This is a genomic window from Peribacillus folii, assembly GCF_030271255.1.
Classification (GTDB): Bacteria; Bacillota; Bacilli; order Bacillales; family DSM-1321; genus Peribacillus.
Window position 1 is genome coordinate 346,028 of record NZ_JASJOM010000002.1, and the last position, 115,343, is coordinate 461,370.

General features: G+C 43.5%; 118 protein-coding genes and 1 riboswitch (1 of these 119 cut by a window edge). Of the genes, 8 read left to right on the plus strand and 110 right to left on the minus strand.

Translation table 11 applies throughout. The features are described 5' to 3' along the window. The 19 genes from hpaB to QNI08_RS04395 all read right to left on the minus strand — a co-directional run. Nucleotides 1-1,082: the 5' portion of a 4-hydroxyphenylacetate 3-monooxygenase, oxygenase component gene (hpaB, locus tag QNI08_RS04305; protein ID WP_285766194.1), read on the minus strand. 391 nt of this gene lie to the left of the window's left edge; 1,082 of the gene's 1,473 nt are visible here — the first part of the coding sequence; its start codon is at nt 1,080-1,082; its stop codon lies beyond the left edge, outside the window. A gap of 117 nt (nt 1,083-1,199) precedes the next feature. Continuing rightward, on the minus strand, nt 1,200-2,183 hold the full coding sequence (gene hpaD, locus QNI08_RS04310; protein WP_285766195.1) for a 3,4-dihydroxyphenylacetate 2,3-dioxygenase: 984 nt from the start codon (nt 2,181-2,183) through the stop codon (nt 1,200-1,202). Between the two features lie 25 nt (nt 2,184-2,208). Further along, nucleotides 2,209-3,723: a 5-carboxymethyl-2-hydroxymuconate semialdehyde dehydrogenase gene (hpaE, locus tag QNI08_RS04315; RefSeq protein WP_285766196.1), complete on the minus strand. Its 1,515-nt coding sequence runs from the start codon at nt 3,721-3,723 to the stop codon at nt 2,209-2,211. A gap of 41 nt (nt 3,724-3,764) precedes the next feature. Then, nucleotides 3,765-4,688, minus strand: coding sequence for a 2,4-dihydroxyhept-2-ene-1,7-dioic acid aldolase (hpaI, locus tag QNI08_RS04320; protein WP_285766197.1), 924 nt, complete (start codon nt 4,686-4,688; stop codon nt 3,765-3,767). Nucleotides 4,689-4,791: 103 nt separating this feature from the next. Beyond that, nucleotides 4,792-5,469: a GntR family transcriptional regulator gene (locus QNI08_RS04325; protein ID WP_285766198.1), complete on the minus strand. Its 678-nt coding sequence runs from the start codon at nt 5,467-5,469 to the stop codon at nt 4,792-4,794. A 202-nt stretch (nt 5,470-5,671) separates the two neighbouring features. Continuing rightward, nucleotides 5,672-6,856, minus strand: a complete 1,185-nt coding sequence (locus QNI08_RS04330; RefSeq protein ID WP_285766199.1) for a pyridoxal phosphate-dependent aminotransferase — start codon at nt 6,854-6,856, stop codon at nt 5,672-5,674. Between the two features lie 19 nt (nt 6,857-6,875). Beyond that, nucleotides 6,876-7,352 (minus strand): cell wall elongation regulator TseB-like domain-containing protein, encoded by a 477-nt coding sequence (locus tag QNI08_RS04335; protein ID WP_285766200.1) that lies wholly within the window; start codon nt 7,350-7,352, stop codon nt 6,876-6,878. Between the two features lie 18 nt (nt 7,353-7,370). After that, complete coding sequence (locus QNI08_RS04340; RefSeq protein WP_285766201.1) at nt 7,371-7,541, minus strand: YpmA family protein; 171 nt, start codon at nt 7,539-7,541, stop codon at nt 7,371-7,373. A 151-nt stretch (nt 7,542-7,692) separates the two neighbouring features. After that, on the minus strand, nt 7,693-10,476 hold the full coding sequence (gene dinG / locus QNI08_RS04345) for an ATP-dependent DNA helicase DinG (RefSeq protein ID WP_285766202.1): 2,784 nt from the start codon (nt 10,474-10,476) through the stop codon (nt 7,693-7,695). A gap of 206 nt (nt 10,477-10,682) precedes the next feature. After that, nucleotides 10,683-11,066 carry an aspartate 1-decarboxylase gene (panD, locus tag QNI08_RS04350; RefSeq protein WP_285766203.1) on the minus strand — a complete coding sequence of 128 codons (384 nt, stop codon included), beginning with the start codon at nt 11,064-11,066 and terminating at the stop codon, nt 10,683-10,685. 26 nt (nt 11,067-11,092) lie between these two features. Beyond that, entirely contained in the window at nt 11,093-11,941 is an 849-nt protein-coding gene (panC, locus tag QNI08_RS04355) for a pantoate--beta-alanine ligase (protein ID WP_285766204.1), read from the minus strand. Continuing rightward, nucleotides 11,938-12,774 (minus strand): 3-methyl-2-oxobutanoate hydroxymethyltransferase, encoded by an 837-nt coding sequence (gene panB, locus QNI08_RS04360; RefSeq protein ID WP_285766205.1) that lies wholly within the window; start codon nt 12,772-12,774, stop codon nt 11,938-11,940. The genes panC and panB overlap by 4 nt, the downstream gene beginning before the upstream one ends. Before the next feature lie 345 nt (nt 12,775-13,119). Further along, nucleotides 13,120-14,100: a biotin--[acetyl-CoA-carboxylase] ligase gene (locus QNI08_RS04365; RefSeq protein ID WP_285766206.1), complete on the minus strand. Its 981-nt coding sequence runs from the start codon at nt 14,098-14,100 to the stop codon at nt 13,120-13,122. Beyond that, complete coding sequence (locus tag QNI08_RS04370) at nt 14,085-15,278, minus strand: CCA tRNA nucleotidyltransferase (protein WP_285766207.1); 1,194 nt, start codon at nt 15,276-15,278, stop codon at nt 14,085-14,087. Before QNI08_RS04370 ends, QNI08_RS04365 begins: the two co-directional genes overlap by 16 nt. Nucleotides 15,279-15,290: 12 nt before the next feature. Continuing rightward, nucleotides 15,291-16,430 carry an N-acetyl-alpha-D-glucosaminyl L-malate synthase BshA gene (gene bshA, locus QNI08_RS04375; RefSeq protein WP_285766208.1) on the minus strand — a complete coding sequence of 380 codons (1,140 nt, stop codon included), beginning with the start codon at nt 16,428-16,430 and terminating at the stop codon, nt 15,291-15,293. A gap of 4 nt (nt 16,431-16,434) precedes the next feature. Then, entirely contained in the window at nt 16,435-17,148 is a 714-nt protein-coding gene (gene bshB1, locus QNI08_RS04380; RefSeq protein WP_285766209.1) for a bacillithiol biosynthesis deacetylase BshB1, read from the minus strand. After that, nucleotides 17,132-17,557, minus strand: coding sequence for a methylglyoxal synthase (locus QNI08_RS04385; protein ID WP_285766210.1), 426 nt, complete (start codon nt 17,555-17,557; stop codon nt 17,132-17,134). The genes bshB1 and QNI08_RS04385 overlap by 17 nt, the downstream gene beginning before the upstream one ends. A 17-nt stretch (nt 17,558-17,574) precedes the next feature. Beyond that, nucleotides 17,575-18,375, minus strand: a complete 801-nt coding sequence (gene dapB / locus QNI08_RS04390; protein WP_285766211.1) for a 4-hydroxy-tetrahydrodipicolinate reductase — start codon at nt 18,373-18,375, stop codon at nt 17,575-17,577. 1 nt (nt 18,376) lies between these two features. Next, on the minus strand, nt 18,377-18,727 hold the full coding sequence (locus tag QNI08_RS04395; protein ID WP_285766212.1) for a nucleotide pyrophosphohydrolase: 351 nt from the start codon (nt 18,725-18,727) through the stop codon (nt 18,377-18,379). A gap of 168 nt (nt 18,728-18,895) precedes the next feature. On the opposite strand from QNI08_RS04395, the gene QNI08_RS04400 reads away from it, so the two are divergent. Next, a complete protein-coding gene (locus QNI08_RS04400) occupies nt 18,896-19,768 on the plus strand; it encodes a YitT family protein (RefSeq protein WP_285766213.1) in 873 nt (290 codons plus the stop codon). A 91-nt stretch (nt 19,769-19,859) separates the two neighbouring features. Here QNI08_RS04400 and QNI08_RS04405 read toward each other — a convergent pair whose 3' ends face one another. The 32 genes from QNI08_RS04405 to QNI08_RS04560 all read right to left on the minus strand — a co-directional run bounded on the left by QNI08_RS04405 (nt 19,860) and on the right by QNI08_RS04560 (nt 52,478). Then, complete coding sequence (locus QNI08_RS04405; protein WP_285766214.1) at nt 19,860-20,534, minus strand: zinc metallopeptidase; 675 nt, start codon at nt 20,532-20,534, stop codon at nt 19,860-19,862. 85 nt (nt 20,535-20,619) lie between these two features. Next, nucleotides 20,620-21,405, minus strand: coding sequence for a sporulation protein YpjB (gene ypjB, locus QNI08_RS04410; RefSeq protein ID WP_285766215.1), 786 nt, complete (start codon nt 21,403-21,405; stop codon nt 20,620-20,622). A gap of 119 nt (nt 21,406-21,524) precedes the next feature. Further along, nucleotides 21,525-22,121: a lipoprotein heptaprenylglyceryl N-acetyltransferase LhaT gene (lhaT, locus tag QNI08_RS04415; RefSeq protein ID WP_285766216.1), complete on the minus strand. Its 597-nt coding sequence runs from the start codon at nt 22,119-22,121 to the stop codon at nt 21,525-21,527. A 167-nt stretch (nt 22,122-22,288) separates the two neighbouring features. Beyond that, nucleotides 22,289-23,056: a menaquinol-cytochrome c reductase cytochrome b/c subunit gene (locus QNI08_RS04420; RefSeq protein ID WP_285766217.1), complete on the minus strand. Its 768-nt coding sequence runs from the start codon at nt 23,054-23,056 to the stop codon at nt 22,289-22,291. 57 nt (nt 23,057-23,113) lie between these two features. Next, the gene (gene qcrB / locus QNI08_RS04425) at nt 23,114-23,788 is read right to left on the minus strand and encodes a menaquinol-cytochrome c reductase cytochrome b subunit (protein WP_061144275.1); all 675 of its coding nucleotides are present in this window, start codon (nt 23,786-23,788) and stop codon (nt 23,114-23,116) included. Between the two features lie 3 nt (nt 23,789-23,791). Beyond that, entirely contained in the window at nt 23,792-24,298 is a 507-nt protein-coding gene (locus tag QNI08_RS04430) for a QcrA and Rieske domain-containing protein (RefSeq protein ID WP_285766218.1), read from the minus strand. 160 nt (nt 24,299-24,458) lie between these two features. Beyond that, nucleotides 24,459-24,920: a YpiF family protein gene (locus QNI08_RS04435; protein WP_285766219.1), complete on the minus strand. Its 462-nt coding sequence runs from the start codon at nt 24,918-24,920 to the stop codon at nt 24,459-24,461. A gap of 404 nt (nt 24,921-25,324) precedes the next feature. After that, entirely contained in the window at nt 25,325-25,876 is a 552-nt protein-coding gene (locus tag QNI08_RS04440; RefSeq protein WP_285766220.1) for a ReoY family proteolytic degradation factor, read from the minus strand. A 41-nt stretch (nt 25,877-25,917) separates the two neighbouring features. After that, entirely contained in the window at nt 25,918-27,189 is a 1,272-nt protein-coding gene (locus QNI08_RS04445) for a tetratricopeptide repeat protein (protein WP_285766221.1), read from the minus strand. Nucleotides 27,190-27,545: 356 nt separating this feature from the next. Continuing rightward, the gene (gene aroA, locus QNI08_RS04450) at nt 27,546-28,832 is read right to left on the minus strand and encodes a 3-phosphoshikimate 1-carboxyvinyltransferase (RefSeq protein ID WP_285766222.1); all 1,287 of its coding nucleotides are present in this window, start codon (nt 28,830-28,832) and stop codon (nt 27,546-27,548) included. A 21-nt stretch (nt 28,833-28,853) separates the two neighbouring features. After that, on the minus strand, nt 28,854-29,957 hold the full coding sequence (locus tag QNI08_RS04455) for a prephenate dehydrogenase (RefSeq protein WP_285766223.1): 1,104 nt from the start codon (nt 29,955-29,957) through the stop codon (nt 28,854-28,856). 47 nt (nt 29,958-30,004) lie between these two features. Next, nucleotides 30,005-31,117 (minus strand): histidinol-phosphate transaminase, encoded by a 1,113-nt coding sequence (hisC, locus tag QNI08_RS04460; RefSeq protein ID WP_285766224.1) that lies wholly within the window; start codon nt 31,115-31,117, stop codon nt 30,005-30,007. 83 nt (nt 31,118-31,200) lie between these two features. After that, a complete protein-coding gene (gene aroH, locus QNI08_RS04465; protein WP_285766225.1) occupies nt 31,201-31,569 on the minus strand; it encodes a chorismate mutase in 369 nt (122 codons plus the stop codon). 25 nt (nt 31,570-31,594) lie between these two features. Beyond that, complete coding sequence (gene aroB, locus QNI08_RS04470) at nt 31,595-32,674, minus strand: 3-dehydroquinate synthase (RefSeq protein WP_285766226.1); 1,080 nt, start codon at nt 32,672-32,674, stop codon at nt 31,595-31,597. A gap of 3 nt (nt 32,675-32,677) precedes the next feature. Next, a complete protein-coding gene (gene aroC, locus QNI08_RS04475) occupies nt 32,678-33,850 on the minus strand; it encodes a chorismate synthase (RefSeq protein WP_285766227.1) in 1,173 nt (390 codons plus the stop codon). A 255-nt stretch (nt 33,851-34,105) separates the two neighbouring features. After that, a complete protein-coding gene (locus QNI08_RS04480; RefSeq protein ID WP_285766228.1) occupies nt 34,106-34,879 on the minus strand; it encodes a CheR family methyltransferase in 774 nt (257 codons plus the stop codon). Between the two features lie 153 nt (nt 34,880-35,032). Continuing rightward, nucleotides 35,033-35,479: a nucleoside-diphosphate kinase gene (gene ndk / locus QNI08_RS04485; protein ID WP_285766229.1), complete on the minus strand. Its 447-nt coding sequence runs from the start codon at nt 35,477-35,479 to the stop codon at nt 35,033-35,035. A 96-nt stretch (nt 35,480-35,575) separates the two neighbouring features. After that, the gene (hepT, locus tag QNI08_RS04490; RefSeq protein WP_285766230.1) at nt 35,576-36,538 is read right to left on the minus strand and encodes a heptaprenyl diphosphate synthase component II; all 963 of its coding nucleotides are present in this window, start codon (nt 36,536-36,538) and stop codon (nt 35,576-35,578) included. A gap of 34 nt (nt 36,539-36,572) precedes the next feature. Beyond that, nucleotides 36,573-37,283, minus strand: a complete 711-nt coding sequence (locus QNI08_RS04495) for a demethylmenaquinone methyltransferase (RefSeq protein ID WP_285766231.1) — start codon at nt 37,281-37,283, stop codon at nt 36,573-36,575. A 3-nt stretch (nt 37,284-37,286) separates the two neighbouring features. Next, the gene (locus QNI08_RS04500) at nt 37,287-38,117 is read right to left on the minus strand and encodes a heptaprenyl diphosphate synthase component 1 (RefSeq protein ID WP_285766232.1); all 831 of its coding nucleotides are present in this window, start codon (nt 38,115-38,117) and stop codon (nt 37,287-37,289) included. A gap of 247 nt (nt 38,118-38,364) precedes the next feature. Next, on the minus strand, nt 38,365-38,613 hold the full coding sequence (gene mtrB / locus QNI08_RS04505; protein WP_285766233.1) for a trp RNA-binding attenuation protein MtrB: 249 nt from the start codon (nt 38,611-38,613) through the stop codon (nt 38,365-38,367). Between the two features lie 19 nt (nt 38,614-38,632). Further along, nucleotides 38,633-39,199: a GTP cyclohydrolase I FolE gene (folE, locus tag QNI08_RS04510; protein WP_285766234.1), complete on the minus strand. Its 567-nt coding sequence runs from the start codon at nt 39,197-39,199 to the stop codon at nt 38,633-38,635. A gap of 301 nt (nt 39,200-39,500) precedes the next feature. Next, nucleotides 39,501-39,773: an HU family DNA-binding protein gene (locus QNI08_RS04515; RefSeq protein WP_034308023.1), complete on the minus strand. Its 273-nt coding sequence runs from the start codon at nt 39,771-39,773 to the stop codon at nt 39,501-39,503. Between the two features lie 493 nt (nt 39,774-40,266). Continuing rightward, nucleotides 40,267-41,745 carry a stage IV sporulation protein A gene (spoIVA, locus tag QNI08_RS04520; RefSeq protein WP_285766235.1) on the minus strand — a complete coding sequence of 493 codons (1,479 nt, stop codon included), beginning with the start codon at nt 41,743-41,745 and terminating at the stop codon, nt 40,267-40,269. 231 nt (nt 41,746-41,976) lie between these two features. Next, the gene (locus tag QNI08_RS04525; RefSeq protein ID WP_483313743.1) at nt 41,977-42,699 is read right to left on the minus strand and encodes a hypothetical protein; all 723 of its coding nucleotides are present in this window, start codon (nt 42,697-42,699) and stop codon (nt 41,977-41,979) included. Between the two features lie 16 nt (nt 42,700-42,715). Next, nucleotides 42,716-42,913, minus strand: a complete 198-nt coding sequence (locus QNI08_RS04530) for a DUF2768 domain-containing protein (RefSeq protein ID WP_285766237.1) — start codon at nt 42,911-42,913, stop codon at nt 42,716-42,718. Nucleotides 42,914-43,125: 212 nt separating this feature from the next. Further along, on the minus strand, nt 43,126-44,499 hold the full coding sequence (locus QNI08_RS04535) for a putrescine aminotransferase (protein WP_285766238.1): 1,374 nt from the start codon (nt 44,497-44,499) through the stop codon (nt 43,126-43,128). Between the two features lie 292 nt (nt 44,500-44,791). Beyond that, nucleotides 44,792-46,897, minus strand: coding sequence for a sigma 54-interacting transcriptional regulator (locus tag QNI08_RS04540; RefSeq protein ID WP_285766239.1), 2,106 nt, complete (start codon nt 46,895-46,897; stop codon nt 44,792-44,794). Between the two features lie 392 nt (nt 46,898-47,289). Next, nucleotides 47,290-48,627 carry an APC family permease gene (locus QNI08_RS04545; protein WP_285766240.1) on the minus strand — a complete coding sequence of 446 codons (1,338 nt, stop codon included), beginning with the start codon at nt 48,625-48,627 and terminating at the stop codon, nt 47,290-47,292. A gap of 379 nt (nt 48,628-49,006) precedes the next feature. Next, nucleotides 49,007-50,053 carry an NAD(P)H-dependent glycerol-3-phosphate dehydrogenase gene (locus QNI08_RS04550; RefSeq protein ID WP_285766241.1) on the minus strand — a complete coding sequence of 349 codons (1,047 nt, stop codon included), beginning with the start codon at nt 50,051-50,053 and terminating at the stop codon, nt 49,007-49,009. 16 nt (nt 50,054-50,069) lie between these two features. Further along, a complete protein-coding gene (gene der / locus QNI08_RS04555; protein WP_285766242.1) occupies nt 50,070-51,380 on the minus strand; it encodes a ribosome biogenesis GTPase Der in 1,311 nt (436 codons plus the stop codon). Nucleotides 51,381-51,857: 477 nt separating this feature from the next. Next, nucleotides 51,858-52,478, minus strand: coding sequence for a YphA family membrane protein (locus tag QNI08_RS04560; protein ID WP_285766243.1), 621 nt, complete (start codon nt 52,476-52,478; stop codon nt 51,858-51,860). Nucleotides 52,479-52,611: 133 nt separating this feature from the next. Here QNI08_RS04560 and QNI08_RS04565 point away from each other — a divergent pair, with 133 nt between their 5' ends. Next, complete coding sequence (locus QNI08_RS04565) at nt 52,612-52,743, plus strand: YpzI family protein (RefSeq protein ID WP_285766244.1); 132 nt, start codon at nt 52,612-52,614, stop codon at nt 52,741-52,743. A 71-nt stretch (nt 52,744-52,814) separates the two neighbouring features. Here QNI08_RS04565 and fni read toward each other — a convergent pair whose 3' ends face one another. The 20 genes from fni to QNI08_RS04665 form a co-directional block, all read right to left on the minus strand. Then, complete coding sequence (gene fni / locus QNI08_RS04570; protein WP_285766245.1) at nt 52,815-53,861, minus strand: type 2 isopentenyl-diphosphate Delta-isomerase; 1,047 nt, start codon at nt 53,859-53,861, stop codon at nt 52,815-52,817. 19 nt (nt 53,862-53,880) lie between these two features. Then, complete coding sequence (gene rpsA, locus QNI08_RS04575; protein ID WP_285766246.1) at nt 53,881-55,023, minus strand: 30S ribosomal protein S1; 1,143 nt, start codon at nt 55,021-55,023, stop codon at nt 53,881-53,883. Between the two features lie 214 nt (nt 55,024-55,237). Further along, nucleotides 55,238-55,825 carry a lysophospholipid acyltransferase family protein gene (locus QNI08_RS04580; RefSeq protein ID WP_285766247.1) on the minus strand — a complete coding sequence of 196 codons (588 nt, stop codon included), beginning with the start codon at nt 55,823-55,825 and terminating at the stop codon, nt 55,238-55,240. Then, entirely contained in the window at nt 55,822-56,496 is a 675-nt protein-coding gene (cmk, locus tag QNI08_RS04585; protein ID WP_285766248.1) for a (d)CMP kinase, read from the minus strand. Before cmk ends, QNI08_RS04580 begins: the two co-directional genes overlap by 4 nt. Before the next feature lie 179 nt (nt 56,497-56,675). Next, complete coding sequence (locus tag QNI08_RS04590) at nt 56,676-56,861, minus strand: YpfB family protein (protein WP_285766249.1); 186 nt, start codon at nt 56,859-56,861, stop codon at nt 56,676-56,678. 67 nt (nt 56,862-56,928) lie between these two features. After that, on the minus strand, nt 56,929-57,588 hold the full coding sequence (locus QNI08_RS04595; RefSeq protein WP_285766250.1) for a flagellar brake protein: 660 nt from the start codon (nt 57,586-57,588) through the stop codon (nt 56,929-56,931). A 173-nt stretch (nt 57,589-57,761) separates the two neighbouring features. Then, nucleotides 57,762-59,120: a germination protein YpeB gene (gene ypeB, locus QNI08_RS04600; RefSeq protein ID WP_285766251.1), complete on the minus strand. Its 1,359-nt coding sequence runs from the start codon at nt 59,118-59,120 to the stop codon at nt 57,762-57,764. Nucleotides 59,121-59,134: 14 nt separating this feature from the next. Continuing rightward, complete coding sequence (gene sleB / locus QNI08_RS04605) at nt 59,135-59,986, minus strand: spore cortex-lytic enzyme (RefSeq protein WP_285766252.1); 852 nt, start codon at nt 59,984-59,986, stop codon at nt 59,135-59,137. Between the two features lie 126 nt (nt 59,987-60,112). Further along, the gene (gene prsW, locus QNI08_RS04610) at nt 60,113-60,799 is read right to left on the minus strand and encodes a glutamic-type intramembrane protease PrsW (RefSeq protein ID WP_285766253.1); all 687 of its coding nucleotides are present in this window, start codon (nt 60,797-60,799) and stop codon (nt 60,113-60,115) included. Nucleotides 60,800-60,897: 98 nt separating this feature from the next. Then, on the minus strand, nt 60,898-61,863 hold the full coding sequence (locus tag QNI08_RS04615) for an asparaginase (RefSeq protein WP_285766254.1): 966 nt from the start codon (nt 61,861-61,863) through the stop codon (nt 60,898-60,900). A gap of 18 nt (nt 61,864-61,881) precedes the next feature. Next, a complete protein-coding gene (locus QNI08_RS04620; protein WP_285766255.1) occupies nt 61,882-62,856 on the minus strand; it encodes a YpdA family putative bacillithiol disulfide reductase in 975 nt (324 codons plus the stop codon). Between the two features lie 147 nt (nt 62,857-63,003). Further along, nucleotides 63,004-64,281, minus strand: coding sequence for a Glu/Leu/Phe/Val family dehydrogenase (locus tag QNI08_RS04625; protein ID WP_285766256.1), 1,278 nt, complete (start codon nt 64,279-64,281; stop codon nt 63,004-63,006). 257 nt (nt 64,282-64,538) lie between these two features. Then, nucleotides 64,539-65,114: a genetic competence negative regulator gene (locus QNI08_RS04630; RefSeq protein ID WP_285766257.1), complete on the minus strand. Its 576-nt coding sequence runs from the start codon at nt 65,112-65,114 to the stop codon at nt 64,539-64,541. Between the two features lie 67 nt (nt 65,115-65,181). Next, nucleotides 65,182-66,072 (minus strand): MerR family transcriptional regulator, encoded by an 891-nt coding sequence (locus tag QNI08_RS04635; protein ID WP_285766258.1) that lies wholly within the window; start codon nt 66,070-66,072, stop codon nt 65,182-65,184. A 99-nt stretch (nt 66,073-66,171) separates the two neighbouring features. Then, nucleotides 66,172-66,987: a metallophosphoesterase gene (locus QNI08_RS04640; RefSeq protein WP_285766334.1), complete on the minus strand. Its 816-nt coding sequence runs from the start codon at nt 66,985-66,987 to the stop codon at nt 66,172-66,174. 95 nt (nt 66,988-67,082) lie between these two features. Then, nucleotides 67,083-67,541 carry a YpbF family protein gene (locus QNI08_RS04645; RefSeq protein ID WP_285766259.1) on the minus strand — a complete coding sequence of 153 codons (459 nt, stop codon included), beginning with the start codon at nt 67,539-67,541 and terminating at the stop codon, nt 67,083-67,085. 130 nt (nt 67,542-67,671) lie between these two features. After that, entirely contained in the window at nt 67,672-68,487 is an 816-nt protein-coding gene (locus QNI08_RS04650; RefSeq protein ID WP_285766260.1) for a LysM peptidoglycan-binding domain-containing protein, read from the minus strand. After that, nucleotides 68,465-69,091 (minus strand): CPBP family intramembrane glutamic endopeptidase, encoded by a 627-nt coding sequence (locus tag QNI08_RS04655; protein ID WP_285766261.1) that lies wholly within the window; start codon nt 69,089-69,091, stop codon nt 68,465-68,467. The genes QNI08_RS04650 and QNI08_RS04655 overlap by 23 nt, the downstream gene beginning before the upstream one ends. Further along, a complete protein-coding gene (locus QNI08_RS04660) occupies nt 69,081-70,595 on the minus strand; it encodes a RecQ family ATP-dependent DNA helicase (protein ID WP_285766262.1) in 1,515 nt (504 codons plus the stop codon). The genes QNI08_RS04655 and QNI08_RS04660 overlap by 11 nt, the downstream gene beginning before the upstream one ends. Further along, the gene (locus QNI08_RS04665; protein ID WP_285766263.1) at nt 70,592-71,656 is read right to left on the minus strand and encodes a YpbB family protein; all 1,065 of its coding nucleotides are present in this window, start codon (nt 71,654-71,656) and stop codon (nt 70,592-70,594) included. Before QNI08_RS04665 ends, QNI08_RS04660 begins: the two co-directional genes overlap by 4 nt. Before the next feature lie 288 nt (nt 71,657-71,944). Between QNI08_RS04665 and QNI08_RS04670 the strand changes: the two genes are divergently transcribed. Beyond that, a complete protein-coding gene (locus QNI08_RS04670; protein ID WP_285766264.1) occupies nt 71,945-72,193 on the plus strand; it encodes a ferredoxin in 249 nt (82 codons plus the stop codon). 117 nt (nt 72,194-72,310) lie between these two features. Here QNI08_RS04670 and QNI08_RS04675 read toward each other — a convergent pair whose 3' ends face one another. Next, the gene (locus QNI08_RS04675; protein ID WP_285766265.1) at nt 72,311-72,892 is read right to left on the minus strand and encodes an ECF transporter S component; all 582 of its coding nucleotides are present in this window, start codon (nt 72,890-72,892) and stop codon (nt 72,311-72,313) included. A gap of 166 nt (nt 72,893-73,058) precedes the next feature. Further along, nucleotides 73,059-73,195: riboswitch (FMN riboswitch) on the minus strand. 552 nt (nt 73,196-73,747) lie between these two features. On the opposite strand from QNI08_RS04675, the gene serA reads away from it, so the two are divergent. After that, the gene (gene serA / locus QNI08_RS04680; RefSeq protein WP_285766266.1) at nt 73,748-75,322 is read left to right on the plus strand and encodes a phosphoglycerate dehydrogenase; all 1,575 of its coding nucleotides are present in this window, start codon (nt 73,748-73,750) and stop codon (nt 75,320-75,322) included. A 65-nt stretch (nt 75,323-75,387) separates the two neighbouring features. On the opposite strand, the gene QNI08_RS04685 is transcribed toward serA, so the two are convergent. From QNI08_RS04685 to QNI08_RS04770, 18 genes are all read right to left on the minus strand, one after another. Continuing rightward, a complete protein-coding gene (locus QNI08_RS04685; RefSeq protein ID WP_285766267.1) occupies nt 75,388-76,602 on the minus strand; it encodes a hypothetical protein in 1,215 nt (404 codons plus the stop codon). Next, nucleotides 76,574-77,128 carry an RNA polymerase sigma factor SigX gene (gene sigX / locus QNI08_RS04690; RefSeq protein ID WP_285766335.1) on the minus strand — a complete coding sequence of 185 codons (555 nt, stop codon included), beginning with the start codon at nt 77,126-77,128 and terminating at the stop codon, nt 76,574-76,576. Before sigX ends, QNI08_RS04685 begins: the two co-directional genes overlap by 29 nt. A gap of 203 nt (nt 77,129-77,331) precedes the next feature. After that, nucleotides 77,332-79,119 (minus strand): ATP-binding protein, encoded by a 1,788-nt coding sequence (locus QNI08_RS04695; RefSeq protein WP_285766336.1) that lies wholly within the window; start codon nt 79,117-79,119, stop codon nt 77,332-77,334. After that, nucleotides 79,116-79,832, minus strand: coding sequence for a response regulator (locus QNI08_RS04700; RefSeq protein WP_285766268.1), 717 nt, complete (start codon nt 79,830-79,832; stop codon nt 79,116-79,118). The genes QNI08_RS04695 and QNI08_RS04700 overlap by 4 nt, the downstream gene beginning before the upstream one ends. Nucleotides 79,833-80,120: 288 nt before the next feature. Then, nucleotides 80,121-81,299: a c-type cytochrome biogenesis protein CcsB gene (ccsB, locus tag QNI08_RS04705; RefSeq protein ID WP_285766269.1), complete on the minus strand. Its 1,179-nt coding sequence runs from the start codon at nt 81,297-81,299 to the stop codon at nt 80,121-80,123. Continuing rightward, nucleotides 81,292-82,941, minus strand: coding sequence for a cytochrome c biogenesis protein ResB (gene resB, locus QNI08_RS04710; protein ID WP_285766270.1), 1,650 nt, complete (start codon nt 82,939-82,941; stop codon nt 81,292-81,294). Before resB ends, ccsB begins: the two co-directional genes overlap by 8 nt. Before the next feature lie 18 nt (nt 82,942-82,959). After that, nucleotides 82,960-83,490, minus strand: coding sequence for a thiol-disulfide oxidoreductase ResA (gene resA, locus QNI08_RS04715; protein ID WP_285766271.1), 531 nt, complete (start codon nt 83,488-83,490; stop codon nt 82,960-82,962). Nucleotides 83,491-83,699: 209 nt separating this feature from the next. Further along, nucleotides 83,700-84,440, minus strand: coding sequence for a 23S rRNA pseudouridine(2605) synthase RluB (gene rluB, locus QNI08_RS04720; RefSeq protein WP_285766272.1), 741 nt, complete (start codon nt 84,438-84,440; stop codon nt 83,700-83,702). Nucleotides 84,441-84,753: 313 nt separating this feature from the next. After that, on the minus strand, nt 84,754-85,293 hold the full coding sequence (locus QNI08_RS04725; protein WP_483313738.1) for a spore maturation protein: 540 nt from the start codon (nt 85,291-85,293) through the stop codon (nt 84,754-84,756). 1 nt (nt 85,294) lies between these two features. Further along, on the minus strand, nt 85,295-85,888 hold the full coding sequence (locus QNI08_RS04730; protein ID WP_285766273.1) for a nucleoside recognition domain-containing protein: 594 nt from the start codon (nt 85,886-85,888) through the stop codon (nt 85,295-85,297). Beyond that, nucleotides 85,881-87,041 (minus strand): D-alanyl-D-alanine carboxypeptidase family protein, encoded by a 1,161-nt coding sequence (locus QNI08_RS04735; protein WP_483313739.1) that lies wholly within the window; start codon nt 87,039-87,041, stop codon nt 85,881-85,883. Before QNI08_RS04735 ends, QNI08_RS04730 begins: the two co-directional genes overlap by 8 nt. A 146-nt stretch (nt 87,042-87,187) precedes the next feature. Beyond that, nucleotides 87,188-88,834: an FAD-dependent oxidoreductase gene (locus QNI08_RS04740; protein WP_285766274.1), complete on the minus strand. Its 1,647-nt coding sequence runs from the start codon at nt 88,832-88,834 to the stop codon at nt 87,188-87,190. 149 nt (nt 88,835-88,983) lie between these two features. Further along, nucleotides 88,984-89,547, minus strand: coding sequence for an alkyl hydroperoxide reductase subunit C (ahpC, locus tag QNI08_RS04745; protein ID WP_285766275.1), 564 nt, complete (start codon nt 89,545-89,547; stop codon nt 88,984-88,986). A gap of 436 nt (nt 89,548-89,983) precedes the next feature. Next, a complete protein-coding gene (locus tag QNI08_RS04750; protein ID WP_285766276.1) occupies nt 89,984-90,859 on the minus strand; it encodes a superoxide dismutase in 876 nt (291 codons plus the stop codon). Between the two features lie 120 nt (nt 90,860-90,979). Continuing rightward, on the minus strand, nt 90,980-91,468 hold the full coding sequence (locus QNI08_RS04755) for a YpuI family protein (protein ID WP_285766277.1): 489 nt from the start codon (nt 91,466-91,468) through the stop codon (nt 90,980-90,982). A 22-nt stretch (nt 91,469-91,490) separates the two neighbouring features. Further along, the gene (locus tag QNI08_RS04760) at nt 91,491-91,901 is read right to left on the minus strand and encodes a hypothetical protein (protein ID WP_285766278.1); all 411 of its coding nucleotides are present in this window, start codon (nt 91,899-91,901) and stop codon (nt 91,491-91,493) included. A 55-nt stretch (nt 91,902-91,956) separates the two neighbouring features. After that, entirely contained in the window at nt 91,957-92,538 is a 582-nt protein-coding gene (scpB, locus tag QNI08_RS04765) for an SMC-Scp complex subunit ScpB (RefSeq protein WP_285766279.1), read from the minus strand. Then, nucleotides 92,525-93,292, minus strand: coding sequence for a segregation/condensation protein A (locus tag QNI08_RS04770; RefSeq protein WP_285766280.1), 768 nt, complete (start codon nt 93,290-93,292; stop codon nt 92,525-92,527). The genes scpB and QNI08_RS04770 overlap by 14 nt, the downstream gene beginning before the upstream one ends. Nucleotides 93,293-93,509: 217 nt before the next feature. Between QNI08_RS04770 and QNI08_RS04775 the strand changes: the two genes are divergently transcribed. Both QNI08_RS04775 and QNI08_RS04780 read left to right on the plus strand, forming a co-directional pair. Beyond that, on the plus strand, nt 93,510-93,602 hold the full coding sequence (locus QNI08_RS04775) for a YjcZ family sporulation protein (RefSeq protein ID WP_072273196.1): 93 nt from the start codon (nt 93,510-93,512) through the stop codon (nt 93,600-93,602). 159 nt (nt 93,603-93,761) lie between these two features. After that, nucleotides 93,762-94,298 carry a DUF309 domain-containing protein gene (locus QNI08_RS04780; protein WP_285766281.1) on the plus strand — a complete coding sequence of 179 codons (537 nt, stop codon included), beginning with the start codon at nt 93,762-93,764 and terminating at the stop codon, nt 94,296-94,298. Between the two features lie 28 nt (nt 94,299-94,326). On the opposite strand, the gene QNI08_RS04785 is transcribed toward QNI08_RS04780, so the two are convergent. Then, nucleotides 94,327-94,671 (minus strand): GNAT family N-acetyltransferase, encoded by a 345-nt coding sequence (locus QNI08_RS04785; RefSeq protein ID WP_285766282.1) that lies wholly within the window; start codon nt 94,669-94,671, stop codon nt 94,327-94,329. 552 nt (nt 94,672-95,223) lie between these two features. Between QNI08_RS04785 and QNI08_RS04790 the strand changes: the two genes are divergently transcribed. Continuing rightward, on the plus strand, nt 95,224-96,093 hold the full coding sequence (locus tag QNI08_RS04790; RefSeq protein WP_285766339.1) for a DUF1002 domain-containing protein: 870 nt from the start codon (nt 95,224-95,226) through the stop codon (nt 96,091-96,093). A gap of 134 nt (nt 96,094-96,227) precedes the next feature. On the opposite strand, the gene lysA is transcribed toward QNI08_RS04790, so the two are convergent. From lysA to spoIIM, 17 genes are all read right to left on the minus strand, one after another. Continuing rightward, a complete protein-coding gene (gene lysA / locus QNI08_RS04795; protein ID WP_285766283.1) occupies nt 96,228-97,556 on the minus strand; it encodes a diaminopimelate decarboxylase in 1,329 nt (442 codons plus the stop codon). A 289-nt stretch (nt 97,557-97,845) separates the two neighbouring features. Next, complete coding sequence (locus QNI08_RS04800) at nt 97,846-99,333, minus strand: spore germination protein (protein WP_483313740.1); 1,488 nt, start codon at nt 99,331-99,333, stop codon at nt 97,846-97,848. Further along, nucleotides 99,287-99,892 (minus strand): stage V sporulation protein SpoVABEA, encoded by a 606-nt coding sequence (gene spoVAEA, locus QNI08_RS04805; protein WP_285766285.1) that lies wholly within the window; start codon nt 99,890-99,892, stop codon nt 99,287-99,289. Before spoVAEA ends, QNI08_RS04800 begins: the two co-directional genes overlap by 47 nt. Before the next feature lie 37 nt (nt 99,893-99,929). Beyond that, complete coding sequence (locus tag QNI08_RS04810; protein WP_285766340.1) at nt 99,930-100,352, minus strand: stage V sporulation protein AB; 423 nt, start codon at nt 100,350-100,352, stop codon at nt 99,930-99,932. Then, nucleotides 100,342-100,938 (minus strand): stage V sporulation protein AA, encoded by a 597-nt coding sequence (locus QNI08_RS04815; protein WP_483313744.1) that lies wholly within the window; start codon nt 100,936-100,938, stop codon nt 100,342-100,344. Before QNI08_RS04815 ends, QNI08_RS04810 begins: the two co-directional genes overlap by 11 nt. A 165-nt stretch (nt 100,939-101,103) precedes the next feature. Then, nucleotides 101,104-102,393 (minus strand): NCS2 family permease, encoded by a 1,290-nt coding sequence (locus QNI08_RS04820; protein ID WP_285766341.1) that lies wholly within the window; start codon nt 102,391-102,393, stop codon nt 101,104-101,106. A 298-nt stretch (nt 102,394-102,691) separates the two neighbouring features. After that, nucleotides 102,692-103,459 (minus strand): RNA polymerase sporulation sigma factor SigF, encoded by a 768-nt coding sequence (gene sigF, locus QNI08_RS04825; protein ID WP_285766287.1) that lies wholly within the window; start codon nt 103,457-103,459, stop codon nt 102,692-102,694. 13 nt (nt 103,460-103,472) lie between these two features. Further along, complete coding sequence (gene spoIIAB, locus QNI08_RS04830; RefSeq protein WP_057914309.1) at nt 103,473-103,913, minus strand: anti-sigma F factor; 441 nt, start codon at nt 103,911-103,913, stop codon at nt 103,473-103,475. A gap of 1 nt (nt 103,914) precedes the next feature. After that, entirely contained in the window at nt 103,915-104,265 is a 351-nt protein-coding gene (spoIIAA, locus tag QNI08_RS04835) for an anti-sigma F factor antagonist (RefSeq protein WP_057914308.1), read from the minus strand. A 129-nt stretch (nt 104,266-104,394) separates the two neighbouring features. Beyond that, nucleotides 104,395-105,561 (minus strand): D-alanyl-D-alanine carboxypeptidase family protein, encoded by a 1,167-nt coding sequence (locus tag QNI08_RS04840; RefSeq protein WP_285766288.1) that lies wholly within the window; start codon nt 105,559-105,561, stop codon nt 104,395-104,397. Nucleotides 105,562-106,306: 745 nt separating this feature from the next. Beyond that, the gene (locus tag QNI08_RS04845; RefSeq protein ID WP_285766289.1) at nt 106,307-107,611 is read right to left on the minus strand and encodes a pyrimidine-nucleoside phosphorylase; all 1,305 of its coding nucleotides are present in this window, start codon (nt 107,609-107,611) and stop codon (nt 106,307-106,309) included. Between the two features lie 63 nt (nt 107,612-107,674). Then, entirely contained in the window at nt 107,675-108,490 is an 816-nt protein-coding gene (locus QNI08_RS04850; RefSeq protein ID WP_285766290.1) for a purine-nucleoside phosphorylase, read from the minus strand. A gap of 11 nt (nt 108,491-108,501) precedes the next feature. Next, nucleotides 108,502-109,689 carry a phosphopentomutase gene (deoB, locus tag QNI08_RS04855; protein WP_285766291.1) on the minus strand — a complete coding sequence of 396 codons (1,188 nt, stop codon included), beginning with the start codon at nt 109,687-109,689 and terminating at the stop codon, nt 108,502-108,504. A 303-nt stretch (nt 109,690-109,992) separates the two neighbouring features. Further along, entirely contained in the window at nt 109,993-110,886 is an 894-nt protein-coding gene (gene xerD / locus QNI08_RS04860; protein WP_285766292.1) for a site-specific tyrosine recombinase XerD, read from the minus strand. Nucleotides 110,887-110,888: 2 nt separating this feature from the next. Continuing rightward, nucleotides 110,889-111,116 carry a YqzK family protein gene (locus QNI08_RS04865; protein ID WP_285766342.1) on the minus strand — a complete coding sequence of 76 codons (228 nt, stop codon included), beginning with the start codon at nt 111,114-111,116 and terminating at the stop codon, nt 110,889-110,891. Between the two features lie 210 nt (nt 111,117-111,326). Then, a complete protein-coding gene (fur, locus tag QNI08_RS04870) occupies nt 111,327-111,785 on the minus strand; it encodes a ferric iron uptake transcriptional regulator (RefSeq protein ID WP_061144437.1) in 459 nt (152 codons plus the stop codon). Nucleotides 111,786-111,904: 119 nt separating this feature from the next. Further along, entirely contained in the window at nt 111,905-112,552 is a 648-nt protein-coding gene (gene spoIIM, locus QNI08_RS04875) for a stage II sporulation protein M (RefSeq protein ID WP_285766293.1), read from the minus strand. 139 nt (nt 112,553-112,691) lie between these two features. Here spoIIM and QNI08_RS04880 point away from each other — a divergent pair, with 139 nt between their 5' ends. Continuing rightward, entirely contained in the window at nt 112,692-113,255 is a 564-nt protein-coding gene (locus QNI08_RS04880; protein WP_285766294.1) for a GNAT family N-acetyltransferase, read from the plus strand. A gap of 349 nt (nt 113,256-113,604) precedes the next feature. On the opposite strand, the gene QNI08_RS04885 is transcribed toward QNI08_RS04880, so the two are convergent. Then, on the minus strand, nt 113,605-114,783 hold the full coding sequence (locus QNI08_RS04885; protein ID WP_285766295.1) for an endonuclease Q family protein: 1,179 nt from the start codon (nt 114,781-114,783) through the stop codon (nt 113,605-113,607). Then, entirely contained in the window at nt 114,784-115,335 is a 552-nt protein-coding gene (locus tag QNI08_RS04890) for an NUDIX hydrolase (protein ID WP_285766296.1), read from the minus strand. Nucleotides 115,336-115,343 lie beyond the last annotated feature (8 nt).

Consider the following 115,343-nt stretch of genomic DNA (forward strand, 5'->3'; position numbering starts at 1 on the left):
ATTCCCCACTTATCCACTTTTGCGTTTGCCTCAGAGGCAGTAATGAAAGCCTTCACCGTTTCAAGTGCGATGATGACTTCCGAAATCTTTTCCTGAACGTGCTGATATTGCCCAATGTTGATCGTTTCCACCATCAGTTGCAGAATCCCCAGGATGAACTCCGTTTTGGCGATATTCTTTGCTACCACTTGATGCGTCATATGTACCACGGCATTGCTTTCATTATAAGCCTGGTTACAAATGCCGACATCTCCATATGCAAATACCCGGTTCCAAGGAACGACCACGTCATCAAAAACGATGATCGTATCCATCTCCTCAAATCTTGATCCAAGCGGATGGTCATAATGTGATTTGCCATAATCAAAGGATTCACGACAGATGAACTTTAAGCCCGGTGTATTATTCGGGATTGAGAAGGCGAATGCATAGGGATTTTCTTCTTCGGATTGCTTGAGCAGCGTTGAAGGAAAAACCATGATTTCGTCCGTTATCCCTCCTTGTGTAGCGAGTAGCCTTGCTCCTTTAATAATGAGCCCTTCTGAATTCTTGCCCGCTATCCTGGCAGCGATGTAGGGATCGGGAAGCTTTGAAGCACTCACCCCCCGATTTACTTGCGGTTGAATCAAGGTATGTGTCAAAGACAAGTCCTTTTCCCGGCAGAGCTCATAATAAGCTTCCATATTTTTTGCAAACATCTCATCCTTGGAAGCGAACATGTCGGCAGCCGATCCATATGCCATCATTCCGCTATTGATATAATCAGGAGATCTCCCCATCATGCCGTTATTATGACGGGCCCATTCCTGAAACATCATTCGTCTTTTTTCAAGGTCTTCCTTCGTCCGCGGCTGCATGAATGATGTACCCACTCTATCATTCGAGGATGGTGAAGTGTATGTCATGATGTCTTGTTTCCCGGGATCATGCTGGAGATCATATAATTCAGCCTGGGTTTTCATGACCCCTTTAAATGCTGGATGTTCACTGATCTTTTCTTTCACTTGCTCCCCATTGATCCAAACATTCGCTTTTGCCTCGTTGACCCTATTAATATATTCCTCACCTGTTTTCGCTGGCATCTCATATCCTCCTTTAATCCCAAAATGGTAATGAAGCGCTTACAACATATAGCTTTGAAAATTCCGAAGGCTCATGTCAAGTTTTCCTGCACCAATCGTCATCTAAACGCCGATGTCCTAAATCATGAATTCAGGCTTCTTTTTTTCAAGGATGGGGTCAACAAGGGGCACTTCTTCACGCGTGAGGATATCAAGGACAACGGAAGCCTCATCGAACCATGAATCAGGAGCCTTGGCACCCCAAAAGGTTTGGCGCCTAGGATCATCCAAATCCCAATGAATCGGTTCATTATCTGGATCGGACGTTAAATAATCGCCATTGTATAGTTCGATTCTATGTCCGTCCGGATCTCTTAAATAAAGAAAAAATGCGTTGGACAGACCATGCCTTCCGGGTCCGCGTTCAATGGACTGAGCATAACCGAGTGATGCCAGCACATCACAAGCATGGATGATCGCGAGCGGATCCGGCAGCCAAAAGCCGATATGGTGAAGCTTTGGACCAACACCATTCATGAAGGCCTGATCATGGACCGTTTGTTTCCTATGCAGCCATGTGGCCCATAAATGCCCTGCCTCATCGACTGTGTCTTCCGAGCAAGCGAAACCTAATTCTTTCACATAAAAGTCGTGGGCTTTTTGCACATTGGAAACGCTGCAATTCACATGATCGATTCTCTGAACCCTTGAGCCCTTATGCAAATCGTATCGCTGCAACAGCCTCTCCGCTTTATCCATCTTGCAAAAAAATTCGATTGGCAAGCCGGAAATGTCCTGAACACGGAGCGCCCTGCCTAATGCATGCTGCGTTCCCTCCTCCATCCACTTCATTTTCATCCCTTTAGCTTTAAATGAAGCTTCCAGTTCATTAAGATCTTCCTCTTTTTCAACCTTATACCCTATTGCTTCCACGCTTGGCTTTTCAGCCTTCTGGAGAATCAGGGAATGATGGTGCGCTTCCTCCAGCCCACGCAAATAAATATGTTCGTTCGTCCTTTCCGTTTCTATGAAACCTAAGGCATCCACATAGAACGCCCTCGATTTGTCCAAATCGGTAACATTAAGAATCGTTCTCGCAACACGTATAATGGAAAAATTCATAGTGTTCTCCCTTTCTTAATCTCGATTATTTTTCGGCAGAAGAAACGGCATTTTGTTTTTCCACTCCGAACTTCGGAATGTGATGCTCTCCAATCGCAACATGGATGACTTGGGTTTCCGTATAGAACTCAAAGCTGTAATGGCCCCCTTCACGACCAATCCCACTGTACTTCGAACCGCCAAAAGGGATTCGCAAATCCCTGACATTTTGGGAATTCACCCAGACCATCCCGCTATCGACCGCATGAGCGAATCTATGTCCGCGCTTCATGTCATTTGTCCAAACATATGCGGCCAGCCCATACTTAACATCGTTGGCCATTCTCAGGGCTTCTTCTTCCGTCTTGAAAGGGATGACCGCCATCACTGGTCCAAAAATCTCCTCTTGGGCCACCGTCATATCATTTGTACAGTTAAGGAGTAACGTCGGAGCAATGAAATTCCCTTCTTTGAACTCGTCAGGAATGGTGCCGCATACAATATCAGCTCCTTCGTCTTTGGCTATATTCAGATAGCGGGAAACATTATCGAAATGGTTGCGGTGAATTAGCGGTCCGATTTCCGTTCCTGGATCCATCGGATTGCCAATTTTGATCGAGTGTACACGCTGCTTCAATCTTTGGACGAATCGGCCGATGATCGACTCATGGACGAATAATCTCGAATTCGCTGTGCAGCGCTCTCCATTGAAAGAATAAATTCCCCAAATAACGGAATCGAGTGCCTTTTCTAGGTCAGCATCTTCAAAAATGATCGCAGGTGACTTCCCGCCGAGCTCCATGGAAAAACGTTTCATGGTATCAGCGCCATTTTTTATGATTTGTGCGCCAGTCGTCGTTTCTCCGGTAAACGAGATCAATTGGACATCAGGATGGGCAACGAGCGAAGCCCCTGCCGTTTCCCCGAAACCGTGGACGATATTCAATACGCCATTCGGCAATCCGGATTGGTCAAAGATCTGAGCTAACTTATTGGCGGTCAAGGGAGACCATTCCGCAGGTTTAAGGACACATGTATTACCTGTGGCCAAAGCGGGGGCGATTTTCCACGTTTCTAACATGAAAGGCGCATTCCACGGCGTAATTAAGCCCGCGACACCTATGGGTTTATGAATCGTATAATTTATGAAAGTTTCATCCACCTGATACGATTCGCCAATCAGCCTGCTTTTCACCATCTCCGCATAAAATCTGAAATTCTCAGCTCCCCGTTCTGCCTGTTTTTTTGTTTGGCTAATGGGCAGCCCTGTATCAAGTGATTCAAGAAAGGAAATTTCCTCGGCATTTTCTTCAATTAAATCAGCAATCCTTATTAAATATGTCATCCTTTCTTCCACTTTCATCTTCCGCCATGGTCCATTATCGAATGCTTCCCTTGCTGCAGCTACCGCTTGATCGATATCTTCTTTAACCCCTTCCGCGACATTGTTGATTACTTGATTATTGAAGGGGTTAAGATTGGCGAAAGTTTTTCCTGAAATACCATTGGTGAAGTGCCCATTGATGTAATGCTCGACATCCTGCACGGGAAAAGTTGGCATGATGAGTCCTCCTTCAATTTATAGTCGGTAAAGGTATCATCTTATGATGATGGATTGATGACTTGTTCCGCCAATCCGTATGACTGGAGGGTTTCACATAACTCCCTCTCCAATGATTCAGAAGGCGGGCCCATTGGCGGCCTTAAGGCTGGATTGATTTTTCCCATCATCCCCATCGCCGCTTTCAATGGTCCTGGATTGGTTTCTTTGAACAGGACATCATTCAGAGGCATCAATTTATAATGCAGGTCCAGTGCCTTATCCAGCTCCCCTTTTGCCCAAAGGTTATATATATCGGCCACTTTTTCAGGGATGATATTCGCTGTTGCACTAATATGTCCCGCTCCTCCTATTGCAAGCATCGGGTAGCATAATAATTCGATTCCGGAATACAAGAGGAAATCCCGTCCACAAGTCAGCAGAACACGGTTCACATGTTCAAAATCCTTATTGGATTCCTTTACACCAATGATATTTTTACAATCTTCAACAAGCCGGGCCAATGTCTTCACTTCTAAATTCGTCGCCGTCCTGCCCGGAATGTTATAGATGACAATCGGTAAATCGACTGAATTCGCTACCGTCTTAAAATGGTCATAAAGCGCCTGCTGGTTTGGTTTATTGTAATAAGGAACGATTACCATTGCAGCATCTGCCCCCATTTCCTGGGCCCTTTTAGTCAAATGCAACGTTTCTTTTTGATTGGCAGATCCTGTGCCTGGTGCAACCGGAACCCTGCCATTTGCCGTTTTTATTGCAGTTTCCATCACCAGCTCCCGTTCTTCCAATGATAATGAACTTGGCTCTCCCGTAGTCCCGCAAACCGAAATGCCATGTGAACCGCTTTCAATATGCCAGTTTACTAGATTTTCAATTTCTTTTGTGTCCACTTCCAAATTCTTATCAAATGGTGTTACAACTGGAGCAATGGATCCCCTTAAACGGCTTTTAATTTCCTCGTACATTTTTCCGACCACCTTTTTTAAAATATTCTGAATAAAACCCATAAAAAAGGAGCCTTGTTTTTATAGATAATCAAACGACTATTATAAAACAAAGCCCGGGTCATCAGAGTGCCTGATCCTGATTTGTATCTGCCCTCTGCTTGAACGTACTGATGGCATTAAGTTTATGCTTTCTTACCAATGCTTCAATTTCTTCGAATGAAGCTTTTTCCTGCAGAAGCTTGATGATGCTTTCATGTTCAGGAATCGATTGGACTGCACGCTGCGGCACCATCGTGAACATCGACTTTCTTACTCTATTCATCCTTTGCCGTGACTGCTTGATTTCCTCTATTAAAAAGGAATTCCCACACTTTTCATTGATTTCAGCATGAAAGCGCTCATTCAATTTACCAAACAGCTCTAATTCAAAGTTATGGAGCGCACTTTCCATTTCCTTGTTTAAATTAATTAGGCTGTCAAAATCCTGATCATCCATCGTTAAAGAACTTAACGCAGCTGCATAGCCTTCAAGCAGCGATAAGACAGAAAGCGTTTCAATATATTCGCTCTCATTGATGCTTGTAACTACGGCCCCGCTATATGGCTTGTATTGAATAAGTCCGTCGGATTCGAGCTGCCTGATTGCCTCCCTGACCGGGATTGGACTTAAACGCAATTCTTTAGCAATTTGATCAATGATGATACGCTGACCAGAGCCAAATGTCCCATCTAAAATTAATTGACGCAGGTGTTCGTATGCCACTTGCTTTTTACTAGTGTTTTTGTATTTATCTTCCATATTTTCATCATATACGAAATCATATATGATTGCAATTGATTTTTGCATGAAATCATATATGATTTCGTCTCTTGTACCTCCGTGGCGCCGGTGAAGCGAATGATCATACGTAACGGCAGTCGGAGCCCCATTTCCAAAGGGGGCTTCTAACTAAAAAAAGCCTGCAGTCCGCTTTATGCGGGATCTGCAGGCTTGGGAAGGATTATGCCATTTTGGATGTAACAAATGAATGGATTCTTTCAATCGCTGCTTCAAGCAATTCCAATGAAGTCGCATAAGAAAGTCGGATATTATCAGGTGCACCAAAACCTGAACCTGGAATGACCGCCACTTTCGCGTCTTCCAATAATGCAGTCGTAAAGTCCTCGACATTGCTGTATCCAGTTAGTTCAGCTGTGCGTTTGACATTCGGAAACAGGTAAAATGCTCCCTGTGGTTTAATGCAGCTTATGCCAGGAATCTCGACCAATTTATCATATATCTTGTTCAAACGTCCCTCGAACGCTTGACGCATTTCTTCAACGGCATCCTGCGGCCCTTCGTAGGCAGCAATCGCTCCGTATTGCGCTGTCGTAGTAGGATTGGATGTACTATGGCTGGCAAGGTTCGTCATCGCTTTGATGATAGCCTCATCACCGACGGCATATCCGATTCTCCAGCCTGTCATTGAATGTGATTTAGAAACGCCATTGATGATGATCGTTTGCTTTTTCAATTCGGGTGAAATCTCTGCAATCGAGGTATGCGTTGCATTTCCATAAACCAATTTTTCATAAATTTCGTCGGATACGATCAAGATATCATGGGCAAGGCACACTTCCCCAATGGCAGCCAATTCTTCCCTCGTATAAAGCATACCCGTTGGATTGCTCGGGGAATTAATGATTACTGCTTTCGTTTTATCGGTAATCGCTTGTTCCAGCTGTTCCTTCGTTATTTTATATTGGTTTTCCTCGGAGCCGACAATATAAACCGGCTTTCCGTCAGCAAGCTTGATTTGTTCAGGGTAGCTTACCCAATATGGTATTGGAACGATGACTTCATCGCCTTCATCCAAAATCGCTTGAAACAATGTGTAAAGCGCATGCTTGGCCCCGGAGCCGACCAAGATTTCAGAGGTTTTGTATTCCAAGCCTTGATCACGTTTCAATTTAGCTGATATCGCTTCTTTAAGCTTAGGCAGACCAGCAGAAGGCGTATATTTGGTCTGTCCTTCGTTCATTGATTGAACGGCTGCGTCAATTATATGCTTGGGCGTATTGTAGTCTGGTTCACCGGCCCCAAGACCAATGATATCAATGCCTTTGGCTTTAAGTTCTTTCGCTTTTGCCGTGATGGCCAATGTTGTTGATGGTGTCAACGACTGAACTCGATTCGCTAATTTCATAATTAAATAATCCCCCATTCTAAATGCTTCGATAGTACTTAAGCCATTCTCCGGTTTTAAAATCATAATAATCATAATTAAAACGCTCGGAATCATCAAGATATGTTACTTCCCAAAGGGGAACGTTCTTTTCCATGCCAAGCTTTACGGAAAGGATTTTCTCTGGATTGAGCTTTTCCTTGGCAATGCTCAAGATTTCTTTTTTCGTTTTACCATCTTTATAGTCTTCCACTACTATTTTCTTTTTTTTATCCTCGGGAAGCCAGACTACTTTTTTCGTTCCTTTTTCGCCTTTACCGATGATGACGGTATATGAATCCTGTCCATTATAAAGGTAAAATTCGTCCATTGTCTGAAGGCCGGCCTCTTCCCTCGCCTTTTTAAAGGCAGCATTGCCAGCTTCTTTTTTTGGCTGCAATGCTTTAATATATGCTCCGCCGACAAATCCGATAAAACAAAGGACCAGGATGGAAGCAACAATCAACCATTTTTTCAAAGCTGTTATTCCCACTTTCTATGTACGATATATTGTAAATATCGCTTTTTGTTGATCTTCGGAATCCAATGCCAATCCGAACATCAAATCATCCTTTTTCAATGTTCGGTTCAAAGAATCCACGATTTTATACAAATCAGGTGAGTGCTGTAGCCTGACTGTCGAGATTACTTCAATTTTGCTTTCCATGAAAATGCCCCTCCATTATAAAATTGTCAACAACCACTGGTATGAATAGGATTAGCAGGCCTTACCACCTATCACATTATACCAGTTCGATGATTATTTTTCTTTATAATTCTGTAAAATTTGAGGCGGAATCGATCCATGATCAACAAATTCATGATATCCATTCTTCTATCATTTCCGCCATCTCCGTGATTGATGCTAGGTGCCAATCGACCGCTGGTATGGCCTTGCGAAATTCCGGTCCATACTTAGCCGTGACAATGCGCCGATCTAGAACGACCAAAACCCCTTTGTCATTGGGGGTACGTATAAGCCTGCCGAATCCTTGGCGAAATCTTAACAATGCTTCGGGTAGGGAATAAGCTGCAAAAGGATTTCGTCCTTGCTTCTCGAAAAACTGGCATTTTGCAGCGGTTACCGGTTCATCCGGTGGTGAAAATGGCAGCCTGACAATGACTAAACAAGATAAATCCTCACCTGGGATATCGACCCCCTCCCATAGGCTTGTCGTTCCAAAAAGGATGGCTTTCTCGAAGTTTTGGAAGTTCCTGAGCAGCCTCATTCGGCTGCCGCCGGAAATGCCTTGAGCAAACAAGGTGAACTCGTCCAAAACCCCGGAGTCTTTGATGGAATGATAAGTGGCCCTCAGCATCTCATGCGAAGTGAATAATACCATCGTCCTGCCATTGGCTGCCTGTGCAGCGGCAATGATATGGTTCGCTGCCGTTTCCGAGAATTCCTCCACAGATAATCCATTGATATCGGGTAAATCATTGGGAACGAGAACCTTTACTAGCTCTCTATAAGGAAAAGGCGAAGGAAACCTTGCCGTTAGCACGGTCTGGTCCCCAAGCCCAAGTTGCTCCTTAAAATACTGAAAGGAATCCTTCACGACTAGGGTTGCCGATGTCATGACCACACTTTTCTGACGCCCGAAATAGGAGTCCCACAGCCATTTACCGCCGGCAATCGGCTGGACCGTCAATGTCACTCCGTGCTGCGGTGCCGCATGAATATAATCAAGCCAATAAATATTTTCTTCATGCGGCTTCATGAAGAACTCATGTAACGAGTCCCTCGTATCCTGCAGCTGACCAAGGAGAACTTCGATATCGTTTAAATAAAATAATGAGTTTTTACCTAAGGGAGACTCATGATTCAATAGCTGGGCCAATCTTTGTGAGAGCTCCATGATGATGTAACCCAATAAATCTACCAATCGCTCGGCAACCAGGATCGCTTTACCCCATCTTCCGTCTTCAATCCTGAATGAGATCCGTTTCGGACCTACTGAACGTGAAAGTTTTTCCGCCTGATTGGAGAGGAAATGGAAAAGCTGCTCAAATTCATAGGAAAAATCATTGAGCTTTTGATCCAGCTCGTTGCCATTCCTTTCATCCGCCAGTCCGTTATTTACGAGTAATTTGTCCAATTTAAACAATAATTGCTTTTGGTCAGAATTCCCTAATCGATTCAATACCGTTTTCACGGCAATATAATTGAGCCTTCTTCCAAGCTGTTTAGAGGCAGCTTGCTCAAGATGATGCGCTTCATCAAGGATCAGGAAGCCTTTCTTCGGAATCAACGCATCTTCTGTCAGAAGATCGGACATTAAAAATGAATGGTTGGTGATGATGATATCAGCCTTCACTGCCGTTTTTTTTGCTCTTTCAAAAAAATCCAATGTTTGCCAAGGTTGTTTTAAACCTTCATATGTAAGACCGTCACTTTGCAGCCTATTCCAAAACAGCTGACCGCCGCTGGAAAGGTTCAATTCATCCTTATCGCCCGTTTCCGTTTCAGTAAGCCAGACCAATATCTGCATTTTCGTTAAGGCGGTTTCATAGTTGTCTTCCTTTTCACGCAATGCGCGCTCGAACTTCGCCAAACTTAAATAATTGCTTCTCCCTTTTAACAGGACAGCCTGAAAATTAAATGGAAGGATCGCCTTCAGCTTAGGAACCTCGTTTTGAAGAAGCTGATCCTGCAGTTGAAGCGTATACGTCGAAACGACAACCGGCTTTTGATGCTTTCTTGCAAAATAAACGGCTGGAAGCAGATAGCCTAAAGATTTACCTATCCCCGTCCCCGCTTCAATGATTGCATCTTCGTTCGATTCAAAGGAATTGTAAATCATATCCATCATCTCAAGCTGACCGCGCCTTGCTTCAAAAGCAGGAAAAGCACGTTGCAGCATCGTCATTTTATCTTCATCGTTAGTAGGATATTCCGCGCCGGCATCACTATGATCACATTCTTCGCCGGTCTTTTTAAAGGCAAGGCCCCTATACGTAATAAGTTCCGGGGAATGCACTTCCGCTTTCGCTAATTTGCTTGCAATGCAAGCATCTATCAATTCGGATATCTCACTTTGTAAGGAAAAAGATAAACGATATAATTGTTTCAGCGTCATCACTGGGAGATTCATCAGCTTTTTCTTCAATTCCAGCAGCAGCAAGGCCGTGGCATATGCATCACTATCCGCCTGATGCGGCCTCGAATGATCCAGATTTTCTTCTTTAGCCAGCTGGTTAAGCTTATATCCATCCGATGTTGGTTTTAAAATCTTGGCTAATTCCACCGTATCAAGGGTCGAACCATAAAAGGCCTCATACCCGCAGCGTACCAATTCTTCCTGTAAAAAAGATAAATCGAATGAAACATTGTGGGCTACAAAACAAGCCCCGTCAATAAGCTGGGCAATATTATGTGCGACATCCTCAAAGTCAGGTGCATGTTTTACCGTCTCGTTGCTGATTCCGGTCAATTCTTCAATAAAGAGGGAAATTTCCTGTCCAGGGTGAATGTATGTCGAGTATTCATCAACAATCTGGTCATTTTCGATGACCACCCCAGCAAATTGAATGATTCGATCCCCTTTTTTCGGAGAATTCCCTGTTGTTTCCAAATCAACCACTACATATCGTTGCGTCATTTATGTACACCTCAAACTTCGCTTTCTCCACTTCCTGATGGAATTCTCTTATCTTTTTATACCATAATAATCGGAATAAAGGAAACAAGCGGTTCATTGAATACTATCCGAACAACGAAATAGGCCGGCCCATATGCGCATGAATTACGCATAAATAGGCCGGCCCATTTATGCGTAATTCATGCGCATATGGGCCGGCCCTTCGCTTACATGATAGTAGCTGCAGGTTCGCTTGAAATCAATTCAATTATTTTGTTCTCTTCATTCATGATCGCTACCTTTGGCTTATGATCCTCGAGTTTATCCTCAGCCACCAGCACATAAGATATGATTATCACGATATCATCCGGCTGGACAAGTCTCGCTGCCGCACCATTCAAACAAACGACACCACTTCCCCGTTCACCAGCAATTACGTAAGTTTCAAGTCTAGCTCCGTTGTTATTATTTACGATGGCAACCTTTTCATTAGGCAGGATCCCTACCGCATCAATGATATCCTCATCAATCGTAATGCTGCCCACATAATTCAAATTTGCCTCGGTAACCCTTGCACGGTGGATTTTCCCATTCATCATCGTTCGAAACATTCCAATTCCCCCTGAGAAATCATGTTTTATTTCATGTTGATCGTTATATTATCAATAAGCCTCGCATGCTTGAATTTAACGGCGAGCGCGATGATGATGCTTCCCGAAAGCGTTTCGAGCGGTTTAAGCTCCGGATATCGGTAGACTTCAACATAGTCGATGACTCCATCTGTCCGGGCTTCAATATGTTTCCTTACAAGATCCGTGATCGCTGCAGCAGTCGTTTCACCTGAATCAATGGCTTTGGCAGCTTTTAATAAGCCTTGAAACAGCTCCTTAGCCTGCATGCGCTCACCATCTGAAAGATAGACATTCCGCGAGCTCTTCGCCAAACCATCTTCCTCCCGGACGGTATCAACGGCGACTAGCTGGATCGGAAAATTGAAATCCTTTATCAAGCCATCAATTACAGCGACTTGCTGGGCATCCTTCTTGCCGAAGTAGGCACGATCGGGAAGGATGATATTGAAAAATTTCGTAAGGACTGTCGCTACACCATCAAAGTGGCCTGGTCTTTGCCTGCCGCATAGGCAATCCGTCCTACTTTGGACAACAACCTTCACCGAAGGTTCCTCACCATACATCTCTTCGACGGTTGGATAGAAGAGATAATCTACACCCGCATTATCAGCAACGTTTTCATCACGTTCCAAATCGCGCGGATATGCTTCAAAGTCCTCATTCGGTCCGAATTGCAATGGATTGACGAATATACTCAATACGACGATATCATTTTCTTTCCTTGCCTTTTCCATAAGGCTGGCATGCCCTTCATGTAAATAGCCCATCGTCGCAACATAACCGATACTTTTGCTGTTGCTTTTTTCTTCGCGGAGCACCTGCTGCAATTCTCCTGCCGATGTAAAAGTTTTCATCTTTTCCCTCCGTAAAGCTCTGAAAGCTGCTCTTCCTTCATGGTAAATGTATGCTCCTGTGAAGGAAATCGATTCGCTTTCACTTCATCCACATAGTTTATCAGCGACTGTCCAATCAGTTGGTTCGCATCACCAAAGACCTTGACGAATTTGGCAACCCGGTCAACCCCATATTTAATGACATCATGATAAACGAGAACCTGGCCATCCGTTTCTGCACCTGCTCCAATCCCGATGGTCGGTATTTCCAAGTGGCGGGTGACAAGTTCCCCCACTTGGTGCGGCACACATTCAAATACTATCGCCATTGCCCCGGCCGCCTCACACTTTTTCGCGTCTTCCACAAGCTGTGCGGCAGCTTCTGCGTCTTTTCCTTGGACTTTATATCCCCCAAGCACTCCCACCGATTGAGGGGTCAAGCCAAGATGGGCTACAACCGGGATGCCTGCCTTCGTCAGGGCAGATATTTTTTCAACGACATCATCAGCCCCTTCAAGCTTCACGGCATCCGCATGTCCCTCCTGCATGATCCGGGCTGCATTCTTGAGCGTTTCATCCATGGAAAGATGATAGCTCATGAAGGGCATATCGGTGACGACAAAGGTATCCGGCGCCCCCCGTTTTACAGCCTTGGTGTGATGGATCATATCATTCACCGTTACAGGAATTGTCGACTCATATCCCAATACGACCATCCCTAAAGAATCTCCTACTAAAATCATATCCACCCCTGCTTGTTCGGCCAATTTTGCCGACGGATAATCATAGGCGGTCAGCATCACTATCTTCTCTTGATTTTGTTTCATTTTCAAAAAATCTCCGGACAATTTCATTACGTTTCCTCCTTTTGTTGGAGGAGATGAAAACATCAGTTTAGGAAACTGGTGTCTATACATTCATACGCAAAAAAAGACTGACTAAAAGGGCACCTGTCACTCTAACGAATAATGGCAAAAATAAGCCAAACATCGTTCAACAAACAGCACTTGTCTTTTTAGTCAATCCTTTTGTTCCATCAGAAGTTTCATCCCTCCGTCCTAGTCCAGCACACTGGATCAAGGCAGATTTTCAAATAATTTGGTATTTATGGGGGTGCAGTTCACGAGAGATACTGCCCACTTGCATTATATCAAGCAAAAATCAAAAATTCTATTTTTTTTTACCGATTTGACAAAAATCTACTGTATTTCTATATCTGCAGAATAAATGGAATGGACGGTCCCTTTTTCATCTTCAAGGAGCAAAACTCCCGTCTCGGTTATGCCCATTGCTTTTCCGATAATCGTATCGTTGACGGTACTGGCCCTGATTACCTGTCCAAGACTGATCGCGTAACTTTCCCATAAATCCTTTATTGGTGCGAACCCTTCCTTCAAGTAGAGCTCATATAAATTTTCCAGTCGTAATAAAACACGTTGAATGACCGTTGACCTTGAAATCGTTTCACCGCTCTCTATGAAAAGCGAGGAGGCCTTACCCTGGAGCTCTTCAGGAAAATCTTCCAGTTGTTGATTGATGTTCATTCCAATTCCGATAATGACGGAATGTATCCTATCCGATTCAGCCTGCATCTCGGTCAGGATGCCCACCACTTTCTTCCGATTCACCAAAATATCATTGGGCCACTTTATTTGCGGTCTCAAATCCGTCGTATCCTCTATTGCCTGAGCCACAGCAACTGCTGCCAATAAGGTCAGCTGTGGAGCCTCATGGACCGGAATGTTCGGCCTTAAGATGAGGCTCATCCATATGCCGCTGAATTTTGGTGAATGCCAAGATCTCATCAGTCTGCCCTTTCCGGATATCTGTTCCTCCGCAACGACTAGAGTCCCCTCCTGAACACCATCATTTGCAAGTTGATGGGCAATCTTTTGTGTGGATTCCACCGTCTCCTGATAGTGAATCATCTTGCCGATCGTTCTTGTTTCCAAGCCAAGCTGGATTGCACTTTCGGAGACTTTTTCTGGTGCCGATATGATACGGTAGCCTTTTTTTCTAACCGCTTCGACACGATATCCTTCATTGCGAAGATCTTCAATATGCTTCCAAACCGCTGTTCGTGAACAACCGATATATTCAGCAATCTCCTGACCTGATATAAATGCACCATCTGCCTTTGAAAGGGCTTCCATCAGCTTTGTTCTTAACTCAGATTGCATTTCACCAGCCACCTCTTTATTTCTTCTTTATCGTTTCTTACTTGTCCATTCAAGACAGCCTTCACGATCATTTCCAGGGACGTTTTTACCCAAGGGCCTGGTTTTTCTTGACGCCAATTCACTAAATCCGTCCCCGTTACGGAGAGTTCGGACATGTTTTTGAGCGTCAAAGCCTCGTGCAGATGGCGGCCGCTTTCCTCCGCCTTCATGACATCCCCCCGTGTGAGGGCAGCCCTGACCTTGAACGCCTGTACAGTCAGGTCATGTCCTGCCTGGAATACCTCGAAGGCTGATTTTCCAAATGATGGTTCCTGTTTTGCCAGCTGTACAATCCGCTGGATGTTACGGATAGTTTTCACGGGCAGTTTCCATGCCCTCAATGCCGCTTCCATTTCTTCATCAGCTGTTTGAATCATGATCACGGACCATAACTCTGCTTCTTTTAAATGATCAAGCGGCAAATTCAGTACATTCAATAAATGGTCTTGTTTATCCGAGAGTTGCGGCAGGTATTGAGATAATCCGCTTTCCAGCAAAAGGGTGATCGCCCTTTTCTTATAAGCGCCGGACATTACCTTCTCGAATTCGACAAGTATCCTTTCGATGGCGATTTTGCCGATGAGGGAAGCATTCGCTTGAAGCGAATGATAGGTTTCACGATCCAGCCCAAAACCAAGCTGGCTGACAAACCTCAAGGCGCGCATCATCCTCAAAGCATCCTCATGAAACCTTTCATGCGGGTTGCCGACCGTAATGATCCTTTGCTCTGAAAGATCTCGCTTCCCATTGAATGGATCGATGATATTGCCGGCCTTGTCCATGGCCATTGCGTTCATCGTAAAATCCCTTCTTTGTAAGTCCTCGGTCAAAGAACGAACAAATTGAACGGAATCCGGTCTGCGGAAATCCGAATAACCGCCTTCCGTCCTAAATGTCGTAATTTCATATGTACCTGAGGGTGTGATTGCCAGCACTGTACCGTGATCGATTCCAATATCCGCCGTTTTGGGAAACACTGATTTTATTTCCAGGGGAGTAGCGGAAGTGGCGATGTCCACATCATTTATCGGTCGGCCTAGAATATAATCCCTGACAGATCCACCGACGAAATAGGCCTCGAATCCTGCTTGTTCAATCTTTTCAAGAATGGGCACCGATTGTAAGAATAGCTGATCCATCAGCATCGCCTCCTATCTGATTTTTTTAGCTTCAAGAGCTTCCAGATAAATGGCTTCATATTCTGACATGATCGTATCTGAATGAAAATCGGTATTAGCTCTTTTCAGTGCTGCCTCTGAAAAACGTTCATGCAAATCGGGATCACTCAATAGACCGACCGCTTTGTCAGCTACCGTCGCGACATCCCCCAAATCACAAATATAACCAGTCTCCCCATTAATGATGACCTCGGGAATGCCGCCAATATCCGTTCCGATACAAGGCACTCCACATGCCATCGCCTCCAGCAGGACAAGGCCGAAACTTTCTTTTTCCGATAACAGATATAACAAATCACTAATCGAATATAATTCGGCAAGGTTGTCCTGTTTGCCAAGGAATAGCACTGACTCCGCGATTCCAAGGTCTTTGGCCAAGCTCAATACGGTTGTCACTTCCGGCCCGTCCCCAACTAGGAGGAGCTTGGCAGGTATTTTCTTTTGAGTTAAATAAAACGCCTGGATGACGTCTTTCACACGCTTGACTGACCGGAAATTCGAAACATGAATGATCACTTTTTCGTCATCCTTGATGCCATATTCATCCTTCAAGTATTCGGAATTGGACTTATGGTAATCTCTTTCATCAATGAAATTATAAACGGTTTTTATTTCTTTTTTGGGATCGATCAAATCATATGTTTGTTGGACAAGCGAGTCCGACACTGCTGTAACGACATCGGATTGCTCGATTCCAAACTTTATTAAATTGGTCAGTGAAGGATCCTGTCCCAGTACGGTAATGTCTGTCCCGTGAAGCGTAGTTACGATCTTCACTTCATTGCCTGACATTTGCTTTGCCAAGATCGCACAAACAGCATGGGGAATCGCATAATGAACGTGAAGGATATCCAACTTTTCCCGTTTCACCACTTCAGCCATTTTGCTTGCAAGCGCAAGATCGTATGGTGGATATTGGAAGACGGAATACGAATTCACTTCCACTTGGTGATAATAAATATTGTGGTACATCTTATTCAAGCGAAAAGGAAGGCTTGAAGAAATGAAATGTATTTCATGCCCTTTTTCAGCCAGCATCTTGCCTAATTCAGTTGCAACTACACCTGATCCTCCAACTGTGGGATAGCAGGTAATTCCAATTTTTAATTTCATAAGATTAGTTTTCTCCTAACAAATCGGCATCGATCAATAACGGTTTCTTTGTCATGAATCCTTCAGCATATGCGACTCCGGCTTCTTTGCCGAACATCCGCTCCCGTGCCTCCACCGTCTCGATATAACCATTCACAAGCGGTGTTTCCACCGTTACCTCCGTTTTTTCGAATTGGCTGACGTATGCCCTGAGGCTGTCCAGCTTTCTCGGTAAGGTAGATGTGATGTCCACGACAAAGTCGGGCTTGTGAAAACCGTTTATCATATAATAATACATATTTTTCACACGATGATGATCGCTTCCCTCTGCTTCCATATACTTTCTCACTCCCGCAGAAAAAACTGCTTCTTCCACTAATTTTGCGCAGTTTCCATGATCGGGATGGCGATCTGCCTGAAAAGGGGCGAATACAAGCGCAGGTTTATACCGGCGAATGATGGCAATGATTTGATTTATGTATTCCGCTTTCATATATAAACCCCGATCGGGTAAATCAAGGGAAATTCTCTTCACCCCTAGAATGTCTGCCGCCTTCTTCGCTTCTTCCTGCCTTATTGAAACCGTTCCGTTCGATGACATTTCAGCTTTTGTCAGATCACATATCACGATATTCTTGCCTTGCTGCACATACTTGGCGATTGTGCCGCCCATACCGATTTCAACATCATCTGCATGTGCACCGAACGCCAGGATATCTATATTACTTTTGCTTGTCATTGATCTCACCTTGTTTTTTTCGTAGTTTAAGCCAATCCATATACCCATGCTGCAGGCCTTGGATCAGTACTTCTGCCGTGCCCATATTGGTCGCCAACGGAATTTCATATACGTCGGAAAGGCGGATAAGCGCAGATACATCAGGTTCATGGGGCTGTGATGTCAATGGATCGCGGAAAAAGAGGACCATATCCATTTCCCCCCGAGCGATCATGGCACCTATTTCCTGGTCTCCGCCAAGCGGACCCGAATGAAAGCGGTGAACCGGCAAGGACACTTCCTCAATGATTCGTTTTCCGGTCGTACCTGTTGCAAATAACTCATGTTGCTCAAATACTGCTTTATACGCTGTTACGAATTGAATGATATCTTCTTTTTTCTTATCATGGGCAATCAAGGCAATTTTCATCGTCAATCCTCCACTCCCTATTCAATAATATTTTCCAGACCGTATACAAGTATGTCCAATTTCATGACCGTATCTACCGCAAGTTTAACCCCCGACATGAAGGATGCCCGGTTAAAGGAATCATGTCTGATCGTCAACAATTCCCCATCGCTACCGAAAAGTACCTGCTGATGTGCTACGAGGCCCGGGAGCCGAACACTATGGATATGCATGCCGTCAACATTCGCTCCTCTTGCCCCGAGGATGGTTTCCTTTTCGTCGGGATGACCTTGCTGCTTCGTTTCCCGTACCGCAGCAATCATATCTGCCGTTTTCGAGGCGGTGCCTGATGGGGCATCCAGTTTTTGATCATGATGCATTTCAATGATTTCAACATCCGGGAAATATTTGGCCGCCATTTGCGAAAACTTCATCATCAAAATGGCACCTATCGCAAAATTAGGTGCAATGATACAGCCGATACCTTTTTCCTTTGTCAGGGATTCCAGCTTGGCTAAATCTTCTTTTGTAAAGCCGGTCGTGCCCACTACAGGCCGGATGTTGTGCTTCAATGCGGTCTCGGTATGATACATCCCCACCTCTGGTGTAGTCAAATCAATCAATACGTCGGCTTCCACCTTAGTAAAGCATTCGTTTATATCCGAAAATACAGGCACGTCAATGCCTTGGAAACCTTCTATCGAGGAAAGATTTATCCCGTTATGTTTATGATCGATCACAGCCGCCAATTCAAATTCATCCGTCCTTTGCACGAGCTTGACCGCTTCATTTCCCATTCTGCCACGCGGGCCGGCAACAATCACCTTTACTATACTCATTTTACCTTTCCCCCTCCGTTTTATCTTCTTTTTTTGTCCATCTATCCTTATCACGGGTTGTAAACTTATGCATCACCTTATCATGTGAGCTTTGGAGGTCGATTCCCAAAGAATTGGCAAAACAGATTAAAACAAACAGCATGTCGCCCAATTCTTCCTCGACCGTGTTGTCTTCCTCCGTTGTTTTCTTCGGTTTTTCACCATGATAATGATTGACCTCCCTTGCTAATTCCCCCAGCTCTTCAGTCATCCTGGCGAGCATGGCAAGAGGACTGAAGTAGCCTTCCTTGAATTGTCCTATGTATTGGTCTACCTCAGCCTGCATTTGTTGAATCGTCTTGTTCTTTTCCATTTAGTCACCCAATCTCGATTTCGTTTACAAACTTCATCTCATCTCCATGTTAGCTAAAAGTGAAACAGATGACAACAGATACGTTCGCGAATCAAAATTGCCCATAGTTGGTTAATTAGTTATAATAAGTCAATTGAAGGTTTACTTAACCGTTTGGAGGTATGGAGAATGCTTTTGGGCTTAAAACTAAAAAATACACTATTCATCTTATTTGGGGCTGGAATCTTTGCCTTTGGCCTCGTTCATTTTAACATGCAGAATAACTTGGCCGAAGGCGGCTTCACCGGTCTAACCTTGATTATATATCAACTTGTTGGCATAAATCCTTCCTATTCCAATTTGGTTTTGAATATTCCCCTGTTTCTAATCGGATGGAAATATCTAGGGCGAACCGCCTTTCTTTATACCCTCATTGGAACGGTAGGTCTATCTGTTTGGCTATGGGTGTTCGAAAGGTACCAAATCACCATCGACCTCGGAGGCGATTTGATGCTGGTTGCGTTGTTTGCCGGGGTCTTTGTCGGCGTCGGTCTTGGCATCATCTTCCGTTATGGGGGGACAACGGGCGGAGTCGATATCATTGCACGTTTTGCTCATCGTTATTTAGGATTGGGCATGGGTCGTACCATGTTCATCTTTGATGCCGTCGTAATCGGCCTATCCATCCTTACCTATTTGGACTACCGACAGGCGATGTACACCCTCGTTGCCGTTTTTATCGGAGCAAGAGTCATCGATTTCATGCAGGAGGGTGCATATGCGGCCAGAGGGGCGATGATCATCAGTGAAAAAAACAAGGAAATTGCTGAAAAGATCATGAAAGATATGGAGAGGGGCGTGACGGTCTTACGCGGATATGGATCATTTACTCGTAATGATCGGGAAGTTCTCTATTGTGTCGTCGCCAAGAACGAACTTGTCCGTTTAAAAAATGCAATCACGTCCGTGGACCCCCATGCCTTCGTATCCGTAAGTGAAGTGCATGATGTATTGGGAGAGGGCTTCACCCTGGATGAGAATAAGAATCCGATTGAAAGATGATTCAATGAACAGAAGGCATAAGGGGACACACCATAAACTTGTGTAAACGGATAAAAGGACGCACATCATATGATGGCGTCCTTAACCGATATTACTCATCCCTCGTCATGCCTGTGTACATGAGCAGCAGGCGAACCAACTCAAGCACGGCTACAAGAGCGGCAGCAACATACGTCAGCGCGGCTGCACTCAATACTTTTTTCGTTTCCCGCTCTTCGTCATTTCGGATGACCCCAACCGACACGAGTTGATCCATAGCTCGAGAGGAGGCATTGAACTCGACCGGCAGCGTTATCACTTGGAATACTACAGCGGCTGCCATGAATACGATCCCCGCCAATAGCAATCCTGGGATACGTGCCAATATCCCCACTAAAATCAAGATCCAAGATATGTTTGAACCAAAGTTAGCTACCGGTACCAGTGCATGGCGAAACCGTAAGAATGCATATGCTTCTTTATCCTGGATCGCATGTCCGACTTCATGCGCCGCAACGGCTACACCTGCAACCGAGTGACCGTGGTAATTATCCGTCGATAAACGCACCGTTTTATCTCTTGGATCATAATGGTCAGATAGCATCCCAGGCGTTTCTTCCACCCTGACATTGAATAGCCCATTTTGATCAAGGATGGCCCTTGCCGTCTCAGCGCCATTCATCCCAGATGATGCCGGAACCTGCGAATATTTTTTATACGTGCTTTTCACTTTCATTTGAGCATAAATCGGGATTAATATGATAATCGCCAAATAAATGAAATACATGGTATCCTCCTATAACTATAATTACTTTTCATTCTATAAATTGAAGACACCCCTGTCAAATATAGTGTTCTCTTTCCTTTCGTTTTTAATCATGATGTTGTTTTCTCGGTTTTTCACGATCTCCTTTGTATTTTCTCCAGCCTACATAAGAAAGGGTCATGATAATGATGCTGCCTGTAGATATGATGACCCACCAAAGCGAAGGATCCGTATCATCTTCTCCCATATCTTCAAAAATGGAGGTTAATTCGGTTTGTAAAGCGTCCAACTCCTTTTGACCTTCACCATCATTGATCACTTCCGGTCTGTATTGATTAATGTATTGAATCCGCGTGTCCAACTGCTGCATAGCTTCCTTGGAAAGGTCCACCTTTAAGCTAGGATAGATCATTTCATATTGTGAAAGGAATAAGTTCAACTGGCTATTGAATGTAATCGCGTCTTGTTTGATGGCGGCATCCTTCGTCTGCTGGAAAGAACTCATCATCTGATCCTCCATCTCTGTCCAAAGGGGCTGATGTGTTGACTTGACCGCATCGACGACAAGGCGGAATTTCGTCACAGAATTAATCTTTTCGGATTCTCCCTTATTCATATCCTTTATCGTCATCAATGCTTCATTATGAGCTACAGTGATAATCCGAAGTTCGTCCATGTCAAGAATCTGCTCTTTCGCTGTTTCCTTTAAAAACCGGTCAGAAAAATATGTCAGCATCTTTTCCGAATCACCATATCGCTTCAACTTGGCCATTTCCAAGGCTCTGTCGGAAATGTTATCCAATTGCTCCAAACTTGAAGAGGATTCTGCATAGACAGGGAATTGTAAGACGACAAATAAAACAGCAATGGTTAATATGGATTTTTTCAACATGCTACTCGTCCCTCCTCATATCTCTACTAAAACGATATGAAACAATAAACATGAGTAGACCTTGTTCCACATAAAAAAGTTCACCCCGCATTTATACAACTAAATGCGGGGTGAACTTTTTAAGGGATGAAAGAAAGCATCTTCCGGTTTTTCCGATACCCGAAGTACCAACCGACAAAGATCGAAAGGATACTCAGCCAAAAAGTAAAATAGCCGATTTCATTCATATACATCAATAAATCACGGTAGATCGGCATCATTCCGAAAACATAATCGATTATATCATTATGTATTGTCCAAATTCCGGCAACGATCAAATGCCAAGGCTTGATTCGATAAAAGGGCGCATACAGGATCCCTTGAATCGCCATACCCAAATGGGAAGCCATTAACATATACCCTTCCCATGGCAATGTCCCTGTGGTCACAAGCGTCATTACATTCATGACAACAGCCCAGATGCCATATTTAAATAGGGTGATGATAGCTAAGGCTTCCATCAGTCCAAAATTCCTTTTTAAAAGAAAGCCCCATAATACAAAAACAAAAAACAAGCTTGCCGTCGGGCTATCCGGTACGAAGGCCAAAAATATACCTGGTGTGTTCTCCAATTGACTTCCATACCAATAATACCCAAATGCTGTACCAAGAATATTTATGATGAATAACAATACAAGCATTTGCCGACTGGCAAGCCAACCATACATAACATTCATTCCTTCAACCTCTCCCACCTTCTCGATTATTCTCATTTTACAGGTCTTCGTCCTGAAAACCAAGAAATGATTTCAATTTCTTATCATTTTGACTTGCTTTTACCATTGAAAAAGCTGACAACAATGTTGTCAGCTTTTCGTTTTAGTTATGAGGAAAATGAAGTTCCTTATTTTGCCGATAATCCTGATACGAATTCAGCTAATGTAGCCAATTCTTTATCTGACCCTTTAAACATGCCAGCTGGCATCGCACCCTGTCCCTTGACAGCGATTTTGGAGATTTCTTCAGGGCTTAATCCCGTGTCGATCAGGCTCGGTGCTCCAGCGCCACCCGTCAACTCAGCACCATGGCAGCTGATGCAGCCATTGGAATCCATCAGCTTGTATCCATCGCTATCTTTATCGATGTCTGCACCCTCAACGATGGCCCCTTGCTTCTTGGACGCTTCCCAATCATGATGGGCAGCTGACTCCCAGGTTAAATAAAACACACCGGCAATTGCCAAAAACATGAAGCCGACTGCAAATGGACGTTTCGCTGGACTCCGCTCTGGGCCACGGTCTAAAAAAGGCGCCAATAGCAATGCCCCGAAAGCCAAACCAGGAATGACAAGAGCCCCGATTGCATTGTATGGGCCTGAAGCATAGGTATACTTAAGTAATTGATAAAGGAATAGGAAATACCAGTCAGGCAGCGGGATATACGCCGTGTCTGTCGGATCTGCTATCCTTTCCAATGGAGATGGATGTGCGATTGTCAAACATAGGTAGCCGACAAGGAACACAGCCCCGACCATCCATTCCTTTAAAAGGAAATTAGGCCAAAACGCTTCAGTTTTACCAGGATATTCTGAGTAATCTTTCGGAATATTCGGTTTACGGTTCGCGGAAATACGCGAATCACCTACGAATTTCATACCTTTCCCACGATGCATTGAACAATTCCCCCTCCTTTATGAAAAGGTTTTTTTGGTTCTTGGTTCATATATCTCTTATAGTGGACCTGAAATACCTTGTTTTCGGATCATCAAGAAATGTGCCGCCAGTAAAGCAAACAATGCTGCAGGCAGGAAGAATACATGAATGGCGAAGAATCTTGTCAATGTCTGTGCTCCAACAACGGTTGGGTCTCCTGCAATCAATGCCCTTAGTGCCGGACCCATCAAAGGTACCGAATCGACAATCGTCAGCGTAACTTTCGTCGCAAATAGCGCTTTCATATCCCATGGCAATAAATAACCAGTCAAACCTAATGCCAGCATGATGAAGAAGATCAATACGCCGACCATCCAGTTCAATTCACGCGGTTTTTTGTAAGCTCCCTGGAAGAAGACACGAAGAGTATGTAGAAACATCATCACGATAACTAAACTTGCCCCCCAGTGATGCATTCCCCGGACAATTTGGCCGAAGGCGACTTCATTTTGTAAATAATAAACAGATTCCCAAGCGTTTTTAATGTCCGGGACATAGTACATCGTCAAGAACATGCCAGATAGGATTTGGATGACCGTGATGAAGAATGTTAACCCACCAAAACAATATACGAATGCGGAAAAATGATGTGCAGGGTTAACATGTTCAGGAACCTCATGGTCAGCAATATCCCGCCATAACGGCGTAATATCTAAACGCTCGTCCACCCAGTCATATAACTTTGTTAGCAATGTTTACGCCTCCCCATGCGGTTTTAGTCGACCCAAGTAAAGAATTCCATCTTTTTGTTTCGTTTCATAGACATCCAAAGGTTTAACCGGCGGTGTCCCTTTTACGTTTATGCCATCTTTCGTATACCTGCCGTAATGGCAAGGACAGAAAAATTGATTCGGATGGGATTTATCCGTATTCCATGCCACCGTACACCCTAAATGCTTACAGATTGGAGATAATGCAAGGATTTCTCCATCATCCTTCTTGAAGACCCAAGCTGTATTCGTTTCTTCAGATTCATACCACCCATCGACCTGCTTAAAACTAAAGTCTACCCGAGTCGGTTCGGTAGTCAGTTCGCTCACCTTCTGCTTGGTTGCAACGAAATCCCCGCCTTTATCTGCAGATAAGACAGGATCGATCGCAAACCTTACCATCGGCATCAACATACCGGCCGCCATAAATCCACCAACGCCAGTAAGTGTGTAATTAAGGAATTGACGTCGTGAAACATTATGCTTGCTCATGCGTTTTCCCCCCCTCTATTACTATACTGAGAGCCCAAAGGACCAATAAATAGCGACACTATAAAACTAGGACATTTCCATGATATCTCAATAATTTACCAAGGTCAATATTTGTAAAACCCAAAAGGTGGCAACTATGTGTCAAATTGTGAGAAAAATTCTACTTTTTTTCATTTTCCCAATTATAAGTGAAAATATCAAGGATTTGGATAACTTGTTGGCCGATTGTCGCCCTGGCTTGTTCTTTTTCCAGGTTTTCCATAGGGATGGCAGGGAGCCAAATCAAGTTGTTTTCCAATTTCCCTTCAGCCTTTTTCCATTCATAATCAGATGTTAGAAAAAAAATATGCCTGATATCATTTTCCTTCACTACATCCGCCCAATGCTTCAAACGTTCCACTTTATCTATTTCATTACTTGCATAATGGAAGGTTGGCATCAATAGTACCCTTCCCTTCATCTGTTTTTCAATTTCCAAGCTTAAAATGGATAGAAATTCATTCACCGAGCCCGTTTGCTTCATTTCCCCTCCAAAAGAAAAAGGGATTAAGGGGATCAATGCTGTATCCACATATTCCTTCGACTTGCTATACATGTCAAGTTCTTTTGCTGTCCATCTCATACTGTCTCTTCACTCCCGATTTTTTCGAATCAACTCCTTGTCATTTTACCATGATTTTCATAACATCTTTACCATATACCCATAGTCTTTACAAAAATGTGGATTTTATCTATATTTTGTGAAAAAACCCTTCCGATAAATGGAAGGGTTTTACATAATAATTAGGTGTATTCGTAAGGACAGACACCTATTTCCGGCTGTTCCAGCCAGCTTTTTGACTGTTCACCACAGCTTTTCATCCTTGACCCATCATTCGTCTCGCGATGGTTTATTCACAATCGAAGCACCCATCCCTTTTATCTGTTTTTAATCGGATACATAACAAAAAGGTTTCGGTATGAAAAACATTCCGAAACCTTTTTGGATGCATTCTGACATTTCTCGGGTTACGAATAGTTTTTATGTCAGCCGAGCACTTTCAATTGATTCAATTGTTCAGTCAAGTTCTTGAATGCTTGTTCATCATGCTTATCCAGTGCCTCATCAATCTCCTTCAGCAGGCGGTCCCTTTGGAAATAGAGCATGCTTTTTTCTAAAAATTGTTCTGCCAGCAATTGATCTTTCTCATTGGATACCGTCGTTTTTGGCATGAATGGGTTCTGCTCCAAAACGGCTGCATATTGGTACGAGGAGTAAGCCGATTTGAAATTGAGCTGGATATAAATATCTTCATCGCGATTCAAACGAATATCGTGAAAGGATTTCTCGGCATCGGTCGTCATGATATTGGACTTATAAAACCGGAACGGCACCTCTTCCACACAATGTGTCGACATGATGAGTCCACGGGGGCAATATTGGGCATTTTCCACAAAATGAACTTTTTTCATCAGTTGATCATGACTCATCAAGTAATTCAATATCCACACACATTCTCTTCGTTTAAGTTGATAATGATTTAAAAACCACCGAATAAAATCCTTCTTCTCATTCACAGAAACAGGGGCAGCCACCATGAATTCCCTCCTCTGTCTTGATTTAGTTTTATTTCGCTTGCCTACGCATCATCCAAACCTTCACCCAGCCGCTCCAAAATCATGGCATACTCATCGTTCGCTGGGTTAATCTCAAGCAGTTTATTAAATACTTCTCTAGATGTGGCTCTGTCTCCTTCTTCAATTAAAAAGAAACCGTAGTCTTCAAGGAAATCTTGATTGTTCTTGAATGAATTATATGCATTATGATAGCTGGTTAATGACTCTTTAAATTGTTCGGTGTGTTGGTAAGACACAGCAGCAATCCACTCAAACTGCGGATCGTCCTCTCCATATCTCCTCACTTCACCGATGCACTCCAAGATATCATCATACCTTTCCTGATGCATATACAACTTCAAGAGGGTAAGTGCCGCCTCCAGGTAGCCCGGATCAAGGGCAAGAGCTTCTTTGAATAAGTTTTCCGCTTCTTCATCGAGGCCGCTTTTCAAGGCTATCTTACCGCCGAAGAAATAAAGCTCCTTGTTAAATTCATCAGCCTTGATTCCTTCTTTGACCGTTTTCAAGGCATTTTCCAAATCCTCGAGATGCTCATAACTCTTTGCCAAATATAAATACAAGGAATGATATTCATGATCCAATTCTTTCAGCTCGATGAATTTACGTACGGCCGTCTCATATAGGCCTGCCTGGTAAGCTGTGAATGCATACTCAAATAACGTGTTGATTTCAAGTCCATCCTCCAAGGCTTTTTCGAAATGCGGGAGGGCCTCCTCGAACTTACCGGAGCTGCTTAATGCTTCAGCAAGCCGCTGATGGACATTGACTCCCGATATTTCCTGCTCATGCTCCAATACCCTTATGTAGTTTGCAATGGCTTCCTGATCCCTGCCTTGATGGAAAAACAGTTCACCAAGCGCAAAATCAATGATGATCTCATCAGGCAGTATTTCCTTGGCTTTCAGCAATTTTCTTTCGCTGACCTCATCCATTCCCTGTAATTGGTATAGGTCCGCTTCCAAAAGCAAAGCACTTGGATATACTTCATCATCTGCACTTACTTTTTCAAGCATCAACATCGCTTCATCTTCCTGGTCCATGTCGATCAAGATTTCGGCCAATGATACCATCAATTCGCCTTCATCTGGATACAATTCGAGGAGATGTTCAAACAGGTCTTTCGACTCCTCCACAAAACCAAGCTGAAGCATTTCTTCGGCCAGCAGCAAAATATCCTCCGCCGACTCTGATGATTTTATTCGATTTATATGTTTAAGAGCTTCTGTTAATTCCCCTTTTTTTAAATGCCGGATAACTTGTTCCACTGTATTCATTGCCGATTCCTTCCCTTTGCATGATAAACTGGTCTATGATTAAACACTCTCACGCGGTGATATCATATTTTTTTTCATCTCTTTTAATCGTGAGATGCCTGGTAAACAGTATTTCTTAGTTTACCATACTGCGGCCCTGTATTCCATTGATGAAGTCCCCTCCATTCTCATTAAAAAAAGGTTACTAGTTAATTCTCCATGGTACGGTCAATCTCCTTTTTGATTCCAGGGCCCTTTTCATAAATTTCATGGTGGTTGAGAGGCATGGATGTTAGCGCTTTCAATGTTTTCGAGTCCTAACAACGAAAATAAAAAAAGTTTACGGTCCCGTTATAGGGCCGTAAACTCTAGGTCATTCATTGTATCAAATGTGTCAAATGCTCAAAAAATTCAGGATAAGATACAGCAATCGCATCAGGATCGACAAGATCAACATCTCCATCCGTAATCAATGCTGCCACAGCGAGCATCATCCCGATGCGGTGATCTCCATGGCTTGTAACCGTCCCACCATTCAAGCTCTTGCGTCCATGGATGATCAATCCATCTGCTGTTGGTGTTATATCCGCCCCAAGGATCGAAAGTTCATTTGCCACCGTATCGATCCGATTAGTTTCTTTGACCTTCAGTTCTGCTGCATCCTTGATCGTCGTTACCCCTTCTGCCTGGGTTGCCAGGAGTGCAATGACCGGGATTTCATCAATCAAGCGCGGAATCAGCTCACCGGAGATGGTCGTTCCCTTTAATCGTGAGCTCCTGACAGTGATATCCCCTGCTGGCTCGCCTCCGCTCGTCTTCTTCTCGATCGTGATGTCTGCTCCCATCGCTTTCATGACTTCGAGGATTCCAGTCCTTGTCGGATTAAGGCCGACATTCTTTAAGACCACTTCACTATTTTTTGTGATTGCTGCTGCCACCAAGAAGAAGGCGGCCGAAGAAATATCTCCGGGCACATGTACGGTAGTTCCTTTGAAAACCTGATTACCGCCTACTTTAATGGTATGGCCATCCTTTTCGATCTTCCCGCCAAACGCCTGAATCATGCGTTCGGTGTGATCACGGGTCTCTTCCGGTTCAACGATGATCGTTTCACCTTCGGACTGCAAGCCAGCCAAGATTATCGCCGATTTGACCTGCGCACTAGCTACAGGCAATTCATAGCGGATCCCTTCAAGCTTGCCACCCCTAATGAAAATCGGGGTATACTCCGCCCCTTTTCGGCCATCAATCACAGCTCCCATCTGACGGAGCGGGTTCACTACCCTCGTCATTGGGCGTTTGGCTATTGATTCATCCCCGGTCAAAATGGCCGAGAAATCTTGTCCTGCCAATATACCCGTCATCAATCGGATTGTCGTCCCTGAATTGCCGACATCGAGCACTTCTTTAGGTTCTGTTAATCCTTTGAGGCCTTTACCCTCGATACGGACACGTTTCCCTTCCTGTTCAATTTCGATGCCAAGCTGCATAAAACACGAAATCGTGCTTAAGCAATCGGCTCCCGGAAGAAAATTAGTGACGACCGTTTCACCTTCGGCAAGTGCCCCGAACATGATCGAGCGATGCGAAATGGACTTGTCCCCTGGTATGTCTATCGAACCACGCAATGATTGGATATCCGTTTGTAATTTTTTTGTTTTCATGCTACTTCCTTTCCCCTGTCATCAGGCCAGGATCGTTTCATAATCTGAATGCCTGGAGATACATTCCGCTGCTTTAATGCGGTCAACATCCGTTTGGAAGCTAATGACCAAAACACCGTATATCTCTTCCCTGGTTTCTATGATTCTTATGTTCGTTATGCTGATTCCCTCTTGTGCCAAATATCCAGTAATTTCTGAAATGATACCTGCATAATCCGGTATATCGATATATAAATCATAAAAGGCTGGTATGGCGCCTTTGGCATGGGTCGGCAAATCATCCCTGAAAACCTTGGCATCCGCAAAGAATCGAAGAATTTCATCACTATCTTCATTCTCCACCAGTCCTTTTACATGCTCCATTTCAGCAAGCCAATCATTCATCAATTCAAGCAAAACATTCCGATTATGCAACAAAATATCACGCCACATTTCCGGACTGCTTGAAGCAATCCTTGTGATATCACGAAAACCACCGGCCGCTAGCCTGGAAATCAATTTATTTTCCTTGCTATAATTTTCTGCCTGCTTTACAAGACCTGACGCGACAATATGCGGAAAATGACTGACGACCCCCGTTAGCTTATCATGCATGGCAGGCGTGACGACCAAAAAGTTCGCTCTTGTCCCTCTTAGCCATTCCTTTAGCTGTTCCACTTTTTTCTCCTCGATCGAGTCTCCCGGGGTAAGCAAATAGAACGCATGCTCAAACAAATGCAGCTTGGCCGCTCCTGCGCCGCTTTTATGTGAACCAGCCATAGGGTGCCCCCCGATGAAGGCCACCCCTTTATCTATCAATGGTTTTGCTGCCTTTACGACTGAATCCTTCGTACTTCCCGCATCAGATATGAGGACGTCACTTTTTAAATTCATTTCAGCTAATCGTGCTAAAATCTTTACCGTCTCATCGACAGGCACCGCAATAAGGATCAAATCAGCCTCACATGCCCCCGCTTCCAAAGTGGATACGGATTCATCTATCGTCCCCAACAGCATCGAAAGCTGAATATTCTTTTCACTTATATCCGTACCAATTATCACCGCTTCAGGATGTGCATGGCGGACAGCCTTGGCCAACGATCCTCCAATCAGCCCCAGACCTATTACGAAAACCTTTCCCTTCACTCTTCTCTCCCCCGCATCCTTAAAGCTCCATAGAGTTTGATAACACGTTAAAGCAGCGTATCAGAAGGAGAATCAACTTCGTTCAAGAACGTTTTGATGGCATTGATCATTCCTTCATTTTCCTCCGTAGAACCAATCGTTATCCTTAGGCTGGTAGGAAAACCGAAGCCTTTCCCACTCCTTGCAATATAGCCCCGCTCAAGTAAATATTGAAACACCACATCGGCATCCTGTTCAAAGTGGATAAAAATGAAATTGCCTTGTGACGGGTAATAAGCTAAGTTTTCCTCATCGCAGAATTCATAGTATTGCTTGAGGCCTTTTTGATTTTCATCCTTGCATTTTTCAATGAAAGCCTGATCTTCCAAAGCGACGATAGCGATATTCTGTGCGAAGGTGTTGACATTGAATGGTTCGCGCGATGGGTCCAGCTTCTGAATGATATCTTCATCGGCCAAGCCGTATCCAACTCTGAAGCTGGCAAGACCATATATCTTCGAGAATGTGCGAAGGATGATCAAATTTTTGAAAGTATTGATCCATTGGTTCGTCCTTGGGTAATCCTCAGCGGTTGCATATTCACAATATGCTTCATCCAGTACGATAAGGACATCTTCAGGCACTTTTTCGATGAAGGATAATAAGTCCTTTTCCGGAATGTATTTTCCTGTTGGGTTATTAGGTGTACATAACCAGACGACCGCGGTTTTTTCATCTATTGCCTTCAGCATGCCTTCCAAATCATGTGCACCCTCATGATGGGGAACTTCCCTGACTTCTGCACCTTCAAGCGTAGCATTATGACGGTATTGCGAGAAGGTGCCCGTTGCCATGACCGTATTCTTTCCTGCTCCCAATAGACTTCTGGAAATGATTTGAATGTTTTCATCGGAGCCATTGCCAAAGATAAGCTGAGTTTGCTTCACGCCCGTATGCTTTGCCACTGCTTCTCTGAGCATCGTTGCATAGCCATCCGGATAGATGGCAAAGGAATGGGTTGAATTCCTGACGGATTCCTTGACCTTTTCGGAGCACCCGAACGGATTTTCGTTGGACGCCAGTTTCGTGATTTTTTCGAGACCGTACAATTTCTTCACTTCATCTGTGGACTTTCCCGGTTGGTAAGATTTCAAGGAAAGGACAGCTTCATTCCATTTCATGTCGATCACCTCTATAATTTTTTATCACTTTAAAGCCAGAAAGTGTGAGAATAGTATAACATATTCCTTTAGCGCCGTACGCCTTAAACCTTTTTTACGAGATCTGGCCGTAATGCAATGGCCCCTGCCTGATAGATATGCTTTATTTCTTCTTGCGATTTCGCTGTATTGACATGAATCATGACACGGATGCAGAATGGCAGGGAGTTGTTCACAGGTATCTCCCTCATGCATGTTACCGGCACATAGGTCCAGCCCTCGAATTTCCTCAAGGCTTTGGCAGGGAACACCGAACGGATTTCATCCGTAGCTGAAAAAAATACGGATGCAACCGTGTCAGGGTCAATCTCATTGACCTGGATGATTTCCGCCATCAACTTTTCGGCGGCGGAAATCACTTCCGCTTCTGTGTCTTTTTCAACTGTAGTGGCTCCTCTTATTCCTCTTATCACACACAGTTCCCCCTTTTCCTTTAATTTATTTCATTTCAGTCATTTCTTCTATCAGCTCAGAGTCGGCTATATCTTCTAAGATTGGGAACCCTACCTGATTTAGCAACACAAAGGTAGCTGCATCATTGACTGATTTTTTGTCTGTTTTCATTAAATTAAGTAATGCTGCAAATTCAAGGCGGTCGGGAATGGTTATTTGGTAGCCTAAACGAGACACCCAACCGATGAAATCCTGGAGGTCAAAATCGAGACCCCTTTTTTTCTTGCTCAGTTTAAGAGCATACACCATGCCGATTAAAATCGATTCTCCATGTGTAAAGTTTCCATAGCCCATGGACCCCTCCACGGCATGTCCAAGTGTATGTCCAAAATTCAAAAACGCCCGAACGCCCAATTCTTTTTCATCTTCTTCGACAATTGCCGCTTTAATGGCGATTCCCTTTGTAATCATTGTCAGGAATTGCTCATCAGTAATATCATTCAAATCTACAATATTCGTCTTTAACCAACGATAAAAGTCATTATCAGCAATAAGGGAATGCTTGATCACTTCAGCAAAGCCCGACCTCAATTCCTGCAGCGGCAGAGTTTGTAAAAAGTCCAGATCATAAATAACCGCTTCAGGCTGATGAAAGGCCCCAATCATATTTTTGCCTAGGGGATGATTGATGGCGACCTTGCCACCCACGGCACTATCGTGGGCGAGCAAAGTCGTCGGGATCTGGATGAATGGGATGCCCCTCATGAATGTGGCTGCCACGAATCCAGCCAAATCACCGACTGCACCGCCGCCTAGGGCAATGATCAATGATTTGCGATTGAGCTTCCGGGATAGACAATAGCCTTGGCATTCATAAAACACTTCGAATGTTTTCGCATGCTCCCCTTTAGGCACGATATGCTGCAGGACCGGTTTTCCGGTCTTGATCAATGCATGTTTCACGGTTTGCAAATGCAGCTCCGCTACCTTCTCATCGGTTATGATCAAAATCTTGTTTACGTAATTGAATTCATCCATTATCAATTCCGGCAATTCCTGTATGGCCTTCTTACCGATCAAGACAGGATACTGTTTGGAGGCGGTTTTTATTTGGATGGATTCCATCTACTAAAACCCCTTTACGTCTTCCCGATACGACCTTATGTATTCCGCTAACTGCTCATAACGGTCGGAAGGGAATTGATCGACGATGGCAGCTGCAAGCTCCCATGCCACTACCGCCTCGGCAACTACTGCCGCTGCAGGAACTGCACAACTATCGGAACGCTCGACACTTGCTTCGAACACTTCTTTCGTATCAATATCAACACTTTTCAATGGTTTATATAAAGTCGGGATCGGCTTCATTACACCACGAACAACAATTGGCATTCCGGTGGTCATTCCGCCTTCAAAGCCTCCAAGGCGGTTGGTTTTCCGGTAGTAACCGCGCTCTTCATCCCAGGCGATTTCATCATGGACATCACTGCCGAAGCGATGTGCCGCTTCAAATCCAAGTCCTATCTCTACCCCTTTAAATGCATTGATGCTCATGATTGCCCCAGCAAGTTTTGCATCAAGCTTACGGTCATAATGTACATAACTTCCTACACCAACAGGCATTCCTTCAACAATGACCTCCACGATGCCGCCGATGGAATCTCCTTTTTGTTTCGCTTCATCAATGGCATCCTTCATCTGCTGCTCGACGTTTTTATCGAAACATCTAACTGAAGATTCCTCTGTCACTTGCTGCAGTTGCTGAATTGTTTCGTATGCTGGCGGTTCTGCCTTCACTCCGCCTATTTCCAAAACATGCGAGGCCACTTCAATCCCCAATAATGACAAGAGTTTTTTAGCTACGGCACCTGCCGCTACCCTTACAGTCGTTTCACGGGCCGATGACCGTTCCAAAACGTTTCTCAAATCGCGGTGTCCATATTTGATCCCGCCGTTCAAATCGGCATGTCCCGGGCGAGGACGTGTGATTTTACGTTTGATTTCTTCAGCCTCTTCCTCTGAAAGACCTTCACTTCCCATGATCTTTGTCCAATGCTTCCAGTCGTCATTCTCGACCACTAAAGCCACCGGTGAACCTAATGTATAACCATGTCTGATCCCCGCGGATATAAAAGCCTGATCCTTTTCGATCTGCATCCTGCGGCCACGGCCATGCCCTTTTTGCCGGCGTCCCAGTTCTTCATTGATATCTTCATTCGTAATCGGCATTCCAGCCGGTAATCCCTCAATAATTGTAGTTAGCTGCGGACCATGTGATTCTCCCGCTGTTAAGTATCTCATCTTCCAGCCCCCTTTTAGCACTTTAAAGTGTATATGTATCAATATACCACAATTTTATTCAATGTGGGTATACGTAAACCTAAAAACCTTTTTGCACGTTGAATTTATTCATTATTCATTTTATTTTACATCTTCTCCGACATTTTCGATATAGTTTAATCCATCTCGTAATGGCCTGCGGCATCATTGATCTTTTTCCAGGCAGGAAAAAGAGACTGGATGCCTATGCACCAACAGTCCCTTATGGATAAGCATTCACTTTTTTTGATAAAAAAATGTGTCGATCGTTTCAAATTGATAGTTTGCAGGCGTGAATATTTGCTCTGTACTTCCGACAAAAAACACCCCGCCGCCAACCAGCGATGCACTGAACTTTTCATACAATAAATGTTTTGCTTCTTCGGTAAAGTATATTAACACATTGCGGCAAACGACCATATCAAATCCCTGCTCAAAGTGATCCGCAAGAAGGTTGTGCTGCTTGAATGTGACCCTCTTCTTGATTTCATCCGAAACGCGGTAAAATCCCTCTTCTTTTTGAAAGTACTTCCTTTTCATTTCTTCAGGCACTTCATTCAAGGACCTTTCTGGGTACACTCCCAAATTCGCGCGCGCCAAAACATTTACATCTAAATCCGTTGCCAATATCTCTATTTGGCTAAGTGGAACGAGATTCGATAATATCATTGCAATCGTATACGGTTCTTCCCCCGTTGAACAGGCTGCACTCCAAATTTTCAGCTTTTTTTTGCTTCCCAATATTCCAGGCAGGATTTTTTGCTCGAGCACTTCCCATCTTTTCGCATTTCTATAAAATTCAGAAACATTGATGGTCATCCTATCCAAAAACTCATTCAAAACGCCGGGATTGGCTTGGATGTCTTTAAAGTATGCACCAAATGAATGATACCCTCTTTTTTCGTATAAGGAGGTCAGTCGCCTTTTCATTTGCCCTTCCTTATATAATGCCAAATCGATGCCTGTCAGCATCTTGATATTCCGAATAAACGCTTCATATTCTTGAGGCATTCCAACGACTCCCCTGCACATATTAATTTTAAAAATAGTTCTTCTATATATATCGGAGAATGGCATTTTTTCTTTAAATGCTCAAAATAAAAAAGCGGAATCCGTCGCATGAGGGCGATGAAATCCGCTTAATCATTCATTTCAATCTATTAATTAATAAACCCACTCATTAACAAGTTTTGAATACTCAACAAGTTCTTCTTCTTTGAAGAATAAACCGATTTCACGTACAGCGCTTTCAGCTGAATCTGATCCGTGAATGATATTCTTGCCGACTGTTACAGCGAAATCACCGCGAATAGTTGCTGCAGCTGCATCTTTAGGGTTAGTAGAACCCATCATTTGACGTGCAGTCGCGATTACATTTTCACCTTCCCAAACCATTGCGAAGACAGGGCCTGATGTGATGAAGTCCACCAATTCGCCAAAGAAAGGACGTTCTTTATGCTCGCCATAATGCTGCTCAGCCAATTCCTGAGAAATGACCATCAATTTTGCCCCTGCAAGCAGGAAGCCTTTTTTTTCAAAACGGGAAACGATTTCACCGATTAGATTGCGTTGTACGCCGTCAGGCTTAACCATTAAAAATGTTCTTTCCATTATTGTCACTCCTAATATGTATCATTATTATTTGCCTATATAAGGCAATCCTTTTAGAATATTACCATTGTTTGAGCAGTTTCGCAACTGCAAGTATCAAAACTTTCTTTTTCCGATATTTTTCGCGATATCGGATAATGTTTTTCTCGCTCTTATGGCCGGCAAGCCTTTCAATTCAGTAAATGCCTTTTCCAAATACATGTCACTTACTTTCGCAGCCTGTTCAATGGCACCGGAAGATTTTATGGCATGGATGATAGCGGTCATTTCTTCTTTAGGCGTATCCTCACGAACCGTTTCGATAAGCTGCTTTAGTTTTGGATCTTCCATAGCTATCAGTACAGGCAATGTGATGTTCCCCTGGATCAAATCACTCCCAGCCGGCTTACCAAGTTCTTCCTCAGAAGCCGTGAAGTCCAGTATATCATCGGTGATCTGATAAGACATCCCGACATAATATCCGAATTTGAATAACTTTTGATGGATCTGTTCATCAACACCCGCTGAAATGGCACCCAATTGGCAGCTGGATGCGATGAGCAATGCCGTTTTCCGTTTGATTCTCCTGAAGTATATCCGCCAATTTTGTTCGAAATTGTATTTATCTTTAATTTGTTCTATTTCCCCAAGGCATAATTCAACCATCGTATCCGCGAGAATTTGATGCGCCATGGGTGACTCGATCACCGACATCATTTCCAGTGCACGCGCAAAGATGAAGTCGCCTGTATACATGGCGACACGATTATCCCATTTTGATTTAATGGTTGCAGATCCCCGGCGTAAATCCGCATCATCCACAACATCATCATGTACAAGGGAAGCCGTGTGGATCAGTTCCAAAGTCGCCGCAACATGCTTGACGATATGGATATCATAATCGCCAAATTTGGCGCCCAATAGGACGAATACCGGTCGGATACGCTTTCCGCCGGATTGCAGCAAGTGCAGGGAGGCCTCCCTTAAAACCGTGGAATCCGCTTCAATCGCGGCTTCTAATTCTTTTTCTATTAATTGCAAATCTGCATTCAAGAATGAATACATCATTTTAAATTTCATACATTCCACCCAGCTTTGTCCATTGCTATTATGCTTATTTTGAAGGCTTGTACCCGAAATGTGTTGCTGCAACACCGCCGAAATGGGCCTTGTAACTGACGTTTTCCATTCCTGCCTGCTTGAACATGCTTTCTAGCTTTTTCATGCCTGGGAAATCGCGGGCAGACTCCTGCAGCCAAGAATATTCGCTATAGCTTTTTGCGAATAACTTGCCGAACAAAGGCATGATGAAGCGGAAATAGAAATAATACCCCTGCTTGAAGCCGAGCATCGTCGGCTGTGATGTATCAAGGCAAACGATCATTCCCCCTGGTTTGGCGACACGGTTTAACTCTTTAAGCACTTGCATGTAGTCAGGAACATTCCGCAGCCCGAATCCGATCGTGACATAATCAAAGCTATTATCCTCAAAAGGAAGCTCCATTGCATTCCCCTGCATCAGGGAAACTTGATTCATATTGAGTTCTTTCACCTTTTGCTCACCAATTTTGAGCATGTTCTTACTGAAATCCAGACCGACAACACTGCCTTCCGGTCCTACTTCATTAGCTAGGGCAATGGTCCAGTCCGCTGTTCCGCAGCATACATCAAGGGCACGGGCGCCTTTTGGGACATTCATGATGGCCATTGTAGCCTTCCGCCATTTTAGATGCTGCTTAAAGCTGATGAGGGAATTCATCTTGTCATAGTTTCCGTATATCTTTTCAAAGACATGATGAACTTTTTGCTCTTTAGACTGCTCCATGATTCACCCTTCTTTCACATATGAATTTGCTATACTTGCTGTTTGCTCAAGGAGGACCTTCACTCGAGCCTTTAAGTCATCATCCACTTTCGCGAGCTTTTGCATCGAACGCTCCAAGGATTTCCTCGCATCCCCCAAGCACTTCTCGAATGTTATCCGGACCCGTTCTTCCTGTTGCGGAGCGAGTTCGTCCTGACCACCCAAACCGCCAGTAGGAATATCCCTGAGGATATCGAATATGATCGATTGACCTGTCTCCAAGTAACGGCCCTTCTCGGCATGAAGCCTGCTTAGAAGCAGGAAATCTTCCGAAACATCGATCCAGGCAGGCTGTTTATAATAGGAACCGAGTTTGTGGATCAGCGAAGCCTCGATCGCTTTTATCGTCGTTAAAAGCAACCGAATATCTTTTATCGCCCCTTGTTGATAAAGGATGATTTTATTATCATTTATTTTTTTTATGGCGCTTGAAAGTAAACGGATCATCTCCACATTCCCCACACTGGCAAGAACCTGGTAGTAGAGCCCGCTGTAGTAATCGCCGGCAAGCACTTGCAGCTGGCGGTTTTTCAGTACCTCAGGCAATTCCTGTCCCTCACCTGAATTCGAAACGATTTCATGGGTATCGAGGGCGATTTGCACCAACATGGTCGAGGTGATGTATTGATCTCGTTTTTCGCCTTTAACGTCCAAATCATTGAACAATCCCCAAAGCAATAACAATTTATCTTCGTCTAAGCTTGGTTTTTGTATAAACTTCAATAAATATGGATGTTGAGCTTTTTTTTCTATTAGTCGTTTTAATTGGCTTTTGTCGTCCGTTATGTTTAACAATTGAGACCACCCTTGCATCCCTGAAAGATATTTTTTTCATGCATATTGGTTTCTGTCTGTGTAAAATACACATTATTATACCATAAAAACAATCAGATGAAATGGACAACGTTTATAAAAACAAACTTCCAAGATTAAGGAAGCTGCCAGCTACGGTTCTTCAAGTAAATGGATGCGGGGAAATTCCTGCTTGTTAAACGTGATATCAGATGATTGATTCAGTCTCTAGCAATTCATAGACACGCTATTATCTATCAGAAGGATTTTTTTTAGAGTCGCTTTCTATCTCACCAAATGGCGTATATACCTTCGCATGTCCCCTGATTTTGATCGCCGAGGTATGCTCCGTGAATTGTGCAATCATCACCTCGCCTGAGTCCAGCTTCTCCGAGTGATGAAACTTCGTATCCGTGCCCCTCGTCAACCCAATCACATTTACACTATCCTCAATGGCCTTGATTACCACAAAATCGTTCAGGATCTTTTTCTCATTCATTTTGCTTGCCCCCATATCCTTAATCTTTAATGAATGCCAACACTTCCGCCCTTGTACGATGATCTTTCGCAAACGTTCCCCTAACAGCTGAGGTGACTGTTTTCGATCCTGGTTTCTTGACACCGCGCATCGTCATGCACATATGCTCGGCCTCGACCACCACCATCACACCATGCGGCTCAAGCTTTTCCATTATCGAGTCGGCCACAGTAGAAGTGATACGCTCTTGAAGCTGGGGTCGCTTTGAAACGGCCTCGACCGCACGCGCCAATTTGCTTAAGCCGGTCACTTTCCCGTTTTTCGGAATATATGCCACATGTGCTTTACCGTAAAAAGGGACTAAGTGATGCTCACAGACCGAGTAAAACGGGATATCCTTTACAAGGACGAGCTCTTCGTGGTCCTCACCGAAAACCGTATCGAAATATTCTTTTGGATCTTGATTAAGACCTGAAAAAATCTCTTCATACATCCTTGCCACTCGCCCAGGTGTATCAAGCAGCCCTTCTCTCGTCGGGTCTTCCCCTACAGCCTCAAGGAGCATTTTTACCGCTTCCTCTATTTTGGCATGATCTACATTAGCCATTTATCCGTACCTCCTAAAAAATTCAAAAATAGTATGTATTAAAAAAAATTTCATGGCAGCAATCATACCCTAAAATCCTTCAATCCTATCGTTAACGCAGCAAGTGCCACCTGCAACATTGTACCATTCATGCACAGCCTTGTCAGAACCCTTTTTCCGTATCGTCATGTACTTCGGGCCTGTAACGTTTCCAAAATGTTCACTGTCTTTTATAATATCACATATGGAAATTAAGAAGCAAAAAAAGGACCGCGTTTGCACGCGGCCCATTTCGGTTAAGCACCCGTATGTAAAGGTAGAATTACTTCACTGCATCTTTCAGTGCTTTACCAGGTTTGAAAGCTGGCACTTTGCTAGCTGCAATTTCGATTTCGTCACCAGTTTGTGGGTTACGTCCTTTACGAGCCGCACGTTCACGAACCTCAAAGTTACCAAACCCAATCAATTGGACTTTATCACCGTTTTTTAGAGCTTCTAAGATTGTATCAAAAACAGCATCAACAGCTTTTGTAGCGTCCTTCTTAGAAATTTCAGTTGCTGTAACAACTTCATTAATCAATTCTGTTTTGTTCATGCCATTCACCTCCTCCCAAAAGGAATCTTTATAAAAAATCATTATTACAACACTATAATAGTGATTTGATATTAGTTTCGTTTCGAACATTTTCAATCCCTTTGAAATCGGGGATGACCAAGCCATACAAATTTCCAAATAATGAAACCGGAAATTTTAAAATAGGTTGAAATCGCTGTTACATCGCGTTTTCTGTATGTAGATTATCACAAATCCTATAAGCTTAGCAAGGGAATTCAAAAAATAATGGGAATCTTTTCATCAATAATTGTATATATTATAAATTTTGTCTTTCGCTATTCATCATTTCCCGTTTTTATAGAATTTAAACTTATTATTTCACTGAAAATGGCTTAACCATAGGGTTTTTTCAAGTTTTTTCTAAAAAAGCGAAATATTTTCTCGTAAAAACGATTTAATTAGGTTAATCGTTGCGGCGCTGCATGCAAAAAGACCAATCCAATAATGGAGTTGGCCCAGCTTTTCCACTCGCTTATAAGATGATGGCGATCAAGCCACCGCTTCCCTCGTTAATGATCCTTTCCAAGGTTTCTTTCAATTTATAGCGTGCATTGTCCGGCATCATCGCCAATTTCACCTGAATGCCTTCCCTTACGTAAGAACTTAGGCTTCTGCCAAAAATATCAGAGTTCCAAATGGAAAGTGGATTGTCTTCAAAATCCTGCATCAAGTACCGAACCAATTCTTCACTTTGCTTCTCCGTCCCGATGATCGGCGAGAATTCCGATTCGACATCGACCTTGATCATATGAATGGAAGGAGCGACCGCTTTTAGCCTGACACCGAATCTGGCTCCCTGACGGATGATTTCCGGTTCATCAAGGCTCATATCGTTAAGGGAAGGCGCTGCGACACCATATCCCGTTTGTTTGACCATCCTCAGTGCATCCGCTACCTGATCATATTCCGCTTTTGCATAGGCAAAGTCCTGCATCAATGATAACAGATGGTCCTTGCCCCGTATTTCCACACCGACGATTTCCTTCAGGATTTCATCATACAGTTCATCTGGGGCATATAGGTCGATTTCAGCAACACCCTGCCCCATTTCAATGCCTGCAAGTGCTGCACGATCAATGAAATCAAACTCATTGAAATGCCCGACTACCCGATCCACATCGCGCAGGCGTTTAATGTCCTTCACCGTCTCTTTAACCGCTTCCTGGTAGCTTTCCCTTAACCAATGGTCCTCTCGCAAAACCATAACCCAACTCGGGAGGTTAACATTGACTTCAAGAACAGGAAATTCATAGAGTGCTTCACGGAGGACACTGTAAACATCCGATTCCCTCATTCCCTCAACGCTCATGGCCAATACAGGTATATCATACTTTTCCTGGAGTGACTCCTTTAAGGCCACCGTATTGGGATGGTGGGGCTGGACGGAATTGACGATCATGATAAACGGTTTGCCGACCTCCTTCAATTCTTCGACAACCCTTTCCTCCGCCTCCAAATAATCACTCCGTGGAATTTCCCCTATTGAACCATCCGTCGTAACGACGACACCTAATGTCGAATGATCTTGTATCACTTTACGAGTGCCTATTTCCGCCGCTTCATTGAACGGGATCGGATCCTCATACCAAGGCGTATGAATCATGCGCGGACCATTTTCATCTTCATATCCTTTTGCTCCAGGAATCGTATAACCTACACAATCCACCAGGCGGATGTTCACTTCCAAACCTTCCGCTACGGATATCGATGCCGCCTGATTCGGTACGAATTTAGGCTCAGTCGTCATAATCGTTTTCCCTGCAGCACTCTGGGGCAATTCATCCTGTGCCCGTGCACGATCGGCTTCTGACGGGATATTGGGTATAACGACTAACTCCATGAATTTTTTAATAAATGTCGATTTCCCAGTCCTGACGGCACCGACCACCCCTAAATATATGTCGCCGCCGGTCCGTTCAGCTATATCTTTAAAAATATCTACCTTTTCCAAGGTATCCCCTCCCGAATTAGAGTTTTGGGATTTCGTTTATCCATTTGCTTTTATTAGGACACTATATATCTATGATGTTGTCCTAAAAATTTATTCCAATTATTTCCCTGGTTTTATCCCTTCCTCCACCAGAAATTTTTATATAAGGGTTGTTATTTTATAAGTAAGATGAAATGAAGATAAAGAAATAACCCTTCCCCTACAATATATTTTGCAGAAGAAGGGTTATGCCTATTTTTTAAGAAAGATTGGTTTTTTTGTTTTTGCATCGATTGTATAAGGCAATGAATAAGCAGGAACGAACTCCGAGCTTTGCACTAGCAGGTTCCTGATGTCATCACCCGGTTTGATTTTTGTCTCATTCGCTTTCAAAGCTTCAACAAGGTCCGGCGTGTAATCAACAAATATATTCCCTTGCCCATCCACCACCAGATATAAATCCCTCTGTGAAAATGGACTTGTGACAGTTGGGGCTTCCTTCAGGCCCATCTTTTCATAATCAAGGGTGAAGACATCATCGGATAACCTTTCCTTGAACGGCGGGTATCCGTTGCTCTGCTGATAGGCGGTCAGCCTTAAGGAAATATCCTGAATCCTCTGTGCCATCCTGACATCAAGCAATTTGACAGTGGGATTTTTTTCAACATCGACTAGGATATATTGAAAAACACCGCCCGATTCATAGGCGTTATCCGGTGGTTCTGCCATGTACCTGGGAGAAATCTTGGAAAATTTGATGACATATTTTTGATAAATCGGTGTCTCGGCCTCTTTCGTAACGATTGGCAAAATGCCGCCTTCATCTTTTTGAAATTGATCGACGGCACTTTGGACGGATTGAATTTGTTCTTTATAAGGCAGCTGGTTTTGCATTTTTTGCTTCTCCGGATATAAACAGCCGGATAATGTGACAGAGATGGTCAATAAACATAATATTTTGAAAAAATTCTTCATCATTTCCCCTCACCTATCAAGTGGTTGGCCCGCTAAGAACAACGACAATGATGATCAAGCCGGCTAGTATCATGAGTATGTATGCGATGATTGCTGTCAAGCCTCTCCAAAAGCCCTTCAATTTATATCGGCTTAAGTAGATAAGTAAGATCGAGATAACCATAAAGCCCATGGCTATGAAGGATATCCACATTTTTTGCAGAGCAGGTGTCATATATTCATCACTCCTTTTTCCAGAAATTATTATAACATACCAAATTACGTTAAAGGAATGAAAACTATGTAATTGTCCCTCGAAGACCTGAATTATTAGCAGGAATCGCATTCGTCCATCATCATCATGTGTTGAATTTCGCTGGACAGCGTGTGGATAATCATATGAAATGAAAAAGACAGCCCGAAGGCCGTCTTTTGCGCAGTTTTCGATTAAGCTTGAAGCGTTGGGAGCACCTCTTTGAACGCGTTGATGACTGTATCGACCTCATCCAACTGAATCGTCAATGAAGGCTCGATCCTGATCGTTTTGGAGTTAATGAGCGTGCCTGCCACTAAAATACCTTTATCAAACAGGGCCTTTGAAAATTCATAGCCCACTTCATCTTTGTGGAATTCAATACCAATCATTAAACCTTGACCGCGAATTTCCAATACCTTGTCTTTATGCCCTTCAGCCGCTTCCCTTAATCCATTCAAGAAATATTCACCGACTTCTGCGGCACGCTCCGGTAATTTTTCTTCCAAAAGAACGTCGATCGTAGCTATGGCCGCAGCGCAAGCGAGCGGATTTCCACCAAACGTCGTCGTGTGCATGAATGGATTGTCAAACCAGCTTTTAAACACCTTTTCGTTGGCTACGACTGCACCGGCCGGCATCACCCCGCCGCCAAATGCCTTAGCCAAACAAATGATATCCGGAACAACACCATAGAGCTCGGAAGCGAACATTTTTCCAGTTCGGCCCATTCCAGTCTGTACTTCATCCAATATCAGTAATGCATCAAATTCGTCACACAATGCTCGAACCTGTTTCAAATAATCCTGCGGCGGGAGGATGACTCCGCCTTCACCCTGGATAGGCTCTAACAGAACGGCAGCGACATCCTCGCCGACCAAAGCACAACTCTCAAACGTTTTCCTCATCATATCCACATCACCGAAAGGAACATGGCGAACACCTGGAATCAATGGAAGGAATGGTTTTCGGAACATGCCTTTTGCAGTAGCCGAAAGGGAACCAAGGCTTTTGCCATGAAAAGATTTGGTTGTGGAAATGATCGTGAAGCGATCACTGTACATTTTAGCGAGCTTAAGCGCAGCCTCCACGCTTTCCGTACCGCTGTTCGTAAAGAAGGAGTACTTTAGGTCTCCTGGCGTTATATCGGCAAGGATCTTGGCTAGCATCGCCCGTAATGGGTCAAGCAGGTCCTGGCTATGGAGGGCTTGTCTTTGCAATTGATCCGTGACTGCTTTTACGACTTTCGGGTTACGATGGCCAACATTATAAATCCCGAAGCCACCTAAACAATCAATATATTTCTTTCCGTTTACATCCGTAAAGCAGGAACCCTGATCTGACCACTCCACTGAGGCAAATTGCGTGTCTTTCGTAACCGTCTTCCGATATTCCAAAAATCCTGGGTTTACATGATTCCGGAAATTCTCGACCGTTTCCCTCGTGACCCATTGCGCATCCTCTTTAGAAATTTCCTTTTGTTCGATTAACTGAAGCACTTTTTTAATATAGTCTTGAGTTTCCGATTGGTTAGCTTGAGTTTGTTTGCTTTCAACATTAATAGACATATAATAATCTCCTTTTTTAATCACTGTATTGGGCGGATCGGTTTAAATATCTTTGCTGAAACGCTAATGCTGACCTCCCTTTTTGCTTATATATAGTTATTTAAGCAAGAAGCATGCCAAGTTAAATAACCTATCACCCCCGGAAATCCCACAAGATAACCCCCAAATGCTATGCAAATTTGCATAGCGATAGTTTCATTTGCATAATCACCGACAAACGGAGCATATTCCCATGGTCCATGAAAAAAACCGTCGGACAATTGACTGTAATCGCTTGTCCGACGGCCTTCATTCAATATGCATTTTTTTCAACCCTCCGGCTTTGTTCTGCAAGCACCTTCTGATACTTCCTGCTTACGGATGATTGGCTTATTCCTAGCGCTTTTGCCGCTTTTGTGGTCGTTTTATACTGTTTCATGGCGAGCATGATCAATTGCTCCTCGACATGATCCATCGCCTCCTGAAGCGGAAGGATCCTCGTTATGATTGGTTTCGTTTGTTTAAAGCCGGTGCCGACAGGAATGAAGCGTTGGATGAAGTCAGCATCGATCATCTCTTCATCAGCGGAAACAACCAACCTCTCGATCATATTCTGCAATTCCCGAATGTTGCCGGGCCATGTATATACCTCCAGGATATTCAAGGCATCAGGGGAAAAGTGATAGTTCCGTTGATATCTTTCATTCAATTTTTGCAGAAAATGAAAGGCTAGCGGCGGTATGTCCTCCGGTCTTTCCCTTAAAGGAGGGACATGTATCGGAATGACGTTCAGCCGATAGAACAAATCTTCCCGGAACGTTCCCATCTCGACCATCTTTTCCAGTCCTTTATTTGTGGCAGCAACGATTTGAACATCAATCGGTATCGGCTTCGTACTGCCGATCGGAATCACTTCCTGCTCCTGAAGGACACGCAGCAGCTTGACCTGAAGGTGGATTGGCATATCACCCACTTCATCAAGGAATAGTACACCTCTATGCGCCTGTTGGAAATAGCCCACTTTCCCGTTTTTATCCGCTCCGGTAAAGGATCCTTTCGTATAGCCGAACAATTCGCTTTCAAGGAGGTTTTCCGGGATCGCGCCGCAATTTATCTTCAGGAAAGGCTGCTTTGACCGTCTTCCCATCTTATGAATGGCTTCGGCGATCACTTCTTTCCCGACTCCCGATTCCCCATTAATTAAAACGGTGGATGAAAAATGAGCGATTTTCTTGATCTGACTGATGATTTGTTCCATTTTAGGGCTGGCAAAAATCAATTCCTTGTAAAATTGGTCTTGCTTTTTGAACGAATCCAATTCTTTTCTCATTTCATTCAATTCCGTTTTCAATTGAGTCGTTTCAGTGATATCCCTGGATGCTATTACGATGCGCTCAATTTCACCTTTTTCATCGAATACTGGCGTTCCGACTGAAAGCACTTTTTTATTCATTTTCGTATCTTGGACGATCGATACTTTCTTTTTTTGTTCAAGAACAAGCCTGGTCACCGATGGATTGAAAATCCCTTCATCTTCTAGCTGCAAGAGATTCTTTCCGATATAATCCTTTAAATCCTTACCCCAAAAACCGGAAATGATGCTATCGCTATAGCGAAGCAGCTCCCCTTTTTGATTGACGACCAGAATTTCATCATAAATATTCGCCAAAATCGCATTCAAGTCCTTATTTGAGCTTTTTATTAATTCTATTTCCATCGCCATTTCCTCGACCATCGGCAAATCCTGAACGATGATGATCAGGCCTTCCACTTCTTTAGCATGATTCAGGATCGGGCTATAATCGACAAGTACACTCATGACATCCGTGATTTCAAGCTGATTGAGAATACTGCCCCCGCTTGCAAACACGCTATGTATGTGCTCATTATTAAAGATGGTCCCGGCTGGTTCATCAAGAACCTGTTCAGCAGGCTTCTTGATCATTTTCAAGCCCGATTCATTGAAGTTCACGATATTTTTTTCTTTATCCGCCACAAAGATCCCCATTGGAATGGAAGTTAATATGACTTTTAGCAGGTCCAGATTTTGTTTGCTGTCTTGTTTGAATATTTCCGCCAACACATCTTCCCTTTTTACATAACCAGTGAGCCTGCCATCGTCGTTTTTAATCAGGACGATAGGTTCACCGATAATTTGAAACAGAAGCGGCAAGGAGATGTTCGGAGGCAGTTTACAGACATTATCAATCGATAAGGCATACTGTAAAAGCTGTTCGACTGTGGTTATTCTTTCATTTATCGGCAAATCATCCATGCGGATATAAGCAAACACTTGATTTTCCTTCATCAAAAAGAAGAAGGGTTCCTCTATCCCACGAATGTTCTGCTCTGATAGTGCTGACTGATCGATTGTAATCGTTATGAATGGTCTAATTTTATCATCCGGAATGGATAACACAGTTTCACTCCCCTTAAAGTAACCTAGTCTATATTTTAACATAATTCTGAATTGCTAGATAAAAAATAACCCGCAAACTTGATACCACATACGCTTCTCATCAGAACCAAAGTAAAAGGGCCCTCCACTGGACCCTTTTCATCTAAACGACCGATATATTCAAGCTTTTCATATCCTTCCTTGATGAATTTGCCACATCCAATCGTCAAAATAGTCAGTAAAATACCATTATGCGGGTACGGTTAAAAAGCTTGAACCAACCGTGGGTGAAGGACATATGCCAGTCCACTTTAATCCGCTTGCTAAGACCTTGAACGTAAAACGAATGCAACATTGATAAGAGCTGACGCATTTCCAAAAAACAAATAGTGTCTTCAATTATGGAGCAAAGTTCATTGAGCCTCTTCAAATCGGAATAGCGGAGGGGATTCCGTAAACCATTTTGTCCGATATAGAAGATACACGATTCCCACCCCCGCCCATACAGTGCCCAGAATCAAGGAGCTCATTTCAAGATTAAGCCAGAGAATGAACACCGCTGCCCCTCCAATGACAGGAAACAGCATATTGGTAAGAAATCCTTTGGCCGTGTGAAAATTCTTGTTCCTGATGGCATGGACGATTACACAAATATTCACGAATGTGAAAGCCATAAGTGCTCCGAAATTGATGAGCGACGTGGCCGTGACCAAATCAAGAAACAAGGCAACCAGGGAAATGATTCCGACAAAGATGACATTAAAGAAGGGCGTATTATATTTTGGATGGACAAATCCAAAAAGTTTCTTTGAAATCATCTGGTCGCGTCCCATGACATATAACAACCGCGATACACTTGCATGCGAAGCTAGACCGGAGGCAAGGGTACCGCATAGTGTGCCAGCAAGGAATACGGCTTGAAATAGCTTCCCGCCTACGAAAAGCGCAATTTCCGGGGAAGCGGCTTCAGGATCCTTAAAACGGGAAACATCGGGAAAGAATAGCTGTGTGAAAAATGCAGCTGTCACAAATAATACTCCTCCGATAAGGGCCGTTAAAAGAATGGCCCTCGGAATCGTCTTGGCTGGATCAGGTGTTTCTTCCGATAATGTCGTGACAGCGTCGAAACCCAAGAAGGAAAAACATAGGATCGTAGCACCCGCTATGATCGTTGATGTTTCCAGATGATGCCCGATGAATGGCTGAAGCGAGGAAACGTCCCCTGTACCTTCACCATTCATGACCCCTTTGATGACAAGTGCCACGAAAATGATGATGACAAGCATTTGAAAAAAAACAAGGAAGCTGTTGAAGTTTGCTGCGAAATTGACATTGAATAAGTTAATTCCTGTCATTAACAGGACGAATGCCACCACCCATATCCAAGGGGATACTTCAGGAAAAAGTGCCGTTAAGTATATTTTCGTTAAAATAGCATTCACCATCGGTAAAAATAAATAATCGAGCATCGATGACCAGCCAACAAGAAAACCTAAATGCGGATTGATCGTTTTTTGAGTATACGTATAGGAGGATCCTGCCTGTGGATAGATTTTCACCATTTTCCCATAGCTCGCTGCCGTAAACAACATGGCCACCAAAGCAATGACATAAGCGGTCGGTACATGCCCTCCCGTCAATTCAGAAACGATCCCGAATGTATCAAAAACGACCATGGGCGTCATATACCCAACACCAAGCAAGACGATTTGCCATAAGTTTAAAGACCTTTTCAGTTTACCTGTTTGCATGTATCATGCCCCTTCCCTTTTTTTGGAAAAAACCAACCAGCTTCCCCCGGCCACCTCAAATAAATTTTGTTATATTACTCTCCGCAATTTTCATACCAAAAAAAAGCGTCGATATTTAACAAAAAATAAGGAACGATAGCGAAAGTTTCATGCAAACGTGAATAAACTATTCAATGATACATAATTCCACAAATCTTTTTCCACACAAAAAAAGCAGAAGATACTAAAATATCTTCTGCTCATTTGACTAAATCCCCCGTGCCGAGGTCAAATTACTAGTTTACTTTCGTTGCATTGTATGCTAATGAGTGGCAAGACGCATCATCGAATGCCTAATTTATTGAAATTCTTTTATGGAAGCGGAAAATGAGGATAAATCCTACTGCCTGCTATCCAATATATTGTAGAGCTCTTCCATTTCATTCGTTTTTGAACGATTCATCAAAAGGTCAACTGCCTTTTTCACTTCTTCCCCATTGAATAAAACGTGATACAAGGCTTCCGTGATCGGCATATTGACTTCGTATTTCCGGGCTAGCTGGTAAGCGGCTTTTGTGGTTCTGACGCCTTCAACTACCATCCCCATGTTCTCCAACACTTCTTCCAGTTTTTTCCCTTTACCAAGCATATTTCCTGCTCTCCAGTTTCGGGAATGAACGCTTGTACATGTGACGATCAAATCACCGATACCGGCTAATCCTGAAAAAGTCAGTGGATTGGCACCCATGGCCACTCCTAAACGGGAGATTTCAGCTAAACCACGGGTCATTAACGCAGCCTTTGCATTATCACCATAGCCCAACCCGTCGGTAATTCCTGAAGCCAAAGCGATAATGTTCTTCAATGCCCCGCCAATTTCAACACCAATCAAATCCGGGTTCGTATAGACGCGGAAATTATTGTTGATGAAGATGTCCTGAGCCTTTTCAGCCGCCTTCATATTTTTTGAAGAGACGGCAACGGTCGTAGGGTGACGCAGGCTGACTTCTTCCGCATGACTCGGTCCTGAAAGAACCACGATATTCTTAAGCCAATCCGGGGAAGAAACATCCTCAATCATTTCAGAAATGCGCAGCAGCGAGTCAGGTTCGATCCCCTTACTTACATGAACGACCGTCAATGGTACATCATGAGCGGCTTCGATTTGCCCAAGCACTTCACGGTAAGCTTTGGTCGGCACAGCCAATACGATCATTTCTATACCGGCCAATGCCTCTTTGATGGAAGAATAGCCTTTGATTTCTTTAGGCAATTCAATTCCAGGCAGGTATTTTTCATTGGTATGATGTTGATTTATTTCTTCGATTTGCTTCGGGTTATGTCCCCATAACCTTACTTCATGCTCGTTATCAGCCAATACCATCGCTAAAGCAGTTCCCCAGCTACCTGCACCAATGACTGCAATACTTTCTTTTGCTTTCACCATTATATGACTTCCTTTACTATTTTCTTTGGCGTCCAAAAATCCTGATCGGAGTTCCTTCAAAACCGAAGGCATCCCTGATTCGATTCTCTAAAAATCTTTCATAGGAGAAATGCAATAACTCAGGATCATTTACGAATACAACGAAGGTAGGCGGCTTGATCGCTACCTGGGTCGTATAGTATATTTTCAAACGGTTTCCATTATGGGTTGGTGTAGGGTTCATCGCCACGGCATCCATGACCACTTCATTCAGCACATTAGTCTGAACTCGCACAGCATGGTTTTCACTAGCCTGATCGATGACCGGAATCAATGTATGTGTCCGCTTTTTGGTCAAGGCGGATAAATAGATGATCGGCGCATAATCAAGGAATAGGAAGTGGGCACGGATTTTTTCTTCAAACTCCTTCATTGTCTTTTCATCTTTCTCGATGGCATCCCATTTATTAACAACAATGATGACCGCCCTGCCCGCTTCATGGGCATATCCGGCAATTTTTTTATCCTGCTCGCGGATGCCTTCTTCGGCGTTCAATACCACCAGAACGACGTCTGAGCGTTCAATTGCCCTTAACGCACGAAGGACGCTGTATTTTTCCGTACTTTCATACACCTTTCCTTTTTTCCTCATTCCAGCGGTATCAATGATGACATACTCTTTGCCGTTATACTTATAAGGAGAATCGATCGCATCACGCGTCGTACCCTCAATTTCACTGACGATGACACGTTCTTCCCCAAGCAAAGCGTTGACCAATGATGATTTGCCTACATTGGGCCTTCCGATCAAGCTGAATTTAATGACATCATCACCATAGTCCTGACCGCTGAAGTTAGGGAAGTGCTTTGCAGCTTCATCCAGCAAATCGCCAAGTCCAAGTCCGTGTGACCCGGAAATCGGGAATGGATCCCCAAAGCCCAACGCATAGAAATCATAGATTTGGTCTCTCATTTCCGGGTTATCGACTTTATTAACCGCAAGAACGACCGGCTTTTTGGATTTATAAAGGATCTTGGCCACTTCTTCATCAGCAGCCGTAACCCCTTCACGTCCATTCGTCATGAAGATGATCACATCAGCCTCATCGATGGCGATTTCAGCCTGCTGGCGAATTTGCTCCAGGAACGGCTCATCACCAATATCGATTCCGCCTGTATCAATTATATTAAAATCATGTGTCAACCATTCACCAGAACTATATATCCGATCACGTGTCACTCCCGGGACGTCTTCGACAATCGAAACCCGTTCCCCCACTATTCTATTAAAGATCGTCGATTTACCTACGTTCGGACGACCGACAATCGCAATTACCGGTTTTGGCATTGCTATTCACCCTTTCTGCTACCATATCTCTGTCAAAGTCACGAAATTCATGAATGCACGCATTGCACATGCATTATTGTTTTTCATTATTTCCTAATCAAGGAAAAGACTGTATCCATCATCATATAAAGGAAACTTCCATCAGGACTACATGCACAACTGATGAACAGTTAAACGCATCAAGGATTTACAGGCAAGTCCGTTCACTATTTTCCCCATGAACCGCTGCCATGCTAAAACATGATTATTTACAGCCCAAAAAATTGAAGAAAGCTCTCGTGCATGTGCTTCCTTATTCATTGTTTAGAGCACTTTACGATTTATCTACAGACCTCTAACTACCCTATAGTACCAAATTTCGCGCCAATCAACAATGATTGTATAAATAAAAGCCTCCCATTCCAAATAACTCCATTAAACGGCTCCAAGCGAATGAAACACGGGAAAGGGTTTCCTCTCTCCCCCTGCTTTCAATCTTTACTGATTAAAATTCTCTTTTCTTTGTTTCGATAAGAATTTTGATTGGGATGCTAAATAAATATAATGTCCAACAAGCTCCAACATCCGCCATAGTATATTTGCCCCGAGAATCAATGCTGCATCATCATGCCAAGCGTAAGTAAGGGCCACATATGGCAAAGAATGATAAACCAGTAAAATCGAATAAACAATATCTCCTAATATCAAGCCAATTAAAAGGGTTAACAAGCGATGTTTCCAATTTTTAAAAAGTAATAAGATAAGATAATTCAGAAAGAGGCACAATAGATAGGAAGGTTTAATAAAAAGCCATATCGGATCAAGCAACGCAAAAAGCTGGAAACTAGCATAAGCGAGTGTAACGATAAGACAGCCGCTAATGAGTTCCAAGATTTTTAAAAACGAATGCTCCCTGATATACACACACAGTATGAAGAATAGGTAAATGCCACTCAAATGCACGGAAAGCAAGGAAATCTCCAATTTATACCCCGCTAATATCATGACGGCCAACAGGTGAAACAAAAAATCAAATCGATATGGTACCGTTTTCTGAATAAAAAACATGACAATAACCCAAACTATCCATGACATCCAATAAAACAATATTCCCTCCATGCAGTCCCCCCCTTTAGGATCCATTATGGCTCGTTTATTTAGAGAATAAACGTAATGATCGGCAAATAATGGGGCGCTGCATTCGTTCGTACATCATTCAGTTCGGTCATTATTTAATCAAGGAGGTGGAAAAATGGGTAAAGATCGGCAGGAGAAGAAGCTGAAACAAAGTAAACGGGTGGAATCCGATAGGGATCAATCCTTGGAGCATAAAGGGGCAACAAGTATGGAAAGTCCGGAAGCGGCACGAAAAAGGAACAGCTAAGCCCTTAATGAATGCAAAGAAGCATCTCAATGTCCAAGCCTTATTGAGATGCTTCTTTCTATGAAGTGATATCATCTTGCATATACGGAGCAATCAATTCCCCGCTGCGTCAGCCAATGGTAGGTTTTTCCTGAAATAAGGATTTTCGATTTCCTTAATTCGCCGATATTGCGGCAACCTAGTGCGGTCATGATGATTTTTAAATCATCATGTATGTAGCTTATTTCTTTCATTAGTTGTACAAGACCCAATTCTTTATGCAACTTTAGAAAATGTCCGGCCAAACCGACACCTTTCGCTCCTAAAGCAAGGCTTTTTGTAATTTCGAGAGAATTCCGGATGCCGCCGGATCCAATTACTGAAAGATCAGGTGAAGCCCTGACCGCTTCAACGATCGAAGCAGCTGTCGGTATCCCCCATTCGTTAAAATAACCAAGGACCTTCGCTCGCCTTTCATTCTCGATTTTAGCAAAATTCGTGCCTCCAAAACCGCCTACATCAACGATTGAAACACCAACGCAAAGCAATTGCTTCACCGTTTCCATGCTCATTCCGAAACCGACTTCTTTCACGATGACAGGAATTCCGATGCTGCTCGTTATTTTTTCTATCCTGGACAGGGTACCGGCAAAGTCCCTGTCCCCTTCTGGCATCGTCAGTTCCTGAATCGTATTGATGTGAATTTGTAAGGCATTAGCCTCTATCATGTCGCTCGCTCGCTTCGCTTGGTCTACAGTTGCTTCACCGCCGAGATTGCTGATAAGCACACCATCAGGATTCTCCTGTCTAACCACTTTGAAGGATGCCTGCTGGCGAGGATCCTTGATCGCAGCCATCTGTGAACCTACCGCCATGGCAATTCCCGTTTCCCTGGCAGCTATGGCAAGGTCACCATTCAACTTTTCCGTTTCGGCGCCCCCGCCTCCGGTCATGGCATTTATAAAAATTGGCGAACTTAGTTCAAGTTCGCCAATTTTTGCTTTGAGGTTCACATTATTCAAAGAAATTTCTGGTAAGCTTTGGTGAATAAACGAAATGTCTTCTAGTCCGGTTTTATGCTGCTGACCTGTTTTTAGTGCAAATTCGATATGATCCAATTTTCGTTTTTCTCTCTCCAAGGCTATCACCATTATTATCTTATTTTAGTTTTTTCAATTGATCGCCAATCATTTCACCAAGCTGAAAACCCTTTGACTCTTCAGGAAGTTCATAATTCGATGTGTTGTAATTAGAGGTTTGAGGTTCTTCAAGTTCTTTAATGCTTAATGATAAACGCTGTTCCCCTTCATTGACGTCCAGGACCTTCACCTCGACGGATTGACCTTCTTTCAGCACTTCCTGCGGTGTAGCAATATGTTTATGCGAGATTTGGGAAATATGCACAAGCCCTTCTACCCCAGGAAAAATCTCCACAAATGCACCGAATGTAACAAGGCGCTTGACTACTCCCTCTTGAGTGGAGCCTTTTGCTGCCTTTTCTGAGATGCCAGCCCACGGTCCTGGAAGGGTATCCTTGATGGAAAGCGAAATCCTCTCATTATCACGATCAATGGATAGCACTTTCACTTGCACGTTATCTCCTTCGGAAACAACGTCGGATGCTTTGTCGACATGCTGATGGGAAAGCTGGGAAATATGGACAAGTCCATCCACACCGCCAATATCGACGAATGCCCCAAAATCAGTGATTCTTTGGACAACGCCATCGAGCACCTGACCCGTTTCAAGACTATCGAGAACGTTGGCCTTTTGTTTTTCCTTTTGGTCTTGGACGACTGCACGATGCGAGAGAATCAAACGATTCTTGTCTTTCTCAAGCTCAACAATCTTGAATGTTAAAGTTTTGTTTTTGTAATCAGAAAAATCTTCAACGAAATAGTCTTCTACTAAAGAAGCCGGAACGAAACCACGTACGCCTAGATCCACAACAAGTCCGCCTTTGACGACATCTTTCACTTCAGCCTCAAATACGTCACCATTTTCAAACTTCAGTTCCAGATCATCCCATGCTTTTAGCGCATCGATTTTACGTTTTGATAGAATGAGAGCTTCTTCTTCCACCTTAATAACTTCAAGCTCCAATACATCCCCTTCCGAAACGGCATCAGATGCCTTTTCGACATGAAGGCTGGACAGCTCACTGATAGGAATGATTCCATCGGATTTGCTGTTTTCAACATCGACGATGACCTGCTTTTCTTCTACCTTTGAAACGGTTGCTTTCACTTGATCCCCAACATTGTAATTGTTCACTTCTACCTGGTTCATATCTTCTGTCATTACTAACTCCTCCTTAACCCATGACTGATCAGCAATCTTCCTCTTCATCGGCCACATATTTTATTTAAGTGGTTCAATAAAAACACTTACCTCATAAAGATAAAAACAGTTTTTTTAGAATAATCAGGTTATATTCCTTTTCATCGCGAATAAGGAACATTACCCCCTATTTTATAAATTCTAACAAAATAGGAAAATTGTCAAGTAAGAAGGACTATTTATGCTCGGAAATCAAATTCCCGATATGGTCCATGATGATCTTGGTTGCTTCATCTGCTGAAATTTTCTGTTCACGATACTCGTTAAAAGGGATGGGAGGACCGTAAACTACCTTCAACGGCCGTAAAAACTTATATGGCCCGATGATTGCACAAGGTATGATTACGGCATCAGATCTCAGTGCGAAAAATCCAGCACCCGCCATACCTTCTCCCAATTCGCCGGTTTTACTTCTTGTTCCCTCTGGAAATAGCCCAAGGACCTTGCCTTCCTTCAGAAGCTTCAAGCCCTTTCTAAGCGATTCCCGGTCACTGTTGCCCCGCTTGACGGGAAAGGCATTCACCTTGGGTAATATACCCTTTAAAACAGGGGCTTGAAACAACTCCTCCTTCGCCATGAAATGGATATCGCGAGGCGAGGTCATGCCAACTACGGGCGGATCAAAATTATCAATGTGATTGGCACAGATCAAGACACCGCCCTCTTTAGGGAAATGCCCCCTTCCTAAGGTTTTAACCCTATAAGCAGGTGTTAAAACGCCTTTTACAACGTTTTTGGCAAATGTGTAAAAATCCAAATTCATCTTTTCCTCTCTTCTATTAAAGACATGATACTTTCGGCGACCTCTTGAATCGATAAGGAAGTCGTATCGATTTCGATCGCATCCGTAGCCTTTTTAAGGGGCGATACCTCACGTTCGGAGTCCAGCTTATCCCTTGTTGCGATTTCTTCCCTAAGCTTTTCAATATCCGATGGAAAACCTTTCACAAGGTTTTCCTGGTGTCTCCGTTGGGCCCTCTCATCAACAGATGCAATCAGGAAGACCTTCACTTCAGCGTTTGGCAGCACATGTGTGCCAATATCCCTTCCATCCATGACGACGCCGCCATTCTCACCAAAGATTTGCTGCCTGCGCACCATTTCTTCGCGAATGCTCCGGTGCTTTGCAACTTCCGATACAGATGAAGTCACTTCATTATTTCTGATTTGGGCTGTCACATCCTCGTTATCCAAGAACACCAGCTGGCCATTTTCACTTGGCCTTAATTCGATTTCTGTATCGATGAGCACTCCAAAAAGGGCTTGTTCATCATTGAGGCGAATTTGCTGATCAAGCGCCTTAAAGGTAAGGGCCCGGTACATAGCGCCTGTATCCACATATATGTAATTGAATTTTTCTGCAACAATTTTAGCAACCGTGCTTTTTCCAGCAGCAGCTGGCCCATCGATTGCAACTGATATTTTTTTTTCCATAAATCCTCCCAAGAATCCTACAATCATGCTGATTATTTATTACCTTTTCATTTTATCACAACTAGCAGGAAAATCATTAATAAAAGGAAGAGTCCGATCAAATTCCGTTTAGAACCATCCCGTTCCCAATAGTTTTCCATTATCGAAAATCTTCATACAAAAAAAAGCGGATCACCGCTTTATTTTGAGGTACCATTGAACGTTTCAATGATTTTCGTATAATTATTGCTAGTAACCCCTTCATATCTCGAGAGCTTGGTCAAATCAAAGATTTGGTCCTCCCTGCTCAATAGGAACTGAAATAAGAATAAGCATGCAAGTTGGATGAGAATCACTTTAATTAATATTCTTTCAAATGTTTTCATGCTCCGCCCCTTCCATACTGACTATATTAGCAGTATGGATGGAAATACCGTTTTTCATTCAACCCTATCAAACATACAGCCCTTTTTTCTTTAAATCGACCTGCTTTTCAAAAATGAATCGCATTAATGTTTGTACATCATTTTTCGTTGGCTCAAGAAATTGAACATGCAAAAGCATATTGCCATGATCCTTCTCCGTAACTCGGATGACTTTGCTTTTTAAGCGCAGATAATGGATTTCCCCCGATTTCAGCGTAAGTGCAAGCCAAAGGTATAACTGTGAGGCTGATTGGATGGTCGCCCCTTTTAAAAGCCTTATGGACGCTCCGCCGGCACTGATATCCTCCGTTAATGCACGAAATGGTGCAAACTCGGCATGCTCCGGATGAAGGGCTGCATCAAGAGTCACATCCAATCGCACGTACTGCCTCCGTTGGATTTTCACAAAAGTATCCATAGGTGGCAGCGACAGCTGTATCATCGGTATTCTGCCTTTCACTTTTCCCAGCACCTCAGAATCGAACACATATACTGCCTGCTCCTCATTGGAAAACGTGACGTTAAGCTGGGTTCCGTCCATCATGAACGCAATTTTACCGGTTTCTAAATGAATGGGAAAATCTATATAGACAAATCCGCCTTCCATTTCGACAACCATACATTTGAATTTTTCCGTTTGGGCAGCGTATTTCTGTTCGAGCATTAATATATCACCTATTTTAATCATTGCGTTCCACTTCCTTTATGATAACCACTAAGGTAACTGGGACACCCCCCACCCCATTACCCACCAATCTTCCCATTTATTCCAAGGATCGTTTCTATTATTATGTCATGAAATGAGAAAAAGGGAAAGTGACTAGGCACATTTCCCCATTCCTATATGAATCTTATGGAAGGCTAGATTAAATTTTCGTAAACCGGCTCAGAATTCTTTAGTTTTTCCACTTTTTCCTCTTGCCCAGTATCGGCATTAATGAAAATACGGTATGTATCTTCTTTAATTGTTCCTAGGAATTCATAACATAAAACTTCTTTGCCGAGATCATTAATAATCAGCGCTTTGCCCTCTTCCATGATCTTCACATTATGATTGATTTTTTCCCTTGCTTCTTTCACTGGTATTTTCGGTGTTCCGATTTCTCTCGTTTTATGTGACTTTAAGTACTCATCAGCTGAGAAACCGATTACGGACCCGTCATCCAATGCGATCTTCACCTTGACTGAATCGGGATAAACCTTAACCCCATTCTCGGATGAGACGAAATTCAGCAAACCGATATTATCATATTGGGCACTTTCAAAAAGTTCAAGCGAACTGAAGTCGTGCTCTTTTAAGAATTCCACCGCTTTTGTATACGCTTGGTTCAAGTCAATCTTGGTTTCGTTCACATCCCTATTATTGATATACCAAATAGGGTATCCGCCTTTTTTTGTCAAATCCATGTTCAATTCACTATTTGACTCTTTATTGAGGATACTGACACTATAAAATCCATAATCAGAGCCTTTTCCGTTTTCCTCGGCTTTGACTTCCACATTTCCGCTGCTTTTTGAATGCGCATATCTTTTCGCCGTCTCGATCGCTTCTTTTTTCGTTATCGTCTTACCAGGCAAATTCTTGAAGTTCTCATCCCTTTGTTGGGATGAAGTGAATGTCGGGTTCATTTCGTCCGCTTCCCCATACCCTGACACTTTTTTCTCCACCGTCTTTAATCCATCAATGATCGTGTTATCGGAATTTTCCTTTCCGGTCGCTAAGGCCATTTCGACATCCATCCATCTTAAATGGTTTTTGAGGACTAAATATTGCACCTTCCTCAATTCGCCCTGGATATCTCCTGCCTGTGCATACAAGGATTGTAGAGTCGAATATTCCTGATCATTCAGCGGTTCCTTTTCCAGGTCACGTACAGCTGTTCTATAACTAAAATCAGCAATTTTCGATAAAAATTCTTCCGTCTTGTTAAAAGGAAGCAGCGTCAATGGCAGCTGCCCGACATCGCTTTGGGCTTCGGAAGTGATCCGCCACACATCCGTCAAGGCTGGGCTTAATGAGTATCGTGAATTCATCGCCAGTGTACTGCCGACCTTATCGTGTAATAAGTCCACTTGGTAGCTTAAATCATGAAAGGCTCGTTGATATGTGTTCTCCGCATTGATTAAGATAGCGTTTTTTTCCTTATGTTCCTGATAGCCCCAGAATGCAGTTCCTCCGACACCTATAACAAGCAGGGCAATCACTATATTCCTGATCATCTACCTTCACCTCTTTACTTACAAAAGATATGTTTTCCGATTTTTTTGATTTGCGGTCTGGACCAAATCCATTTGCTTGTTGCCGTTTCAGGATTAAAATAATATTCGGCATTGCCGCTCGGGTCCCATCCGTTGATGGCATCCACGACAGCTTCTTTTGCCCGTTCGTTCGGGGTCAGCCATATTTGTCCATCGGCAACAGCCGTAAAGGCTCCAGGTTCAAAAATCACGCCTGAAATGGAGTTAGGGAAAGCGGCACTTTCCACCCTGTTTAAAATGACCGCCGCAACTGCCACCTGACCTGTATACGGCTCGCCGCGCGCTTCCCCATAGACGGCATTGGCCATGAGTTGTATATCATTCTGCGAATACCCTCCAGGAAGATTGGCCGAAGTCCCTGGCTTTGCAGGGGCCTTGCCTGTATTGGCGCTGCCTCCGCCTGACTTGGATTCATTCGCGTTGCTTTTCACCTTTACCTGCTTTTCAATATCAACTCCGCCGTAATAAGTGAACTCGTTCCCTTTATTAATCTGTTCATGGACGAATCGGCTATTGAAATTGGAAGCATTCGCCAGCTTTTGTTTGGTCGTGGTTCCTGCTAGGCCATCGATCGGCAGCCCGAAATCTTGCTGAAAGTTCCGGAGCGCCCAATATGTACCCCAACCATAGACCCCATCAATCTTTCCATGATAATAACCGATGTTTTGCAAGCGTGCCTGAAGTTCGATTACATCATCTCCAACCGCACCTTTTTGAATGATTTGGCTCGAAAAGGCATTTGTTCTTGTTTCCGGGTAAATTCCGAAACCTATTGTTATACACGAAAACAGCAAAAGCCATTTCCATTTTGACGAAATTCCTTTCATCAAAAACACTCCTCTTTTTCTTGAATTAATGTAATTCTATTTTCTTCTTACCTGTCTTTTTTATTCCAATCCATAAAAAAAACGGAGCGGGCAAAATATGCCAACACTCCGTCTTGATGATATTCGTCATTTGCTGATAAATTGATTCCGGGATAGTTTTTCCGCATGGAAATCGGATAATAACCGGGCTTTCTTCACCTTTTTCATCCCTAACCACCAAAGGTAGATCATGAATGGCATAATGAAGTATATCCAAAATTTCTGGGAGACTAAAATATAGTCGTACACCCCATGTAATGATATCGGGACGATCAGTGCCAATGATAAATACAATCTATTATTGGAGGCTGAGAATTTCGCCTTACCCAAATAGTACCCCATAATGACACCGAACAAGGCATGACTGGATACAGGAAGCACGGCCCTGATAAAAGCATGCTCCACGCCATTAGCCAGCAAATACAAAATATTCTCCATCGTCGCAAATCCAAGCGATACAGCCGCACCGTACACAATCCCGTCATATGGCTCATCGAAGGCTACATGCTGATAAATAACATAAATGAGAATGAACCATTTGAAGAATTCCTCAAGCAAGGCTGCCCATAAAAATGCATTTGCTAAGTCCGTATTCAAAATATGCTCCGTTTCAAGCACATACTGTATGAACATGATCGGCAAAACGAGAAAGACGCCGAATAAAAATGTTTTGACCACAACCGATATCGGCTCGGTTTCATATTGATCCTTCAAATAGAAATAGCTGAGAAGCGCCAATCCTGGCGCAATAGCCGCAGACATCATGACCAGCATTAGCTGACCCTCTTTTCCTCTTCTTTTCCTTAATCGTACCATGGAATGCGGGAAAACTGAATCCAAGAATCCAGTCTTCCAGCATTTATTTTAACGCGTCAGTACTTAAAGAAGGTTTCATCCACTGCATTTTCACCAGCCAACACGACAGCCAACTTGATCCTGGCCTTCTTGCTGTCATAATCCGCACCCAAAATCACGCCGCGCTGCTTCAAATCAAAGGCACTGCCTTCATAATCATAGGCCGGATACACCTTTCCTTCTTCAGCACTAGTAGTCATGACAATCGTTATTCCTTGATCGATCGCTGCTTGTATCGCATTCACCATTTCCGGCGTAACCTGTCCCCTTCCCACACCTTCAAGGACGATCCCCCTTGCACCCTTATTGACCGCTGCCTCGATAAAAAGCCCATCGGCTCCTGTATGGCACTTGATGATATCCACTCTCGGGATCTGATTTTGAATCTCATAATGTTCCCTATGTAAAGGTTTTTGATAGATGCTGACAACATCATTATCAATGATGCCCAAGTAGCCGTACCCAAAAGATTCGAACCCTTGCAAATTGGAGGCATGCACTTTTTTCACATATTTTGCGGAATAAATCCGCTCGTTAAATACGACAACCACCCCTACATCCTTGAGAAGCTCACTTGCAGCGCATAATATCGAATTTCTTAAATTCGAATATACATCCGTTCCGACTTCCTTTGGGGAGCGCTGTGATCCGGTTACTACGATCGGACGACGATCGTTAATCGTGATGTCTAGGAAATAGGCCGTCTCCTCCAATGTATCGGTACCATGCGTCACGACGATCCCGGTCACTCCCGGATCCTCCAGCTCCTTTTGGATGGCAAGTCTTAGCTGTTCCATTCTCCCGAAGGACATGGACATGCTCGAAATCTGAAAAAGGTCCACCACTTTAACTTCAATATCGTTAGGTAATTCGCAGGTAGAAGCCAACTCCTGCCCGCTTATTGCACCAGAAGCCAACATCCCGTTTGTCGTTTCCTTACTGGCAATGGTCCCGCCTGTCGTGATTAATGATATTTTTTCCATGCTCTTGTAGGCTCCTTTTCATTCAGTTTCTCTTTTTTTGATTATATGATCGGCAATCAATCCTCCATGGAACCTGCCGTTTTCTATGAAGATTTCGTTTGCATTATTTCCCGCTGCAATAACTCCGGCAATATAGACGCCTTGAACGTTCGTCTCCATCGTTTCCTCGTCGTAAGCTGGCCTTCCCGTCCCCATATCAATATTAATGCCCATTGAAGTTAAAAAGGAGTGGTCAGGATGGTAACCAGTCATTGCAAACACAAAATCATTTTTGATCGCCTTTTCCTCTTCGCCTATATGGTATATGACATGATCTTCCGTGATTCTGTCGACGTTCGCATTGAATTCCATCGTGATTGTTCCGTTGCGGACCAATGCTTCGAATTCCGGGAGTATCCACGGTTTAATACTTGTGGAATACTCGGTTCCCCTATATAGCACCGTCACTCTTGCACCGGATTTAACCAACTCCAGCGCCGCATCCACACTTGAGTTTTTACCGCCGATCACTGCAACATCACAATTAAAATAAGGGTGGCCTTCCTTAAAATAGTGAAATACCTTCGGAAGCTGTTCACCGGGAATGCACATATAATTGGGATGATCATAGTATCCTGTTGCAACAATCACCTGCAAGGCTGTATAGTCGCCCTTGGATGTGCTGATGGAAAATTTCCCATCTTCCCGTTTCGCCACCCTTTCCACTTTTTCGAATGTATTGACACGCAAATCTTTCCTTCTGACAACCTCCCGATAATAGGCCATCGCTTGACTGCGGACAGGCTTCCGGTTTTCAATGATAAAAGCGGTATCTCCTATTTCCAACTTCTCGCTTGAGCTGAAAAAGGTTTGATGTGTAGGGTAACGATAAATCGAATCCACCACATTGCCTTTTTCAATGATCAGGGCCTGTATTCCCGCGTCTTTAAGCGCGATGGCTGCAGCCAACCCACAAGGGCCTCCACCTATGATAATGACTTCTTCAACATTCATTGTACACTCCACTGCCTTTCATACACTGTCTAATTCGTTCATCTAAAATAAAAACTCCTATCAATACATGATAGGAGTTTTTACAAATCATTTCAATGATAAAGCAATGAACATGATTACGTGATAACGCTTGCCTGATTGGAGCCTTTAGATCCAGCCGCGGAAGCGTGATGCTTCAGCCATTTTCCTTACACCGATCATATAGGCTGCAAGGCGCATATCGACACGTCTTGATTGTGCAAGTTCATAAATGTTATTGAAAGATTTTACTAGGATTTTTTCTAGTTTTTCGTCTACTTCTTCTTCAGACCAGTAATAGCCTTGATTGTTTTGTACCCACTCGAAATATGAAACCGTCACTCCGCCAGCGGAAGCCAGTACATCAGGAACAAGCAGGATGCCGCGATCCGTTAGGATTTGTGTCGCTTCGATGGTCGTAGGACCATTTGCTGCCTCGACCACGATTGAAGCTTTGATATCTGCAGCATTTTCTTCGGTTATCTGGTTTTCGATTGCAGCGGGGACTAAAATATCACATTCCAGTTCAAGCAGCTCTTTATTCGAAATGGTACTTTTAAACAATTTGGTTACGGTCCCGAAGCTATCCCTCCGGTCAAGAAGATAATCGATATCAAGACCTTCAGGATCATGAAGGGCTCCATATGCATCTGAAATCCCGATTACCTTAGCACCGGCATCATGCATGAATTTGGCTAAGAAGCTGCCCGCATTACCAAAACCTTGAATGACGACGCGTGCTCCTTTGATATCGATGCCGCGCTTCTTGGCAGCTTCATTAATGCAAATCGTCACCCCTTTGGCCGTTGCAGATTCACGTCCATGTGAACCGCCAAGGACAAGAGGTTTGCCTGTAATGAACCCTGGTGAGTTGAATTCGTCCATGCGGCTGTATTCATCCATCATCCAAGCCATGATTTGTGAATTCGTAAAAACATCCGGTGCCGGGATATCTTTAGTCGGCCCGACAATTTGGCTGATTGCGCGAACATAGCCCCGGCTTAGTCTTTCCAATTCACGGAAGGACATATTACGAGGATCACAAACGATACCGCCCTTACCTCCACCATATGGCAAATCCACGATGCCACATTTCAAACTCATCCAGATGGATAATGCTTTCACTTCGCGTTCCGTTACATTTGGATGGAAACGGATGCCGCCCTTTGTTGGCCCTACAGCATCATTATGCTGTGCCCTGTAACCCGTGAAGATTTTTACCGTGCCATCATCCATGCGTATTGGCATTTTCACCGTTAATAAACGCAATGGCTCCTTCAATAGCTCATAAACTTCCTCCGGGTAACCAAGCTTATCCAAAGCTTTATGTATGACAGTTTGGGTGGACCTCAGTACGTCATGTTTTTCTTCTTCATTTACATGGCTATTGCCTTTTGCCGATTCCATTAAAAGTACCTCCTAGAAAATCTCATCCATATATTAAAATATAATAAACAAATAGTCCTCTTCATGGCTAGTATACACCTTCGTTATATTTATGCAAGAGTAAAAACGGGAAATTAAAAGTTGGAAATATTCAAAAAATGAAACCGTTATCATGACAATTATTTTCCCATTCGATTCTTCATCTGAGAAGGTGAGGCAATTAAGGCAAACCGCATGTTTTTTGCCGATGTGCCTTAATTACCTCCTTTTTTTGGCAGTTAACCAAAGTGGGAAATCAAAACTTGAATCGCTTCAGCTTCAACAATGCATGTTCCATATTCATTGATGCGGCACAGAGTGAGCGTTGAAGCATGGCCATACTCGGCAGCTAAGGAAATGACCATATCATAGGTCGTATCTTTGACTTTTTCGATAAGTAAATAATACCTGCCCTCATAATGATAAAGGGTACTTTTCAGTAAGCCCTGCACGGATAATCTATGAGATAATTGGATAATATCCTCGAACTCATCGAAAACATACAAAATATGGGGGGAATCGTCGATTTTCACCTGTAAATCCAAGAACTCTTCCTCATCGGTCAATAATTCTTCTTCATCCTTCGTCACGATGATGATCAGTCCTTGGGCTGGCAGGGAAAATATTTCAATCGCAATGGAACCACTCATTTTAAAGCTGAGTTCTTCGCACGCTTCTTCGACCATATCCTGAAATAACTTGTGGACCTTTAAAGAATTCCCTAAAATATCTTCTTTTGTGATACCTCTATCAATCAAATCATCAAGGGTCAAAAAAATCTTGATTTTATTATTGGTTAATCGCTCCAGCTTCATAAAAAAATGCCCCCTGGTTACCATCTTCATACATCATATGAAGCCTTGGTCTCAGGGTGCATATCCATTAAACCTTCAGCCATTCCTCCCATTCCGATTGCGTGTCACCCATCAATACACCGCTGAAGTCTGTCTGCTTATCTTCGGTTATCAGGCTCAGTGCCGCTCCGCCAAGACCTACCTTCACTTCCGGGAAGTCGCTTTTTAACGCTTCAACAAGCTTCAGTGTCGCATCAATGTTTTCTTGCAGGGAGCAAGACATGAATAGATATCGAGGCTTTATGATATCCAATACGGTAAAAAGATCATTATCGGCGATGGATTCGCCCAAATAAACGGTTTCGTATCCCCTCTGCTTCAAAAAAATGGTGAAGATCAACAGACCGAACTCATGCTTTTCACCTGGCGCGCAAACAGCTAGCGCTTTTGGAAGAAAACCATTGGTCGGTATCGTATGCATGACCGAACTGATCCTAGCTTTTAAAATGTTCGACGCAAAATGTTCATGAGCAGAGGTGATTTCCCCATTCTCCCACTTATCGCCTATTTGGACCAGTATCGAACCAAGGACCTCCACTATCGTATGTTCGATGGTAAACATACTGAAGGCTTGGCTAATCAGCATTTGAGCTGTGTTTTCATCGAAATTCAATAAAGCTTCAATTAAGTCTTCGGATAGCTTGCCCCCACGCACATCCTTCCGGTTGTCCGTTAATCCACTTTCTTCAGTCCCGGTACTTTCTAGAAGAGAAACGGCTTGGCTAATCGTGAAGCCTTGATTCGTTTTGTTGATGAGCCATTTAAGGGTTCGCAGATGTTTTTCTGTATACAGCCTATGACCTGACTCATTTCTGACAGGTTCGATGAATTTATAACGCCTTTCCCATGCCCTTAGAGTGCCTGGCTGAATGTTTAACAGGTTCGAGACTGCCTTTATATTATATTTACCTTCTTGCATGGTTTTACTAGTCCTCCATTAGCTGTGTGTTCATTTATTGAAATTATAGTGGATTCTCTTCCGACTGTAAAATCCCGATATGCTCGCCGGATAAAGCCGTCAATAGGTCTTCACCACCGCTTCGCCCATTTCCGTCCGTTTTCCCCTCTTCAAGGTGAAGAGATGTGTTTCAGGCCTTGCCTCCAGTCTCAAGGGCACAGCGCTTGTCCCGTAACCATTGCTCGTCATATACAAACAATTTCCCTCTTTTTTTATGCCGCCAAGCTGATAGGGTCCGTAGCCCAATATCCGGATTTGTCCGCCGTGGGTATGACCTGCCAGCACAAGGCTGATGCGGTGTTCGGGAGTGAGCTGTTCCTTGATCAAGGGATTATGGCTCACCAAAATCCTGAATGGCTCATTCCCGCAATCGGAAAGGGCAAGGTCCAGCCTATCCCTTTCTTCCGTGATATCATCGATTCCCAAAATTGCAATTTCACTGCCTGTTGGAGATTCAAATGAAACAGCTGTATTATCAAGGATTTTCACTCCGTGTTTCAGAAGAGTAGCATCCAATGCATGGTAATCTCCTTCATAATCATTATTTCCCCATACAAAATAAAGGGGGCCAAGTTCTTTCAATTTCAAAAGGTTATTCTCCACTCGCTCAAGCGGAACCCCGCCTTCCCTTATATCTCCGCCGATGATGACCAAATCGACACTGCCACGAGCGCCTTCAATCAATTGATCGGAAATGATGCGCCGATGTAAATCAGATATGAAAAATATCCGTATGTCGCCAAATCCTTCTGGGAAATCGTTGAAATATAAATCTTGAAAAATAAGCCTATCTTGATTTGCCGTTCGCCACATGTAAAATACCATGACAAAAACCAGCACAATCATGCTAAAAAATAATACAGCCAGCCATAACATCAATCGTTATACCTTCTTTCCATCCTAAGCCTATAGATACCTTCATGTAACCATAAAATCCTAATACCCGCAATTATATATCTTTTAACACATCCTCATTTATTTTCGTGATATAAATTGATATCAAAATTTTTCTTCATCATTTCAAAAACCTTGTGGCGGCTTTTCCATTCATCCTCTTTTTCCCATAATTGCTTGCTTTTATTAATGATTTCACAGCGAAGCAGCTGAAATTCTTTTTCCGCCTTATCAAGCTTCTTCTTAATCATTATCATATATCCATACAGCCCCATGGCTGCAGCCAAGAATAGAAAATGGCTGAAATGGTCGACGAAAACACTAAACATCATGAAAAATGAATAGGAATAAGGAACAACAACATAAAAATAAAGGTACATGAAAAGAAAAGCGGCAACAATCATGGCCGCCCACAAGCTTTTAAGATGCTTCCTTTTAAGAGCCTCGAACTTTTTTTTTCGATCCACGACATTTTGCAACATTTGCTTTGTTGCTTGGTCCGTCTTCTCATCCAATAAAATGATAGTCGATTCCATTCTGTATTCCTCCTTCACACTCTTAAAACATGATATGAGGCTGTCCAGGAAAAAATGATAATGCCCCAAGCCTCCTATTAAAAAGTGGGTCCAACAAATAACACCCTGCCAATATGGCAAGGTGCGATCATTATTTCTTTAGCGGAATTTTCAAAACCTGACCTTTGGATATTTCATTCCCATTCAGTCCGTTCCACTCTCTAATAAGAGCAATGCCTTCCTGGGATTTGTAATAATTCATTGAAATCCGGAACAGGGTCTCCTGTGCTTGTACAGTATGTAGGACTACCTTATATTCATCCTTGTCAGGCTTTGCGGCTTGAACGCTTTGGGCTGCCTTCTTCTTTTCTGCCGCTTCCTGCTTGGCTTTTTCGTCTGCCAGCTGCTGAGCCCTCGCCTTTTCATCGGCCTCCTGCTGAGCTTGGGCCTTCTCTTTAGCCACCTGCTCGGCTTTAGCCTTCTCTTTTGCTTCTTGTTCGGCTTTAGCCTTCGCTTCGGCCTTTTTCTTAGCTTGCTCCTGTTCCTCTGCCTTCCGCTTTCGCTCCTCTGCTTCCGCCTTTACCTTTGCTTCTTCTTTCTCTTTCTTCGCTTCGGACTTCGACGGTTCTTTTTCATCATTGCCCTTTAAATCCTTTGCAGTTGCTGTAGTCGGAATCGTTTCCTTTGCATCCTCACCATTTTCAATAACGATTTGGTCAGTTTTCGGATCCTGGACAGGTAATTTCTGGATATATGAATAAAGGCTGTAAAAACCGATTGGTAGCAAAATGAAAAACAATGCTAATGCCTTGATGATCGGGAATTTAAACTTCTTTTTACTTTTTTTCTTTTTATTTTGGTGAGTTTTACTGCGCTTAGGCATTGACTTTGCTTTGTGGCGTTCAACCCGCGAACGAAGTTCACCCGCCTGATCATTTTCCTTGTCACTCTTTTGCACTCGATTCATTCAAGTCACCCCCCTTCTTGCTTAACTCTTTTTGCTTTTTGTTCCTAATTAAAACCCCAAGAATAAAGTCAATCAAAAAATGGGCCATGATCGTCACGAGGATATTATCGGTCCATTCGTACAAAAAACCGATAAAAAAGCTTAAAACCAATACATTTAAAAATAAGAACCAATTAAACAAGTAACGATAATGAACGGCTGCAAAAATGATGCTCGTCCAAAGCAAACCGAGATGGGTTTGCAGCACTCCGCGAAATAATAGCTCTTCACTAACGGCAACCACAGCTGCAACGACAAAAATCATCGAATATGGCAAATGGCTGAAAATGCGTTCATTAATTCCGCCATCATCCTGATAGGAAGGCGGGGTAACTTTCATCAAGATCATATCCAGCACCACTACAAGGACTCCAGCTGGAACCCCGACCAGCAAAATATTTAGGTCATTGAAGCTAAATAAGTCAAAAAATGCAGAACGGTCTTCAAATAAAATAATACCCAAAAATAATGCTAACGTTAAGAGAATAATTTGCGTAAGAAACAAATTATAGAGCAACTGTTTATCCGTCATTTCTTTAATTAATTCAGCCTGCTTATTCTTCATTCCCATTGTCCTTTTTTAATAAAATGAAAGCCAGTTCCTCTTTCCATGTGAAATTGGAGTTAATCTGATCAATCTCGACTTCTGGCCATACATCCTCCATTTTTTGCGCATCCATTCCACATTGGTCACAGCATTGCGGGTTTAGTGCTTGCTGCTTTTCGTCAAAGTAACCCAGCACCCCTATGCGCCGGCATTCCTTTGCATGAATCCAATTCAGGAATTTATATAGCTTTTCTTGATTCGCATTCTTTCTCTCCCGGCAATATGCCTTCATCTGCGTCACTTGGTGTAACGGATTTTCATCCGCTGGAATGAACTGTGTGAAAAAACGAAGCTGGATTTCGTTCAAGGAATAGGCTTGGCACAGCAGTTCTTTTTCAGGAACGGTGGAATGGGCTAGTGTCAAGCCTGAGGAACCCAGGTACGAACAAACCCCTTCAAGCTGGGCATCGGTAGGCAATTGTTGCTCCATCAAATGCAGGGGCAGTCCCTCATCGCCATCACTATATAATAAAACGGCCACGCTTTGCTGCCTGTCCCGTCCAGCTCTGCCTATTTCCTGAAGGTATGCTTCCATTGCAGATGGCATATGAAAATGGATGACATATCTGACATCCGCTTTGTTCACGCCCATCCCGAAGGCGCTTGTTGCACAGATCACTTTCAACTGGCCGGAAATGAATTGCTGCTGGATCAGCATCCTTTGTTCCTGCTCCATCCCGCCATGATAATAATTGACACTCTCCATACCATTTTCCTGTAAAAACACTGTAACTGCCTCGGCCATTTTTTTAGATGAAAAATAAATGATTCCGCTGCCGGTGAATTGCCTGACTAGCTCCAATACGCGCAATTGCTTCTCTTCGTAGGTGTGCACACGTTCAATTAGGATCGTAATATTTTCACGGTCAACGGATGAAACGATTTCCGCTGCCTGTCCGATGTTAAGTTTACTTACGATATCCTGCCTGACTTCATCAGTTGCCGTTGCTGTCAGGGCCAGCGTCAGCGGATTGTTCAACTTCTGCCTCACTTCGCCTAAATTCAAATAATCCGGACGGAAATCATATCCCCATTGCGAGATGCAGTGCGCTTCATCTATGACGAACAACCCTATGTCAATTGATTTCAAAGCTTGAATCACCCCGTCAAGGCTAAGCATCTCAGGGGATAGAAAGATAAACCGGTAACTATATAACCGATCGAACGCCTTCCTTTTTTGGTTCAGCGTCAAAAAAGAATTGAGTGTCAAAACGCTTTTTTCACCATTCATTTTCAACTGATCTGCCTGATCCTGCATCAATGACAATAGCGGGGAGACGATCAGGATAGTCTTATTCAGAAGATATGCAGGCAGCTGATAGCATAAGGATTTCCCAGATCCGGTGGGCAGCATTGCCAATGTATGGCGGCCGGACAACAAGGATTCTATTACTTCTTTTTGTCCTGGACGGAATTCATCAAAGCCGAATTTATTTTTAAGGAAATGCTCTATATTCATCATTGGTCACCCATTTTCGCGAGCACAAGCCTGATCTGAAAAAAGCTTATTTGCTTATTATCGACCATCTGCTTGATTGCCTTTAGCTTTTTTGTGCCAAGTTCCGTAATTGCGGCTGCAATTTCACGTTCATCGTCGCTCGATACATAATCGGCTATCGGGAAACGTTTATCGGATAGAACAATCTCGACGAGATGATCTTCTATAGTATTTTGTTTCAAGCGGCGGATTTCAGCTATTTCGCTCATGCTTCTTCCTTCCTGCAAATATTGCAAAGTGGTTTGTGTCGATTGGGTCAAATGAGGGTTACCTCCCCTTTTCCACTCATTTGTCAACGATGCCAAAAGCGGATGATCGGCTCCATCACCCAATTCAGCAAGCAATTGGTGCAACGAGTCAAAAAACAGGAATCGCACATATTCTTCTTCCGCCTCTTTCCTTTTGGCAATCTGATCGAAGGTTAGACCAATCCTGTTCACACCCGTTAATTTGAGGATGAATATATCCCTTTTCAAATCACTTTGGGACTCCAATAGCGAAACCAATTCTTCATATATCTGCCTCGCGATCAAGCTTCGGTCCTGACGATTGGTATGTAGGAATTCCTTAACGAAATATTGTAACTTAGGGCTTCGCTGTATCGGATAAAAACGTCTTTCATTGTGGACAATATGGGATATGGTTTGAATGAGTAAACTTACCCTGCCCCAGAACACGGGGGCGATATTTTGGTATTTCCAGCCATTTAGATAGGTTGGAAATGGCTTATCCAGCAAATAACGGGCCAGTGCTTCCTCACCAGCTTGGCTAACTTCATATGCATCGGTTTTATCCGTTAGATCAATGAAGCCATCTCTAAGGAATTGTTCTATGTTTTGATTTAATTGCTGGCGGGTAAAAACAGGCATCGTCCCAAATATATTCGTTAATCCGAATAAATGGGCATCCTGAATCGTTTGTGACGACTTCTTCCCCTGCAGCATATGGTATATAGCATAAATGGAACGCTCGCCTTGAAATTTTTTTATCGCATATAGAATGATTGCCTGTAGATAATTATTCATGGGACTCACATCCTTATTTCATCGATCCATTAACCCTATTGTAACAAAAAACTGCAAAAGTCGCCTTTTTTATTGTTTGATATAAGGAAGAATTCGTGACTATATGACGAAATAAGGCAGGATTAAAATGAAATCATGGAATGTTTCCATTGACATTCCGCTCTATGATAGTTATTCTCAATACACTTTCTATTGAAAAGTTCGGCATTGGGTCTTACAATAAGAAAGAGATAATAATCTGGATAAAAAGATTATCAGTTGTTAAACAACTTAGGAGGGGTTATATTCATGGCTAAATTTACGATTGTGGATAAAGAAACATGCATCGCATGCGGGGCTTGTGGAGCAGCAGCACCGGATATATATGATTATGATGACGAAGGGATCGCTTTTGTCACCCTTGACGATAACGAGGGGATCGTGGAAATCCCGGATGTACTTATAGATGACATGATGGATGCATTTGAAGGATGTCCAACGGATTCCATTAAAGTTTCCGACGAGGCCTTTGACGGGGACGCACTGAAATTCGAATAACAGTACAAGCCATTTTCAAACGAGAATGGCTTTTTTTTGCACTGCTTCTCCTTTTGGGAAAACGAAAAAACCGGATATCCCTATCCGGTTTTTTTATATTCATATCGTCAATGCCCTTTAAGCATTTTTAAATAATGTTTGCTTATTGATCCATGTCTGCAATTTAATGAACAGCAGCATGAATACTGCGGTGATAAGAACACCCTTTATGATATTGAAAGGCAGGATTGCAGCCGTTACGAGCTGCCTTGATTCCGTTGCCGACATGGCATCCCAGCCCATGAAGAAGGTGTATGCCGGTAAGAAAACGAAATAGTTCAGGACACTCATGACTACCGCCATGGAAACGGTGCCCGCAAGCAAAGCGAACGTCATCCCTTTTTTTGAATTGAGCTTTTTGAACACACAGTAAGTTGGCAAAACGAACAATATTCCAGCAATGAAGTTAGCGATATGCCCAACCGGTACCGCTGTTAGTGAACCTGTCATGATTAAATCCAAGAGGTTTTTGATGAATTCAACGAGAATTCCGGCCATCGGACCGAAAATCAAGGCTGCCATCAATGCGGGAATGTCACTAAAATCTACATTAAGAAATGGCGGGAATCCAGGAAACGGGAAATTCAATAGCATCAATAAATACGAAATGCTCCCCATCATGGCCAATGTCACCGTTTTTCTCACTTTGTTCTTTTTCATAGTTCTCTCTCCTTCTTTTCCGATCTACCTGAAAAAGAGGTTTGGGTTCCATCCGCATGTTGACGTTCCATAAAAAAACCTTTAATTCCGATTGAATTAAAGGGATAAATTAAAGGTTACATCAAACAAACGTTCAGCAAATGATTGTTGAAACGCCATCAGGAACCTCCATCTTCTCCCATCCAGACTATACTGTCGGCTTTGGAATCGCACCAAATCCTGCCCCGAAAGGCTCGCGGGCTTAGAAGAAGCGTTTTCTTCATCACCGCCGGTGGGGAATTGCGCCCCGCCCCGAAGATAGATCTATAAATTTTTTTTGTATTTCCATTTCCATTATATCCGATAATCTTACTTTTGAATAGCATTTTCTTTGAAGTGACTGTTATCGTATGGAAAACGGCCGTCTTTAGTTACCAGGTCTTTTCACTTGGGCGGACTTCACCTGACTATCTCCAAAAAGCGAGATCAATGAACGATTCCACAATCAGAAGGGCTGGCCTGCACCAGGCGATTTGAAGTAAGCAATTCATGTTGATTTCGCAGAATGAAATCATGTGTAGAAAGCATCATCCTCATCGCAAGTTTTTTATTCCTGATTTTAACTAAAAGATAGATTTTTAGAGTAAGGCTTTCATTACAGGTAAAACAAAGCTGCTCGAAACTCATGTTTGGAAGCCTATGCAGTTTGAGCATTCAAGAACAATCTTTTTGCTTCGATCAGCCTGATATGATGTCAAAAATATATCCTCCCCTCCATCGCGGCGTTTCCTTAACCAATCATAAATTGACATCCTCCACCATTCGATTGTAAAATTAACTGAAATTTAAGATAATTCTTTAGAAAGGTGTGAAGTCGTGTATCGGATTTTAGTAGCAGATGCGATCAAACCAGAGGGACTAGGTCCGCTAGCAGGAGCATCCAATATTCTTCTCATCCAAAAGACGGTAGAGGAAGCAGCAAACGAACTTGAGCAGATTGATGCTATCCTTGTTAGAAGTGCAACGAAGGTGACGGAAGATTTAATGAACGGGATGCCACAATTAAAAATCATCGCCCGCGCTGGCGTCGGCGTGGATAATATTGACATCCCCGCAGCAACGAAGCGCGGTATCGTCGTCGTAAATGCACCTGATGGCAATACCATTTCGACAGCTGAGCATACTTTTGCCATGATGACTTCACTCATGCGCCACATTCCTCAGGCAAATGCTTCACTGAAAAACGGGGAGTGGAAACGTTCATCCTACACAGGTACGGAACTCCGCAGCAAGACATTGGGCATTGTCGGATTTGGTCGGATTGGCGGGGAAATTGCCAAGCGCGCTAAGGTGTTTGGCATGGAGGTCATTGTATATGATCCATTCCTGAGTGCTGACCGTGCCAAGAAAATGTCCGTAACATCCTTGTCCTTGGAAGAATTGCTGCCTAAAGCGGATATCATTACTGTACATACCCCCCTAACCGCTGAAACGAGGGGGTTAATCAATAAAGAAAAATTGTCCACCTGCAAAAGAGGCGTGTACGTACTGAATTGTGCCCGAGGCGGAATCCTCGACGAAGATGATTTATACGAAATGATCGTTAGTGGTCATGTTGCCGGCGCTGCGCTCGACGTTTTCGTCGAAGAACCCCCGCTTGGGCATAAGCTGCTTGAACTTGAAAGTGTGATTGCCACCCCTCATTTGGGTGCATCCACGAAGGAAGCCCAATTGAATGTGGCCGTACAGGTCGCACAGGAAGTATTAACCTATTTCGAAGGAAATCCTGTCTCGAGCTCCATCAACCTTCCAGCCATTTCCAAAGAGGTGTTTGAAAAGGTGCAGCCCTTCTATCAACTCGTCCAGCAAATGGGATCAATTGCCTCACAGTGCATGAAAGAAGGTATACAAGAAATCTCGGTAACCTATTCAGGCGAATCACTCGACTTTGATACCGCGATTCTGACAAAAAGTTTAATTTCAGGTTTCTTCAAATCAAGAGTCGACGCTCCCGTCAACGAGGTAAATGCCCTGCTTGTAGCCAAAGAGCGCGGCATCACTGTCGGGGAAAAAATCTCCACTGACTCCTTAGGGTACGCGAACTTGATCAGCCTTAAGGTTAAAGGCGATAACCGCGAATTAACAATCAGCGGTACTCACATAGAAAATTACGGTTCACGAATCGTGAATTTGAATGGCTTCAAGATCGACTTTCATCCGGAAGCACATTTACTTTATATCCAGCATACCGATAAGCCCGGGGTAATCGGCAACGTAGGAAAGGTCCTTGGAGATCATGAAGTGAACATCGCAACGATGCAGGTTGGCAGGAAAGAAGCTGGCGGGGAGGCCATCATGGTCTTAAGCTTTGATGCACCGCTCGAGGACAAACTGAAACAAGTCTTAATGGAAACAAAAGAAATTACCTTCATGGCCCGCATTTCATTATAAAAAAGCAAAAGTGCCCGCCTCATGGGCACTTTTGCTTTTTTTCTGACCCTTATAAGGCCCTCGTCTCATTTGATTTGGTTAGGTGCCCTCGGCACCTTTATGTCCCTAGTTAAATTTAGATGACCCACCTTTTCTATCGGAGCATGTTCGAACTTCACCGTTTCATAGCCAAAATCCTTAGCGATGAAAAGAATCGCTTCTAAGGCTTCAAGGCTCCGCTCGCTATTTTCCATATCCATATTTTCTGCCAATTGAATGGTTACATGACTTCCCTTGGACTTTATCCTTTCCCATACCAAGTCTTTCGGGATGGCAGGTGACACTCTTTTCAATTCAGACTGCCTTTTTCCCGCTTGCAGCGCTTCGGCAAAACCGTGATATTGGACCGTGCTTGGAACAAGCAGTCTTGGAGAGGATTGATTTTTTTGGTATAGAAGGTACGTCCGGTGTTTATGTTCGGGTATTTCCAGCTGTTTTAAGAAACCAGCATGAGAAAACATTGCGCCTTGCTTGCCATCTGTAGCAAAAGTCATCTTCGTTATATTGTTATAGGAGAGGGTTTCTTCCATGGAGGAGAGGAAAAGATCATCCTCATCCAATAATGGGCTATCTTTCTTGAACTCAATATGAGCAGTGGTCTTATCAATTCCTTCGCTAATCGTTACATCCAGTGGAAAATAGTCTGATAATCCATAGCGCTCTTCATCGATTTGGGACATTTGCGTGACCATCCGATTCAGCTGATCCGATTCGTCAGAAGATTCTTGCTTGATGGAGATGGGGACGACGATGTTCATTTGATCATCTGGTATGCCCAGTGTAATGGCCGAGGCATTTTTCAGTTCATCATCATAAATCGCAGGTGCGAATGTTTTTTCCTGCACCCCGCTAAAAGGTTCAATTTCCATTTCTTCGTCTTTGGCTTCCGTTTCTGCATGCTTGCCCGTAAGCGTTTGGCTTTCCTGGATATCTCCCGAGCTGCTTTCGTTCGATTTTGCTCCATAATCAGCTGATTCCTTACTTTCAGAAACTGACAATTTCCGACTGCCGTCACTTTTCTCTTGACTTACCTCCCTACCCTTTCCAATCATCAATACTGAAGCCACAACAATCATCAGGCATAGGGAAGCAACGCCTGCCAATAGCTGTAACGAGCGTTTCTTTTTCTTCTTACGATATATTCCTGCCATTACCTCTGCCTTGTTTCTGTGATCCTTGACCTTTGGAAGCTCGCGTAGCATGTCTTCGATTTCACTTTCGTTCCAACGGGATCTTTTCAAAACGGTGCCCCTCCTTTCCTGATGAATCGTCCATCAGCTTTTTGATTACCTTTAAGGCGCGGTGCTGGGTCGTTTTTACCTTACTTTCACTCCAGTTCAATATAGCTGCTGTTTCGGTTATCGACATCCCCTGGATATATCGGAGAATGATGACCGACCTTTGATTCGTGGTGCATCGGTTCAAGCATTGATAAAGAGCTTGGATATCATCGTTCAAGATTGCTACTTCTTCCGGTATCGGCTGGCTGTCTTCAATCGCTTGCCTGTCCCAATCAAAGTTGGTGAAGAGTTTATCCTTCCATCCTTTTTGTTTTCGGAAATGATCGATCGTTACATTTCTTGCGATGGAATACATCCAGGTTTTTTCACTGCTTTTACCTTCAAATCGTTCATAGGCCTTCATGATCCTGATATAGACCTCCTGAACCAGGTCCTCGGCCGTTTCTCGATTTCTAGTCATATAATAAATGAATTGATAGATTTCCTGATGATATTTTTCATAAAGATCGTGGAAAACGGAATTTATCATTTCCCCACATCCGTTCATAAATATAGTCGTCAAGCCTGAATGAAAAGTTACACGCTCCGCTTCATCCTTATTTTAACATTCAACCAATTTCCACTTTTATTTTTGCCTGATAAAAAAACAAAGGCAAAATGGATTCCTCCATATGCCTTTGTTATCACCGTTTCCTATGAAACAAGATTTTCTGGCAAGCTATCCGTCATTCAATCAGGATTTTCCATGATTCGAGGCAGGATAAAACTGAATGTTGTCCCTTTATCCGGTAAACTGTTCACCGTGATGTACCCATCATGGGCATTGATGATATTTTTGGCGATTGCCAATCCCAACCCCGTACCTGACCGGCCGCGGGTCCTTGCTTTATCCGCTTTGTAAAATCGTTCGAATACAAAGGGCAGATCCTCTTCGGGAATCCCCAATCCTGAATCCCTCACATCTATGACCAGCCCTCTTCGATCACTTGTCCTTTGCACGACATCAATGTTCCCGCCTGAAGGAGTATGGCGGATCGCATTATCAATCAAGTTCGTCAAGACCTGTTCAATCCGATCCGGATCGAAGTGCCATTCGATACCACCGTCTTGGAGACTCGTCGATATCGAGATCCCTTTTTCCTTGGCCAGCACGGAAAACTTGCTCGTGATCCTATTCAAATAAGGGGAAATGGGCACACACTCGTACCTAAGATTCATTTTTCCCGATTCGAGCTTAGCCAAATCGAGCAAATCATTGACTAATCGCCCCATCCTCAAGGACTCATCATAAATGATGCGGGCCATTTCCATCTTTTCCTCTTCGCTGCCTGCTATGTTATCAACGATCGCTTCACTATACCCTTGGAGCATGGAAATCGGCGTTCTCAGCTCATGGGAAACATTCGCAATGAAATCCGTTCTTAGTTTGTCCATCCGCCTTTCATCACTCATGTCCCGGATGATGGCCACCGCACCCCGGATATTGTCGGGATTTGTATATAGAGGACTGACAATCAAGCCCCAGTCGCGGCCCTGCAGCGTAATTTCACCAACCTGCTCCTTATCCAAAGATTCGGATTCATCAAATAGGTTCATCAGCACCAAAGGTACATTCACATTGTCTTCCCGGTTATAGCCCTTCTCGAAATACCAGGATTGCAAGAATCTTTCAGCTGGCGGATTCGTCTCAAGGATCGTACCATCTTTATTAAAGGTGATGACCCCATCCGCCATACTGCTTAAAATGCTTGAAAGGTGCTCCTTTTCCTGGCTTAGCGCATTCATGTTGAATTTCAGCTGTTTTCTCATCTGGTTGAACGCTATCGCCAGCTCGCCGATTTCATCTTGCGTCAAGATCGGCACCTTAGTATCAAACTTTCCTCGTGCGATGGCCAGTGCGGCTTCCCTCATCTTCACTAATGGAGCATTGATTCTGGTCGATAAAAAGAAGGCAAAAAACGTCGTCAAGATAATGGCGATACCTGCGGCCAATAAAATGAACTGTGTAGTCGACTTAGTCGTTTCTTCCATCGACTCAAGCGATTGGAACAGGAAGACTTCATCCTGCTCTCCATTCAACTCAAGCGGCACCCCTACAACGATTGCAGATAATTCCTGACCTTTATCATCGGATAGCGCCATTTCCTTCTTCACGGTCTTCCTCTCCGTAAAAACCTTAAGCAGTTCGGGGTCCGACTTAATGGACTGCGGGGTTATTTCAACACCGGTGCCGCCAATGGATGAGAAGACCATTTTATCATCGTTCAAAATGATCATTTTCGTTTCTTTGCCTATCAGTTCCGAGGCTATTTGTAAAACATCGGTACGTGATCCTTGATGGTCATTTGTCACCTTGATGATTTGTTCAGCCGTCTTCGTCAAATCATTTTCAATATTCTCGATTTGAAAATTCTCAAAAAATTCAACGAGAAGAACGGTTAATACGATCAATACAAATGAAACAAGCAATAAGATCGTCGCCCATAGCTTCCCTACAACACTGCCCCATAACATCAGTCATTAATGACTTCGAACTTGTAACCGACACCCCAAACCGTGACAATCATCTTGGCTGCATTTTCCGATATTCGGTTTAGTTTTTCACGTAAGCGTTTTACGTGTGTGTCCACAGTTCGAAGATCTCCAAAAAATTCATAGTGCCACACTTCTTTTAATAGCTGCTCCCGATCGAAAACTTTATCAGGAGATTTGGCCAGGAAATATAATAATTCATATTCCTTGGGTGTCAAAGACACCTCTTTGTCATCTGCAAGCACCCTATGGGCATCATTATCTATGGTTAGATGGGAAAAGACGATCACATCTTTTGCCGTCGTTTCCGTCTGTACATAACTCGTACTTGAAGAACGTCGCAATAAAGCTTTGACCCTTAACACGACTTCGCGGGGACTGAACGGTTTCACGATATAATCATCGGTGCCCACTTCAAACCCTTGAACCCGGTTCACTTCTTCCCCTTTAGCAGTCAGCATGATAATCGGTGTCGCTTTCTTTTCCCGCAGCTCTCGGCAAACTTCGATTCCATCCTTACCAGGCATCATGATATCCAATAAAATCAAATCATACTCATTTTCGAGGGCTTTCGTTAAAGCCATATCACCATTTTCAGCTTCATCGATTATGTATTCCTCTCTTTCCAAGTACATCTTTAATAAGCGGCGAATTCTTTCCTCATCATCCACCACGAGAATTTTAATCGCATTATACATTATGAAATCAGCCTCCTATCCTATATTCTACAAAATGAATACTTCGATGACTAATATTATTTCCATCAAAAGTATGATTAACAGGCAATTCTGCATCTCCATCAAGGACTTTTCACCTTTTTGTCACATAAACGGTACAAGCACCCGCGAAATGGTCATGCACTACACCGTTATCCTTTCCTTATTGGCGCTATAGAAAAGGGGATCGTTCTCAAGAAAACCCGATCATCCATCTCCTCGGATATTCTATCAAAAGACCCCCCTGCAACTATCTATTACAATACCGAATCATGCGTATGAATGCAAACCGGCGATGACCAAATTGACGAATATCAAATTGAAGATCATGATGGCGAAACCGATGACTGCAAGCCAGGCCGATTTTTCCCCTTGCCATCCCTTTGACATTCGCAGATGCAGGAATGCTGCATAAAACAACCACGTTATAAGCGCCCAGACCTCTTTTGGATCCCAGCCCCAGAATCTTGTCCATGCCACTTGTGCCCAGATCATGGCAAATACAAGTGCACCAAGGGTGAAGATTGGGAAACCGATAAGGACCGAACGATAACTGATCTCGTCCAACAAGCTCAAATTCACATTCTTTACGATCGGCTTTATCAATGCCGCTACCCTTCTCCGAGTTATCAATCTAATAAGGCCGTAAAGGACGAGCCCCGCTCCGGTAGACCAAATGACTGTATTCAGTTTTTTGGCATTGATGAGCGCAGGCATGCTCACTAGCGGCTCAAAACGATCCGGCTCGATCAGCTTCCCTTCATGCGGACCCACTAACGCAGGCAGGTTGAACTCCTGCTTGTCCGCAACGCCCTTTTTATCGACCCAATCGAAATTAGCTTTGTAATCCATTGCAGCAAAGCTTGATGTGATGATCACAAAGCCGATGGTACAGACTAACGTGAACATGATGACCTCCAGCCAGAACGTTCTTTTGCTGGCTTGTGTTTGTTCGACGGATTTGACTAAGTAGATGATAGCTGCCACGAAGCTGATGGCAAGTATCGACTGTCCCGCCGCTGCAGTCGTAACATGAATGTGTAGCCAATCACTCTGTAACGCAGGGATGAGCGGCGAAATTTCCCTAGGGAACATGCTGGCATAAGCAATGATCAATAACGCAATCGGTAAAGCGAATAACCCAAGTGCGGGTGTTATATAAAGGAAGTAAATTAATATGAATGCACCGACCAGCATCATTCCGAAAAAGGTCGTAAATTCGAACAGGTTACTGACGGGTGCGTGGCCGGCAGCAATCCATCGAGTAATGAAATAGCCAATTTGCGCTGCGAAACCAAGAATGGTGACGGAAATGGCAAACTTAGCCCATTTATTTTGTTTCTTTTCTTCCGCTCCCCGTTTATCCTTTATCGATCCCCCAAACAAGAAAGTGGCGATCAAGTATAATATGAAAGCTGCGTATAAAAAGTTACCGCTTATCTCAGCCATTTAAAGCTTCCCCCTTAGTAGAAGATTTCTCCTCCTCAAGTTGATCCTTCGGTTCAGAAAGTGATGTCGACTCAATCGCTTTTTTGATATCTCTTTTAATGCCATGCCAGTTTTTGTTTGTATGGCCGGCCATGACAATCTCATCCTGTTTCCTCTTGATCCAAATGCGGCGATGATTCCAATACGAGCCTTGGACCACACCCACCATGAAGATGATCCCTCCAGTGAATAGGATCCAGAGCGTTAAATCCTTCCGGACGGTCAACGCAGTGACATCCTGGGTTTCCACACCATTAAAAGCCATTTTATACGTGTTTTCACCTAATGGCTCTGCAGTCTCTTTTATCGCCACGAAACTGACTTCCCCCTCCGGCTTATCCGGTGTATGCATCTTAAAGATAAATGCCGGATTATTCGGAATCTTCGATATCGTCCTTGGTTCGCCTTTTTCATCAAACTCGAAATCAGGGAAATAACTGATTAGATCGACGGAATATCCCTTATTCAATTGGTAGTTCTTTTTTGGATCGTTCAAATCGATCTTCACTCCGCCAAACTTCTCATTCGTTTTTTTGTTAATCAAATTAAATGACATCGTACTGAGCTCATCCAGCTTATAATCTACTTGATAAAGGGCGTAATGATCATGTTTCAGAGGTTCATTGACTTTGATTTTATAATCTTTAACCTTTTCAAGGCCGACTTTTTCTCCTGGTATCGCTTCCCCTTTGCGTTCATAGAGCGTGACATCGGATTGATAGGTTTTGGCTATTGTTCCTGTCTTATCTATTGCGGCGGTGTACTGTTGATCCTCTTTGTTGCCTTTGTCATACACCTCTAACGTGAATTCATTATTCTTGAGATAGTATTCTCCATTCGTGCCCGGAATTTCTTTTCTCTCACCTTCCCTGAGCCAAACGACTTTATCGATATACATGCCCGGCACGGAACGCAGTAAGGCACCGATTAAAAAAATGATAAGTCCGATATGATTAACATAGGGCCCCCACCTTGAAAAGCGGTTTTTTTCGGCAAGTATATGACCCTTTTCCTCACGGATATGATAACGCTGCCTTTTTAATTCAGTCTTGACTTTGTCCAGGTCGATATCCTGTTCATCAAGCTTTGTCACACCGTAGATCCTCTGTCGCTTCATGAACCCATCATGCCGGATGACCCCTTGTTTTTTTAAAGAACGATATAAAGGGAAGAAACGGTCGATGCTGGCAACGAGCAGGGATATGCCAAGCATTCCAATTATGAGCAAATACCACCATGAACTATACAAATTATGGAACCCGAGTTCATAATACACCTTTCCGAACCAGCCGTATTCCGATTCATAATGCTCTGCTGGTGTAACGGTTGAAGGGATATACATTTCCTGCGGTAAAATCGTACCGATGGCTGAAGCGACCAAGGCAATGACGATGAGCGTCACCCCTACCTTGACGGACGAAAAAAAGTTCCATATTTTATCAATGACCGTTTTCCTGTAGGTTTGCGAACGCCTCGCACTTCCTTCATAGCGCATATCAATAAGCTTATTCTCTTGTTCACTTCCAAGATCCATGCCGCACTTTCCGCAAATCTTCGTGCCAAACGGATTTACATGACCACAATCGCATTTTACTTCTTTCATGTCAAAAACTCCCCAGTATTATGGTTTGATTCTCTCCATATGCTTTTGGATGCTCTCTTCTGTCAAAGCTCCTGTAATGATATCTATTACTTTTCCCTCTTTATCAATCAAAAAGGTAACGGGTAAAATATCCACGCGATAAGCATTTTCCACTTCCCTGCCCTGATCGATCATGACTGGAAAGGTAAGATCATGCTTTGTGATGAAATTATCGACAGCATAGTCGGATTCCCCTACATTGACTGCCAATACCTCCACGCCCTGGTCTTTATAGTTCTGATATTGATGTTCCATATACGGCATTTCATATTCACACGGCTTGCAATATGTACCCCAAAAATTCAGGAAGACGCCTTTTCCTTTATAATCGGATAGTTTATGTTCATTGCCTTTCATATCGGTCAAAACAAAATTGGGTGCATCCGATCCTTTTCCAAGACTATCATTCTTATCTTTAGTGAAGTTCGTATAAAGGGCAAACACTAAAGCTGCACCTAACAGCAAAAGAATGATGGTTCTGCTTATTAAGCGTCGCTTCTTTTTATCCATAGAAATCCTCCTAGGGCAACCCTAAATTTAACCATACCATTATACCATTTAACACCCTGTCCATTTTTTTGCATTTCCGAAGGTTTTGTGACAATCATTACCGTATCATGAAAGAAAAGGTACGTACGAGTTGTTGTCCACCACCCTCTCTTCACAGGGGGAATAACGGGGTAGTGGCCTTCAACCGATGTATCGATAAAAATCCTTGCTTACATTCTTCTTTGTTTAGGGTCGGTCGATGCCATGGTGCGCATCAATTTGACCTCGTGCGGAGTCAACTCCCGGGAGTCTCCAGCGGTTAGCCCGTCCAGTGTCAAAAATCCGTATTTTTCCCGCTTCAATTTGATCACGGGATGGCCAATCGCTTCGAACATGCGGCGTACTTGCCTGTTCCTGCCTTCATGTATCGTGATTTCCACAATGGCTGTTTCCTTTTTTTTGTCGGTCGACAATACCTTGGTCTTGGCTGGAGCTGTTTTGCCATCCTCCAGCTTGATCCCTTTTTCTAGCTTTTTCAAGCTCTCACGAAGAGGGATTCCTTTCACTTTTGCCACATACACTTTATCCACTTCATGCTTAGGATGCATTAATGTGTTTGCGAATTCCCCATCATTGGTCAATACAAGCAAACCCGATGTATCGTAATCCAAGCGACCAACCGGATAAATCCGTTCATTGATGTACGGAAAATAGTCCGTTACGACCTTTCTATTCTTATCATCCGAAACGGCCGAGATGACCCCGCGCGGTTTATAGAAGAGGAAATAAACAGGAGCTTCTTTTTCAAGCGGGACTTCATTAACCTCGACCTTATCATTAGGACCGACCTTCACGCCCAATTCCTTCACTACTTTGCCGTTCACTTTTACCTTGCCTTCTGATATCAGCTCTTCTGCTTTACGGCGGGAAGCCAATCCAGCGTGTGCTATCACCTTTTGTAATCGTTCCATCTATCTTCACCTCATAGTTTAATCATTCGTTTGTTATTGTCTACAAATACACAATCATACAATTATTACATATGAAGAGACAAAAACAAAAGGTTTTTCGCGATAATGAGCTTTTCTTTTCTTATTGATCCAATAATGAGACAGTTAAATGGGGTGGTTTCCATAATGAGTGTAACATAGCTTTTTTTTCCATACAAAAAAATGTTCCTTTTGAAGGGAGTTTGGATACATAAAGAAAAGTGTGGCCACATAAGGGGGCAGTTACGTGAAAAAAGGCAAAAAAAAAGAAATGGAGCATCCATTTCCTTGGTTTTCAATTCATTCCGAAAACGAGTGTCACGACGATGACGGCAGCTATGATTCCGACCAGATCGGCCAACAGGCCCACCTTAAGGGCATCACCCATTTTTTTGATGCCGACTGCGCCAAAGTAAACGGTCAACACATAGAAGGTGGTATCCGTGCTTCCTTGAATCGTGGCAGCCAAGCGGCCGACAAAGGAATCAGGGCCATAAACCGATATCAGGTCACTAGTCATGCCCAATGCAGCCGTTCCGGATATGGGCCTGATGATCGCAAGCGGCAGCACCTCGGACGGAAAATGCAGCAGTGCAAGCAATGGTTTCACTAATTGGACAAAATAATCCAAGGCGCCCGATGCCCTGAACACCGAAATCGCCACTAACATCCCTACCAGGAAAGGAATGAGGGAAAAGGACATGTTAATTCCTTCTTTCCCCCCCTCGACGAAGGTTTCATAGGTCGGAACCCGTTTTAGTGTACCGTACAGCAACACAGAGAGAATCAAAAGCGGTATCATCCAAATTGAAATCGTCGTCATCCAATGCAACATTCTATTCCCTCCCGTTCTTTTTTCTCCTGTAATAAAAATATCGATCGATTGCAATGCCTCCGATAGCCGAAATGGCAGTGGCTATTATGGTCGGAAAAACGATGTCGGTTGGAGAATGGGCATCGTAATTCATGCGGATCGCGATGACTGTCGTCGGGATCAACGTTACGCTAGATGTATTGATTGCCAAAAAAGTGACCATTGAACGGCTGACCGTCGCTTTTCCGCCATTTAATTTCTTTAGCTGCTCCATGGCTTTAATCCCGAGAGGTGTAGCGGCATTCCCAAGACCGAATGTATTGGCCATCATATTCGATAGAATATACCCCATGGCTGGGTGATTGGGCGGGACTTCAGGAAATAACCATCGCATGAATGGCTTGAATAAGGTGGATAGCTTATCAAGAAGCCCCGATTCCTCGGCAATCTTCATCAAACCGAGCCAAAAAACAAGTATGCTCATCAGGCCCAGACAAAGGGTGACCGCTTCCTTTGCGCTGACAAAAAGGGCTTCGTTCACCTGATCCATCGTCCCATTGATCATGCCGAATACAATTCCAATCACGAACATTCCACCCCAAATATAATTAACCATTGCGTCCGATCCCCAATACTGCTTCAAACATCTCAGCCCAAGTTGTTTGGAATGAATGCTGGTTGAAGCTCTCTTTTGATTCTCCATAAAAAATCGAACGTGTACCTATCTTTTTCCCATCGAGATAAATGGAAGCCTTGCCGACCACTTCCGGAATTTTCCGCTGATCCTCCCATGCTTTCTTCGGCTTCAGCAATTTCATTTTCACCTTGACCAACTCACTTTCTTCCTTTGTAAGCGGGTATGTGAAATCATTTTTAATATATACCTTCCCTTTATAGGTTTTGTTCTTCAAATCTTTTACAGGCCCTTGCGGCAAGATTTCTGTCCGCTTATATTCCTTAAAAGCGGATTCATACATTTTAATGTGATCATTCCAATCATCCGGCCCATTCAATGTTACCGCGATCAGGTTATGCCCATTTTTTGTTGCCGTCGTGACCAAGGTACGTTTTGCCAGTTTCGTATAGCCGGTTTTCCCGCCTGTGCAATACTCATATAATTGTGTAAGCAGGCGGTTTTTGTTCTTCCATACATAATCCCATCGTTCAGTTGAATTGGGGGCTCTATGCACCTTCGTACCGGCAATCTTTGCATATGTTTCGTTTTGCATGGCATAGCGGGTCAGTATCGCCATGTCATACGCAGTGGAATAATGGTTTTTCGTATTATCAAGTCCATGCGGATTTGAAAAGTGAGTATTTTTCATGCCGATTTCTTCCGCTTTTTGATTCATCATCCAGACGAACCCATCCAGGCTGCCGCCAACTTTTTCGCTGATTGCGACCGCTGCATCATTCCCTGATCGCAGCATTAATCCATAAACCAAATCTTCCAGCTTGATTTTTTCGCCTTCTTTTAAATAAAGCGAAGAACCCTCAGTCCCAAATGCATTGCTGCTAACCTTAACTTTTTCATCCATTTCCCCGGATTCAATGGCCAGGATCGCCGTCATGATTTTTGTGATGCTAGCTATCCGATTCTTTTCATGTGCATTCACTTCATAAATGACCCGTCCGCTTTCCTCATCCATAAGGATCGCACTATGGGCGCTGACGGCTACATTTGCTTTGGCGCTTGGTATAGGTGCCATAAAAGACAACAGGAGAATGACAATACATAAACTCGATAACCCTGTATATGGAAAACGCATGAGTGCCCCCTCGTCTCTTTACTTGTTTTTGTACAAGTTTATGCAGCGGGACAAGGGTTATGAATAAAAAGATTCAAAACCTGGATGCATCACCATACAGCCATAAAAAAAAAAACGATAGGAGCCCCTATCGTTTTATTGTTCTATTATACTAATAATGCAGCGATCTCATCAATTTTCTTCGCACCGAATACGACTTCTTCATCATTGATGATCATAGCCGGGACGCTCATTACTTTATATTTCTTCTTGATTTCCTGGAAATTACTGATATCGACCATTTCCGCTTCAACATTAGGATTTTCGATCGCAATGCGCTGGGCACCGACAACAACATCCGGACAGTAATGACAGGCCAATGAAACCATAACCTTAATGTTCGCTTTCTTATTGATTCCCTTAATAGAATTCAAGATGGTCGAATCCAAAGCCTGACCGGGACCTGCTAAGTTATAGATGGCCAAAATGAACGAATTCAACTCGTGGCCGCCTGGTACACCATGATATTTGACTCCGCTATATTCACCGCTCGCATTCAGGAGGGAAACGACAGGGAACTTATCTGCATTGATTTTTTCCTCGATTTCCTTATTCTCGCCCTTCGAGTACAGCTCAAGGTGAAGCTTGTCACCTAGTTCAGCAACATCCAACAAAAAGTCACGCAATTCGACAGACTTTGGCAAGCTTTCATCCACGATGGATACCAGTGTGACATCGCTCTCCATCTTGCCGAAGATACCCTTCAACTGGCCGCGTAGTGCATCACTCAATAGTGCGCTTTTTCCAGCCGGAACAGCCGCTTGTTCCTTCTTCGCCGGTTTTTCCACCTGAGGCTCATCCTTGATCCCTAAGCGATCTTTTTCCTCGGCAATATATTTGCCGGCATCCGTTGCGGCAATCGCCCCGTCGGATACTGCCGTAATTATTTGGCGCAGGGATTTTGGCCTTAAGTCTCCAGCCGCGTATACCCCATTCACATTCGTCTGCATATCATCATCCGTAAGAATGTAGCCAGCGCGGTCCATTTCTATATGACCGCGGAAGATTTCCGTTTTCGGCTCATACCCTATGAATACGAATACCCCGAATGTATTGTCTTCCTCTTTCGCGATATATTCAAATTCAACTTTGGTTTTATTATTGATGAAGCGGGCACTTTGAATCATCCCGTCTCCATATACGCCAAGGATTTCCGTATTGAATTTCACTTCAATTTTATCATTCGCCATGACTTTATCCACGATGGACGGGGCACATGTGAAGCTTGATTCCCGGGCAATGATTGTAACTTTTGTAGCAAAACGAGTCAGGAAGATCGCCTCTTCTGCCGCTGCATAGCCAGCACCGATCACGAAAACCTCCAGCCCGTCAAAGAATTCCCCATCACACGTCGAGCAATAAGCTACGCCGCGCCCTGTAAATTCCTCTTCACCTGGAAATCCAAGCGTCCTTGGTGAAGCACCTGTTGCGATAATGATGGCGCGGGCATAATAATCCCCGCCAAGCGTTTTGACGACTTTTACCTCACCGGAAAAATCGACGCCCGTAACGTCAGCTTTTGCGAATTCCACGCCGAAGTCTTCATTCTGAAGTTTCATTTCTTCCACTAACCTTGGCCCGGAAATATGGCGGATCCCAGGATAGTTGGCTATTTCCGATGTGGTTGCAGCCTGGCCGCCGCCTGTCCCTTTTTCAAGGATGATGGTTTTCAATTTAGCTCGCCCTGCATAAACGCCAGCCGAGAGGCCTGCAGGTCCGCCGCCAATAATCAATAAATCATATATATTTTTCATTTTTGCGCTCCTTGCTGTAAATTAATTTCGTGCCAATCCGTTTATATCGACAAACAAAAGGCACTTATTTTAGGTAAGTGCCTTTTGCATTGATTGCTTGTCAGTCCCTGAATTCATTTATTGAAGAAAGGGTCGTCCCGAACAAAAGATTAAAGTTTTCCTACTAGGTCTAAACTTGGTTCTAGTGTATCTTCACCTGGAGTCCATTTAGCAGGGCAAACTTTATCTCCATGCTCAGCTACGAATTGTGCCGCTTGTACCTTTCTGACAAGCTCTTCAGCATTACGGCCGATTCCTAGGTCATTGATTTCATATGCTTTGATTTGTCCTTCAGGGTTAACGATGAATGTTCCGCGCAGCGCCAGCCCATCTTCTTCAATCAATACACCGAATTGACGGGATAATACGTTTGCCGGGTCAGCCAACATTGGATATTGGATTTTGCCGATTGTATCTGTAGCATCAGCCCAGCCTTTATGGCTGAAGTGAGTATCCGTGGAAACAGAGTATACTTCACAGCCGATTTCCTTGAATGTTTCATAGTTATCTTGAAGGTCGGCTAATTCCGTCGGACATACGAATGAGAAGTCAGCTGGGTAGAAAAAGAAGACTGCCCATTTTCCTTTTACATCTTCAAGTGTAACCTCTTTGAATTCTCCTGCATGGTAAGCTTGTACTTTAAAATCTTCAACATGTTTGTTAATCAATGACATATTAAATTCCTCCAATAGCTTTTTTTTATCTGCTCCTATTTATAATAATTATTAAATAGAAATTAGTCAATCAATATCCCTTAATAATTTTCAAGTTCACAAATTAGTCACAGTTTATATATTGATATACATTTATTAGGTTTGTTTATTCACTGTACTTTAAAATGGCTCACTCTCTACATTTTCATTACTATGTCAAGGTAATATCGAGACTCAAAATCATTATTTTGAAAGTTTCCATCTCCTCCTTTTTATATTAATATCCATTTCCCAAATGAGAATCAATTGCTGCGCCTCTGATATATATGGGCCAGCTCATCCTTTATAACATTTCCATTTGCCCCCTAAATGATTCTTCATCCGGTATATCAAACAAAAAAACCGAACCATTACGGCCCGGTTGTTTCCATTGCGATCCCACTTCATTCTGCATCCGCTATTGTTTTTTCCAGATAAGCTTCTTCGCCTCGGAGAACCTTCCCCCCGTTTGCGGCCAGTTTACAACGTCCCACCATTTATCCACATAGCTGGCGCGATCATTTTTATATTGAAGGTAATAGGCATGTTCCCACACATCAAGAACAAGGATCGGAATCGTATCCCATTGTGTGAGGACCATATGCAGCTCCGATTGGAGGATTTCTAGCCGCCTTGCCCTTGGCGCCCAGACCAATATCGCCCAGCCGACACCTTCAACCTGTTTGGCCGCTTCACTAAAATGGCTTTTAAAAGCTTCAAAGCTGCCAAAATCCTTCTCTATTTGTTTAAGTAAGTCTCCCCTTGGCTGCCCGCCACCTCCTGGAATCATCTCTTCCCAAAATAAGGTATGAAGATAATGACCTGACCCATGAAAGGCTGCTTCCTTTTCCCAATGCTTCAGTAAGGCATAATCTTTCGTTTCCCTCGCTTTTTCCATCATCAGCTCCGCTTTATTCAATCCGTCAACATAGGATTGATGATGCTTATCATGATGCAGCCTCATGATTTCCCTCGATATTGTCGGTTCTAATGCATCATAGGCATAAGGCAATGGCGGAAGTGTATGCTGCCCGATCGGGACGGACTGCCTGTCCTTGCTTCTGAACTCCAATTCAATTTGTTCTATTTCTGCATAAACCCGTGACATCTCTGCTTCAATCTCGACCATATCCTCATAATCCATTTCTTCCTCATCCAATTCCTTGGTCCACTGGGAAAGCCGTTCAATATTTGACAGTATTGGAGAATCGGTGATATCGATCTTTTCGAGGTATTGCATGATCTCATCGATCCAATCACTTACCTCTTTGGCATACTCTCTTAATTCGGACATCTTTCAGCCTCCTTGTAGCCTTATTACACAATAAATCATCAACGTATTTTATGTTTCAATTAGGCGGAGATTCCTTTTTACGATAAAAAAACAGCAAGGCCTGTGTGCCTTGCTGCTTTTTCATCTTGACTGTAACATTTTCGTGCGGTAATCCGTTTCATAAAACTCCAGCTCTTCACGCATCGTTTGGAAACCGCTCTCTAAGGCCTTCAAAATCGACACGATGCTGTCGGGTACACTTTTATGGAATTTTATCGAGTTCTTTCCTGTATACGCCGATCTGCTGTCCTCGAACCAACGATCTGATTTTGGGGAAAAGTATTCTTCGATACATTGATGATAGACTCTATAAAGCGTTATTTCAGCTGCAGCTTTATTGAAGTTTTCATTTTTAAGGACGATTTGACAAGCTTCCAAGCCCTCTTCACAACTGACAAGCATCCTTCTTAAACTGGAAAGGACCCCTTTATAATACATTTCATCGCCGCTTTTTTCCGCTTGAAGCTTAGAATAGGTCGTCTCATTCATAAATTCTTCTAGCTGAGCCACTGTCACTTCTAAAAAGCTTTTTACATCCTCAAGCTGAGATTTTACCAATGTATTCCCCAACCGTGAACCCTCCTCAAAATGTTTAAATATAATAGTCAATAGGTGTTTCTATATCATATGGTTTAGCTTGGTCAAGCGATATAAACACTTTCTCCAATTTTCGGAAATCGATATTTTCGAAATAACCAGCTAACTCTTTTTCTGAATTTATATACAAGCGTTTCCGATGCACCAAGCTTTGGTCTTTAAGAAGGCAGACCAGGGCAATGATATCGGCCATGCAAATCTCTCTCTTAGGGGTTTGGAATATGGGATTGGCAGGATAGGGCGTCCATTTCATGACCATCTCGTCGAAGTAACGAAGATAGAGCACATTCAATGACTTTTCTTCTTCATCCTTTATGTATTGTATAACGGATCGATTAAAAAATTCCTCAGGCGAATTCGACTTTTCCTTTTCAAGCCCAAATCCATTGCATGCAACAATTCTCACCTGCAATCCCCCCGCATTCATTTTTTTCTATATTATCACAATTCAAAGACAAATGTTATTCAATTGTTTCTTGAAATTTTTCAAAAAACAAATCCGCTTCCCCATTTTCAAAGCCTTCTTCGGATTGATCCGCAAGAGGCGGCAGCTCATCTATGGAATTGAGGCCGAAGTAATCCAAAAACTCCTTTGTCGTTCCATACAAATAAGCCCTGCCCGATCCTTCTGCACGGCCGACCTCTTTAATCAAGACTTTCGTGACGAGCGTATGGATTGGACGTTCGGTTTTGACACCGCGAATTTCATCGATTTCCGCCCTTGTAATCGGCTGCTTATAGGCAATGATTGCGAGTGTTTCCAACGCGGCCTGCGATAAACCTTGACTGCTTGATGTTTCAACAAGTTTTTTCAAATAATCCGAGTGTTCCTTTTTGGTCGTCATTTGATATACACCTGCTATTTCAATGACCTGGATCCCGCGTACATCCGCTGTATATTCTTCCTTCAACCCTTCAACAATATCGGTTGCTTGGTATTCCGTTATATCAAGGACAGAAGCAATCTGTTTGACGGAGAGCCCTTCATCTCCTGCTGCAAACAGCAATGCTTCAAGAATCCCTTTCCATTTAATAACTTCCAACTGTCTCTACACCTTCCTTAGCTCCAATCATGATTTCGGAAAAATTATCTTCCTGTTCAACGATAATTTCATTTAGCTTCATCAATTCCAGCACTGCCATAAAGGTGATGACGATATGTTCTTTAACCGGAACGGCGAACAATTCGAAAAAGCTCTTCTTCCCTTTGATCGTTTGCAGCTCCAGCATGATTTCATCCATTCGCTTTTCTATCGATATCTCTTGTTTCGTCACTTTCGTATAAAGCGGTTTTTGTATCTTTTGCCGCCGGAGCAGTTTTTGCAGGGCTCCCAGCATATCATATAAACTGATATTCAATTCCTGCTTATCGCTCTCCGCCTCCTTGGCATACACCGATAAATCACTTGGAGGTTTCGTGAACATCAAGCTGCGTTCTTCTTCCAGCTCCTTAAATTCTTCAGCAGCATTTTTATACTTTTTATATTCTAATAGTTTTTCCACAAGCTCATCCCGTGGATCTTCTTCAAATAGTTCCCCATCTTCATCGATCAGTTGTTCATCTTCATGCTTTGGCAGCAGCATTTTGCTCTTGATGGCAAGCAGCGTTGCAGCCATTACCAAATATTCGCTGGCGACATCCAATTCAAGGTGCTGCATCGTATGGATGTAGCCCAGGTATTGATCTGTAATATCTGCCATCGGAATATCGTAGATGTCTATTTCCAGGCGATTAATCAAATGCAGGAGTAAATCCATCGGACCTTCGAACGCATCAATTTTTATATTATAACCCATTAAATTACCCCATTTAAATCTGATTGGCCTAGATCAGGCCTATTTCTTTTACTATTCAAGTATAGTGGATTGCCTGCCTTTATCCAATAATAATAATTGGCACTCCGAAAGTTCTTGAGCGGATTCGAAACAATTGGGTCTATGCCCAATCACTTTTTTAAAACCAACATAACCTAGAAATGTAAGAATAGCAGAACACAAAGGAGGTACTCACATTATGGGTGCAGGTGGTTTCGGAAACGGCGGCGGATTCGCGTTTATAGTAGTATTGTTCATTTTGTTAGTAATCGTCGGTGCTTCTTGGTGTTAATGGAAGGCTGATGAAACAAGCTGATTGCTTAGCAATCGGCTTTCTTTATTTTCCAAGAAAAAATTCTATGCTACACTTAAACGGATAGACCGATATAATTGTGATTTGACACTGGCATCTTGTCCTTAGGTGATTCAACAATTAAAAGGGGGGCTCCTAATGAATTATGCGGAAGACTACCTTTCTTTCCTCGTCCATTTCCACGGGTCAAGGGATTATTTCGAATGCCATGAAATTCTCGAGGAATATTGGAAGGAAACCGCCCCAAAGGAGCGTGACTCCCATTGGGTCGGCCTCATCCAGATAGCCGTCGCCCTCTACCATGATCGAAGGGGCAATAAAAAAGGGGCTGCACGGACACTGGCAAAGGCGAGTGCAAATCTTCATGCTAAAAAGCCCGAACTTCACAAGCTTGGACTTGATTCCGAAAAGCTGTTGAAGATGCTCGGCGATGTCCATGAACGAATGCTATCCGGAAGCCCATATGCAAGCATCAACCTTCCGATTGCAGATCTTCGGTTAATCGAGATCTGTCGGTCACGATGCTTGCAGGAAGGATACATATGGTGCAGGAAAAGCGACATGAGCAATGCAGCTTTAATTGATAAGCATCTAATGCGGGATCGATCTGACGTCATTTCTGAGAGGGCCCGGCAATTATCCCTGCGACAAACAAGAATGGAGGACCGCCCTTAAAGGCGGCCCTCCATTCTCACTTTCCCATTCAAATCTCTTCACACCGGTCAAGAAAGCTCTCGGTAAACTCATTTGCCTTTAGTTCCTTATCAGGGTATTGCTCCTTGATTGCCCTGACCATCGTTTTACCGATTCCTTGCTGCCGAAATGATGGATTTACAGATATATGTTGGATCTCAATATGATGCTGAGAAACTTCAATCCCGATCAAGCCTGTAATCTCTTCATCTTTCCATAAGAACAGCTGTAGGTTTTCATCTGTTTCATAATTCTTCATGGTGTTGCGGAGCACTTTTATCTCTTTTTCATTTGGCATGAACGATAATAATCCCATGGCAAACTTCTCATAGCTTTTCTTATACTTAATCAACATAATATCCCTCGTTACTAAATAACGTTTTTATTATCTACCTGATTCGCTTTGAATTTATAACATTTCCATCATACATAAAAACCGCGTTCGTTTCAACATCACTTTCAGCACTTGATTATGTCTATGCCTTATGCTATGTATTACGCGATAAAAAACCAATATACGATCCCCCACATTAAAGCGGTTGCAAACATCATAAGCAACAGGGATCGATTACGTTTCGTCATTCCATACTCCTTTATGAACGGTCCAAATATTTAAATACCGAATTCATTTTACTATAACATAACACAATCTGACAAATATCCCTTGCAATCTTGCTTCGATTTTACTACATTGATAAGGTGCTCTTCGTTCATGTCGGGCATCCTGGGAACAAAAGCTATGGCCATGACTTGAGAATCCATCGGCGGTTTGTTGGCTAGAAAATATTTTTTTATGAAAATATGTATCTTTTTTGTCCTGTGCTTCGTCCAATACTATGTGTCTCCATTTAAAGCCCATCCCTTTAATGAAGAAACGAATTTCTGAAAAAAGTTTAGGAGGATTATGATGAAAAAAATGAATAAATGGGTCATTTTAACCATATTATTATGTCTATTATTGCCATATAAGGCTTTTGCAGATGCGGCTGTTGGTGAAATGATCGTCACTCTTGGAGAGAATTTGTCAAAAGAACAGAAGAATATGATATTGTCCGAAATGAAAGCCCCCGATGATGTAGAGGTCCTGACGGTCACGAACGCGGAGGAACATGAATATCTAGGAGATTATATTGCCAGCCGGCTAATCGGAACAAAGGCAATTTCATCTTCAGCGATTACATTGGAGGAAAAAGGCACTGGCCTTAAGCTCGAATCCAAAAACATTAACTGGGTCACCGATGAAATGTACATCAATGCCCTGGCGACAGCCGGAGTGAAAGATGCTAGTGTATATGTCACTGCGCCTATCCCCGTTTCCGGGACAGCTGCTCTGACAGGTGTCATCAAGGCCTATGAGCTTTCTTCCGATAAGAAAATTCCGGAAGACGTAAAACAGGCCGCCAATGAAGAAATGGTAAAAACGGCGAAATTGGGGGATGAAATCGGTACGGAGGAAGCATCCGCTTTGGTAACGAAAATTAAAGAGAATATGGCTGAAAACCCGCCAGCCAATACTGAAGAAGTGCGCAACGTGGTAGAATCCTCGGCGAAGGAACTTGGGATTTCCTTGAATGATGCCCAAGTACAAAGTCTTATCGACCTCTTCAATAAGCTGAAAGAACTGAATATTGATTGGAATGCGGTCGGGGATCAGCTTACTGCAGCAAAAGATAAGCTATCCAATTTCCTCGAATCCGAAGAAGGCCAATCATTTTTAGATAAGCTGAAAGAAGTATTCAGCAGTTTAATAGATGCCATCAAATCATTCTTCAACTAAACATGAGCAAAAAAGGCTTCGGAATGGTCTCCATTCCGAAGCTTTTTTTCATTTAAACGAAAAAACAGCAGGGAATCCTGATTATGATCATCAAGTTTCCCTACTGTTTGAAAGGTTCCCGTCAACCAGCTTTTTTATTCTTTGTTCGTGACAGCCGCTTCTTGAAGGGCCAAGTCCAAATGAATAAGATCGTCGAATGTTTCACGTTTGATGACAAGGCGGGCTTCGCCATTTTCGACAAAGACGACAGCCGGTCTTGGGATCCGATTGTAATTATTGGCCATCGAATAACCATACGCCCCTGTACAAAAGACTGCAAGCACATCTCCGCGTCCGGCTTTTGGCAAAGGTAAATCCCAAATCAGCATATCACCGCTTTCACAGCATTTACCAGCGATCGACACCGTTTCTTCTACAGGATCAAGCGGCCTGTTTGCCAAAATGGCATCATACTTGGCTTCATATAGCGCGGGACGTATGTTGTCACTCATGCCGCCATCAACCGCAATATACTTACGGACATTTGGCACTTGCTTTTCCGAACCTACTTTATATAAAGTCACACCGGCATCTCCGACCAATGACCGGCCAGGTTCGATCCAGATTTCAGGCATTTGCAGATTTGTATCGGAAATCAAATTCTGTACTTCCCTAACAATTTCTTCCACATATTGGGAAGCAGGAAGCGGGTCATCCTCTTGCGTATAGCGAATACCGAAGCCACCGCCAAGATTCAAGACCTTTGGCTGGTATCCTATCGATCCATGCCAGCTATCCAGCTTGCCAATGATTTTTTGTGCAGCAAGCAGGAAGCCTGTCGTTTGAAAGATTTGCGAACCAATATGGCAGTGCAGCCCCAGGACCTCCAGCCATTCGCTCTGCAGCGCTTGCCTTAGGGCGTCTTCCGCCTGGCCATTGATGAGATCGAAACCAAATTTGGAATCCTCCTGCCCCGTCAAGATATAATCATGCGTATGGGCTTCAATTCCCGGTGTAACACGAAGAAGGATTTTCACCTTTTGTTCACGGTTTGTACAAATCTCTTCCAACAGTGTCAACTCTGAAAAATTATCGACTACTATACAGCCAATTGTGTAATCCAAAGCCATATGTAGCTCTTCTTCACTTTTGTTGTTTCCATGGAAATGGATGCGTTCAGTCGGGAAATCCGCCTTGATGGCCGTATATAATTCCCCTGCCGAGACGACATCGAGGGAGAGTCCCTCCTGGTCAGCCAATTGAATCATGGCAATCGAAGAGAAGGCTTTACTTGCGTAAGCGACTTGCGCCGGGATCCCCATTTCTTCGAATGTCCTTTTGAATCCCCTTGCCCTCTCACGTATTAGCTCCACATCATAAACATATAATGGAGTCCCGAATTGCTCGATCAGCTCGATCGTATCAACGCCGCCAATCTCCAGATGCCCCCGCTCATTGACACCGCTGGTTCCGTACAAATGCATGATAGCCTCACCTTCCTGACTTAGAAACTAAAGATTAATAAGAAATGAGGCAGCCTCTACTAAAGAACCCCTTATATACATGTTGGGTCCTTCATATCGACAAGCCTCACTTGAATCAATCGATCATCCCATTTAAGTATTGTTATCTATGACTGCTCAGTAGTTCGAAGGGAAAGCCAGATTGGTTTAACGTCAAAGAGTCATGAAGGCTCTATCTGTCTGTGAAACCTAACTTTACCGCTTTATCCGAATAAAATTAAATTACCACAACTTTTCGACAACATCAACCTTAAGGTTTTCTTGGCTGCCTATATTTATCCTGGGGATGCACAATACTTGGACGCTCCACTGATCCTGGAAAAGGTCTTCTCAATATTATATGTGACAGAGCCTTCGGTTGAAATGGGAGAAGCGGCCATAAATACGGTGTATTTAAAGCTTTTATTCCAGCCAATAAAACAATGTAAAGAGTGATGCCAATGACTAGGCCAGGCACTTTAAATAAAGCGACCAACACCAGCAGGATCATTCGGGATATCTTATTGGCCACACCGAGTTCCAGGCTCGGGGTGACGAAGGTGCCGATGGTGGCCACGGAAGCATAGAGGACCACTTCTGGGACAAATAAACCGACGTCTATCGCTATTTGCCCGATGAGAACTGCCGCAACCAAGCCCATTGCCGTCGAAAGCGGCGTCGGGGTATGGACGGCTGCCATCCTCAGGAACTCGATCCCGATATCGGAAATGAAGATCTGGACCACGATTGGAATATGCGTTTTTTCATTCGGCCCGATAAACTCGAATTTATCCGGCAAAAGCGACGGTTCCAAACAAAACAACAACCAAATCGGCAGCAAATATACCGAAACGAAAATTCCCAAAAAACGTGTCCAGCGCACAAGCGTCCCCACTGCGGGTGCCTGTCGATACTCCTCAGCATGCTGCATATGATGGAAAAGAGTCGCGGGGGTAATGATGACACTCGGGGAGGTGTCCACATAAATTAGAACATGCCCCTCAAGTAAATGTGTTGCCGCAACATCGGCACGTTCGGTGTACCTAATGAGCGGGTAAGGATTATATCCTTGCTTGACGATGAACTCTTCAATCGTTTTATCGGACATCGTTAACCCATCCACATCAATGCTTTCCAATTCCTTACGGACGATATCAATCAAATCGGGGTCAGCAATTCCTTTAATGTATCCAATTGAAATATCCGTTTTGGAGCGTTCGCCAACGTGAAGCATTTCGAAACGTAATCGTTCATCCCGGATTCTTCGTCTTGTTATTGCCGTATTCACGATGATGTTTTCGACAAAACCATCCCGTGAACCACGAACGACTTTCTCGGTATCTGGTTCTTCAGGCTGTCTTCCTGGATAACTCCTGACATCCACGACCAATCCTATTGGTTTACCATCGACAACGATGACGATCAAACCGGATAATACTTGATCGACAAGTTCATCCATCGTACTTATTTCTTCAACGGATTGGTGAACGAGCAACCCTTTGACTTCATCAAAAATCTTTGTAGTCATGATTTCCGTGTTTTTATTATGGATCAGCGAGTCAAGAATTTCTATGATGTACTCCGAATCCGTCAGTCCGTTAATATAGTAAAGATGTACATCTTTTCTTAATACTTTTATCCTTCTTACGCCTAAGTCAAAGCTGACGCCTAGACCTACTTTTTCTTCCATGAATGCGTCCACTTCCGTTACCTTATTCGGAATCGGCTTCATGTTTTGCGGTTTTTCTGAAGACATCATGACCACTCCTTTCCAATATGATTTCCACCGCCAGCTTCGTGATCGGTGCACCCCTTTTACAGTCATCCTGGTGGGACATTTTACCGATATCCCCGATCCCCACAACGATCGGAACTTGCAAGCCATCGATGCAATACACCGTATCTCCTGTAATCCTTCCCAGCTCGAGTTCCTCGGCACCGAACTTATCGACGCCATTCGGTGTCAAATTACCGTCACGGTCGATACAGACATCGACCTTGGTCCATTCTTCCCTTCTAGTCTTTGAAGCGACCGCTATCACTCCAAGGACATTTATATCAGGATGCCCTGCAACCACCTTCATCGCCTGTTCACCAGATCCTTCCCCGATAAAGCCGCTATCATCAAACATGACCAATACCGGATCGTACTTCGCCTTTTTTATCAATCCAACTAGCTCCAAGCCCGTATATCGTGATGGATTTCCTTGGGACATGGAGATACATCGCCCGCCGATTTCCTTTGCTACACATTCCACAGCCCGTTTTGCATATTCATCTCCATCCGTAATCAATATCACATTTCGTTTGGTCACCATCTGGGGCCTACCTTTCATCAGGAATAGTTATCTAAAATTACATATCGACAAAATAAATCCATTGAAATAACGACCCGGCGATTTTCCCCAATACGAGTGCCATTAACAGATAAATGATTTTTTCTTGGATGCCGATTCGCTTTGACAAAACGGGGAAAACGTTAAGTACCTCGGTTAAGGCGGCTGCGAGCATCCCATTAAAGATCCCGTCAGCCAGGCCAATCGGAATCAATAACACTTGCGGAAGGAAAAACTCCGTTTCTTGAAGACCGAACCATGTTCCTGCGACAACACCGGCGATGATGGCTCCTTCGTAGTAATGGATCATTTTCATTGTTTTTGTCAGCTGAGTCAGTCTCGGAATCACACCAAGTACAGTTAAAAACGCTACAAAACCTGCACCTGTGGCAAAACCACCGGCTAAACCGGCAAAAATCCCAAAGATGATTCTACCTGTCATCAAGATGACGCACATTCTCCTTGTTTTCATTCATGGTGACATAACGGTCCAGGTCCTGCTGATAGTTGAACATTTCAACCTCGAGTGGACTAGGTTCCTCATTGAAGCGTTTTTTAAAGAAGTGGTTAAAAAATAGGATCATTCCCATTCCAAGGCCAAAGCTATATGGGATTTGGATCAATAATGGCTTTTCCTCCACTTTCCCCGTTATGATCGTAAAGATTTTTTGATGCACTTCCCCCATGCTGACGTCCACATGGAAATTCATGATGGTCATCGCACCACCGATGAATAGTAAGAACCAAACCAGTGCAAAAGTGAGAAAAGACATTTTCTTTTTCGTGAGAATGATTTCGATGATCGTTTGGGACGGCCCGAAGGTTTCTACTTCAACACCCGGATCCACCTTTCGAATCGCCATGATCACTTGGGCCAAATCAACGACGATGATACTCCTGTCTTCCTTCTTGACGGTCAGTAACAAGATATCTTCAATCATTCGAATCTCATCTTCAGGACCGATTATCCTTGCTATATCTTTTATCCTCACCGCCTGATTTCCATTTACTTGTACACGGTTCCTCATCCTGATATATACAACCGCCACGTTCATCACATCCCGACCTTTTATTTCCTTATGCTAGTAGTATGGATTGGAACCAGATTGAAAATGCAGGATGTGACCCATGTCCAAATATTACTAATTAAAAAAAAAAGACACGCTGCAATGACAGCATGTCTTTTTTTAAAATTAATGGGTTGGGAAGAACACGAGTTGGATCATGAAGATCACTCCAAAAATATAAATGAGCGGATGGACCGATTTGCCTTTACCGCTGAATAGCTTCATAAGTGGATACGTAATGAACCCAATTGCAATCCCAGTCGATATGCTTGACGTAAGCGGCATCGTCAAAATGATTGCAAACGCCGGAAATGCCTCATCGAACGTTTTCCAATTGACTTTCGCCAAGCCTTCCATCATGAAACAGCCGACGATAATCAAAACAGGAGCCGTGATTGCAGCAACTGACGATATGGCAGATATTAACGGAGAAAAGAAAATCGATGCAGCGAACAAGATTGCCACGACTGTAGCCGTCAAACCGGTACGCCCGCCTGCAGCCACACCCGTGCTTGATTCAACGTAAGCAGTGGATGGACTTGTTCCAAACAAGGAGCCGACTGTGGTAGCAATTGCGTCACCTAAAAATGCTTTCTTCGCACGCGGGATTTTACCGTCCTTCGTGAGCCCAGCCTGTTCCGTGACGCCGATCAAGGTACCTGTCGTATCGAAAATCGTCACAAGTAAAAAGGCGAACACAACCGAATATAAGGAATGGGTGAACACCCCTGCAATATCAATATCGAAAAATACAGGTGTTGGCGGCACAGATAAGACACCATTGAAATCGAGCAGACCGATGAAGTAGCCGATGACGGCCGTCACGATCATCCCAATGAAAATGGCCCCTTTGATATTGCGTGCCATCAAAATCAAGGTAATGAACAAGCCAGATAAGGCCAACACGGTTCCTGGCTGATGCAGGTCGCCGAGAGTTACCATCGTTGACTCATTAGGAACAACGATACCTGCGTTCTTCAAGCCGATAAACGCGATAAACAAGCCAATTCCGGATGTAATCCCATATTTTAAAGAATTCGGAATGGCATCAATGATCATTTTACGCAGGCTCGTCACACTAATTAATAAAAATAGCAAACCTGCAATGAAAACAGTCCCGAATACCGTCTGATACGAGAGGCCCTGCGCACCCACTACGCTAGCAAAATAAGCATTCAAACCCATGCCCGGCGCTATTGCAATCGGATACTTCGCGACCAGCCCCATTATAAGTGTACCTATGACCGCAGATATGACCGTTGCCATGAAAACCTGTTCAAACGGGATTCCGATTGAAGACAGCAACGCCGGATTCACGATCAGGATATAAACCATAGTCAAAAATGTCGTAACACCCGCCATGACTTCCGTACGGACATCCGTCCCATTTTCTTTCAGGGAAAAAAACTTTTCCATAAACATATTTAGACCTCCAGATCTAAAGGAAACACCGACAACCGTTTGCATGCAAAGACTTGGTGCCCTAGAATTGTACTGTAACGACGCTTTTTCTGCTGAATCATTCGCGAATGAATAAAAAACGAATGAAAATCGCGACCTTTACTATAATATTCGTTTTTAACTTTAAATTCAATAAAAAAATCTGATTGGCAGCGATTTTTTGATATTTTTTTATCCTTCCCGGAAGATAAGAAGTCAATCACCTTCATTTTTTCCCAAAACGAGAAATATTCAAAATGAAAAACCACATGAATCATTGATTCATGTGGTTTTTCATTTGCTGAAGAATCTTCTTTTCGAGCCTCGATACCTGAACTTGCGAAATACCAAGCCTCGCAGCCACTTCCGATTGCGTCTGGTCCTTGTAATATCTCAGGAAAACGATCAGTCTCTCGCGTTCGTTCAATTCATGGATTGCCTCTTTTAAAGCGATTTGATCGAACCAGGATGTTTCATTATGGTCGGCAATCTGATCGAGAAGCGTAATCGGATCGCCATCGTTTTCATAAACCGTTTCATGGATGGATGAAGGGCTCCTGCTAGCTTCTTGGGCCATGATGATTTCCTCAGGCGACAGCTCAAGGTGTTCCGCCAGTTCATTGACAGTCGGGACACGGCCGTACGTCTTGGAAAGCTCCTCTTTCGCCCTGCGGATTTTATTTGCCATCTCCTTTAAGGACCGGCTGACCTTGACGGTCCCATCGTCACGGATAAAGCGTTGGATTTCACCAATGATCATCGGCACAGCATACGTTGAGAACTTCACTTCAAACGATAAGTCAAATTTATCCACGGATTTCAACAGACCAATGCAGCCGATTTGATAAAGATCATCCGGTTCATACCCTCGATTGAGGAATCTTTGAACCACTGACCATACAAGCCTGAGATTACTATTGACGATCAAGTTCCTTGCATCTTGGTCGCCGCTTTGGCTGCGTTTGATTAAACTCCGCAATTCCTCATCTTTTAAATGGGGCTGGCCTTTTTTGCTTTTCTCGTTTTTAACCTCCACATCCATATGCAAGTCTCCCTTAATTGCACAAAGCTCTGCTTGTAGTTAAGTGCTTTTTTAATCGAATGATCGTGCCTTCACCCTTATGGGATACGATATTGATTTCATCCATGAAGTTTTCCATAATGGTAAATCCCATACCAGATCGTTCAAGCTCCGGCTTGGTCGTGAACAGCGGTTGTTTGGCCTCCTCGACGTCCTCAATGCCCAAGCCTTCATCCCTGATGGTCAGCTCGACAGTATCTCCTTCGATAACCGCTGAAATGTAGACCCAGCCCTCAGGGTCACTTTCATACCCATGGATGATCGAATTGGTAACTGCCTCAGACACGACCGTCTTGATTTCCGTCAATTCATCCATCGTCGGATCCAATTGGGCAATGAATGCAGCAACCGTCACCCTGGCAAAAGATTCATTTTGGCTTAATGCAGAAAATTTCGTTTCCATTTTATTTTTCATCTTAGGCAACCCCCAGTCTTTGCAAAGCGTTTTTTTCGGATAGTTCCATTTTAACAATTTTAAACAACCCTGACATCTCAAATAACCGCTTTACTGCTGGAGAAATTGCACAGACCACCATTTCACCTTGCTTTTTATTCACTTGCTTATATCGCCCTAAAATGACGCCGAGCCCTGAACTGTCCATAAAGTGCAATTCTTCCATGTTAAGGATGATATGCTGGATGTTATGCTTTTGAATGGCTGCCTCTGCCTGGTTTTTCAATTTTTCTGCTGTATGATGATCCAAATCACCTTTGAGACGAATGCACAATACTCGATTCTTCGCCTCCATATTTATCGTAAGACTCAATATATACAGCCTCCTTCACTGTCTTATAAGAGTCAAATTCTCTTTTTCACCTGCCGATTCCTTCTTAACAACAAAACTAGTGCAGTTTCGCCTAAATTAGTACTATTACCTAGCATTGCGACATTTTTTTTATTTTGCTTGTGTGAACATGCCGAAAGCTCGTTTATACAATTGCCACCAGCTCGCATTTTTTACAGCTTCCTTCGCGACGATCGGTGATTTCACATACACCTTGCCATCTTTCTTCAATTCAAGCGTCCCAATTTCATCACCCTTTTGAATCGGTGCTTTCAAGTCCTTATCAAGCGTGATTTTTTTAGTGAAGTCCTTGGCCGTTCCGTTCTTGGCCGTCAAAACTGAAATGGGCTCGCTTGTCACACCGACAACCGACTTCTTGCTGCCTTTGCTTACCTTCGTTTCCCCTAACGCCTCGCCGCGTTTATAAATCGGATAGGTGATGTATTGTGAAAATGCGTAATCCAGCATCTTCGTAACCTGTGCGTTCCGTTCCTTTGGGGAAGCCGCTCCGAATACGACGGCAATGACGCGCATATTCCCTTTTTTTGCGGTGGCCGTCAAACAATACTTCGCTTCATTCGTGAAGCCTGTCTTCAAACCATCCACGCCTGGATAAAATTTAACCAACCTGTTCGTGTTCACAAGCCAGAATTTCTTTTCAGTATTTTCACGGAGATAGTCCTCATATGTACCCGTGAACCTTGTAATCGTATCGTATTTCAAAAGCTCCTTCGCCATGATCGACATATCATGGGCCGAACTGTAATGATCCTTAACCGGAAGGCCGGTTGCGTTTTGAAACTTTGTATTCTTTAATCCAAGGTCTTTTGCCTTCTCATTCATTTTCTTGACGAATTCTTCTTCAGATCCGGCTAGGCGTTCAGCCATGGCTACCGACGCATCATTCGCCGAACCAATCGAGATGCCCTTAAGCATTTGCTCTGTGGTCATTTCTTCACCTGGCTCGAGGAAAATCTGTGATCCCCCCATCGATGCCGCATACTCGCTCGTCCTGACTTTTTCCTTCATGCTAAGCTCGCCTTTATCAATCGCTTCCATGATCAGCAGCATCGTCATAATTTTCGTCATGCTTGCTGGCGATAGACGAACATCCGAATTTTTATCATAGAGCACGGTACCTGTATCTCGCTCAATCAAAATGGCGGATTTAGCATTCGCAGCCAAGTCCACCCCTTTATTTTCCGCTGCCTTTGTATGTGGGATGCCAAAACTTATTGCCATTAATACGGTTAAAAATAGTGAAAGAACCCGCTTCATCTCCATACCCTCCAATCTTTATATCATTTATTTTTTCCACAAAACCCATTTTTATACAGTTAAGATAAATTTTGAGCCTTCATAGATGCACGAGTGCCTGAAGTCGATTGGAAGAGAAGGCGCCGAGGCCTCTGAACGGACCGCCCATGCAGAAAGTTGTGCCTGTAGTGGAAGGCATCGGTCTAAGATTCAGTTACTCGCGAATTTAGACTTTTGCATCGAATTTGAAGCGCGTTTTATTAAAATCATGCTTTTTCACACGCAATTAGGGTCTTTTTTCGACTGATCCATGTGCGCTACATCACGATTGAGTTTGGGTTGATGCGTTCTTTCATCATTTCGGAGCGTTACTCGCGAGTTTGGCACTTTTACTCGCCAATTTGGTTCTTTTGCTCGCGAGTTTAGGCTTCGCATCGAATGTGAGGTGCTTTCTTATAAAAATCATGCGTTTCTCATGCAATTGGGATCATTTTTCGTCAGTTTCATGATCGCTACGCGCATATTTGGCCCGAGTTGATGCGTTCTTTCATCATTTAGGAGAGTTACTTGCGAGTTTAGCTACTTTACTCGCCAATTTGGTTCTTTTACTCGCCAATTTACCGGTTTTACTCGCCAGTTTGGCCCGTTTACTCGTGAATTTGGCGCAAAATGGTCCAAAAAAAAAACTGTAGATGAACCCGATAGTTATCGAGTCCGTCTACAGTGACCACCCTAATAAAAAGGATGGATTTCTTGTTAATGTCCTTTATTCCATGATTTCTTTGTAGATCAATGTCGGTTTTTCAACTTTCGCTTTTGATATTGCAATGCTTTCATATAATTTTTCTTTCACTTTGGATACATCTTCAAAATTGCTATAAATCGTTACAAGGGATTCGCCTTTTGCTACGGTTTCGCCGATTTTTTTACGAAGCACAAGCCCGACCGCCAAATCGATTTCCGATTCTTTCGTCGCCCGGCCCGCTCCTAAAAGCATGGCTGCCGTTCCCACTTCATCAGCGATGATTTCCGATACATATCCATCCTCTTTGGCTTCCAGCTCAAAGGTATAAGCAGCCTGCGGAAGTTTTTCCGGATGATCGACAACCGATCCATCGCCTCCCTGGGCTTCCAGGAAAATCTTGAACGAGTTGAGTGCCGATCCATCTTTGATCGCATTTTCCAGCAATGTCCTTGCCTCTTCCAATGAACTTGCTTTTTTAGCTAGGTAAACCATATGGCTTCCCAATGTTAAAGAAAGCTCCGTTAAATCTTCCGGTCCTTCCCCTTTAAGCGTGTCGATCGCTTCTTTCACTTCCAGGGCATTTCCGATTGCGTAACCAAGCGGTTGGCTCATGTCTGAAATGACAGCCATCGTGTTTCTTCCGACATTGTTCCCGATACTCACCATCGCATGCGCTAATTCCTCCGAATCAGCAAGTGTTTTCATGAAAGCTCCTGCTCCCGTTTTAACATCAAGTACAATCGCATCGGCACCAGCAGCGATTTTCTTGCTCATGATCGATCCGGCAATCAGGCCGATGCTATTGACGGTGGCCGTTACATCGCGCAAGGCATACAATTTTTTATCGGCAGGGGTCAAGTTCCCGCTTTGTCCGATGACAGCGATTTTGTTTTTATTCACAAGTCGGATGAACTCGTCATTTTCAATTTCCACATGAAAACCTGAAACAGACTCCAGCTTATCAATCGTGCCGCCAGTGTGTCCTAGACCGCGTCCTGACATTTTCGCCACGGGAACACCTACTGCAGCAACCAATGGCCCAAGCACGAGTGTGGTCGTATCGCCAACACCGCCCGTTGAATGTTTATCGACCTTGATTCCTTCAATCATCGATAAATCGATTTGATCACCCGACTCGACCATTGCCATCGTTAAATCTGCGCGCTCCTGTTCATTCATTCCTTTGAAATAAACAGCCATCGACCAGGCGCTCATTTGGTAATCAGGAATCGTTCCATTGGTGAAGCCTTTGATGATGAACTGGATTTCCTCTGTTGAAAGAGCCTTGCCGTCACGTTTTTTCTCAATTAAGTCTACCATTCTCATAGTAAAATCCCCACTTCTTAGAGGCACCTCGTTCTCGGGTGCGCTTGTATTTTTTTGTTCGGTTTATATGTCTTTAACGATTTGCTTAACAAATTCCAGAAAACTGCTTTTCACCTTTTCAGTCGTTTCGATCACTTCTTCATGTGAAAGCGGTTGATCAAGAATGCCAGCGGCCATGTTGGTGATGCATGATATCCCGAGGACCAACATGCCGCTATGTCTAGCCACGATTACTTCCGGAACCGTGGACATTCCCACTGCATCCCCTCCAAGGATCCTTGCCATTTTCACTTCAGCAGGTGTCTCATAGGTCGGTCCCGAATTCCCGACATAAACGCCTTCCTTAATATTTATGCCAAGTGCTGATGCGATTTTTTTAGCTTTAGCCCGAAGTTCTTTATTGTAGGCTTCAGACATATCAGGGAATCTTGGCCCGAAACGCTCCTCATTAGGTCCGATCAGCGGGTTAGTACCCATAAAATTAATATGATCGGTAATGAGCATCAAGTCTCCTGGCGAGAAGCTTTCGTTAACGCTTCCGGCAGCATTCGTTACGATTAACTGCTCCACACCTAGAAGTTTCATTACACGCACAGGGAAGGTGACCTTCTCCATCGAATAGCCTTCATAAAAATGAAAACGTCCTTGCATGGCCACCACTTTTTTACCGCTTAATTGGCCGATGACAAGCTGGCCGGCGTGTCCTTCGACAGTCGAAACCGGGAACTCCGGGATGTCTTGGTAAGGGATCGTGATCGGATTTTCAATTTCATCTGCCAATACCCCCAGGCCCGAACCAAGGATCAATCCTATTTCCGGAGTGCCTTCGATCTTATTTTTTATGAATGCAGCAGCTGTCTCTATTTTATTAAACATCATTTACTCTCCCCTTATTTTAAATCGCCCAATATACTTTTCCCGAAGGCGGGCATTTTCACATCGAAATTAGCAGCAACTGTCGCCCCAATATCTGCAAATGTTTCGCGTATTGGAAGCTCTGACCCTTCTTTGAATCGTTTGGAGTATACCAATAACGGAACATATTCACGCGTATGATCGGTTCCTTCATGTACAGGGTCATTACCGTGGTCGGCAGTGATGATCAATAAGTCATCTTCTTTCAGCTTTTCAAGGACTTCCGGCATCCGGGCATCGAATTCTTCCAATGCCTCGCCATATCCCTTAGGATCGCGGCGGTGGCCATATAAAGCATCGAAATCGACTAGATTAAGGAAGCTTAGTCCCTTGAAGTCCTGGTCTATCGTTTGGATTAATTTATCCATTCCGTCCATGTTGGATACAGTCCTCAGTGATTCGGTCACGCCTTCGCCATCAAAAATATCCGAGATTTTCCCGATTGCAAGAACATCATGACCGGAGTCCTTCAATTCATCCATCACTGTCCGATCGAAAGGCTTCAATGCATAGTCATGACGATTGGATGTCCTTTTGAAGCTGCCCGGTTCACCCGTGAAAGGCCTGGCAATCACGCGTCCAACCTTGTACTCATCAGCCATTGTCACTTCACGTGCAATTTCACAAATCTTGTATAATTCTTCGATCGGAACGATATCTTCATGGGCAGCAATCTGCAAAACGGAATCAGCTGATGTATAAACAATCAATGCGCCTGTCTTCATATGCTCTTCGCCAAGTCTTTCAATGATTTCCGTTCCGCTCGCCGGGACGTTTCCTATGATTCCACGGCCCATTTTCGCTTCAAGTTCATTGACCAGCAATTCAGGAAAGCCATTTGGGAATACACGGAATGGCGTGGAGATATTCAACCCCATGATTTCCCAATGCCCAGTCATCGTATCTTTTCCTGTTGATGCTTCTTTCATTTTTGTATAGTATGCAAGAGGTTGCTGAGCTTTATCGATTCCTTTTATTTGACGGATATTCCCTAAACCGAGTTTTGCAAGATTCGGCATGTTCAATCCATTCATTTCTTCTGCAATATGTCCGAGTGTATCGGACCCTTTATCACCGAATAAATCCGCATCAGGTGCTTCACCGATTCCAACCGAATCCATGACCACTACAAATATACGTTTAAAAGCTGAATTCCCTTCCATGCTCATTCCTCCTAAAATAGTAAATCGCTTTTTATACTCTTTATAGTACCCTTATCTTGCTTAGTTACTCTTTAAAAACTATTTTTGAACTTTAATCACGACAACGTCAGAAGTCTGACCTCTCTACATTGTAAACGATTACCATGATCGAGACAAATAATATATTTCAAAAAAAACAACAAAGTGACGATTAGCAGGAGCAGGAATTTCCAGCATGCTTTACACTCCTCGCGCCTATTGCAAAAAGGCCGCTTCCCCTGCCTGATACTGGTAGGAAGCAACCTCTATAACTCTACTATTCTACTATGCCCGCGGATGGAATTTTGAATATACATCCTTGATGCGAACGTTAGTAATATGTGTATAAATTTGCGTTGTCGAAATGTCCGCGTGTCCCAGCATCTCCTGGACGGCCCGTAAATCAGCACCATTCATCAATAAATGCGTCGCAAAAGAATGTCTGAGTGTATGCGGTGTGATTTCTTTTTCGATATGTGCCGATTTTACAAGTTTTTTGAGAATCTTCCAAAATCCCTGTCTTGTCAGCCTGTTGCCATGATGATTCAAGAAGAGCGAATCCGTCCTGTGCTTCTTGCTGGCCAATTTTCCTCTTGCTCCCCCCAAATAATGTTCGATCGCACCCAAGGCCGTTTGCCCAATCGGAATGATTCTCTCTTTATTACCTTTCCCGACACAACGGACAAACCCCATCGATGCATGAACATCACTCACATCCATGGATATCAGCTCACTGACCCGCATACCCGTCGCATACATCAATTCAAGCATTGCCTTATCGCGCACACCGAATTCGTCCATCGGCTTCGGGGATTCCAATAACGCCTCAACCTCTTCCATGCTCAGCACTTTCGGCAGGGTACGCTCCGGTTTCGGCGTTTCTATATGTATCGAAGGATCCTGATCGGTCACTTTTTCCCTCAGAAGAAATTGATGAAAAGACCGGATCGAAGCAATATGGCGCGCTACCGTTTTCGATGATTTCCCTTGATCCTTCAAATGGACGAGAAAATGCAGGATATTCACACGCCGTGAAGCGTTCCAGTCGTCAATGGATTCAACTTCCACCAGATAGCACCAATATGATCTCAAGTCGCGCTCATAGGATACGAGCGTATTCTTGGCAAGACCTTTTTCGATCGTTAAAAAATGAATGAAATCCCTGATTTGATTTTCCATAGTCACTCCCCGTTTAAATAAAACAGCATTAAGCGTTCCAGCCATGCATCGTCACCCGTATCGACGGCCTTCGAAACCTTCACGGCCATCCCTTTTGGTTCATCATAACGATGATAATTTTGGTACTCCTGATTTAACCATACCATCCCTATATAAAAAAGAACAGTGAAGCTAACGAAGAGCACCATCACTTTTGCCGTATGCAAAACCAGCGATAATGATGTTTTCATCATCTTTCCCCCTCCCGTTTCATCCCTTGTATCAATCTATGCCCACCAGGACAAGTTTTATACGTGATCCGTCAAGGAGAAGAAAAAAAAAACGGCTTTCCTTTACTAACATCCATTCCTGATTACCCTACAATCCATGGTTGCACAAACAGGTTTTGAGCCTTTTAAAAACGCAGAAAACCTTCTCCAGTAAATGGAAAAGGTCCGTCTTCATTCACCTTTATTCTCTTGTTTATCATGACAGCGATGACAGATGCCATGAAAGGTTAATCTATGATCTTTTATCTTGAAGTTCCAATCGCGTTCCACGATCGATTCCACGTCTTCAAGTAAGTCTTCCTGGATCTCATCCACCGCACCGCATTCCACACAAACAAGATGGTGATGGAAATGCGCAGCTCCTTCTTGTCTTAAATCATAACGGGAAACCCCGTCTCCAAAGTTAATTTTATCCACTATTTTCAATTCAGTCAGCAACTCTAGCGTACGGTATACTGTTGCCAATCCAATTTCCGGCGACTTTTCTTTGACAAGGAGGTAAACGTCTTCTGCGCTTAAATGATCCTCTTCATGCTCAAGTAAAACGCGGACGGTCGCTTCTCGCTGAGGCGTCAATTTGTAGCTGGACGAGTGCAACTGCTTTTTTATCCTATCAATTCTGTTTTCTATTTCCATACCTAATATTCCCTCCCGCGCCGCTATCTTATCCATTATATCAAATGAGGGAAAACTGTCAAAATAGATTTCTTGTTAATGATAAAAAAAATTGCGATAAGGGCAAATTTCCGTCAATGACCCAATAAACTCACGACATTTTTCATCAAGGAAGGTGATAGGTATGCTTCGAATGCTGCAGCCGTAACCAAAAACAATCCGGACAGCACCAATGAGAAAATATATCTTGATATAATCGGCTTAAGCGGCTCACGGACCTGCTTAAGGAAAATCCGGCTGATCATCTTCATCGATAGTGACACGGCAAGGACCGTTATCACGATGAAGATCGGCACGATGAAGATATTTTGGGGCAAAATGGAAACGAAAGACAATAAGAAACCGCTCCATCCCATTTGATTGACCAAAAAACCGACGGTGAATCCGACGACCATCCCTTTTATGAATAACAAAACCAAAATGACCGGCAAGCCGATTACGGATATTCCAAGTATCCAGATGACGCCGATGTATCTTATATTATGCATGATACTTTGGCTGAACATATCATGAGAAGAGGCAAATTCACCTTTGGATACTTGTCCGAAGAATTGCGATAAATAATAGAACAAGTCCTCCTTTTGGGTAAAGCTCAAACTATTCACAAGCACCGCTCCAAAAATGACACCCATCAAAAAAAGCACTGTGATAAAGACATATAATGAGGAATGTTCGTTAATATGTCTCATTACGGCATTTTGTACGACAGATTTTCTTTTCATCTTTCATCCTCCCAACTCCGCTTACTAGAATCTATGTTTTCACTCTCTCATTTATGCTAAGAAAACTTTTCACTGCAAGCGCACACTCGAAATGGAATTTATGTTATAATTCCCCATAATCACAAGATGGAGGTAGGTTATGAAAGCGATATTGATGGATTTCCCCGAAAAAATCGAAACCCCGCGATTATATTTAAGGCCTTGCCAGCCAGGTGATGGCCTTGATGTTTACGAAGCCATCATCCATTCTGAACTTGAACTTAAACAATGGCTCCCTTTTGCCCATCAGGAGGCCTCAGCGGAAATTTCCGAGCGAAACGTCCTGAAATCCTTCGCGGATTTCATTTTGAAAGAGGATATCAGGCTGCTTATTTATAGGAAAGAAGATGACCAATTCATTGGTTCTACCGGACTGCACCGAATTAATTGGGATATCCCCAAATTCGAAATCGGCTATTGGATTGATACAAGGTACAGTAAAAAAGGCTACATAACGGAAGCGATAGAAAAGTTGACAAAATTCGCTTTTTATCATTATGGAGCGAAGCGAGTTGAAATTCGCTGTGATCCCGATAATACTGCAAGTAAACGCATTCCCGAGAAGCTGGGGTATACATTTGAAGGCATTTTGCAAAATGACAGCCTTAGTGCAGATGGCAAGGAATTGCGGAGCACCTCCGTCTATGCCAAAACAGCAAATTGAAAAAAACTGACAGCGGCGATTTCCACCCTGGAGCCTATGGAAGCTTTAACAACGTCAATCCTGCTGGGTCCGTTTGCTCATGATAGAAAAATCGTCACGAAGCTGTTCAGAGCCGGTTCGGGAGAAACACGTTCTTTTAATTGATGGTTGAACGGTAAGCCTCCCTTTTCCTTTCGTGAACGACGCATGTTTTCATTCGATGGGGACGATTAAAATACTTCGGTGAAACGGCTGGGTACTGACAATTGGGGTGAAGAAAATTAAATGAACGCGGAATCCAAAAAAGATGCTGCCTGCAAAAACAGACAGCATCTCATCACGGTGCATAGCTTTTCTTGCCCTCTCCCCTTCAGCCTTCCTTTTTGACCTTTCCGTACTTTCCACCGCCCCCCGCTTCAAGGATGAGCGTCCCATTCCTGGCTGCATCGATATAGTCGGCCAATTTATCAGGAATGATTCCCTTAAGCTGTTCTAATGTAACTTCATGAAGGATGTTCATTTCGGTTCCAAATGCCTCCAGCAGTTTTTCCATCGATTTTGGACCAAGTCCAGGGATGAAGTCGAGTGGCACTTGATGGATATATGGCGGCCTTTCCCTTTTGCGCCCTCCATCCTTTTTTGACATCGACAGTTCCTGGATGCGGGAGGATACCCCTTTTATGATTGATGGATTCCCGCATTCGCTGCACTCGCCGCTTCCATTCAATATCTCGTGGAAGCATGCTGAACATACGGTTTGATGATATTTCCCCAATAAAGGGTTCAATCCATAATTGGCGCTCACCTTGCGATTTCCCTTTTCTTGAAGCGCTTTTTCCAATTCAGTGAAGCTTGGTTCCAAAAGCTGGATTTTTTGATATTCCCGAGCGATTTTCCCAAGTGAATGCGCATCGGAGTTCGTCACGAAGGGATAGGACTCCAACTCCGCAATATCCTTTACCATGTCTGTATCCGAGCTTAGACCGAGCTCGATGGCATCAATCAGCTTGGGATCGAATACTTCGGTCAAGCTCGATTCCACCCCCTTTCCGTATAAGCTTTTAAATGGGGTGAAAACATGGGCTGGGATGAATAGGCCGCCGAGTGACTTAACGATTTTTTGCAGCGTCCTGGCATCACAATAAATCCTCTGAGAGCTTAAGGTGATATTTTTAATATGACCACCCATCCATGCGGAGAATTCCTTCATCGCCTTTAAGGTGGGGAAGTACGCGAGAACATGGATGGGACCATTGCAATTCTGATCATAAATCTCAATTTCCGAGCCGGGAATGATGGTCGTATTCTTGTACAAAAGACCGCCTTCACGCTTCTCGATGATTTTCCCATCCACAACCCCCGCTTCGATCTCTTCGATGATTTCCGGCGAATGGCAATCGATGATCCCGATTAAATCAAGGCCCTTCCTCTCACTTGCCACCTGCAGGATGTTGCTGAAGGTCAAGGTTTTAGCACCCGTTATTTTCACGGCCTTTCCGCTCCTCGTCCTGCCTATATGGATATGGAGATCAGCATAGAACTCTTTCATTTAGGAAGTCATCGCCTTTTTTAGCAGCAGGTACTGAACGGCGTATGCCGTCTTGGCATCCTGGATTTTCCCTTCACGTAAATAGTCCTGTGCCTCCTCCAGCGTAAGCTCGATCAGCTCGACAAATTCATCTTCATCCAGCGGTGCCGCATTTTCTCTCTTCTTCAAATCGTGGGCCACATACAAATGGACCAATTCATCAGCAAAGCCTGGCGACGTGTAAAAAGAGATGATGTGCTCCATTTTCCCGCATACATAGCCTGTCTCTTCTTCCAGCTCCCGTTCTGCCGACAGAACCGGTTTCTCCCCTTTTTCAAGCTTTCCGGCAGGGATTTCTATCAAGCTTCTTTCGAGCGCTTTACGATACTGTTCAACCATGATGATTTTATTTTCTGCCGTAAGAGCTATGATCGCAACGGCACCTGGATGTTTGACTATTTCACGTTTACCTGTTTTCCCATCAGGAAGCTCCACCTCGTCCACTTGCAGGCTGATTACCCTTCCTGTGAAGATTTTTTCCGAAGACAGCGTTTTTTCCTCAAATTTTTTCATCCTGAACA

Coding starts and splice junctions, on each gene's coding strand:
- hpaD (WP_285766195.1), bottom strand. CDS start 2,183: ATGAATTTTTCCATTATACGTGTTGCGAGAACGATTCTTAATGTTACC.
- hpaE (WP_285766196.1), bottom strand. CDS start 3,723: ATGCCAACTTTTCCCGTGCAGGATGTCGAGCATTACATCAATGGGCAC.
- hpaI (WP_285766197.1), bottom strand. CDS start 4,688: ATGTACGAGGAAATTAAAAGCCGTTTAAGGGGATCCATTGCTCCAGTT.
- QNI08_RS04325 (WP_285766198.1), bottom strand. CDS start 5,469: ATGGAAGATAAATACAAAAACACTAGTAAAAAGCAAGTGGCATACGAA.
- QNI08_RS04330 (WP_285766199.1), bottom strand. CDS start 6,856: ATGAAATTAGCGAATCGAGTTCAGTCGTTGACACCATCAACAACATTG.
- QNI08_RS04340 (WP_285766201.1), bottom strand. CDS start 7,541: ATGGAAAGCAAAATTGAAGTAATCTCGACAGTCAGGCTACAGCACTCA.
- dinG (WP_285766202.1), bottom strand. CDS start 10,476: ATGACGCAACGATATGTAGTGGTTGATTTGGAAACAACAGGGAATTCT.
- panD (WP_285766203.1), bottom strand. CDS start 11,066: ATGTTTCGAACGATGATGAATGGGAAAATCCACCGTGCAAGGGTTACC.
- panC (WP_285766204.1), bottom strand. CDS start 11,941: ATGAAAACTTTTACATCGGCAGGAGAATTGCAGCAGGTGCTCCGCGAA.
- panB (WP_285766205.1), bottom strand. CDS start 12,774: ATGAAATTGTCCGGAGATTTTTTGAAAATGAAACAAAATCAAGAGAAG.
- QNI08_RS04365 (WP_285766206.1), bottom strand. CDS start 14,100: ATGCAATCTGAGTTAAGAACAAAGCTGATGGAAGCCCTTTCAAAGGCA.
- QNI08_RS04370 (WP_285766207.1), bottom strand. CDS start 15,278: ATGGATCAGCTATTCTTACAATCGGTGCCCATTCTTGAAAAGATTGAA.
- bshA (WP_285766208.1), bottom strand. CDS start 16,430: ATGAAATTAAAAATTGGAATTACCTGCTATCCCACAGTTGGAGGATCA.
- bshB1 (WP_285766209.1), bottom strand. CDS start 17,148: ATGACAAGCAAAAGTAATATAGATATCCTGGCGTTCGGTGCACATGCA.
- QNI08_RS04385 (WP_285766210.1), bottom strand. CDS start 17,557: ATGAAAATTGCCTTGATTGCCCATGATAAGAAAAAAGAAGATATCATT.
- dapB (WP_285766211.1), bottom strand. CDS start 18,375: ATGAGTATAGTAAAGGTGATTGTTGCCGGCCCGCGTGGCAGAATGGGA.
- QNI08_RS04395 (WP_285766212.1), bottom strand. CDS start 18,727: ATGGAAAAGAACAAGACGATTCAACAAATGCAGGCTGAGGTAGACCAA.
- QNI08_RS04400 (WP_285766213.1), top strand. CDS start 18,896: ATGCTTTTGGGCTTAAAACTAAAAAATACACTATTCATCTTATTTGGG.
- QNI08_RS04405 (WP_285766214.1), bottom strand. CDS start 20,534: ATGTATTTCATTTATTTGGCGATTATCATATTAATCCCGATTTATGCT.
- ypjB (WP_285766215.1), bottom strand. CDS start 21,405: ATGTTGAAAAAATCCATATTAACCATTGCTGTTTTATTTGTCGTCTTA.
- lhaT (WP_285766216.1), bottom strand. CDS start 22,121: ATGAATGTTATGTATGGTTGGCTTGCCAGTCGGCAAATGCTTGTATTG.
- QNI08_RS04420 (WP_285766217.1), bottom strand. CDS start 23,056: ATGCATCGTGGGAAAGGTATGAAATTCGTAGGTGATTCGCGTATTTCC.
- QNI08_RS04430 (WP_285766218.1), bottom strand. CDS start 24,298: ATGAGCAAGCATAATGTTTCACGACGTCAATTCCTTAATTACACACTT.
- QNI08_RS04435 (WP_285766219.1), bottom strand. CDS start 24,920: ATGAGATGGACAGCAAAAGAACTTGACATGTATAGCAAGTCGAAGGAA.
- QNI08_RS04440 (WP_285766220.1), bottom strand. CDS start 25,876: ATGGTGGCTGCCCCTGTTTCTGTGAATGAGAAGAAGGATTTTATTCGG.
- QNI08_RS04445 (WP_285766221.1), bottom strand. CDS start 27,189: ATGAATACAGTGGAACAAGTTATCCGGCATTTAAAAAAAGGGGAATTA.
- aroA (WP_285766222.1), bottom strand. CDS start 28,832: ATGAAAACAAAAAAATTACAAACGGATATCCAATCATTGCGTGGTTCG.
- hisC (WP_285766224.1), bottom strand. CDS start 31,117: ATGAAATGGAATGAAGCTGTCCTTTCCTTGAAATCTTACCAACCGGGA.
- aroB (WP_285766226.1), bottom strand. CDS start 32,674: ATGGAATCCATCCAAATAAAAACCGCCTCCAAACAGTATCCTGTCTTG.
- aroC (WP_285766227.1), bottom strand. CDS start 33,850: ATGAGATACTTAACAGCGGGAGAATCACATGGTCCGCAGCTAACTACA.
- QNI08_RS04480 (WP_285766228.1), bottom strand. CDS start 34,879: ATGCCTCAAGAATATGAAGCGTTTATTCGGAATATCAAGATGCTGACA.
- ndk (WP_285766229.1), bottom strand. CDS start 35,479: ATGGAAAGAACATTTTTAATGGTTAAGCCTGACGGCGTACAACGCAAT.
- hepT (WP_285766230.1), bottom strand. CDS start 36,538: ATGAAATTTAAAATGATGTATTCATTCTTGAATGCAGATTTGCAATTA.
- QNI08_RS04495 (WP_285766231.1), bottom strand. CDS start 37,283: ATGGAGCAGTCTAAAGAGCAAAAAGTTCATCATGTCTTTGAAAAGATA.
- mtrB (WP_285766233.1), bottom strand. CDS start 38,613: ATGAATGAGAAAAAGATCCTGAACGATTTTGTGGTAATCAAGGCCATT.
- folE (WP_285766234.1), bottom strand. CDS start 39,199: ATGGCTAATGTAGATCATGCCAAAATAGAGGAAGCGGTAAAAATGCTC.
- QNI08_RS04515 (WP_034308023.1), bottom strand. CDS start 39,773: ATGAACAAAACAGAATTGATTAATGAAGTTGTTACAGCAACTGAAATT.
- QNI08_RS04525 (WP_483313743.1), bottom strand. CDS start 42,699: ATGAAGAATTTTTTCAAAATATTATGTTTATTGACCATCTCTGTCACA.
- QNI08_RS04530 (WP_285766237.1), bottom strand. CDS start 42,913: ATGACACCTGCTCTGCAAAAAATGTGGATATCCTTCATAGCCATGGGC.
- QNI08_RS04535 (WP_285766238.1), bottom strand. CDS start 44,499: ATGTCTATTAATGTTGAAAGCAAACAAACTCAAGCTAACCAATCGGAA.
- QNI08_RS04545 (WP_285766240.1), bottom strand. CDS start 48,627: ATGCAAACAGGTAAACTGAAAAGGTCTTTAAACTTATGGCAAATCGTC.
- QNI08_RS04550 (WP_285766241.1), bottom strand. CDS start 50,053: ATGGTGAAAGCAAAAGAAAGTATTGCAGTCATTGGTGCAGGTAGCTGG.
- der (WP_285766242.1), bottom strand. CDS start 51,380: ATGCCAAAACCGGTAATTGCGATTGTCGGTCGTCCGAACGTAGGTAAA.
- QNI08_RS04560 (WP_285766243.1), bottom strand. CDS start 52,478: ATGGAGGGAATATTGTTTTATTGGATGTCATGGATAGTTTGGGTTATT.
- QNI08_RS04565 (WP_285766244.1), top strand. CDS start 52,612: ATGGGTAAAGATCGGCAGGAGAAGAAGCTGAAACAAAGTAAACGGGTG.
- rpsA (WP_285766246.1), bottom strand. CDS start 55,023: ATGACAGAAGATATGAACCAGGTAGAAGTGAACAATTACAATGTTGGG.
- QNI08_RS04580 (WP_285766247.1), bottom strand. CDS start 55,825: ATGAATTTGGATTTTTACACATTTGCCAAAAACGTTGTAAAAGGCGTT.
- cmk (WP_285766248.1), bottom strand. CDS start 56,496: ATGGAAAAAAAAATATCAGTTGCAATCGATGGGCCAGCTGCTGCTGGA.
- QNI08_RS04590 (WP_285766249.1), bottom strand. CDS start 56,861: ATGAAAACATTTGAAAGAATATTAATTAAAGTGATTCTCATCCAACTT.
- QNI08_RS04595 (WP_285766250.1), bottom strand. CDS start 57,588: ATGATTAAAATAGGTGATATATTAATGCTCGAACAGAAATACGCTGCC.
- ypeB (WP_285766251.1), bottom strand. CDS start 59,120: ATGATCAGGAATATAGTGATTGCCCTGCTTGTTATAGGTGTCGGAGGA.
- sleB (WP_285766252.1), bottom strand. CDS start 59,986: ATGAAAGGAATTTCGTCAAAATGGAAATGGCTTTTGCTGTTTTCGTGT.
- prsW (WP_285766253.1), bottom strand. CDS start 60,799: ATGCTGGTCATGATGTCTGCGGCTATTGCGCCAGGATTGGCGCTTCTC.
- QNI08_RS04615 (WP_285766254.1), bottom strand. CDS start 61,863: ATGGAAAAAATATCATTAATCACGACAGGCGGGACCATTGCCAGTAAG.
- QNI08_RS04620 (WP_285766255.1), bottom strand. CDS start 62,856: ATGAATGTTGAAGAAGTCATTATCATAGGTGGAGGCCCTTGTGGGTTG.
- QNI08_RS04625 (WP_285766256.1), bottom strand. CDS start 64,281: ATGGAATCGGCAAAAGGCAATAGCCATGTAAATGAAGAAGAAAAACAT.
- QNI08_RS04630 (WP_285766257.1), bottom strand. CDS start 65,114: ATGAAGCTGGAGCGATTAACCAATAATAAAATCAAGATTTTTTTGACC.
- QNI08_RS04635 (WP_285766258.1), bottom strand. CDS start 66,072: ATGCAAGAAGGTAAATATAATATAAAGGCAGTCTCGAACCTGTTAAAC.
- QNI08_RS04640 (WP_285766334.1), bottom strand. CDS start 66,987: ATGTTATGGCTGGCTGTATTATTTTTTAGCATGATTGTGCTGGTTTTT.
- QNI08_RS04645 (WP_285766259.1), bottom strand. CDS start 67,541: ATGGAATCGACTATCATTTTATTGGATGAGAAGACGGACCAAGCAACA.
- QNI08_RS04650 (WP_285766260.1), bottom strand. CDS start 68,487: ATGAATCGAGTGCAAAAGAGTGACAAGGAAAATGATCAGGCGGGTGAA.
- QNI08_RS04655 (WP_285766261.1), bottom strand. CDS start 69,091: ATGAAGAATAAGCAGGCTGAATTAATTAAAGAAATGACGGATAAACAG.
- QNI08_RS04660 (WP_285766262.1), bottom strand. CDS start 70,595: ATGATGAATATAGAGCATTTCCTTAAAAATAAATTCGGCTTTGATGAA.
- QNI08_RS04665 (WP_285766263.1), bottom strand. CDS start 71,656: ATGAATAATTATCTACAGGCAATCATTCTATATGCGATAAAAAAATTT.
- QNI08_RS04670 (WP_285766264.1), top strand. CDS start 71,945: ATGGCTAAATTTACGATTGTGGATAAAGAAACATGCATCGCATGCGGG.
- QNI08_RS04675 (WP_285766265.1), bottom strand. CDS start 72,892: ATGAAAAAGAACAAAGTGAGAAAAACGGTGACATTGGCCATGATGGGG.
- QNI08_RS04700 (WP_285766268.1), bottom strand. CDS start 79,832: ATGTATAATGCGATTAAAATTCTCGTGGTGGATGATGAGGAAAGAATT.
- ccsB (WP_285766269.1), bottom strand. CDS start 81,299: ATGGCTGAGATAAGCGGTAACTTTTTATACGCAGCTTTCATATTATAC.
- resB (WP_285766270.1), bottom strand. CDS start 82,941: ATGAAAGAAGTAAAATGCGATTGTGGTCATGTAAATCCGTTTGGCACG.
- resA (WP_285766271.1), bottom strand. CDS start 83,490: ATGGATAAAAAGAAGCGACGCTTAATAAGCAGAACCATCATTCTTTTG.
- rluB (WP_285766272.1), bottom strand. CDS start 84,440: ATGGAACGATTACAAAAGGTGATAGCACACGCTGGATTGGCTTCCCGC.
- QNI08_RS04725 (WP_483313738.1), bottom strand. CDS start 85,293: ATGTTGCATTGGATGACGACGATTTCAATTTGGATGATACCGCTTTTG.
- QNI08_RS04730 (WP_285766273.1), bottom strand. CDS start 85,888: ATGGTTAATTATATTTGGGGTGGAATGTTCGTGATTGGAATTGTATTC.
- QNI08_RS04735 (WP_483313739.1), bottom strand. CDS start 87,041: ATGCGTTTTCCATATACAGGGTTATCGAGTTTATGTATTGTCATTCTC.
- QNI08_RS04740 (WP_285766274.1), bottom strand. CDS start 88,834: ATGAAAAATATATATGATTTATTGATTATTGGCGGCGGACCTGCAGGC.
- ahpC (WP_285766275.1), bottom strand. CDS start 89,547: ATGTCATTGATTAACAAACATGTTGAAGATTTTAAAGTACAAGCTTAC.
- QNI08_RS04750 (WP_285766276.1), bottom strand. CDS start 90,859: ATGTCCGAATTAAGAGAGTATGCCAAAGAGGTAAGTGATTGGATCGAT.
- QNI08_RS04770 (WP_285766280.1), bottom strand. CDS start 93,292: ATGGGTTATAATATAAAAATTGATGCGTTCGAAGGTCCGATGGATTTA.
- QNI08_RS04775 (WP_072273196.1), top strand. CDS start 93,510: ATGGGTGCAGGTGGTTTCGGAAACGGCGGCGGATTCGCGTTTATAGTA.
- QNI08_RS04780 (WP_285766281.1), top strand. CDS start 93,762: ATGAATTATGCGGAAGACTACCTTTCTTTCCTCGTCCATTTCCACGGG.
- QNI08_RS04785 (WP_285766282.1), bottom strand. CDS start 94,671: ATGTTGATTAAGTATAAGAAAAGCTATGAGAAGTTTGCCATGGGATTA.
- QNI08_RS04790 (WP_285766339.1), top strand. CDS start 95,224: ATGAAAAAAATGAATAAATGGGTCATTTTAACCATATTATTATGTCTA.
- lysA (WP_285766283.1), bottom strand. CDS start 97,556: ATGCATTTGTACGGAACCAGCGGTGTCAATGAGCGGGGGCATCTGGAG.
- QNI08_RS04800 (WP_483313740.1), bottom strand. CDS start 99,333: ATGATGTCTTCAGAAAAACCGCAAAACATGAAGCCGATTCCGAATAAG.
- spoVAEA (WP_285766285.1), bottom strand. CDS start 99,892: ATGGTGACCAAACGAAATGTGATATTGATTACGGATGGAGATGAATAT.
- QNI08_RS04810 (WP_285766340.1), bottom strand. CDS start 100,352: ATGACAGGTAGAATCATCTTTGGGATTTTTGCCGGTTTAGCCGGTGGT.
- QNI08_RS04815 (WP_483313744.1), bottom strand. CDS start 100,938: ATGAGGAACCGTGTACAAGTAAATGGAAATCAGGCGGTGAGGATAAAA.
- QNI08_RS04820 (WP_285766341.1), bottom strand. CDS start 102,393: ATGGAAAAGTTTTTTTCCCTGAAAGAAAATGGGACGGATGTCCGTACG.
- sigF (WP_285766287.1), bottom strand. CDS start 103,459: ATGGATGTGGAGGTTAAAAACGAGAAAAGCAAAAAAGGCCAGCCCCAT.
- spoIIAB (WP_057914309.1), bottom strand. CDS start 103,913: ATGAAAAATAAAATGGAAACGAAATTTTCTGCATTAAGCCAAAATGAA.
- QNI08_RS04840 (WP_285766288.1), bottom strand. CDS start 105,561: ATGAAGCGGGTTCTTTCACTATTTTTAACCGTATTAATGGCAATAAGT.
- QNI08_RS04845 (WP_285766289.1), bottom strand. CDS start 107,611: ATGAGAATGGTAGACTTAATTGAGAAAAAACGTGACGGCAAGGCTCTT.
- QNI08_RS04850 (WP_285766290.1), bottom strand. CDS start 108,490: ATGATGTTTAATAAAATAGAGACAGCTGCTGCATTCATAAAAAATAAG.
- deoB (WP_285766291.1), bottom strand. CDS start 109,689: ATGGAAGGGAATTCAGCTTTTAAACGTATATTTGTAGTGGTCATGGAT.
- xerD (WP_285766292.1), bottom strand. CDS start 110,886: ATGGAAAATCAAATCAGGGATTTCATTCATTTTTTAACGATCGAAAAA.
- QNI08_RS04865 (WP_285766342.1), bottom strand. CDS start 111,116: ATGAAAACATCATTATCGCTGGTTTTGCATACGGCAAAAGTGATGGTG.
- spoIIM (WP_285766293.1), bottom strand. CDS start 112,552: ATGAAAAGAAAATCTGTCGTACAAAATGCCGTAATGAGACATATTAAC.
- QNI08_RS04880 (WP_285766294.1), top strand. CDS start 112,692: ATGAAAGCGATATTGATGGATTTCCCCGAAAAAATCGAAACCCCGCGA.
- QNI08_RS04885 (WP_285766295.1), bottom strand. CDS start 114,783: ATGAAAGAGTTCTATGCTGATCTCCATATCCATATAGGCAGGACGAGG.
- QNI08_RS04890 (WP_285766296.1), bottom strand. CDS start 115,335: ATGAAAAAATTTGAGGAAAAAACGCTGTCTTCGGAAAAAATCTTCACA.